This window comes from Nocardia sp. NPDC004718, assembly GCF_053601535.1.
Genome location: NZ_JBSGCA010000023.1, coordinates 1 through 115,059 on the forward strand (window position 1 = coordinate 1; position 115,059 = coordinate 115,059).

At 69.4% G+C, this 115,059-nt stretch carries 103 protein-coding genes, 4 tRNA genes and 1 pseudogene (1 of these 108 only partly in view); 32 read left to right on the top strand and 76 right to left on the bottom strand.

The annotated features are described in order from the left end of the window. Positions 1–142: 142 nt before the first annotated feature. Both alaS and ACWEH3_RS18755 read right to left on the bottom strand, forming a co-directional pair. The gene (gene alaS, locus ACWEH3_RS18750; protein WP_450015618.1) at positions 143–2,812 is read right to left on the bottom strand and encodes an alanine--tRNA ligase; all 2,670 of its coding nucleotides are present in this window, start codon (positions 2,810–2,812) and stop codon (positions 143–145) included. Positions 2,813–2,991: 179 nt separating this feature from the next. Further along, complete coding sequence (locus ACWEH3_RS18755) at positions 2,992–4,335, bottom strand: replication-associated recombination protein A (protein ID WP_450015616.1); 1,344 nt, start codon at positions 4,333–4,335, stop codon at positions 2,992–2,994. Positions 4,336–4,456: 121 nt separating this feature from the next. Here ACWEH3_RS18755 and ACWEH3_RS18760 point away from each other — a divergent pair, with 121 nt between their 5' ends. After that, positions 4,457–6,127: an alkaline phosphatase D family protein gene (locus ACWEH3_RS18760; RefSeq protein WP_450015614.1), complete on the top strand. Its 1,671-nt coding sequence runs from the start codon at positions 4,457–4,459 to the stop codon at positions 6,125–6,127. 51 nt (positions 6,128–6,178) lie between these two features. On the opposite strand, the gene ACWEH3_RS18765 is transcribed toward ACWEH3_RS18760, so the two are convergent. Then, positions 6,179–7,348 carry a phosphotransferase family protein gene (locus ACWEH3_RS18765; RefSeq protein WP_450015612.1) on the bottom strand — a complete coding sequence of 390 codons (1,170 nt, stop codon included), beginning with the start codon at positions 7,346–7,348 and terminating at the stop codon, positions 6,179–6,181. 190 nt (positions 7,349–7,538) lie between these two features. Here ACWEH3_RS18765 and ACWEH3_RS18770 point away from each other — a divergent pair, with 190 nt between their 5' ends. Continuing rightward, on the top strand, positions 7,539–8,510 hold the full coding sequence (locus ACWEH3_RS18770; protein ID WP_450015610.1) for a hypothetical protein: 972 nt from the start codon (positions 7,539–7,541) through the stop codon (positions 8,508–8,510). Positions 8,511–8,517: 7 nt separating this feature from the next. On the opposite strand, the gene ACWEH3_RS18775 is transcribed toward ACWEH3_RS18770, so the two are convergent. Together ACWEH3_RS18775 and aspS are read right to left on the bottom strand one after the other, a co-directional pair. Further along, positions 8,518–9,486, bottom strand: a complete 969-nt coding sequence (locus ACWEH3_RS18775; RefSeq protein WP_450015608.1) for a DUF389 domain-containing protein — start codon at positions 9,484–9,486, stop codon at positions 8,518–8,520. Positions 9,487–9,548: 62 nt separating this feature from the next. Beyond that, positions 9,549–11,342 (bottom strand): aspartate--tRNA ligase, encoded by a 1,794-nt coding sequence (aspS, locus tag ACWEH3_RS18780; RefSeq protein ID WP_450015606.1) that lies wholly within the window; start codon positions 11,340–11,342, stop codon positions 9,549–9,551. Between the two features lie 190 nt (positions 11,343–11,532). Between aspS and ypfJ the strand changes: the two genes are divergently transcribed. Continuing rightward, the gene (gene ypfJ / locus ACWEH3_RS18785; protein WP_450015604.1) at positions 11,533–12,456 is read left to right on the top strand and encodes a KPN_02809 family neutral zinc metallopeptidase; all 924 of its coding nucleotides are present in this window, start codon (positions 11,533–11,535) and stop codon (positions 12,454–12,456) included. Positions 12,457–12,573: 117 nt separating this feature from the next. Continuing rightward, on the top strand, positions 12,574–13,110 hold the full coding sequence (locus ACWEH3_RS18790; RefSeq protein WP_450015602.1) for a hypothetical protein: 537 nt from the start codon (positions 12,574–12,576) through the stop codon (positions 13,108–13,110). A gap of 71 nt (positions 13,111–13,181) precedes the next feature. On the opposite strand, the gene ACWEH3_RS18795 is transcribed toward ACWEH3_RS18790, so the two are convergent. After that, on the bottom strand, positions 13,182–14,801 hold the full coding sequence (locus ACWEH3_RS18795) for a hypothetical protein (protein ID WP_450015600.1): 1,620 nt from the start codon (positions 14,799–14,801) through the stop codon (positions 13,182–13,184). After that, complete coding sequence (locus ACWEH3_RS18800; protein ID WP_040867626.1) at positions 14,798–15,127, bottom strand: type VII secretion target; 330 nt, start codon at positions 15,125–15,127, stop codon at positions 14,798–14,800. The genes ACWEH3_RS18795 and ACWEH3_RS18800 overlap by 4 nt, the downstream gene beginning before the upstream one ends. Positions 15,128–15,338: 211 nt before the next feature. Between ACWEH3_RS18800 and ACWEH3_RS18805 the strand changes: the two genes are divergently transcribed. The 4 genes from ACWEH3_RS18805 (at position 15,339) to ACWEH3_RS18820 (ending at position 20,569) form a co-directional block, all read left to right on the top strand. Further along, positions 15,339–16,346 (top strand): NAD-dependent epimerase/dehydratase family protein, encoded by a 1,008-nt coding sequence (locus ACWEH3_RS18805; RefSeq protein ID WP_450015598.1) that lies wholly within the window; start codon positions 15,339–15,341, stop codon positions 16,344–16,346. A 31-nt stretch (positions 16,347–16,377) separates the two neighbouring features. Continuing rightward, entirely contained in the window at positions 16,378–17,394 is a 1,017-nt protein-coding gene (locus ACWEH3_RS18810; RefSeq protein ID WP_450015596.1) for an Rv2578c family radical SAM protein, read from the top strand. Between the two features lie 110 nt (positions 17,395–17,504). Continuing rightward, positions 17,505–19,493 (top strand): 2-oxoacid:acceptor oxidoreductase subunit alpha, encoded by a 1,989-nt coding sequence (locus tag ACWEH3_RS18815; RefSeq protein WP_450015594.1) that lies wholly within the window; start codon positions 17,505–17,507, stop codon positions 19,491–19,493. Next, on the top strand, positions 19,490–20,569 hold the full coding sequence (locus ACWEH3_RS18820; protein ID WP_450015592.1) for a 2-oxoacid:ferredoxin oxidoreductase subunit beta: 1,080 nt from the start codon (positions 19,490–19,492) through the stop codon (positions 20,567–20,569). The genes ACWEH3_RS18815 and ACWEH3_RS18820 overlap by 4 nt, the downstream gene beginning before the upstream one ends. 49 nt (positions 20,570–20,618) lie before the next feature. On the opposite strand, the gene ACWEH3_RS18825 is transcribed toward ACWEH3_RS18820, so the two are convergent. The 3 genes from ACWEH3_RS18825 to hisS form a co-directional block, all read right to left on the bottom strand. Beyond that, entirely contained in the window at positions 20,619–21,623 is a 1,005-nt protein-coding gene (locus ACWEH3_RS18825; RefSeq protein WP_450015590.1) for a malate dehydrogenase, read from the bottom strand. A gap of 133 nt (positions 21,624–21,756) precedes the next feature. Further along, positions 21,757–22,404 carry a hypothetical protein gene (locus ACWEH3_RS18830; RefSeq protein ID WP_452358359.1) on the bottom strand — a complete coding sequence of 216 codons (648 nt, stop codon included), beginning with the start codon at positions 22,402–22,404 and terminating at the stop codon, positions 21,757–21,759. Between the two features lie 153 nt (positions 22,405–22,557). Then, positions 22,558–23,829, bottom strand: a complete 1,272-nt coding sequence (gene hisS / locus ACWEH3_RS18835) for a histidine--tRNA ligase (RefSeq protein WP_450015586.1) — start codon at positions 23,827–23,829, stop codon at positions 22,558–22,560. Between the two features lie 139 nt (positions 23,830–23,968). Here hisS and ACWEH3_RS18840 point away from each other — a divergent pair, with 139 nt between their 5' ends. Further along, positions 23,969–24,847, top strand: a complete 879-nt coding sequence (locus ACWEH3_RS18840) for a peptidylprolyl isomerase (protein WP_450015584.1) — start codon at positions 23,969–23,971, stop codon at positions 24,845–24,847. A 407-nt stretch (positions 24,848–25,254) separates the two neighbouring features. After that, positions 25,255–25,803: a hypothetical protein gene (locus tag ACWEH3_RS18845; protein ID WP_355070533.1), complete on the top strand. Its 549-nt coding sequence runs from the start codon at positions 25,255–25,257 to the stop codon at positions 25,801–25,803. Positions 25,804–25,891: 88 nt separating this feature from the next. Here the strand turns inward: ACWEH3_RS18845 and ACWEH3_RS18850 are convergent, their stop codons facing one another. From ACWEH3_RS18850 to ACWEH3_RS18940, 19 genes are all read right to left on the bottom strand, one after another. Then, positions 25,892–26,275 (bottom strand): DUF4913 domain-containing protein, encoded by a 384-nt coding sequence (locus ACWEH3_RS18850; RefSeq protein ID WP_355070531.1) that lies wholly within the window; start codon positions 26,273–26,275, stop codon positions 25,892–25,894. Then, positions 26,272–28,107: a type IV secretory system conjugative DNA transfer family protein gene (locus ACWEH3_RS18855; protein WP_450015581.1), complete on the bottom strand. Its 1,836-nt coding sequence runs from the start codon at positions 28,105–28,107 to the stop codon at positions 26,272–26,274. Before ACWEH3_RS18855 ends, ACWEH3_RS18850 begins: the two co-directional genes overlap by 4 nt. Positions 28,108–28,149: 42 nt before the next feature. Then, positions 28,150–28,713, bottom strand: coding sequence for a hypothetical protein (locus tag ACWEH3_RS18860; protein WP_450015579.1), 564 nt, complete (start codon positions 28,711–28,713; stop codon positions 28,150–28,152). A 65-nt stretch (positions 28,714–28,778) separates the two neighbouring features. Then, positions 28,779–30,443, bottom strand: a complete 1,665-nt coding sequence (locus ACWEH3_RS18865; RefSeq protein WP_450015577.1) for a peptidoglycan DD-metalloendopeptidase family protein — start codon at positions 30,441–30,443, stop codon at positions 28,779–28,781. A gap of 37 nt (positions 30,444–30,480) precedes the next feature. Continuing rightward, on the bottom strand, positions 30,481–30,789 hold the full coding sequence (locus ACWEH3_RS18870; RefSeq protein ID WP_039798972.1) for a transposase: 309 nt from the start codon (positions 30,787–30,789) through the stop codon (positions 30,481–30,483). After that, positions 30,786–32,930: a hypothetical protein gene (locus ACWEH3_RS18875; RefSeq protein WP_450015574.1), complete on the bottom strand. Its 2,145-nt coding sequence runs from the start codon at positions 32,928–32,930 to the stop codon at positions 30,786–30,788. The genes ACWEH3_RS18870 and ACWEH3_RS18875 overlap by 4 nt, the downstream gene beginning before the upstream one ends. A gap of 7 nt (positions 32,931–32,937) precedes the next feature. After that, complete coding sequence (locus ACWEH3_RS18880) at positions 32,938–34,428, bottom strand: SCO6880 family protein (RefSeq protein ID WP_450015572.1); 1,491 nt, start codon at positions 34,426–34,428, stop codon at positions 32,938–32,940. After that, positions 34,425–35,900: a hypothetical protein gene (locus tag ACWEH3_RS18885; protein WP_452358360.1), complete on the bottom strand. Its 1,476-nt coding sequence runs from the start codon at positions 35,898–35,900 to the stop codon at positions 34,425–34,427. The genes ACWEH3_RS18880 and ACWEH3_RS18885 overlap by 4 nt, the downstream gene beginning before the upstream one ends. Further along, positions 35,894–36,700 (bottom strand): hypothetical protein, encoded by an 807-nt coding sequence (locus tag ACWEH3_RS18890; RefSeq protein ID WP_450025891.1) that lies wholly within the window; start codon positions 36,698–36,700, stop codon positions 35,894–35,896. Before ACWEH3_RS18890 ends, ACWEH3_RS18885 begins: the two co-directional genes overlap by 7 nt. A gap of 23 nt (positions 36,701–36,723) precedes the next feature. After that, entirely contained in the window at positions 36,724–37,536 is an 813-nt protein-coding gene (locus ACWEH3_RS18895) for a hypothetical protein (protein WP_450025889.1), read from the bottom strand. Beyond that, positions 37,533–38,189, bottom strand: coding sequence for a hypothetical protein (locus ACWEH3_RS18900; protein ID WP_450025887.1), 657 nt, complete (start codon positions 38,187–38,189; stop codon positions 37,533–37,535). Before ACWEH3_RS18900 ends, ACWEH3_RS18895 begins: the two co-directional genes overlap by 4 nt. A gap of 31 nt (positions 38,190–38,220) precedes the next feature. Beyond that, complete coding sequence (locus ACWEH3_RS18905) at positions 38,221–38,496, bottom strand: hypothetical protein (protein WP_412806166.1); 276 nt, start codon at positions 38,494–38,496, stop codon at positions 38,221–38,223. An 8-nt stretch (positions 38,497–38,504) separates the two neighbouring features. After that, positions 38,505–38,801, bottom strand: a complete 297-nt coding sequence (locus ACWEH3_RS18910; RefSeq protein ID WP_039799032.1) for a hypothetical protein — start codon at positions 38,799–38,801, stop codon at positions 38,505–38,507. Between the two features lie 51 nt (positions 38,802–38,852). Further along, positions 38,853–39,515 (bottom strand): DUF6668 family protein, encoded by a 663-nt coding sequence (locus ACWEH3_RS18915; protein WP_356961661.1) that lies wholly within the window; start codon positions 39,513–39,515, stop codon positions 38,853–38,855. Continuing rightward, a complete protein-coding gene (locus ACWEH3_RS18920) occupies positions 39,512–40,390 on the bottom strand; it encodes a MinD/ParA family ATP-binding protein (RefSeq protein ID WP_450025884.1) in 879 nt (292 codons plus the stop codon). The genes ACWEH3_RS18915 and ACWEH3_RS18920 overlap by 4 nt, the downstream gene beginning before the upstream one ends. Positions 40,391–40,405: 15 nt before the next feature. Next, a complete protein-coding gene (locus tag ACWEH3_RS18925) occupies positions 40,406–41,374 on the bottom strand; it encodes a hypothetical protein (protein ID WP_450025882.1) in 969 nt (322 codons plus the stop codon). Positions 41,375–41,431: 57 nt separating this feature from the next. Beyond that, positions 41,432–43,030 carry a cutinase family protein gene (locus ACWEH3_RS18930; RefSeq protein WP_450025880.1) on the bottom strand — a complete coding sequence of 533 codons (1,599 nt, stop codon included), beginning with the start codon at positions 43,028–43,030 and terminating at the stop codon, positions 41,432–41,434. A 297-nt stretch (positions 43,031–43,327) separates the two neighbouring features. Continuing rightward, positions 43,328–45,736 carry a RelA/SpoT family protein gene (locus ACWEH3_RS18935; protein WP_450025878.1) on the bottom strand — a complete coding sequence of 803 codons (2,409 nt, stop codon included), beginning with the start codon at positions 45,734–45,736 and terminating at the stop codon, positions 43,328–43,330. A 340-nt stretch (positions 45,737–46,076) separates the two neighbouring features. Then, positions 46,077–47,054: an alkaline phosphatase family protein gene (locus tag ACWEH3_RS18940; RefSeq protein ID WP_450025876.1), complete on the bottom strand. Its 978-nt coding sequence runs from the start codon at positions 47,052–47,054 to the stop codon at positions 46,077–46,079. A 260-nt stretch (positions 47,055–47,314) separates the two neighbouring features. Between ACWEH3_RS18940 and ACWEH3_RS18945 the strand changes: the two genes are divergently transcribed. Then, on the top strand, positions 47,315–48,100 hold the full coding sequence (locus tag ACWEH3_RS18945) for a metallophosphoesterase family protein (RefSeq protein WP_450025874.1): 786 nt from the start codon (positions 47,315–47,317) through the stop codon (positions 48,098–48,100). Beyond that, positions 48,097–48,429, top strand: a complete 333-nt coding sequence (locus ACWEH3_RS18950; RefSeq protein WP_450025872.1) for a YnfA family protein — start codon at positions 48,097–48,099, stop codon at positions 48,427–48,429. The genes ACWEH3_RS18945 and ACWEH3_RS18950 overlap by 4 nt, the downstream gene beginning before the upstream one ends. Here the strand turns inward: ACWEH3_RS18950 and ACWEH3_RS18955 are convergent. The 9 genes from ACWEH3_RS18955 to ACWEH3_RS18995 all read right to left on the bottom strand — a co-directional run bounded on the left by ACWEH3_RS18955 (position 48,407) and on the right by ACWEH3_RS18995 (position 59,061). Next, positions 48,407–48,931: an NUDIX hydrolase gene (locus tag ACWEH3_RS18955; RefSeq protein ID WP_450025870.1), complete on the bottom strand. Its 525-nt coding sequence runs from the start codon at positions 48,929–48,931 to the stop codon at positions 48,407–48,409. The two genes, ACWEH3_RS18950 and ACWEH3_RS18955, sit on opposite strands and share 23 nt — an antisense overlap. A gap of 282 nt (positions 48,932–49,213) precedes the next feature. Next, on the bottom strand, positions 49,214–49,441 hold the full coding sequence (locus ACWEH3_RS18960) for a hypothetical protein (RefSeq protein ID WP_450025868.1): 228 nt from the start codon (positions 49,439–49,441) through the stop codon (positions 49,214–49,216). A gap of 268 nt (positions 49,442–49,709) precedes the next feature. Continuing rightward, complete coding sequence (locus tag ACWEH3_RS18965; RefSeq protein ID WP_452358361.1) at positions 49,710–51,299, bottom strand: ABC-F family ATP-binding cassette domain-containing protein; 1,590 nt, start codon at positions 51,297–51,299, stop codon at positions 49,710–49,712. Between the two features lie 356 nt (positions 51,300–51,655). Further along, a complete protein-coding gene (locus ACWEH3_RS18970; protein ID WP_355070486.1) occupies positions 51,656–52,228 on the bottom strand; it encodes an adenine phosphoribosyltransferase in 573 nt (190 codons plus the stop codon). 37 nt (positions 52,229–52,265) lie between these two features. After that, positions 52,266–53,987 (bottom strand): ABC transporter substrate-binding protein, encoded by a 1,722-nt coding sequence (locus tag ACWEH3_RS18975; protein ID WP_450021982.1) that lies wholly within the window; start codon positions 53,985–53,987, stop codon positions 52,266–52,268. Between the two features lie 18 nt (positions 53,988–54,005). Beyond that, entirely contained in the window at positions 54,006–55,241 is a 1,236-nt protein-coding gene (gene secF, locus ACWEH3_RS18980; protein WP_450021980.1) for a protein translocase subunit SecF, read from the bottom strand. Between the two features lie 5 nt (positions 55,242–55,246). Then, the gene (gene secD, locus ACWEH3_RS18985; protein WP_450021978.1) at positions 55,247–56,917 is read right to left on the bottom strand and encodes a protein translocase subunit SecD; all 1,671 of its coding nucleotides are present in this window, start codon (positions 56,915–56,917) and stop codon (positions 55,247–55,249) included. Positions 56,918–57,037: 120 nt separating this feature from the next. Further along, positions 57,038–57,397 (bottom strand): preprotein translocase subunit YajC, encoded by a 360-nt coding sequence (gene yajC / locus ACWEH3_RS18990; protein ID WP_450021976.1) that lies wholly within the window; start codon positions 57,395–57,397, stop codon positions 57,038–57,040. 173 nt (positions 57,398–57,570) lie between these two features. Further along, positions 57,571–59,061: a flavin-containing monooxygenase gene (locus ACWEH3_RS18995; RefSeq protein ID WP_450021974.1), complete on the bottom strand. Its 1,491-nt coding sequence runs from the start codon at positions 59,059–59,061 to the stop codon at positions 57,571–57,573. A 36-nt stretch (positions 59,062–59,097) separates the two neighbouring features. Here ACWEH3_RS18995 and ACWEH3_RS19000 point away from each other — a divergent pair, with 36 nt between their 5' ends. Both ACWEH3_RS19000 and ACWEH3_RS19005 read left to right on the top strand, forming a co-directional pair. After that, positions 59,098–59,763 (top strand): TetR/AcrR family transcriptional regulator, encoded by a 666-nt coding sequence (locus ACWEH3_RS19000; RefSeq protein WP_450021972.1) that lies wholly within the window; start codon positions 59,098–59,100, stop codon positions 59,761–59,763. Between the two features lie 151 nt (positions 59,764–59,914). Further along, positions 59,915–60,478, top strand: coding sequence for a DivIVA domain-containing protein (locus tag ACWEH3_RS19005; RefSeq protein ID WP_355070472.1), 564 nt, complete (start codon positions 59,915–59,917; stop codon positions 60,476–60,478). Positions 60,479–60,514: 36 nt separating this feature from the next. Here ACWEH3_RS19005 and ruvB read toward each other — a convergent pair whose 3' ends face one another. From ruvB to ACWEH3_RS19030, 5 genes are all read right to left on the bottom strand, one after another. After that, positions 60,515–61,597: a Holliday junction branch migration DNA helicase RuvB gene (gene ruvB, locus ACWEH3_RS19010; RefSeq protein WP_450021970.1), complete on the bottom strand. Its 1,083-nt coding sequence runs from the start codon at positions 61,595–61,597 to the stop codon at positions 60,515–60,517. 6 nt (positions 61,598–61,603) lie between these two features. After that, positions 61,604–62,209, bottom strand: a complete 606-nt coding sequence (ruvA, locus tag ACWEH3_RS19015; protein ID WP_379251071.1) for a Holliday junction branch migration protein RuvA — start codon at positions 62,207–62,209, stop codon at positions 61,604–61,606. Then, positions 62,206–62,775, bottom strand: coding sequence for a crossover junction endodeoxyribonuclease RuvC (gene ruvC, locus ACWEH3_RS19020; RefSeq protein WP_379251073.1), 570 nt, complete (start codon positions 62,773–62,775; stop codon positions 62,206–62,208). The genes ruvA and ruvC overlap by 4 nt, the downstream gene beginning before the upstream one ends. A gap of 82 nt (positions 62,776–62,857) precedes the next feature. Beyond that, positions 62,858–63,310 (bottom strand): acyl-CoA thioesterase, encoded by a 453-nt coding sequence (locus ACWEH3_RS19025; protein WP_450021967.1) that lies wholly within the window; start codon positions 63,308–63,310, stop codon positions 62,858–62,860. 97 nt (positions 63,311–63,407) lie between these two features. Next, entirely contained in the window at positions 63,408–63,923 is a 516-nt protein-coding gene (locus tag ACWEH3_RS19030; RefSeq protein WP_450021965.1) for an O-acetyl-ADP-ribose deacetylase, read from the bottom strand. Between the two features lie 117 nt (positions 63,924–64,040). Here ACWEH3_RS19030 and ACWEH3_RS19035 point away from each other — a divergent pair, with 117 nt between their 5' ends. Next, positions 64,041–65,477, top strand: coding sequence for an alpha/beta hydrolase (locus ACWEH3_RS19035; RefSeq protein WP_450021963.1), 1,437 nt, complete (start codon positions 64,041–64,043; stop codon positions 65,475–65,477). A 20-nt stretch (positions 65,478–65,497) separates the two neighbouring features. Here ACWEH3_RS19035 and ACWEH3_RS19040 read toward each other — a convergent pair whose 3' ends face one another. Continuing rightward, positions 65,498–66,469: a GlxA family transcriptional regulator gene (locus tag ACWEH3_RS19040; RefSeq protein ID WP_450021961.1), complete on the bottom strand. Its 972-nt coding sequence runs from the start codon at positions 66,467–66,469 to the stop codon at positions 65,498–65,500. A 96-nt stretch (positions 66,470–66,565) separates the two neighbouring features. Between ACWEH3_RS19040 and ACWEH3_RS19045 the strand changes: the two genes are divergently transcribed. Then, on the top strand, positions 66,566–67,501 hold the full coding sequence (locus tag ACWEH3_RS19045) for an NADP-dependent oxidoreductase (RefSeq protein ID WP_450021994.1): 936 nt from the start codon (positions 66,566–66,568) through the stop codon (positions 67,499–67,501). Between the two features lie 42 nt (positions 67,502–67,543). Continuing rightward, complete coding sequence (locus ACWEH3_RS19050; protein WP_355070461.1) at positions 67,544–67,750, top strand: DUF5988 family protein; 207 nt, start codon at positions 67,544–67,546, stop codon at positions 67,748–67,750. Positions 67,751–67,934: 184 nt separating this feature from the next. On the opposite strand, the gene ACWEH3_RS19055 is transcribed toward ACWEH3_RS19050, so the two are convergent. From ACWEH3_RS19055 to ACWEH3_RS19065, 3 genes are all read right to left on the bottom strand, one after another. Next, positions 67,935–68,687, bottom strand: a complete 753-nt coding sequence (locus ACWEH3_RS19055) for a YebC/PmpR family DNA-binding transcriptional regulator (RefSeq protein WP_355070459.1) — start codon at positions 68,685–68,687, stop codon at positions 67,935–67,937. 118 nt (positions 68,688–68,805) lie between these two features. Continuing rightward, positions 68,806–69,462, bottom strand: a complete 657-nt coding sequence (pdxT, locus tag ACWEH3_RS19060; protein ID WP_450021958.1) for a pyridoxal 5'-phosphate synthase glutaminase subunit PdxT — start codon at positions 69,460–69,462, stop codon at positions 68,806–68,808. 75 nt (positions 69,463–69,537) lie between these two features. Next, positions 69,538–70,359: an acyl-CoA thioesterase gene (locus ACWEH3_RS19065; RefSeq protein WP_450021956.1), complete on the bottom strand. Its 822-nt coding sequence runs from the start codon at positions 70,357–70,359 to the stop codon at positions 69,538–69,540. A 106-nt stretch (positions 70,360–70,465) separates the two neighbouring features. On the opposite strand from ACWEH3_RS19065, the gene ACWEH3_RS19070 reads away from it, so the two are divergent. Continuing rightward, on the top strand, positions 70,466–71,092 hold the full coding sequence (locus ACWEH3_RS19070; protein ID WP_450021954.1) for a hypothetical protein: 627 nt from the start codon (positions 70,466–70,468) through the stop codon (positions 71,090–71,092). Positions 71,093–71,203: 111 nt separating this feature from the next. Here ACWEH3_RS19070 and ACWEH3_RS19075 read toward each other — a convergent pair whose 3' ends face one another. The 15 genes from ACWEH3_RS19075 to ACWEH3_RS19145 all read right to left on the bottom strand — a co-directional run bounded on the left by ACWEH3_RS19075 (position 71,204) and on the right by ACWEH3_RS19145 (position 88,139). Next, positions 71,204–71,938: an SDR family oxidoreductase gene (locus tag ACWEH3_RS19075; protein WP_450021952.1), complete on the bottom strand. Its 735-nt coding sequence runs from the start codon at positions 71,936–71,938 to the stop codon at positions 71,204–71,206. 178 nt (positions 71,939–72,116) lie between these two features. Further along, positions 72,117–72,614 carry a hypothetical protein gene (locus ACWEH3_RS19080; RefSeq protein ID WP_450021950.1) on the bottom strand — a complete coding sequence of 166 codons (498 nt, stop codon included), beginning with the start codon at positions 72,612–72,614 and terminating at the stop codon, positions 72,117–72,119. Between the two features lie 163 nt (positions 72,615–72,777). Further along, on the bottom strand, positions 72,778–73,665 hold the full coding sequence (locus tag ACWEH3_RS19085; RefSeq protein ID WP_450021948.1) for a LysR family transcriptional regulator: 888 nt from the start codon (positions 73,663–73,665) through the stop codon (positions 72,778–72,780). A 24-nt stretch (positions 73,666–73,689) separates the two neighbouring features. Further along, positions 73,690–74,592: a pyridoxal 5'-phosphate synthase lyase subunit PdxS gene (gene pdxS / locus ACWEH3_RS19090; RefSeq protein WP_195042546.1), complete on the bottom strand. Its 903-nt coding sequence runs from the start codon at positions 74,590–74,592 to the stop codon at positions 73,690–73,692. Between the two features lie 450 nt (positions 74,593–75,042). Continuing rightward, entirely contained in the window at positions 75,043–76,086 is a 1,044-nt protein-coding gene (locus ACWEH3_RS19095; RefSeq protein WP_450021992.1) for an NUDIX hydrolase, read from the bottom strand. Continuing rightward, positions 76,086–77,210: a glycosyltransferase family 4 protein gene (locus tag ACWEH3_RS19100; protein WP_450021946.1), complete on the bottom strand. Its 1,125-nt coding sequence runs from the start codon at positions 77,208–77,210 to the stop codon at positions 76,086–76,088. Before ACWEH3_RS19100 ends, ACWEH3_RS19095 begins: the two co-directional genes overlap by 1 nt. Beyond that, positions 77,207–78,175 carry a phosphatidylinositol mannoside acyltransferase gene (locus ACWEH3_RS19105; RefSeq protein ID WP_450021944.1) on the bottom strand — a complete coding sequence of 323 codons (969 nt, stop codon included), beginning with the start codon at positions 78,173–78,175 and terminating at the stop codon, positions 77,207–77,209. Before ACWEH3_RS19105 ends, ACWEH3_RS19100 begins: the two co-directional genes overlap by 4 nt. A gap of 88 nt (positions 78,176–78,263) precedes the next feature. Then, positions 78,264–78,959, bottom strand: a complete 696-nt coding sequence (pgsA, locus tag ACWEH3_RS19110) for a phosphatidylinositol phosphate synthase (protein ID WP_450021942.1) — start codon at positions 78,957–78,959, stop codon at positions 78,264–78,266. A 23-nt stretch (positions 78,960–78,982) separates the two neighbouring features. Further along, positions 78,983–79,582, bottom strand: coding sequence for an HIT family protein (locus ACWEH3_RS19115; protein ID WP_450021940.1), 600 nt, complete (start codon positions 79,580–79,582; stop codon positions 78,983–78,985). Further along, entirely contained in the window at positions 79,579–81,642 is a 2,064-nt protein-coding gene (thrS, locus tag ACWEH3_RS19120) for a threonine--tRNA ligase (protein ID WP_355070439.1), read from the bottom strand. The genes ACWEH3_RS19115 and thrS overlap by 4 nt, the downstream gene beginning before the upstream one ends. Positions 81,643–81,865: 223 nt before the next feature. Then, entirely contained in the window at positions 81,866–82,480 is a 615-nt protein-coding gene (locus tag ACWEH3_RS19125) for a (2Fe-2S)-binding protein (protein WP_450021938.1), read from the bottom strand. Between the two features lie 2 nt (positions 82,481–82,482). After that, entirely contained in the window at positions 82,483–82,908 is a 426-nt protein-coding gene (locus tag ACWEH3_RS19130) for a TIGR02611 family protein (RefSeq protein ID WP_450021936.1), read from the bottom strand. Between the two features lie 109 nt (positions 82,909–83,017). Further along, positions 83,018–85,267 (bottom strand): solute carrier family 23 protein, encoded by a 2,250-nt coding sequence (locus tag ACWEH3_RS19135; protein WP_450021934.1) that lies wholly within the window; start codon positions 85,265–85,267, stop codon positions 83,018–83,020. A 244-nt stretch (positions 85,268–85,511) separates the two neighbouring features. Next, positions 85,512–87,740 carry a SulP family inorganic anion transporter gene (locus ACWEH3_RS19140; RefSeq protein ID WP_450021932.1) on the bottom strand — a complete coding sequence of 743 codons (2,229 nt, stop codon included), beginning with the start codon at positions 87,738–87,740 and terminating at the stop codon, positions 85,512–85,514. 327 nt (positions 87,741–88,067) lie between these two features. Further along, a tRNA-Val gene (locus ACWEH3_RS19145) sits at positions 88,068–88,139 on the bottom strand. Between the two features lie 391 nt (positions 88,140–88,530). Between ACWEH3_RS19145 and ACWEH3_RS19150 the strand changes: the two genes are divergently transcribed. The 4 genes from ACWEH3_RS19150 to ACWEH3_RS19165 all read left to right on the top strand — a co-directional run bounded on the left by ACWEH3_RS19150 (position 88,531) and on the right by ACWEH3_RS19165 (position 90,259). Next, positions 88,531–88,603, top strand: a tRNA-Gly gene (locus tag ACWEH3_RS19150). 43 nt (positions 88,604–88,646) lie between these two features. Beyond that, positions 88,647–88,717: transfer RNA gene (locus tag ACWEH3_RS19155), tRNA-Cys, on the top strand. A gap of 1 nt (position 88,718) precedes the next feature. Beyond that, a tRNA-Val gene (locus ACWEH3_RS19160) sits at positions 88,719–88,793 on the top strand. Between the two features lie 236 nt (positions 88,794–89,029). Then, a complete protein-coding gene (locus ACWEH3_RS19165; protein WP_450021930.1) occupies positions 89,030–90,259 on the top strand; it encodes a sigma factor-like helix-turn-helix DNA-binding protein in 1,230 nt (409 codons plus the stop codon). On the opposite strand, the gene ACWEH3_RS19170 is transcribed toward ACWEH3_RS19165, so the two are convergent. Next, positions 90,225–91,169 carry a hypothetical protein gene (locus tag ACWEH3_RS19170; protein WP_450021928.1) on the bottom strand — a complete coding sequence of 315 codons (945 nt, stop codon included), beginning with the start codon at positions 91,167–91,169 and terminating at the stop codon, positions 90,225–90,227. The two genes, ACWEH3_RS19165 and ACWEH3_RS19170, sit on opposite strands and share 35 nt — an antisense overlap. Positions 91,170–91,718: 549 nt before the next feature. Here ACWEH3_RS19170 and ACWEH3_RS19175 point away from each other — a divergent pair. After that, a complete protein-coding gene (locus tag ACWEH3_RS19175; protein ID WP_450021926.1) occupies positions 91,719–92,765 on the top strand; it encodes a hypothetical protein in 1,047 nt (348 codons plus the stop codon). Here the strand turns inward: ACWEH3_RS19175 and ACWEH3_RS19180 are convergent. From ACWEH3_RS19180 to ACWEH3_RS19190, 3 genes are all read right to left on the bottom strand, one after another. Then, entirely contained in the window at positions 92,732–93,694 is a 963-nt protein-coding gene (locus ACWEH3_RS19180) for a LysR family transcriptional regulator (RefSeq protein WP_450021988.1), read from the bottom strand. The genes ACWEH3_RS19175 and ACWEH3_RS19180 overlap by 34 nt on opposite strands. Positions 93,695–94,123: 429 nt before the next feature. Then, positions 94,124–95,683, bottom strand: coding sequence for a flavin-containing monooxygenase (locus ACWEH3_RS19185; RefSeq protein ID WP_450021924.1), 1,560 nt, complete (start codon positions 95,681–95,683; stop codon positions 94,124–94,126). 58 nt (positions 95,684–95,741) lie between these two features. Further along, positions 95,742–96,974 (bottom strand): cytochrome P450 family protein, encoded by a 1,233-nt coding sequence (locus ACWEH3_RS19190; RefSeq protein ID WP_450021922.1) that lies wholly within the window; start codon positions 96,972–96,974, stop codon positions 95,742–95,744. A gap of 166 nt (positions 96,975–97,140) precedes the next feature. Between ACWEH3_RS19190 and ACWEH3_RS19195 the strand changes: the two genes are divergently transcribed. After that, entirely contained in the window at positions 97,141–98,367 is a 1,227-nt protein-coding gene (locus ACWEH3_RS19195; protein ID WP_450021920.1) for an MFS transporter, read from the top strand. Between the two features lie 5 nt (positions 98,368–98,372). On the opposite strand, the gene ACWEH3_RS19200 is transcribed toward ACWEH3_RS19195, so the two are convergent. Continuing rightward, the gene (locus ACWEH3_RS19200; protein WP_450021919.1) at positions 98,373–98,528 is read right to left on the bottom strand and encodes a hypothetical protein; all 156 of its coding nucleotides are present in this window, start codon (positions 98,526–98,528) and stop codon (positions 98,373–98,375) included. Between the two features lie 20 nt (positions 98,529–98,548). Between ACWEH3_RS19200 and ACWEH3_RS19205 the strand changes: the two genes are divergently transcribed. Next, complete coding sequence (locus tag ACWEH3_RS19205) at positions 98,549–99,088, top strand: GNAT family N-acetyltransferase (protein ID WP_450021918.1); 540 nt, start codon at positions 98,549–98,551, stop codon at positions 99,086–99,088. A gap of 7 nt (positions 99,089–99,095) precedes the next feature. Here ACWEH3_RS19205 and ACWEH3_RS19210 read toward each other — a convergent pair whose 3' ends face one another. The 3 genes from ACWEH3_RS19210 to zapE form a co-directional block, all read right to left on the bottom strand. Further along, positions 99,096–99,848 (bottom strand): alpha/beta fold hydrolase, encoded by a 753-nt coding sequence (locus ACWEH3_RS19210; RefSeq protein WP_450021917.1) that lies wholly within the window; start codon positions 99,846–99,848, stop codon positions 99,096–99,098. A 68-nt stretch (positions 99,849–99,916) separates the two neighbouring features. Next, positions 99,917–100,699, bottom strand: a complete 783-nt coding sequence (locus tag ACWEH3_RS19215) for a tyrosine-protein phosphatase (RefSeq protein ID WP_450021915.1) — start codon at positions 100,697–100,699, stop codon at positions 99,917–99,919. A gap of 75 nt (positions 100,700–100,774) precedes the next feature. Further along, complete coding sequence (gene zapE, locus ACWEH3_RS19220; RefSeq protein ID WP_450021913.1) at positions 100,775–101,791, bottom strand: cell division protein ZapE; 1,017 nt, start codon at positions 101,789–101,791, stop codon at positions 100,775–100,777. A 17-nt stretch (positions 101,792–101,808) separates the two neighbouring features. On the opposite strand from zapE, the gene ACWEH3_RS19225 reads away from it, so the two are divergent. The 4 genes from ACWEH3_RS19225 to msrB are packed head-to-tail and all read left to right on the top strand — an operon-like array spanning position 101,809 to position 106,033. Beyond that, positions 101,809–102,588 (top strand): pyrimidine reductase family protein, encoded by a 780-nt coding sequence (locus tag ACWEH3_RS19225; protein WP_450021911.1) that lies wholly within the window; start codon positions 101,809–101,811, stop codon positions 102,586–102,588. A gap of 31 nt (positions 102,589–102,619) precedes the next feature. Beyond that, entirely contained in the window at positions 102,620–104,176 is a 1,557-nt protein-coding gene (locus ACWEH3_RS19230) for an alpha/beta hydrolase (RefSeq protein ID WP_450021909.1), read from the top strand. A gap of 7 nt (positions 104,177–104,183) precedes the next feature. Further along, positions 104,184–105,593 carry a glycosyltransferase family 87 protein gene (locus tag ACWEH3_RS19235; protein ID WP_450021907.1) on the top strand — a complete coding sequence of 470 codons (1,410 nt, stop codon included), beginning with the start codon at positions 104,184–104,186 and terminating at the stop codon, positions 105,591–105,593. Further along, a complete protein-coding gene (gene msrB, locus ACWEH3_RS19240; RefSeq protein WP_450021905.1) occupies positions 105,590–106,033 on the top strand; it encodes a peptide-methionine (R)-S-oxide reductase MsrB in 444 nt (147 codons plus the stop codon). The genes ACWEH3_RS19235 and msrB overlap by 4 nt, the downstream gene beginning before the upstream one ends. A 97-nt stretch (positions 106,034–106,130) precedes the next feature. Here msrB and hemQ read toward each other — a convergent pair whose 3' ends face one another. The 5 genes from hemQ to hemE all read right to left on the bottom strand — a co-directional run bounded on the left by hemQ (position 106,131) and on the right by hemE (position 110,283). After that, positions 106,131–106,826: a hydrogen peroxide-dependent heme synthase gene (gene hemQ / locus ACWEH3_RS19245; RefSeq protein ID WP_355070401.1), complete on the bottom strand. Its 696-nt coding sequence runs from the start codon at positions 106,824–106,826 to the stop codon at positions 106,131–106,133. 4 nt (positions 106,827–106,830) lie between these two features. After that, positions 106,831–107,133 (bottom strand): hypothetical protein, encoded by a 303-nt coding sequence (locus tag ACWEH3_RS19250; RefSeq protein WP_450021902.1) that lies wholly within the window; start codon positions 107,131–107,133, stop codon positions 106,831–106,833. After that, the gene (locus ACWEH3_RS19255) at positions 107,096–107,518 is read right to left on the bottom strand and encodes an FAD-binding oxidoreductase (protein ID WP_450021986.1); all 423 of its coding nucleotides are present in this window, start codon (positions 107,516–107,518) and stop codon (positions 107,096–107,098) included. Before ACWEH3_RS19255 ends, ACWEH3_RS19250 begins: the two co-directional genes overlap by 38 nt. Before the next feature lie 24 nt (positions 107,519–107,542). Beyond that, complete coding sequence (locus ACWEH3_RS19260) at positions 107,543–108,904, bottom strand: protoporphyrinogen oxidase (RefSeq protein ID WP_452358362.1); 1,362 nt, start codon at positions 108,902–108,904, stop codon at positions 107,543–107,545. 323 nt (positions 108,905–109,227) lie between these two features. Next, entirely contained in the window at positions 109,228–110,283 is a 1,056-nt protein-coding gene (hemE, locus tag ACWEH3_RS19265) for a uroporphyrinogen decarboxylase (RefSeq protein WP_450026772.1), read from the bottom strand. 132 nt (positions 110,284–110,415) lie between these two features. On the opposite strand from hemE, the gene ACWEH3_RS19270 reads away from it, so the two are divergent. Then, positions 110,416–111,054 (top strand): DUF3000 domain-containing protein, encoded by a 639-nt coding sequence (locus ACWEH3_RS19270; RefSeq protein ID WP_450026770.1) that lies wholly within the window; start codon positions 110,416–110,418, stop codon positions 111,052–111,054. Between the two features lie 137 nt (positions 111,055–111,191). Next, entirely contained in the window at positions 111,192–112,430 is a 1,239-nt protein-coding gene (locus tag ACWEH3_RS19275) for an HRDC domain-containing protein (RefSeq protein ID WP_452358363.1), read from the top strand. Between the two features lie 34 nt (positions 112,431–112,464). Here the strand turns inward: ACWEH3_RS19275 and dxs are convergent, their stop codons facing one another. Then, positions 112,465–114,360, bottom strand: a complete 1,896-nt coding sequence (gene dxs / locus ACWEH3_RS19280) for a 1-deoxy-D-xylulose-5-phosphate synthase (protein WP_450026593.1) — start codon at positions 114,358–114,360, stop codon at positions 112,465–112,467. A gap of 190 nt (positions 114,361–114,550) precedes the next feature. On the opposite strand from dxs, the pseudogene ACWEH3_RS19285 reads away from it, so the two are divergent. Then, a pseudogene (locus ACWEH3_RS19285) lies at positions 114,551–115,059 on the top strand (glutaminase) (its annotated part continues 58 nt past the right edge of the window); the annotation flags it as partial.

The window sequence follows — 115,059 nt, forward strand, 5'->3', positions numbered from 1 at the left end:
CCGTCGGGTTCGCTCGCGGCGCCCCCGATCCGGACACTGCCGACGGCGACGGCGATCCGCCTGCCCCGACCGGGGTCGGTGGCCGGTTGCGGCCGGTCGGCGCCGCGCGGCGCCGACCGCTCCGGTTCCGCTGGGTCGCCCATCACCCGGCGAGTTCGGCCACCCGCGCGCGGACCGCGGTCAGGCCGGCCGGAATACCGGACGGGTCCGAGCCCGCGCCCTGCGCCATCTCCGGCTTGCCGCCGCCTCGTCCCGCGATACTCGGGCCGAAGCTACCGACCAGATCGCCCGCCTTGATGCCCAGCTCCTGAGCGGGCTTGTTCACCGCGACCACGAACGGTACCTTGCCGTCGGCGTTGCCGAGCAGTACCACCACGGCGGGCTCGCTGCCGAACCGGCCGCGGATGTCGGTGGCCAGCGTGCGCAGATCGCCCGCGGACACACCCTCCGGCGCGGCCACGGCGACCAGCAGCAGCCGGCCGATCCGCTCGGCCTTCTCGACGAATTCGCCCACCGACGACAGCACGGCGGCCATCTTCGTGCGCTCGAGCTCCTTCTCGGCCACCTTGAGCCGCTCCACCAGCTGCTCGACGCGAGCGGGCACCTCCTCGGAGGGCACCTTGAGCGCGGAGGCGACACCGGCCAGCAGCGCGCGCTCCTTGGCCAGGTACGCGTAGGAGTCCAAGCCGACGAACGCCTCCACGCGACGAACGCCGGAGCCGACCGACGACTCGCCGAGCACCGTGATCGGGCCGATCTGCGAGGAATGCTGCACGTGCGTGCCGCCGCACAGCTCCATCGAGAACGGGCCGCCGATCTCCACCACGCGCACTTCGTTGCCGTAGTTCTCGCCGAACAAGGCCAGCGCGCCCATCTGCTTGGCCTTCGGCAGATCGGTGACGAAGGTGTTCACCGGGAAGTCGGCGCCGACCGCGTCGTTGGAGACGGCCTCGATGTCGGCTTTCTGCTGGTCGGACAGCTGGCCCTGCCAGTTGAAGTCGAAACGCAGGTAGCCCGGCTTGTTCAGCGAACCGGCCTGCACGGCGTTGGGGCCGAGCACCTGCCGGAGGGCTGCATGCACCATGTGGGTGCCGGAATGACCCTGCGTGGCACCCCGACGCCAGGACGGGTCGGCCTGGGCCAGCACGACGTCGCCCTCGGTGATCTGGCCGTGCTCCACCGTGGTCTTGTGCACCCACAGCTTCTTGGCGATCTTCTGCACGTCGTTCACGCGCAGCCTCAATCCCGACGAGGCGGTGATGGAGCCGCGGTCGGCGATCTGGCCGCCCGCCTCGGCGTAGAGCGGGCTGCGGTCCAGGATGACCTCGACGTCCTGCCCCACGGTCGCCGTCGGCACCCGCACGCCGTCGGCGATCAGGGCGAGCACGGTGGCCTCGGAGGTGAGCTCGTCGAAGCCGGTGAACTCGGTGGCGCCGCGGTCGACCAGTTCCCTGTAGATCGTGAGGTCGGCGTGGGCGTGCTTGCGCGCCTGCGCGTCCTCCTTGGCCCGCTGACGCTGCTCGGCCATGAGCGAGCGGAAGCCCTCTTCGTCGACCGACAGCCCGGCCTCCGCGGCCATCTCCAGCGTCAGATCGATCGGGAAGCCGTAGGTGTCGTGCAGGGTGAACGCGTCCGACCCGGCGATCGTGCTGCCGCCGTGGGCCTTCACCGCGGCGGCGGTGTTGTCGAACAGGGTGGAGCCCGTGTTCAGCGTCTTCAGGAACGCCGTCTCCTCGCCGACCGCGACGGTCTCGATGCGGCGGAGGTCGGTGGCCAGCTCCGGATAGGACGGGGCCATCAGGTCGCTGACGACCTTCATGAACTCGCTCATCACCGGCTTCTCGGCGCCGAGCAGGCGGGCCGAGCGCACGATGCGGCGCAGCAGGCGGCGCAGCACGTACCCGCGGCCGTCGTTGCCCGGGTTCACTCCGTCGGCGATCAGCATGGCGGCGGTGCGAGCATGGTCGGCGATCACGCGGAAGCGGACGTCGTCCTCGTGCTGGACGCCGTAGGAGCGTCCGGTCAGTTCCTCGGCCTTGTCGATGATCGGGCGCAGCAGGTCGGTCTCGTAGACGTTGTCCACGCCCTGCAGCAGCAGCGCGATGCGCTCGACGCCCATGCCGGTGTCGATGTTCTTCTTCGGCAGCGACCCGACCGGCGGGTGCCCGAGCTTGGGGCTCAGCTCACCACGGATGTCCTGCATGAACACGAGGTTCCAGATCTCGAGGTAGCGATCCTCGTCGGCGACCGGTCCGCCGTCGCGGCCGTACTCGGGGCCGCGGTCGTAGTAGATCTCCGAGCAGGGTCCGCCGGGGCCGGGCACGCCCATGTCCCAGTAGTTGTCCTTGCCGTCGCGGAACTGGATGCGCTCCTCGGGGATGCCCGCGACCCGCTTCCAGATCTCGGCGGCCTCCGGGTCGTCCTGGTACACGGTCACCCAGATCCGCTCGGGATCGAACCCGTAACCGCCGTCGTCCTGCGGCTTGGAGATCAGCTCCCAGGCGAGGGTGATCGCCCCCTCCTTGAAGTAGTCACCGAAGGAGAAGTTGCCCGCCATCTGGAAGAAGGTGTTGTGCCGGGTGGTGACGCCGACCTCTTCGATATCGCCGGTTCGCACGCATTTCTGCACGCTGGTCGCCCGCGGGTAGGGCGGCGCCTCCTGACCCAGGAAGTACGGCTTGAACTGGACCATGCCCGCGTTGACGAACAGCAGGTTCGGGTCGGCCAGGATCAGCGAGGCACTCGGCACCTCGGTATGGCCGGCACGGAGGAAATGGTCCAGGAAACGCCGTCGAATCTCGTGGGTCTGCACGAATACCCAGCTTACCGGTGCCGCGCACGCGATTATTCATCGACCGGGCTCCCGTCGCGCCCCCGCCGTCCGGTCAGTGAACCCAGCCCCGCAGCGGCTCGCCGCCACGGAAACCTCCAGTTCCTTCCGCCCCTTGCCGGATGCACCGATACCGACACAGTGCGCCGGCTACCGGGCGGTCAGCCTCGGACGATGCGGCGCAGCTTGTCGACCCTGGGGCCGATCTCGCGTTCGTGGCCGTGGTCGGTGGGGTGGTAGTAGTCGACGCCGACCAGCTCGTCGGGCGGGTACTGCTGGCCGAGCACGCCGTCCTTGTCGTCGTGCGGGTACTTGTAGCCCTGCGCGTTGCCGAGCGCCGCCGCGCCGGGGTAGTGGCCGTCGCGCAGATGGGGCGGAACCGGGCCCGCCTTGCCCGCCGCGACGTCAGCCATGGCGGCGCCGATCGCGGCCACGACGGCGCCGGACTTCGGGGCCGTGGCCAGGTGGATGGTGGCTTGGGCGAGCGCGAGGCGGCCTTCGGGCAGACCGACCAGCTGCACCACCTGCGCGGCGGCGGTCGCCGTCTGCAACGCCATTGGGTCGGCCATGCCGATGTCCTCGCTCGCGTGGATCATCAGCCGCCGGGCGATGAAGCGCGGGTCCTCCCCCGCGCTCAGCATGCGCGCCAGGTAGTGCAGCGCGGCGTCGACGTCCGAACCGCGGATGGACTTGATGAACGCGCTGATCACGTCGTAGTGCTGGTCGCCGGCGCGGTCGTAGCGGACGGCGGCCTTGTCCACGCTGGCTTCGACCAGGTCCACGTCGACGGTGCCGTCGAGCGAGGACTCCGCCGACGCTTCCAGAGCGGTCAACGCGCGGCGGGCGTCACCGCCCGCGATCCGGACGATGTGGTCGAGCGCCGCCTCGGTCACCGTGTACGCGCCGTCGAGGCCGCGTGGATCGGTGATCGCGCGGGCGAGCACCTCGCGGATGTCGGTTTCCGTGAGCGACCGCAGTTGCAGCACCAGTGAGCGCGACAGCAGCGGCGACACCACCGAGAACGACGGGTTCTCGGTGGTCGCGCCGACCAGCAGGACGATGCGGTTCTCCACCGCGGCGAGCAGGGCGTCCTGCTGGGTCTTGGAGAAGCGGTGGACCTCGTCGATGAACAGCACGGTCTGCTCGCCCGCAGCCAGCCTGCGCCGCGCCACGTCGATGACCGCGCGCACCTCTTTGACCCCGGCCGAGAGCGCCGACAACGCTTCGAACCGGCGGCCGGTGGCCTGGGACAGGAGCGAGGCGAGCGTGGTCTTGCCGGTGCCGGGCGGGCCGTACAGCAATACCGACGCGGCGCCCGAACCCTCGATCAGCCTGCGCAGCGGCGAACCGGGACCGAGCAGATGTTGCTGTCCGACCACTTCCTCCAGCGTGGCCGGGCGCATGCGCACGGCCAGCGGCGCACCCGCGTCCCGGCGCACCACGGTGTCGATCGAATGCTCCGGAGGCACCGCGACTCCGGGCACGTCGAACAAACCATCGCTCACGACAAGAAACGTTACCGAGGCGCACCGACAGCACGACATGCCGTTCCCGGATGAGTCTCGGCGCGGCCGCGCGGTCGACAGGCGCGGCGACAGACGGAGTTGCGTGTCGCCGGTACTTCGGATGGGATCGGTACCCGTGCCTGAAAACGTATCCGTTTCAGATCCCTCGTCCACCGCGCGCTTCGCTCGGCGGACTCTTTTCAAGGGCAGCGCGGCCGCCGCCACCGCCACCGCGGTGCTGGGCGCCGGTGACGCGGAAGCCGCGACACCGGTGTTCCGGCACGGCGTGGCCTCGGGGGACCCGCTTGCCGACGGCGTGATCGTCTGGACCCGCGTGACCGTCTCCGACGACGCGACGCCCGGCTCGGGCCTGGGCGACCCGGCGACCGTGCGGTGGGAGATCGCGGCGGACGAGCGGTTCGCCTCGGTCGCCGCGTCCGGCGTCGTGACGACCTCGGCGGACTCCGACCATACGGTCAAGGTCGATGTATCCGGCCTGGCTCCCGGTGTCGAGTACTTCTATCGGTTCACCGCCCTGGGCCAGACCTCTCCGGTGGGCCGCACCAAGACCGCGCCCGCCACGGCGGACGCACCGGATCGCCTTCGGTTCGGCGTGGTGTCGTGCTCGAACTGGGAGGCGGGCTACTTCGGCGCCTACCGTCACCTGACCGCCCGCACCGACCTGGACGCGATCGTGCACTTGGGCGACTACATCTACGAGTACGGCCGCGGCAAGTACGGGGGCCGCAACGGCGCCGTACGCCCGCACGATCCGGCCAACGAGATCGTCAGCCTGGCGGACTACCGCATCCGCCACGCCCAGTACAAGACCGACCCGGATCTGCTCGGCCTGCACGCCACCTTGCCGTTCATCTGCACCTGGGACGACCACGAATCCGCGGACAACTCCTGGTCCGGCGGCGCGAACAATCACGATCCCGCCACCGAGGGCAGCTGGGCCGACCGGCGCGCCGCTTCCGCGCAGGCCTATCTGGAGTGGATGCCGGTCCGGGCCTCCGGCTCCGGCGCCGACGTGCGGATCTACCGCAGGCTGCGCTTCGGCACCCTGGCCGAGCTCACCATGCTGGATCTGCGCAGCTACCGCGACCAGGAGGCGAAGCCGGGCGCGAAGTGGCGCGAGGCCGACGACCCGGCGCGCACCATCACCGGCAAGGCGCAGATGGAATGGCTGACCGCGGGCTTGGCCACCGCGCCGGTGCGGTGGAAGCTGGTCGGCAACTCGGTCATGATCGCCCCGCTGGTCTTCCCACCGCTCGAGCCCGCCACCACGGCGGCGATCACCAGCACCATGGGCGTCCCGCAGTCCGGTCCGTCGCTGAACGGCGACCAGTGGGACGGCTACACCGCCGACCGCACCAGGCTGTTTCGCGCCATCATCGATCAGCAGATTTCCGACGTACTGTTCCTGACCGGGGACATCCACTCCTCATGGGCCGCCGATCTCCCCGTGGACGCGGCGAGCTACCCGGGCGGCGTGACGGCGGGCGCCGAGTTCGTGGTGCCGTCGGTGACCTCGACCAGCATCGGCGACATGGTCCACGCGAATTCCGCTCCGATCGCCGAAGCGATCAAGACGGTCAACCGCCATCTGCGTTATGTGGAGTTGGACTCGCACGGCTACGGCGTGCTGGAGATCACCCCCGACCACGCGCAGATGGACTGGTACTACCTGCTGGACGTGACGGACCCGAATTCCGATGTGCGCTATGGCGCTTCGTTCGCGGTGCGCAGCGGGGGCCGGATCGAGCCGCGGCAGGTCCCGCTCGGCTAGAGCGCGGCGGCCGCGCGCCGTCTCCGGGGGCGGCAGCCCCGGGTGCGCGGCCTAGTCGCCCCAGCGTTCTTCCAGCATCGCCGATACGTCCTCGGCGAAATCTCCCACGATGTCGTCCCCTGTGCACCGCGCGTCTTCGGCGAGCGCGGCCCAGCGGTTGATCAGCGCCGCCGAGCGCGGCACCGACAGCCCGTGCTCCCTGGCAGCCGCGATACGGGTGTGATCGGCGGGCAGGAACCAGTAAGTGGACAGCCAGACCCAGATCAGCCGAGCTTCCAGGATGCGTTCGGCCAGCTGGTCGTCATCGGCCAGCGCGGGCCACACGCCCACGACCTCGGCGCGCCAGGCCTCGACCATCTGCCGCGCGCGCTCCCGGGAGAGCTCGACATCGCACAGGCAGCCAGGGAAGGACACCAGCGCGTAGGCGATGTCCAAAGTGGCGTCGCGGAACCCGCCCCACTCGTAGTCGAGGAAGCGAGCACCCTCCTCGTTCAAGATCACGTTGTCCGGGCAGAGGTCCGACGGGCTGAACGCGCGGAAACGGCCCGCGGAGTACAGCCGGTTGCCGCGCACGATGCGCTCGGCGATCTCGCCGGGCACCTCGATGCCCAGTTCGCGCTGGAGCAGACCGGGCACCTCGGCGATCGCCGACTCGGCCTGCTGGGCGATGCCGTCCACCCGGTGCACCACGTCCACTCGGCGCAGCAGCGCGACGAAGTCCGCCTCGCGCCCGACGGTGGCGGCATGCATCCGGCCCAGCGCCTGAGCGAACGCCATCAGGGCGTTGCGGCCCGCGGGCTCGGCCCCGGAGCGGAGCACGGCGGTGAGCAGGGAGTTCTCACCCAGGTCACTGAGGATCAGCAGACGGTCGGGAAGGCTGTGCGCGACCAGGTACGCGCCCGGCCGGTGCTCCCGGCTCAACGCGGTGGTGAACTGATAGGACACCGTCTCGCGGAGGAACGCGGAATCGACGCTGGCCACCCCGGGCGCCAAGCCGCCGGTCCGGCGATCCTGTGCCGCGCCGCGGACCTGCTTGATGATCAGGGTTCGCGGCAATGAAAAGGCGTTCTCCGCTACACGCACGCGTAGGACCGTCGTCCTACCACTACCGCTGAGTTCGATCGGATCGCTCAGCTTTACCGGAGCACCCATTCGCTTTGTGAGCAACTGTTGCGCTGCGGACACGACTTCGGCGGCGCGTTCGGCCAATAGTGCGGTCATCGCCTCTCAAAGTACTCGCATGGGGTCACTTCTAGCGAGCGGTTACACAACCTTTCCGCGTCGCTCGGCGTGTCTCCGGCATGGCCGGACGGCGGCCGCAGGTCGCTTGACACCTCCGCACCCGTCGGGTTTTCTCATCGTCAACTGCCCTGCGCCACACCGCAAACCAGTTGAGTGGAAAGGTCTACGCATGACCGAGATCCCGCCCTCCGCACCCAAACAATCAGGTGGCGGCGCTCCCTCGCCGAACGACGACGAACGCTTCGCGGCCCGGCCCGGGCAGCACGAGAGCCCGAATCCGCAGGCTCCCGGCCCCGGGACCGGCCACGCCCGCCACGAGATGGCGGGTCCGGCCGGATATCCGCAGTTCGAAGGCCCTGGCGCGGCGCACTACGGCAACGAACCGCTGGAGCCGCCGCCGCCTGTGGGCGCGGGGCACCCCAGCTACGGACCGCAAGGCACCGGGCCGGGCTGGGCGCCGTCCGGCCCCGCGCCCGCGCAAGAGCCGATCTACGGCTACCAGCAGGTCTCCACCGGTCCCGGCAGACTGGACGTGGGCCGGGCACTCAGTTACGGCTGGGCGCGACTCTGGGCCAATCCGGGGCCGTGGTTCGGGGTGACCGCGGTGGGCCTTGTCATCTACTTGGCGTTCGTGATCGTCGTCCAGCTCACCGACCCGACGTCGATGCTGCCGCTGCTGCTGATCTTCTTGGCGGTCATGGCAGGCGTGTGGCTGCTGCAGGCGGCGATGGTGCGCGGCGCGCTGTACGAAACCGACGGCACTCCACCGCCTTTCGGCGCATACTTCCGATTCGTGAACGCGGGCAACGTATTGCTCACCGCGTTGCTGGCATTCACGCTGACCTTCCTCGGCTCGGCGCTCTGCTTGCTTCCCGGACTGATCGCCGGATGGCTGTGCATGTTCTCGTTGCACTTCGTCGTCGATCAGGACCAGGGTCCGTTCGAGGCGCTGAAGTCCAGTTTCACGCTGGTGGTCGCCAACGCCTGGCAGGTGCTGCTGCTCGCGCTGGCCGTGCTGGTGATCACGTTCCTGGGCACGCTGCTGTGCGGTCTCGGCCTGCTGATCGCGGGCCCGGTCTCCGTGATCGCGGTGACCTATGCCTACCGGGTGCTCACCGGAGGAACCGTCGCCGCCGCGTGAGGCCCGCTCACTTCTCGACCGGTGCGCGCATGCCGATCCAGCGCCGCAACCGTTCCACCGGACCGGCCTCGCTACCCGCGCGCGGCCAGAGCTGGAGCACGATGATCCCGGCCACGATGATGCCCGCCATGTTCACCGCCAGCTGGCCCGCGGACAGGAACGCCACCCGCCACTCCCCCAGGGTCGCCGCGACCACGGCGAATCCGGCCGCGGGCACGGTGGTCACCGAGATGAACACGCCGACCAGCGCGGCCGACTTCGCGGTCACGAGCGAGAGCATGCCGGCCGCGCCCGCCAATAGCGCGACGACCAGGGAGAACGGGCCCACCTGATAGATGAAGTCGACCTGCTCGACGCCGCTCACCCCGTCCATGGTGATCCAGCCGACCTGTTCCCACACCACCGTGGCCACCAGCGTGACCACCATCGCCACCGGAAACCCCACCGCGAGCGCCAGGGCCGAGCGGCGGGCGAGGCCGAAGTCCCTGCGCACCAACGCGACCGCGAAAGCGGCGAGCGGACCGAACTCCGGGCCGACGACCATCGCGCCGACGATCGTCACCGGCGAATCGGTCGCGACGCCCACGGCCGCGAGCAGGCAGGCGATCGTCAGGAACGCGAGAAAAGTCGCGTTGAGGCTCGACTCCTCGTGCGTCTGCGCGAGCAGTTCCTCCCACACCACCGCGTCGCTCGGATCACCGGGCGCCTCGTGTACCGCGCGCTCGCCCGCCTCCGACAGGACCGTCTCGACCGGCGTGAGCGTCATCCCGCCGGACCGGCAGACGCCCAGCGCGGTCAAGTCGTCGAGCACGTCGTTGGCGGCCTCACGAGCCACGTCCGCCTGGACGAGATCGCCCTTCGGCTCCAGCGCGGCACCGCGGGCCAGGGTCACGTGCGTGACCCCGGGATCGGCGGCGAGTACCGCGAGCACCTCGTCGGTGAGATCCGGCGGGCTGATCAGGCGCAAGTGCAGCAACGGGTTTCCTCGCGGTCGGGCAGGTGCAGCTGACCAGAAGGTACCGTTCGCGCGAGCGCCCGCTACGAGGCGGTCTCGGCGTGCTCGCCCTTCTTCTGCTCCGGCTTGACGTCCAGACCCGCCTCTTTGCGCTGCAGCTCGCTGATCGGCGCGGGCGCGTCGGTCAGCGGGTCGACGCCGCCGCCGGTCTTCGGGAACGCGATGACCTCGCGGATCGAGTCCTCCCCCGCCAGCAGTGCGGTGACCCGGTCCCAGCCGAAGGCGATGCCGCCGTGCGGCGGCGCGCCGAAGGCGAAAGCGTCCAGCAGGAAGCCGAACTGCTCCTGCGCCTCCTCCGGGGTGATGCCCATCACCTCGAAGACGCGTTCCTGCACGTCACGACGGTGGATACGAATCGAGCCGCCGCCGATCTCGTTGCCGTTGCAGACGATGTCGTAGGCGTAGGCCAGCGCCGAGCCCGGATCGGTGTCGAAGGTGTCCAGCGACTCCGGCTTCGGCGAGGTGAAGGCGTGGTGCACCGCGGTCCAGGCGGAATGGCCCACTGCCACGTCACCGCTTGCGGTCGCCTCGACGGTCGGCTCGAACAGCGGCGCGTCCACGATCCACACGAACGACCAGGCGTCCTCATCGATCAGACCGACCTTGCGGGCGATCTCGACCCGCGCCGCGCCGAGCAGCGCGCGCTGCGCCTTGGCGGCGCCCGCGGCGAAGAACACGCAGTCACCCGGAACCGCGCCGACGTGCTTGGCCAAGCCGTCGCGCTCGGCCTCGGTGAGGTTCTTCGCGACCGGGCCGCCCAGTGTGCCGTCCTCGTTCACCAGCACGTACGCCAGACCCTTGGCGCCGCGCTGCTTGGCCCATTCCTGCCAGGCGTCGAGCTGGCGTCGCGGCTGGCTCGCACCGCCCGGCATGACCACCGCGCCGACATAAGGCGCCTGGAACACCCGGAACGGGGTGTCCTTGAAGTAGTCGGTGCACTCGGTGATCTCCACGCCGAAACGCAGATCGGGCTTGTCGCTACCGAACCGGCGCATGGCCTCCGCGTAGGTCATGTGCGGGATCGGGGTCTGGATCTCGTAGCCGATCAGCTTCCACAGCGCGACCAGGATCTCCTCGGCCAGCAGGATCACGTCCTCCTGGCGCACGAAGCTCATCTCGATGTCGAGCTGGGTGAACTCCGGCTGGCGGTCGGCGCGGAAGTCCTCGTCCCGGTAGCACCGCGCGATCTGGAAGTAGCGTTCGATGCCGCCGACCATGAGCAACTGCTTGAACAGCTGCGGGCTCTGCGGAAGGGCGTAGAAGTTGCCCGGCTGCAGGCGGGCGGGCACCACGAAGTCGCGCGCGCCCTCGGGCGTCGACCGGGTCAGCGTCGGCGTCTCCACCTCGACGAACTCGTGGCGGCCGAGCACCTCGCGGGCGGCCGCGTTGACCTTGGACCGCAGCCGGATGGCGTGTGCCGGGCCCTCGCGGCGCAGATCCAGGTAGCGGTGCTTCAGGCGCGCTTCCTCACCGGGCTGCTCGTCCAGCTGGAAGGGCAGCGGGGCGCTCTCGTTCAGCACCTCGAGCTCGGTGACGTTCACCTCGATGGCGCCGGTCGGCAGTTCCGGGTTCTCGTTGCCGCTCGGCCGCGGTTCCACGATGCCGGTGACGCGCACGCAGTACTCCGCGCGCAGTCGGTGTGCCTGCTCGGCGGGTTCGCCCTCGCGGAACACGGCCTGGGCCACACCGGACGCGTCGCGCAGATCGATGAAGATCACCCCACCGTGGTCACGCCGCCGCGCCACCCAGCCGGTGAGAGTGACGGTCTGACCGGCATGCTCGCTTCGCAGCGAACCAGCCAAGTGGGTGCGCAGCACGGGGTTCCTTTCGACGACTCTGGCACCGGCGCGGTGTGACCAAGTGCGAGTCCATCGTAGTGAGACACATTCGGTGAGTGGAAACCGATATCGACGCGCCCGTGCCAAGCTGTATTCGAGGGAGTGTGAACCGGGGGTCGCCGACGACCGAGGGTTGGGTGACCCCGGGACGAGCGAGAAAGCGACGACGATGACCTTCAACGAGGGCATGCAAATCGACCCCGACCGGGTTTCGTCCGGCGGTCCCGGCATGGGCGGCAAGCTCGCGCTCGGCGGCGGCGCGGGCGGGCTCATCGTGCTGGTGCTGGCGCTGCTGCTGGGCGGCGACCCCGGATCCATCCTCGGCAACTTCACCGGCTCGCAGGACCAGAGCCAGACGCAGCCGAGCACGGCGGGCACCCCGAGCCACTGCAAGACCGGGGCGGATGCCAACAAATACGTCGACTGCCGGGTGGCGCTCACCGCGCAGAGCCTGGACGCGGTGTGGTCGGCCGAACTGCCCAACCAGGCCGGGAAGCGCTACCAGAAGCCGAAGGTCGTGCTCTTCTCCGGAGCCACCTCGACCGGATGCGGCAACGCCACCAGCGCGGTGGGACCGTTCTACTGCCCGGCCGACCGGACCGCGTACTTCGACACCAGTTTCTTCCAGGAACTGGTGGATCGATTCGGTTCCAGCGGTGGCCCGCTGGCACAGGAATACGTCGTGGCGCACGAGATCGGCCATCACATCCAGAACCTGCTCGGTGACATCGGCCGCGCTCAGCGCGATCCACGCGGGGCGGACTCCGACGCGGTGCGCACCGAATTGCAGGCCGACTGCTACGCGGGCATCTGGGCGCATTTCGCGGACAAGCAGCCCGCGCCCGGCGGCAATCAGCCGTTCCTGAAACCGTTGTCGGACAAGGATGTCAACGACGCGCTGTCGGCGGCAGCCGCGGTAGGCGACGACCGCATCCAGCGCGCCGCCCAGGGCCGGGTGAATCCCGAAGCGTGGACCCACGGTTCGTCCGAGCAGCGGCAGAAATGGTTCCTCACCGGCTACAAGACCGGTCAGGTGAGGGCTTGCGACACATACTCGGCTCCGGATCTGAACAACCCGTCCGGCCTGCGGTAGCACCGGATCCGATCGATACAGCGCGCCGACTCCCGCCAGGGGTCGGCGCGCTGTCATGATCTACGGCAGTTCGTCTGTGCCGCAGACGGACACGGACAGCACCGGAAGATGGGATCGATGCGAGTAACGAAAGCCGTTCTGCTGGTTGTGACGCTGATCGTCGCGGTGGGCTCGGGCGCCGCCACGGCCGACCCTGCACTGGATCGACCCAGTGCGCTACCGCCGATCGCCGCGCCGCTGGCGCTGTTCACGCTGACCACCATTCCGGACGGTTGGCAGGCCCGGACGGATCTGCGCCCGCAGCTGGAGATCTTCGCCGACGGCCGTGCGGTGAGCAGCCCCGATGCGGTGGCCGCCGAGCGCAGTCCCGAGACCCCGCCGAAGCGGATCGACGGCCATATCCCACCCGATGTGCTCAACGCGGCGCTTGCGGAGACCAAAGCGCTCGCCACGGTGGACCTCGGCGTGCCGAAGGCCACCGACCAGAGCAGCCGGATCATCGACTTCATGCCGCAGTCGCCGTCGGACGACGTGCATCTCGTGGTGTACTCGCCGGACACCACCGAGGGGCTCGGCGCCGAGCAACAGGCCGCGCGCAAACGCTTCGCCGACCTCTACCGGAAACTGATCGACTCGTTCACACAGGACAACTGAGACTTGCCCGTCGCCCGGCCCGGCGCTGATCCATTCGGGCCGGGTGCGGCGCGTCGCCTATCCGGCGTCCGTCAGAACTGGTCCTGCGCGTAGTCCGAGCTGATGATCTCGTCCGAGTGCGTCGCACCGATGACGTCCGGCGTCGACTCGCCCAGCGGGCCGGTGAGGTCGTCGTTGCCCGTGGGGCTCGAGTAGGGCTGCACCGTACGCGAGTGTTCCTCGTCGGTGCCGCGCTGCCCCGCCGCGGCGCCGGGGCCGCCCATGAAGCTGCTCGATCCGGCCGGTGTGGTGCTCGCGGGCGCGCCGGTACCGAGCGAAGTGCCCGGGACGCCTGCGACCGGCCGGATCGGTGCGACCGTGGCGCCGGGCAGGCCGGTGGCTTTGGGGACCGAGGACGTGCTCGGGCTGCCGGGACGGCCGGGGCTGCTGCCGAGCAGGCTGCTCGGCGTGCCGTGGCTGGTGGTCGGGCTGTGCGAGGTGCTGTGCACCGACGACGGCGTGGTCGACGGCGTCGACGTCGACGGCGTGGCGGAGTCCAGGCCGGCCGCCTTGGTCGCGGTGTCCGACGCGGTCGACTGAGCCTGCTCCAGGATCGGCTGGCCGACGTTCTCCGCCAGCGCCTGCGCGACCTCCTGCGGCGCGGGTCCGCCGCCCGGCGCGACCAACTGCTGCACCATGCCGCTGAGCTCGGCGGTCTTACCGGCCAAGTCGCCGCGGGTGGCGTTGACCACGCCGACGGCCTGACCGAGGTGTTCGGTGGCCGAGGCCATCAGCGTCGCCTGGGCGGGTGGAGTGAGGATCACCGGCGCGAGCGCGGTCGCCTGAGTGGCGAACGACGAGGCGATGCCGAGCAGTTGCGCGTTGCCCTGCTGCACCACCGTGGCGGCGCGCTGCGTGAGCTCGGAGATGTCGATGCCCCGCTGACTGGTCTCCTGGCCCTGCACGTTCGCCTGCTGGCTGGTGGCCTGGGCGTTGCGCGCGGCCTGGCTCTGCCACAGCTGCTCGACCGTGCTCATGCTGCCCTTGCCGACCTGCATGGCCATCTCGATGACCTTGGAGGACTGGCTGAGGATCGCGGTCGGATCGAACGCGCCGATGACGCCGGTGCCGAAGCTGCTCAGCAGGTCCAGGATCGGCTTCATCAAGACGTCGACGCCGGGCAGCGCGGGCACCGCGACGCCCTGGAGCAGGGCGGCCACCGGATCGGCGGGCAAGGCAGGCAGCGATCCGGTTGCGGCCGCCGCCTGGTTCACCGCGCCGCTGATCGCGCTCGGCGCGGCGGCGAGCGCACCGTTCAGCACGCCGTTCGCCTGATCGAGCGCCGCTTCGACCGCGGGCGCACCGATCTGGCCGACCACGCTGTTCGTGTCCCCGAGCAGCGCGGACGCGTCGTGCGCGATCCCGTGCCCGTCCTCGGCGCTCGGTGTACCGCCCAGTCCGGGCAGACCGGCGGGCACGGTGGCGGCCGACTGCTGATCCTCGGAGATCTTGCGGGACAGCACGAAGGCGGGCGGCTCGATGGGCGGCAGATCTTCGGGCAACTGCGGCAGCGGCAGGTCGAGCACCGCTTGGGCCGGTGTCTGTTGCAACGCGTCCAGCACCGTCTGCTGGCCGATGGCGACGTTTTGTTCGGCCGCGTGCGCGACGGCGTGATCTTCCGGCGCGATGACGCCGCTGTCCAGCGGTCTCATACCGCGCCCCCGATCTGGCCCGCGATCGACCCGAGCGCGCCCGCGTTGGACCAATCGACCGCGTCGTAGGCCGCGGCCGCGCTGAACGCCGAGTCCGAGAGCTTGGCGTACTTGGCGGACAGATCGTTGATGTCCTTGGCCTGCAACACTTGCGCCGCGGCGAACATCGCCAGGTAATCGGCCCCGATCAAGCCGAACACCGGGACGAGCGCCGAAACGTTCTTCACCGCGTCGAAATTGCCCGCCCCCGCGAGATCACCGGCGATACCGGCGTTGGTGGCGGCGAACGCCCGGACCGCTTCGGTCTCTACCGAGAGATCACTCATCGAGTTGCCCCCCAAATCGTCGTACAGATCAGCGTCATGCAGTTGTGGTGATTCGCCTGCTCCCTGCCGAATCGGCAAGGGCCGCTACGGTTGCGCTCAATATAGCGGACCGGACCGGCATGTTTCGAGCCCGAACGCGCCGCACGACCGGGCAAACCCGGCATAACTGGAACGTGTTGCAAATTAGAACAAGTTCTATATTCTCTGTCCCATGAAGGTCGCAGTGACCGGCGCAGCCGGCTACCTTGGCACGAATCTGCTCCGCCTCCTCACCGAGCGCGGTCACCAGGTCACGGCCATCGATCGGGCCGTTCCCGCCGAGCCGGCGGCACCCGGCGTCACCTGGCTGCGTGGCGACGTGCTCGACCCGGCGTCGATGCGCGCCGCGCTGGACGGAGCCGAGGTGGTCTACCACCTGGTCGCGGTGATCACCCTGGCCGAGAAGAACGATCTCGCCTGGCGGGTGAACACCGAGGGCGTGCGCGTGGTCGCCGAGGCGGCGCTGGCGGCCGGCGCGCGCCGGATGGTGCACGCCAGCTCGATCCACGCGTTCGACCAGTACAGCTGCGGCGGCCGGATCGATGAGAACGCGCCACGGTCGACCGACCCGGCGCTGCCGGTCTACGACCGCTCGAAATGGGCGGGCGAGGTGGCGCTGCGCAAGGTGATCGACCAGGGACTCGACGCGGTGCTGTGCAATCCCACCGGCGTCTTCGGCCCACTGGACTACAGCAAGCCGCTCTCGCGCATCAACCGGACGCTCAGGGACGCGGCCCTCGGTCGCGTGCCCGCCATGATCGGCGGCGGATTCGACCTGGTGGACGTGCGCGACGTCGCCGCGGGCCTGGTACTCGCGGGCGAGCACGGCCGCACGGGCGAGAACTACCTGCTCGGCGGATCGATGATCTCGATGCTAGAACTGTTGTGTCGCGTCGCCGCGACCCATGGCGGCAAGCGGGGCCCGAGGTTCGCCATCTCCCCCAAGCTCGTGTCCGGCGTCATCCCGGCGCTCGCGCCGATCGGCAAGCTGTTCAACTCCGACATCGTCTCCAAGGCGGCGCTCGGCGCGCTGATCTCCGCGCCGGTGGTCGACCACGGCAAGGCCGTGCGCGAGCTCGGCTACCGGCCGCGCCCGCTCGACGACACGGTGCGCGACCTGGTCACCTTCTTCGCCGACCCGGCCGCGCTGACACCGCCGGGCACCAAGCAGATCGCTTGACAGCCGCTAGAACACATGTTCGACTGAGGGGGTGCGGTGGCAAAGCCAGACCCTGGAGGCCGAGGACGGCGCCTTGCCCGGGCTGTCCCGGGCCGGTCTGGTGCGCACCGTACGGACGCCGGAGTTCGAGGGCATCACGTTCCACGAGGTGCTGTGCAAGAGCGCCCTGAACCGGGTGCCCGAGGGCGCGAACGTGCCGTTCCGATGGACCGTCAATCCCATGCGGGGTTGTTCGCACGCCTGCCGCTACTGTTTCGCGCGCGGCACGCACGAATATCTGGATCTGGACGCGGGCCGGGACTTCGATTCGCAGATCGTGGTCAAGACGAATGTCGCCGCGGTGCTACGCAAGGAACTCGGCAGGCGGTCCTGGCGCCGCGAGCCGGTCGCGCTCGGCACCAACACCGATCCCTATCAGCGCGCCGAGGGCCGATACCGCTTGATGCCGGGCATCATTCGCGCGCTGACCGAATCCGGCACCCCGTTCTCCATCCTCACCAAAGGCACCCTGCTGCGACGGGACCTGCCGTTGCTCACCTCGGCCGCCCGCGAGGTGCCGGTGAGTCTCGCGATGTCCATCGCGATACTGGACGAGGATCTGCACCACAGCCTGGAGCCGGGCACCCCGTCACCACGAGCCCGCCTGGACCTGGTTCGCGCGCTCGCCGACGCGGGTTTCGCCGTCAACGTGCTGGTCGCACCGGTCATCCCCTGCCTCACCGACGGACGCGCCCACCTGGATGCGGTCTTCGGCGCGATCGCCGAGGCCGGGGCTCGATCGGCGGTCGCGTTCCCCATGCACCTGCGCGGCAGTACCAGGGGCTGGTTCCTGTCCTGGCTGGCCGAGCACCATCCGGCGTTGTTGCGCCGGTACCGCCAGCTGTACCGGCGCGGCGCCTACGTCACGCCGGAGTACTCCGCGTGGCTGCGCGCGCGGGTCGCTCCGCTGCTGGCGGAGCACGGTTTGACGGCGCGCGGACGACCCGAACCGGAGACACGAGCCGAAACCGCGCACGCGAGCGACGCGCAGCTGGCATTGTTCGCCTGACGCCCGCACCGCCGAATCTCGCCGGTCCGCGCGCTTCACGGGCGCGCACCGCGTTCGACGGAGTAGTTTGGCGATGGCACCTCTCAGCGACGAGGAAGTGAAGCAGGCATATGGTTTCACACCAAAACGATGTCGGCACAGCTAAATTGGAAAAGGTCGTCATTCGCTTCGCCGGGGACTCCGGCGACGGAATGCAGCTGACCGGCGATCGCTTCACCCACGAGGCCGCTGCCTTCGGCAACGACCTGGCCACCCAGCCCAACTTCCCCGCCGAGATCCGAGCGCCCCAGGGCACGCTGCCCGGCGTCTCGTCCTTCCAGATCCAGATCGCCGACTACGACATCCTCACCGCGGGTGACCAGCCCGACGTGCTGGTCGCGATGAACCCGGCCGCGCTCAAGGCGAATCTGGAGGATCTCCCAGGCGGCGCCACCGTCATCGTCAACACCGACGAGTTCACCAAGCGGACCCTCGCCAAGGTGGGTTACGCCGCCGATCCGCTGGCCGACGAGACGCTGTCGGACTTCGTCGTCCACCGCGTCCCGATGACCTCGCTCACCCTCGGCGCCACCGAATCGACCGGAGTCGGCAAGAAGGACGCCCAGCGCGCGAAGAACATGTTCGCCCTCGGCCTGCTGTCCTGGATGTACGGGCGCCCGATCGGCGGCACCGAGCAGTTCATGCGGGAGAAGTTCGCGACCAAGCCCGACATCGCCGAGGCCAACATCCTGGCGTTCCGGGCGGGCTGGAACTACGGCGAGACCACCGAGAGCTTCGCCACCACCTACGAGATCGCGCCGGCCAAACTCCCGCCGGGCACCTATCGCCAGATCACCGGCAACACCGCACTCGCCTATGGCCTGATCACCGCCGGTCAGCTCGCCGGGCTGCCCGTCTTCCTCGGCACCTATCCCATCACGCCGGCCTCGGACATCCTGCACGAGCTGAGCAAGCACAAGAATTTCGGCGTCACCACCTTCCAGGCCGAGGACGAGATCGCCGGGATCGGCGCGGCGCTCGGCGCCGCGCTCGGCGGTGCGCTCGGCGTCACCAGCACATCCGGCCCCGGGCTCGCGCTCAAGAGCGAGACCATCGGCCTGGCGGTGATGACGGAGCTGCCGCTGGTGGTGATCGATGTGCAGCGCGGCGGACCGTCGACCGGACTGCCGACCAAAACCGAACAGGCCGATCTGTTGCAGGCGCTCTACGGCCGCAACGGCGAATCACCGGTAGCGGTGCTCGCGCCACGCTCGCCCGCCGACTGCTTCGCCACCGCGGTGGAAGCCGCGCGAATCGCCCTCACCTACCGCACTCCGGTGCTGCTGCTGTCCGACGGCGCGATCGCGAACGGCTCCGAACCGTGGTCCATCCCGCAGGTGGCGGAGCTGGAACCGATCGACCCGGCGTTCGAACCGGAAGGCGACGACACCGACCCGTTCCAGCCGTACGCACGCGATCCCGACACGCTCGCCCGGCCGCTCGCCGTCCCTGGCACGAAGGGCCGCGCCCACCGCATCGGCGGCCTCGAGAAGGCGGACGGCAGCGGCAACATCTCCTACGACCCGGCCAATCACGAACTCATGGTTCGCCTGCGTCAAGCCAAGATCGACGGCATCGAGGTGCCCGATCTCGTGGTGGACGATCCGGACGGTACCGCCGAGCTGTTGCTGATCGGCTGGGGCAGTTCCTACGGCCCGATCGGCGAGGCCTGCCGTCGCGCGCGGCGGCGCGGTGCGCCGGTCGCCCAGGCGCATCTACGGCATCTGAATCCGTTGCCCGCCAACCTCGGTGACGTACTGCGCCGTTATCGCGTCGTGGTCGCGCCCGAGATGAACGGCGGCCAGCTCGCCACGCTGCTACGGGCGAAGTACCTGGTCGACGTGCGACCGTGGACGAAGATCGCGGGCACCGCGTTCTCCGCTCAGGAGCTGGTCGGGGTCATCGACGCGGCGCTGGACGGGTCGATCGAGGAGCTGGAACAGAACAAGGTCTTCGCCGCACGGGCGCGGGCCACCTATAGAACACTGCCGGACGAAGGCCGTCCACAGCCCAGCGCAGGCGAGGCAGCCACATATCGGATGTCTGGGGGTATCGCATGACCATCGTGGAAACCGCACTGGTCGGCACCGACCTGGGACTCACCGGTGTATCCGGGGTGCCGTCCGCGGACGGACCGCAGAAGGTGAAGGACTTCACCTCCGATCAGGAAGTGCGCTGGTGCCCCGGCTGCGGCGACTACGTGATCCTGGCGACGGTGCGCGGCTTCCTGGCGGAACTCGGATTGCGCCGGGAGAACCTGATGTTCGTGTCCGGGATCGGCTGCTCCAGCCGCTTCCCGTATTACTTGGAGGCCTACGGCATCCATTCCATTCACGGTCGCGCGCCCGCTATCGCGACCGGATTGGCGGTCAGCAGGCCCGATCTGTCGGTCTGGGTGGTCACCGGTGACGGCGACGCGCTGTCCATCGGCGGCAACCACCTCATCCACGCGCTGCGCCGCAACGTGAACATGACGATCCTGCTGTTCAACAACCGGATCTACGGCTTGACCAAGGGCCAGTACTCACCCACCTCGGAACAGGGCAAGATCACCAAGTCGACCCCGATGGGCTCGGTGGACCACCCGTTCAACACCCTGTCGGTGGCGCTGGGCGCGGAAGCGACCTTCGCCGCCCGTGCGCTCGACTCCGATCGCGCGGGGCTCACCGAGGTGCTGCGCGCCGCCGCCGAACACCGGGGCACGTCGTTCGTGGAGATCCTGCAGGACTGCCCGATCTTCAACGACGGCTCGTTCGACGTGCTGCGCCGGGACAACGCCGCCGACCATCTCGTCCCGCTGCGGCACGGCGAGCCGATCCGATTCGGGACAGAGGGCGAATTCGCGGTGATACGAAAGGGTTTCGGGCTCGCGGTGGCCCGGGCCGACAGCGTCGCGGAGTCCGATATCGTGGTGCACGACGCCTACGCCGACAACCCCGAGTACGCCTACGCGTTGTCGCGGCTGTCCGATCAAGGGCTCGAACACGTGGTCACAGGTATCTTCCGCAGCGTCTCTCGACCGACCTACGACGACGCGGTGCGCTACCAGACCGAGACGGCGCGGGAACGGAAACCCGTCGGTCCCGAATCGCTGCAGTCGCTGCTCACCGGATCCGAAACCTGGACGGTCGGATAACCGGCCGAGCCTGACCGGCGCTGCGGGGCGGACGCTCGCGGCGCCCCGGTCAGGCGCGCTTGGCGAAACCGAGGTCGACGACGGCGTCGCGCTCTTGCACCAACTCCGCGACCGACGCATCGATCCGGGGACGGGCCAGAGCATCGATCGCCAGGTCGGGCACGATGGTGTACTCGCCGTTCGCGCAGGTGACCGGGAACGAGCTGATCAGCCCTTCCGGCACGCCGTAGGAGCCGTCCGAGGCGACGGCCATGGAAACCCAGTCGCCGTGCCGCGTGCCGCGCACCCAGTCGTGGATGTGGTCGATCGCGGCGCTGGCCGCACTCGCCGCCGAGGACGCGCCGCGGGCCTGGATGATGGCGGTGCCGCGCTGCTGCACGGTGGGCACGAACTGCTCGGTCGGCCACGCCGGATCGCCGATCAGGTCGAGGGCGGGACGTCCCGCGATGGTGGCGTGCGCGATGTCGGGGTACTGCGTCGCCGAGTGGTTGCCCCAGATCGCGACCCGCGCGATGTCGGCGGCGGGCGCACCGGTCTTCTTGGCCAGTTGCGCGATGGCGCGATTGTGGTCCAGCCGCGTCATGGCGGTGAAACGCTCGGCGGGCACGTCCGGTGCGTTGCTCATGGCGATGAAGGCGTTGGTGTTGGCCGGGTTGCCGATCACGAGCACCTTCACGTCGTCCGCGGCGCTGGCGTTGATCGCGGCGCCCTGCTCGGTGAAGATCGCGCCGTTGGCGGCGAGCAGATCCGAACGTTCCATCCCGGCGGTGCGCGGCCGCGCGCCGACCAGCAGGGCGATATCGGCGCCCGCGAAGCCGATCCACGGGTCGTCGCTGATATCGATGGACTCCAGCAACGGGAACGCGCCGTCTTCCAGTTCCATCGCGACGCCCTCCAGCGACGCCACCGCGGCGGGGACTTCCAGCAACCGTAGACGCACGCGCGTGTGCGGGCCGAGCATCGCGCCGGAAGCGATCCGGAACAGCATGCCGTAGGCGATCTGGCCCGCGGCTCCGGTCACGGTGACGGTCACGGTCCCAGCGGCGGTGCTCACGACGAACTCCTTGCGGTAGGCGGACTTCTGTTGCCCACCCTAACCACTCTCACCGCCGCCGAACGCCGGCGGTGAGCTACGCGACAGTGACTCGTGCGCCGCCCGGCACCGGCCCCGGAGGAGAACCGCGGGGTCAGCTGAGCGTGGCGACCTCGCTGTCGGTCAGCACGATCGGCGAAACCACGTCCTTGGCGCGCGCCAGCCGCACGGCGCGATACAGCGGCCGTTCCTCCAGCCCGGCGTCGCGCGCCTCGGCCCGCAACTGCCGCACCAGCATCTCGGAAACCGCTACGGCCGCGGCCAATCGACTTGTGGCAAGCGCGTCCGCGAGCCTGCGCAAACCGACCAAGTGCAATTCGCGGCCGCTGCCCACATCGGTGTACATGGCCAGCGGAACGACCTGGGAGACTTCACCCGCGGTGACCCGCAGAGCGATCCGGCTCAACCGGGCCGGGAACACCAGGACCTCGACCCCGGTGGCCGCCGACATCTCCACCCGCCGTTCACCGAACAGCCTGCGGGCGTGGATCATCGTGCCGGTCAACCACATTCGCCGCCGGCGCAGCGCGACGGCGTACAGTACGGTCGGCGCGCCGACGACGACGCCGACCGCCGCGGCGATCGGCCAGCTCACCACGGTCGCGGCCAGCAGAGCCGCGCCCACTCCGATGCCCGACGCGGCCAGCGCGAGGCGGCGCAACATCGGCGCGTACAACTCGGGCGCGACCAGATCGAGGCCCACCGGCGCGAGCGCCCGCTCGTCATCAGAATTCGTGGACACTACTCCGCCCTCTCGCGACTCCGGCGGCGGTGGTGTGCGCGCCGGTCACGCAACTGCTCCCGTCACCCGGCCGACGACGGGTTCGACGCACAGTACCGTGCGCGCGGCGGGCGCGCCGCGAAACTCGACGGGCAGCGCGCACCCGCCGTCTCGCTACCCGGCCAGCGACTCCCGGATCACGCCGACCGCCTCGGGCAGCGGAATCTGCCGTTGATCACCGGTCGCCATGTCCTTGAGCCCGATGGTGTTCTCCGCGAGGTCACGATCGCCGAGCACGAGGGTGAACTTCGCCCCGGAACGGTCGGCCGCCTTCATCGCGCCCTTCACACCGCGCCCGCCATAGGCCAGATCGACCCGGACGCCCGCCGCGCGCAACTGCGCGGCGACCACCACAAGCCGCTGCTTGGCGGCGTCGCCCAGCGGCACGCCGAACACCTCGCAGCGCGCCGGGTTGCCCGCCGACTTCCCCTCGGCCGCCAGCGCCAGCATGGTCCGGTCGACGCCGAGGCCGAACCCGATACCCGACAGCGGCTGTCCCCCGAGCTCGGCCATGAGACCGTCGTAGCGGCCACCTCCGCCGATGCCGGACTGCGCGCCGAGACCGTCGTGCACGAACTCGAACGTGGTCTTGGTGTAGTAGTCGAGGCCGCGCACCATGCGCGGGTTCACCACGTACGGCACGCCCAGCGCCTCGAGGTGGCCGAGCACCTGCTCGAAGTGCGCCTTGGCCGACTCCGACAGGTGATCGATCATCAGCGGCGCGTTCGCGGTCATCTCCCGTACCTCGGGCCGCTTGTCGTCCAGCACGCGCAGCGGGTTGAGCTGGGCGCGCCGCTTCGTCTCCTCGTCCAGCGGCAGGCCGAACAGGAAATCCTGCAGCAGTTCGCGGTACTGCGGGCGGCACGTCTCGTCACCCAGCGAGGTGACCTCGAGGCAAAATCCGTCCAGGCCCAGGCCGCGGAACCCGGCATCGGCGATCGCGATGACCTCCGCGTCGAGCGCCGGATCGTCGACGCCGATGGCCTCGATGCCCACCTGCTGCAACTGGCGGTACCGGCCCGCTTGCGGCCGCTCGTAGCGGAAGAAGGGACCCGCGTAGCACAGCTTCACCGGGAGCTGACCGCGATCGAGGCCGCGTTCGATGACCGCGCGCATCACGCCCGCCGTGCCCTCGGGACGCAGCGTGACGCTGCGGTCGCCGCGGTCGGGGAAGGTGTACATCTCCTTGGTGACCACGTCGGTGGACTCGCCGACACCGCGGGCGAACAGGCCCGTGTCCTCGAAGACCGGCAGCTCGATATGCCCGTACCCGGCCAGTCGGGCGGCGCGGAGCAGGCCGTCGCGCACCGCGACGAACTCTGCCGAGCCGGGCGGCACGTAGTCCGGTACCCCCTTCGGGGCGGAGAAGCTGCTGGTCTTGGTCACGATGGTCCAGTTTCCACCACTACGGCACCGCAAGTCCAACCGGTTCCCCGAACCGACTCTCAGGAAGGTTGCGGAACAGTCTCAGGTAGAAATGGCACACTCTTATCCCGATGTAACCGGATACGGGAGGAACGTGGTAGTGCCGAGCAACGAACAGCGACGAGCAGCGGCGAAACGCAAGCTGGAACGTCAGCTCGCCAACCGGGCCGAGCGGGCGCGCAAGCGCAAGCAACTCACCATCGCCGGATCGGTACTCGGTGTCGTCGTGGTGGTCGCCGCGGTGACCGGGGTGTACTTCTTGACCCGCGGCGACGACAGCAACAGCTCCGATGTCGCCGACGCCTCGCTGTCCAGCACTCCAGCCGCGGCCGCCCCGCCCTCCGCGAAGGCCAAGCCCGCGACGGTCGACTGCACCTACCGCGACAGCGCCAAGCCCGCGGACAAGCCGGTGAACAAGCCGAAGGCCGGCGGCATCCCCACCACCGGCGTCGACGCCAAGGTCAGCGTCAGCATGGACACCAGTCAGGGGCCGATCGGGCTGACCCTGAACAACGCCGATTCGCCGTGCACGGTGAACAGCTTCGTCAGTCTGGCGGCGCAGAACTACTTCGACGGCACCAGCTGTCACCGCATGACCGCGGGCGAGGGCCTGAAGGTCCTGCAGTGCGGCGACCCCACGGGTACCGGAATGGGCGGGCCCGGTTACGAGTTCGACAACGAATACCCGACCGACCAGTACGCTGCGAACGATCCGGCGGCGACTTCGGAGCCGATCTCGTACAAGCGTGGCGTGCTGGCCATGGCCAACGCGGGACCGGGAACCAACGGCAGCCAGTTCTTCATCGTGTACTCCGATTCTCTGCTCCCGCCGCAGTACACGATCTTCGGCACCGTGGACGACAACAGCCTCGGCACGTTGGACAAGATCGCCGCGCTGGGCCAGGACGACTCCAACGGCCCCGGAGACGGGAAGCCCAAGCAGCCGGTCACGATCCAGTCGGTGCGCATCGACCGCTGAGCGCGGATCCCGGGCCCGCGGCCGTCTCCGGTCGCGGGCCCGAACCGTATCCACGTCCGTGCGGCCGAAGTGAAGATAGTGGACCTTTCTTCGGTTAGGGTGCCCTCAGTCCGAAGATCATCCGGCGCGCCCGAAGACACGCCGGAAATGTGCGATATATGCTGATAAAGCAGCACGCTCGTGCGATTGTGCCGACCATCGTCAGGTAACCTCGAAACAAGGAGTTCTTGCAGCGTAGTGCGGTCTGGACCGGGCTATCCCCGGGCAGAAAGTGCCACGCCACAAGTTCTTCGGGTGTCCACGTTTGCAGGCGGGACCCGCTGCACGGGACTACAGTTCGCGTGGCGGCGTCCGTAACGAAGCACCACCATCATCCATAGTGATCACCGCAGCATCGGGGAGCAGCCATGTCCGAGGAACTGGACGACATCGGCCGGGAAACCGCGGCCATGATGAGGACAATGTTGCAGCTTGCGACGCTCGTCGCCTTGCGTACCCGCGAGCGTGGTCAGAAGGAAGCCGAAGCGCGCGTCAAGCTCACCGAGGCCCGGATCAAAGAGGCCAAGGAACTGCAGTTGCGGGAGGCCAGGGACGCGAAGGCCAAGGACCCGCGCAACACCGAGCTGGCCCGGCTGATCGAGAAGCCGATCCCGGAAAAAGGTGTGTCCCTGGAGAAGGACCGCTTCTCCGCGCAGGCCGAGGCATCACGGATGGCGGCCAATGCCGCCGCCGCCAAGCCGGCCTTGCAGTACGACTCCCAGGAGCGCCGGATGGCGATCGCGGCACATCTCGCGAAAATGGGTGTGGCGCCGGAACTTGCCGCGGTGCGGATGCTGATCGAAGTGGGGCAGGCACAGCCGCCGGGTGAGGCCGTACGCACCCGGCCCGGCGAGGCGCCCGCGGTTACCAGGGCAGGACGGGAACAGGATCCCCGTGGCTTGGAGCGCACGCGATAGCAAGAGACGAACGAGTGCCCGCTGGATCATCCAGCGGGCACTCGTCTGTTCGAACCCTCTCGGCGAGAATCGCCGTGACGCATCGCCACTACGGAGGGAAGTTACCGATCGTCGGGTCACTGAACATGCCGTTCTGCGGCGCTTTCGTCGGCAGCGGGTTGAGCATGTCCTTATGACCGTTGCGCACACTGCAATACTTGAACGGTCCCTTGGGATCGAACAATTTCGCCATATGCGGATCGGCATGATCCAGGAACCAGACGCTCAGTCCGGTCGCCCCGTCCTGGCGGTAGTGCTCCCAGGCGCGCCATAACGCATCCAGCCGGGCAATTGCCTCCGCGTGCTGCCACCACTCCGGGCACCACACGGTGTCACTGAGATCGGTGACCTGCCGACGGTAGATCACGCTGAGATAGTTCTCGACGAACTCCACCACGTTCGCGTAGTGCATGTTCTGCTGCGGTTCGTTCACAGCGGCCGGACCTCCTCGACTTGACCGTACTCCGGCGGTGGCGTCGACTTGCTCAGCGACGGCGAACCGATGACGTCCGCGATCTGCGTCTTGCGCTGCGGATCATGGTGCGAGATGGACTGTTTCACGTCGGAAGCGTACTCACCCTCCCACCACGGCACGGTACGGATGAGCACCGGTGGCGCACCGGACGGGAACAGGATGGCCCGCCCACGCGGCAGCGTCGCCAGACCGTTGACCGAGAACGTCTTGGACGAGCCCAGCGAGCGTGAGTAGCTCTTGCCGCCCTTGGATTCGGACACCGACTGCGAGATCGCGTCGTATTCACCGAGCACGTCCGAACGCTCCTGCAGGAACTTCGTGTCGTCCACGCCGCTGCCGAGCACTTTGATGTTCGCCGCGGACCACAACGCGTTCATGCCGCTCTCGCCCCAGCAGCGGGCGCCCTGCGCCCAGGACTGCAGCACGGTCATCACGACGATGCCCCGGGAGCCGAAGTGGCTGTACTGCTTGGGCAGATCCTTCCAGCGCACCACGTTCGCCGCCTCGTCCAGCACCGCCAGCAGCGGGATCGCCAGGCGACCACCGGCCGACTGCGACGCCTTGCGCATCGCCACGTCCACCACCGCCTCGGTGAGCGCGCTCACCAGCGGCGCGGCCGAACCGCGGCCCTCCAGCGACAAGCTGTAGAGCGTTCCGTTGTTCTCCAGGAACTCCAGCTCGTCGAATTCCCTGCGGTCGCCGCCCCGGGAGATCCACGGATGCACGTTCGACAGTTTCAGGCAGCGGATCATCTTCTTGGCCGTGCCGAAGATGCCGCTGCGCGTGCGCGGATCGGTGTTGTACTGCGAGGACAGGCCCGAGGCCGTGTAGTGATGGCGGGCGGCGCGCAGCAGCTCGATGGGCTCGGTGTCCTGCGGATTGGTCACCCACTCCCAGACCTGCACGATCGGCCTGCTGCCGTTGCGGTCGCCGACGGCGGCGGCGAGGAACAACCCGGCCAGCAGGTCCTCGGCCTCGGGATCGAAGAACGCGTCGGTCTTCGTGTCGCGGCCGTCGTCACCGTCGGCGAAGTGCCCCGCAAGCCGAGCCGCGCGCATCTCACAACCTTCGCGCTTGGCGTCCACCCAGGACAGCGGATCCCAGAACCAGGTCGGCTCTTCACCCGCGACACCCTGCGGGTCGAAGACGAAGGTGGGACTTCCCTTGGACTCCCGCACGTCTCGGGTGGCGTCCACCACGTCGCGCTTGTTCGAGGTGGCCAGCACCGGGCCGATCGCGCTGAGGATCGCCGGGATGACCCGGGAGGTCGACTTGCCCTGACGTGGACCCCAGATGTCCAGATGCAGGTCCTCGTACGAACCGTAGAGCATCACCCCGTCGGCCACACCCACACCGATCGGCACGCCCGGAGCGTCGTCGTAGCCGAGTTTCACCCCCAGCTGCTCGGCCTTCTCCCGGACGCCCGCTTCGGTGAGCATCGAGATCGCGCCGCCGTTGCCCATCACGTCGGCCTTGTCGTCGACCGGCAACCTGCCTTTGGACCGGCGCTTCTGCAACTCCTTGCGGATCACCAGATACGCTACGACGCTCAGGATCACCAGCAGCACGATCGCCGTCGCCGCGCCCGGCCAGCGCAGCCTTCCCCGCGCCAGATCGGCCGCGATGGCGATCGGGTTGAACGGAACCTTCTGCGGGCTGCCCTCGAGCATGTTGCCCAGATGCAGCGCGAGCCAGAGGGTTCCGAAGATCGCGAAGCCGGCGTAGGTCAGTAGCAGGCTGACATCGGGTCCGGGGATGGCCGGATCCGTCACCTTTTTCTTCTTCGCCATGTATCCCTCCTGGGTCGGCCGTCCGGTACGGAAAGCGAGTGGTCAGCGGAATGCGTCGAGCCGCCAGCCGTCGGGTGTGCGCACGACGGTGGCGATCACCGTCGCGGGCGGCAGCGGCTCCTTGCGTCCGTTCGGATAGACGACGGTCTGCTCGATCCCGATCTTGAACTGCTGGACGTTCGGATCACTGAGGGCAGGAGCCTTCTCGCCGGACGCGAAGGTGAACGCCTCCACATGCGCCCCTTCCCTCGCCCAATCCGCCCATTGCAGTGTCGACTTCGGCGTCTCCACCGCGGTCGGCGTCGCATCCAGCATACGAATCAGGCTGGGGCCGAGAAACTTCCGCGCTCGGCCCAGAGACTCGCCCTGGGTCTCGGTGGCGGGCTGCCAACTGTAGATTTCCCGCAACGCCGCGACCGCGACACCGTCCGGCGTCACCGGGTCGGGGGCGGGCACGCCCTCCAGCAACCGGGGTGTGGACGTAGCGGAATGCGCCGCATCGGATCCCGAGTCCGCGCGGTCCGTCCGGCCACAGGCCGCACCCAGCACCGCGACGCTCACCACCAGCATCACCACCAGTTTCGCGCGTGCATTTGCTCTATCCATCCAGGCTAGCCGCACACCGGGGCGTCGCGGCAGTCCCGCCGCCGTGTGTTCGCGCCCGTGAACGCTCACAGCACCCTCCTCGCCCGTCCGTCTCCTGGCACCGCGACTTCCGAAACGCCACCGCCGGATCGGACGTCAGCGCCGGGCACCGACTGGATCATCCGGCCGTTGCCCGCATAGACGCCGACCTGCGCGGGTCCACGCGCGCCGAACGAACTGAAGACCAGATCCCCTGGCTGCGCCTTGCTCATCGGCACCTCCGAGCCTGCCTCCCACTGCTGTTCGGCCGTGCGCGGCAGCGTCACCTCGCCGGAGGACGCCGCGAACACCGCCGCCGCGGTCAGACCCGGTCCGTCCAACCCCCCGCCGCTCGGTCCTTGGGGCCCCCCGCCGCCCCAGACGTAGGGCGTGCCGAGCCACTCGTGCGCGGCTTGGACGATCTGGTCGCCGGCCGAGCCCTGCCCAGGGGTGAACCGGCCGAGCGAACCCGGCGCTCGGTATTGCGCTTCCATGGTGAGAATGTTGCGCACGTAGGGCTGGGTCTCGGCGTAGTGCGCCGCGAGCTGGTTCGGCATGCCGCCCGAGGCCAGCACCGCGCCTTCGCCCGCGTTGTACGCCGCCAGCGTCAGAGCGACGATGTCGCCCTGCACCCTGCCCTCGGCCTGCCACCGCTGGATCTGGTGCGCGATCGCGCACATGTAACGCCCCTGGCCGACGATCGCGTCCCCGTCGTCCCACACGCTGGCCACGCCGTTGCCGTCGGCATCGATCACGTACGGCTGACCGTCGTCGGGATCGATGCTCACCGCGGTGGTCGGCAGGAACTGGGCCAGGCCCTGCGCACCGGCGGGCGAGGTCGCGCCGCGCCGGAAACCGGATTCCTGCCTGCCCTGCGCGGCCAGTAGCGACGGCGTGATCTGCGGACAGATCGAACCCGCACGGCGGTACCAGATCTCCAGTTCTTGTGGCACCTTGCCCGCGGCCAGCGCGCCACCGGCGGTGCCGAAACCGAGGCTGCAGCGTGGATCGCTGGAATACGCGCGTGCACCGCCGACATCCGGGGTCGGCGCACCGTCCAGCCAGGGCAGCGGGTCGATCTGCCGTCCGCCGGTGAACCGGCCGCCCGGGACGATCTCGAAATGCAGGTGGGGACCGCTGGATTCACCCGCCGACCCCACCGCGCCGATGTGCTGCCCCGCGGTCACCGTATCGCCCGGCCGGACCAGGACGCCGGAGTCCCACATGTGGCCGTAGACCGCCGAGTACGAACGGCCGTTGATGTCCACCGAGTCGACGACGATCCAATTGCCGAATCCGGATGCCGGACCGGCGGCGACGACGCGGCCGTCGGAGACCGAGAAGATGGGCGTGCCGTCCGGCGCGGCCAGGTCGACGCCCTTGTGCGCGCCACCCCGCGCGCCGAACGTGTCCGACACCGTGAAGGTTCCGGTGGCCATCGGCAACGTGCGGCGCAGCGGGCCGACTCCCGCCGCGAGTGAGGGTGTTGCGGTCGCGGCCGGATTGGGTTGGCTCGCGCCGGAACCTGTTGTCGCTGCGGCGCGCCGATCGCCCGGCGGGTATCCGCCCAGCGGCGGAAGCACCGACTGCGAGCCGAGCACGGAGCCGCCCTCACAGGCGTCGTCGACGGCGGGCATGACGATGACCAGCACGATGGTCATCAGGCCGAGCACCGCGCCCAGCGCCGTCCACAACACGGATTTGCCGCTCACCGCCGCACTCCGGCATCGTGCCGCGCGCAGCCCGGTTTCACGTGCGGCGCCGAGTCTCGTTGAGGGTGTCGGCCAGCGTGCGGTTCATCTCGGCGGCGGCAGCCAACTGCTGTTGCAACAATGCGACCTTGCGCCGCAGCGCGGTGGCGTCCATCCGCTCCAGACCGGGGCCTTCGGCCGCGCGCACCCAATTGCGCACCGAGTTCGTGTGCACACCGATCTGCTCGGCGACCACGCGGCAGGCCTCCGATTCACTGCGCAGCTTGCCGGTCAGCGCGATGACCTGTTCGACCGCCGCTTGACGCACCTCCGGCGAGACGCGTCGGTAGGACCGGTGCGGCATCATGCGGCGCTCCCCGGCGAATCCGTTCCCCGCGAGATCGATTCGGTGAACTCGCTGAACCGCTGGTTGGTGTCGTGGATCCCGCTTTCCTTCTCCGACAGCGTGAATTCCATGTGGAAGGGGATGCCGGGGCGGCGATCCTCACCGATTTTCAGCAGGAACTTACCGGTGCCGGGCGGGGAGGGCCGCTGCTGTCCCGGTTTGAGCGCCTCGCCGGTCAGCGCTTGCGGCGCGGACCATCCGGTCACCATCTCCTCCTCGGCCGAGGTGAACGGAATCGTGCTGTCGAGCCGTTTGATCTCCTCGGCCGGAAGCGCGCCGAAGATCTTGGCGCGCGCCCGCTCGAGGAAACCGAGCGCCTTCGCGATGGCGGCTTCCGATCCGAGCGCCTGCAGGTCCTTGATGGTGTGGCTGATCATGATCAGCGCGGTGGCGATGCCGCGCTGCAAGCGGGTGAGCTCGTCGACGCGGTCGACCATGAAGTCACCGAGGCCGAGCACCTGCCACAGCTCGTCCATCACCACTTGGAAATAGCGCTGCGGACCGAGTTTCGCGTCGGCGAGCACGTGCGCGGCCTCGACCGAGGCGAACCCGTCGGCCCAGCAGGCCAGCATGACCGCGGCTTTGAGCTTCTTGTCGCCGGTCGGGATGTGCGAGACGTCCATGCACACCGCGACCGCGCTGGTATCGATCGGCACGGTGGTCTGGCCGTTGAAGACCGCGCCGAACGGTCCCTGGGTGAGCGCGCGTAGGGAGCGGCGCAGCCCCTTGATCGCCTCCTGGTACTCCGCGGTGTCGTCGGCGCCCGCGTCCAGCATCAATTCCTCGCCGCCGCCGACGATCACCTCGAGCAGGTTCTCCATGATCGGCGGCTTGTCCGGCGTGTACCCGCTGCCCGGCCGATAGAGAATGCGCAGCGCGGTGGCGATCAGGGTCTCCTCGTAATCGCGGACACGGTCGCCGCGTACCAGCTCCACCAGGCCCGCGATCAACGTCACCTGCCTGGCCCGCAGGTCCTGCAACACCTGCAGCTGCAGCGCCGGGAACTCTTCCAGTCGCGGGACGATCGCGCCGAGCACGCCCGCCGCGAGCGGGTTGAGCTTGCCGTGCCCGTAGCCCAGATCGATCACCTGGCCGCCGACGAGCTCGACCATCTTCCGGTAGTCCGGTTTGACGTCGGCGAGGATCAACGGCGTGATCCCTTGCGCGATGCCGCCGAGCACGATGCGGCGGACCAGCGAGGACTTGCCGAAACCGTTGAGGCCGAGCACGAACAGGCTGGGCGCGGTGATGAAGCTGCCGCGCATGAACCAGTTCATCGGGTCGAAGCAGACCGGCGCGCCGGTGTGCAGATGCGAACCGAGGGGCGTGCCGATCAGCGGCGCGCCCGCGCCGACCGACCAGGGCCACAGACCGGCGACCTGGGCCGTGGTAGCACGGTACTCGACCGGGCGGCCGACCACGTTCATCCGGCCGCCGCCCGCGCCCGCGTAGCCGCGGTCGGTGAGTTGCGCTGTGCTGCGGTCGAATCCGTCCTCGATCGTCTGCTCCGCGCGGGCCGCGTAGTTGCGGCGGCGGATGTCGTCGGTGCGGACCCGGAACTGCGCCCATGCCGCCCGCAGGCCATTGCCCTCCCGGGCGAGCATCTCCAGCTTGGCGCGGGTGGCGTCGTCGAGCAGTGGTGGCCCGGATTTCTTGCGCCGATCGGCTTTCGCCTTCGCGCGACGGGCCGCCTTGTCCGTGTACGGGCTGCCCATCGCGCGGTCGGCGGTGTAGTCGACCTTCGCGGGCCGTGCCACGCGACCGTTCCTGGCGCCGTTGCGCTCCGGCCGCGCGGCGATGCGCTCGGTGACCGCGTCGCGGGACATGCGCGAGTTCCGCTCGGCGCGGGAGCGTTCGGTGTGCTCCCTGTCGGCGCGCACGCCGTCGGACCGGCCCGCGCCCGGTCGAGCGCGACGCTCGCCCGCTCGCCGGTCGGTCGTGTCCACGCCCTGCCGGTCCTCGCCGTTCACCCGCGCCGAGTCCCGCGTGGGGCGCCGCCGTTCCGGCCGCTGTCCCCACTCGTCCCGGCCGGATTGTTCGAGCCGCCTGCGGCGTGCGTCCTCGTCCCGTTCCCGCACGGGTGGCTCGTAGTCGCGTGCCATGAATCGCTCACCCCGCCAGTGCCTTCGGAATTGTCGCGTGTTCCGGCAGGATCACACCGCAACCGAGCGAGGCCGCGAAGGCCGCCGCCTGGTAGCGGTAGCACCGCCGAATCTTCAAGCGCGCCTGGGTCGACAGGTCGCGCGTGATGGCTTCGATGCGCGGCAGGTCACCGCGCAAGGGCTCGGTGATGGTCACCAGCGCCCCGAAGCGGGTCACACCGTGACCCCTGGCCTGCTCCTCGCGGGCCTGCTGAGTCGCGCCCACCCGCAGCGTCGCCGCCGCGGACACGACTCCGCGTTCGCTCTGTTGGGCCACCAACGCGTTCTTGAAATCGTCGTCGACGATCTCGGCGGCGTCGGCGGCCGAGTGCGGACGGTACACGATCGCGATACGTTTGCGCGGCACTTCGGGATTCGGCGCGAGCAGCCGCTGCAGCACCCGCTCGTCGACCGCGCCCTCGGGGGCGGCATCCATTTCCCAGGTGACCGACCGGCCACCGTCGTGCACCAAGTAATCCCACTTCTCGTCGTGGGACACCGGGCCCGCGTCCGCCCAGTCCAGCCCGTGCCCTTCGGGTTCGCCCGCGGCCACCTCCAGGTCGGCCTGCGAGGCGGGATCGTAACTGCGGCGGATGAACGAGATCACCTCGTCCGCCGACATCGGCTGAGCGCGCACACCGGCTTCCGCCAGCGCGGCGCAGATACCGGGCAGGCGCCGTCCGATCTCCACGGCTTCTTCGGCCGGGTTCTTGCGGCGCTCGGCGGTGGTGGCCTTGAACGTGATCGCCACCCGCGGCAGCAACTGCACGCGCTCCTGCGGCAGTTCGGTGGCCAACTCGTACATCACCTGCTGGGCCAGTTCGGGCGCCTCGGGCCTGGTGATCGTGGAAACCTCGGTGAGCAAACGGTTTCCGGTCTCGGGCACGGTGTCGATCACCGGCACCACGGCGACGATGTCGCTGGTCTGTCCGACCGAGGCCAGGAAGGTCCCCCACGCCGACACCCACCGGTCGATCACGGGCTGGTCCACCGCCTCATGACCTTGCGGCCACGCGCGCAGCACCACGGTGTACTGGGCGAACTGCGGCAAGTGGATCATGCCGAAGCTGTAGCCGCCCGCGTCGATGCCCTCGTACAACTTGGAGGGCGCGAGCAGGCCCGGCAAACGGGTGACGCCGCCGGGAATCCGGGAGAAGCGGCCACCGCGGTACACGTGCTCGCCACGACTGCGCGAGCGCATCCAGTTGAACATCATCAATCCCGTCTCGTAGCCCGAACGACCTCCGGTCCGCCACACCAGCGGGACCATCACGACGACGCCGACGCCGCCGACGATCACACCCCACTGGAAGCCGCCGACCATCGCGGTGATCAGCGCCGTGATCACGACCGCGAAGCCGAGCACGGTTTCCTCCCAGCGCAAGCCGAAAAGGCCGGCGCTGCGCGGCTTCTGCCAAAGCCCGTACGAGCGGCGCTCGTAGGTGTCGGTGACTGTCATCGCGGAATGGTGCTCCTCCCGAGGTCGGGTGAACGGTTCGTCCAGCGATCGCCCGCGACGTCACCCATGGCTTGGTCGGCCCGGCTCAGCCCACCGCTCGCGGCGCGCGCCACGCCGATCCGGCCTGCCGTCCTGGCCGCTCCGGACGCTACCCCGGCCGCGCCCGCAGGTCCGGAGGCGCGCGGAGCCGCGCCGCCCTGGGGGCCGCCGCCACCACGCGGCGGCGTCGGCCGAGGTGCGCCGCCGCCACCACGCGGTCCGCCCGCGCCGCCAGGGCGCGGTCCGGTGCCGCTGCCGCTCACATAACCTGCCCGGCCCGGCGCCGCCGTGCCCTTCACGCCGACCGCCTTGGTGCCCATGGCGCCGAGAGCCGCCACACCGACCAAGGTGCCGCCCGCCGCGGTGAAACCCGAACCGCCGCTGCCGACGATCGCGACGGCCGGAGTCACCAGTCGCATCAGCGCGGGCAACACGAATGCCACGCTGCACAACAGCACGATCGCCACCAGCATGCGCTGGGCCTGCTCACCGTCGGGCAAGCCGCTGGTCGGAGTGAGCGAGTCGACGTGGCCCGCCGTGGTGAACGCGATCATGTAGACGATCGCCGCCACCGGTTTCCACAACATGAAGGCGATGATCCAGCCGATGAGCTTCTGATAGGACTGCTTGCCGATGTTCATGCCGGAGGCCGCCGCAGCCAGCGGGAGCACGCCGGCCGCGATCACCAGCAGTCCCTGCCGGACGATGGCGAGCACGATCTGCGCGAGCGCGCCGAGCAGGCCCACGATCGCGATGATCAGCACCAAGCCGGGCGAAAAGGCTTGCAGCTTGCTGGTTTTCACCATCAGCTCGGCGAGGTCCTTGGCATTGCCGTTGGTCGAGTCGTCGATGATCCACTCCGCGAAGCGGTCCGACGCCTGCGTGCCCGCGACGATGACCGCGCCCAGCATCCAGGAACTGAACACGACACGGGTGAACATCCGGAACGATTCGGCCGCCTCGTTCATCGCGGCCCCGCGTCTGGCTTCGGCCAATCGCGCCCCGGAGAGGATCACCGACGCTATCAGCAGCAGGATCTGCGCTTGATAGGTGTAGTCGTTGATCTTCGTGAACAACGAACCGGAATCGCTGACCGCCTCGTTGGGCACCTTCATCCAGAAGGTCAACGCCAGGATGATGGCCTCGCCGAGACCGTTCATCAGCGAATCGACCACCTTGCCGAAGGTGGAGTCCCAGGCCTTGTCCTTCACCGCCGTCGCAGCCTGGTTGGGATGCGAGGCGGCATTGCCCGCCTTACACGCGGCGGACGCGGCGTCACCGAGGGTGAAGCCGGGCAGCCCGAGGCCGTCGAGGCTGTCGTGGATCTCGTTGCACGTATCGTCGAAGCCGTACGTCTGGCCGTAGGCCACGGTCGGAGTCGCGATCATCACCGTGAAGATGACCGCGAGGATTGTGACTAGCCGCCTCACCATTGTGTCCACCCATCGATCGAACCGATCGTTTCGAGCGGCTGCGTGTCGCCCGCGGACGACTTCAATCTCCAGCCACCGTCACGCCATACCACGTTGAGTCTCATGGCCACCCAACTTCGCCCGCCGTGCAGGAACTCACGGGTCTTGCGGGCGACACGAACAACAGCGAAATCGTCACCATAGCTTTCGATTCGAAATGCGTCGGACGCGTACAGCAGCGGTTTGACGCTCTCCGGCAAGGCGTCGGGCACTTTGCCCTCGGCGATCTTGCGCGCTCGGTCGGCGAGTTCCTCGGGCGTGAGGATCACCAGCCGCTGCCACAGCGTGTGGTCGGTGGGCCGGGCCACGGTCCGCCAGTAGATCTGCTCGGCGGCCAGGGCGGCGCCCTGCGGGGTCTTGGCGAACCCCGTCGGCACACCGTTGTCGACGCCCGCGGGTCCATCGGTCGTCGAGAACGGAACCACGGGGCCGCCGTACACCTGTTGCCAACCGCCCGGCTGGTTCGTCCCACCCGGCGCGCCGGTCTGCCACTCCGGATCGGTCGGCGTCCTTGGCGCGCCCGACTGCGAGAGTGCCTGCCCGGCAGGATCTTTCGGGATATCGAAACGATGACCGAACGAGTCCGCACCCGTTCCGGCGAAGGACGACCCCGGACCGGGTGCGCCGGAAAGGTCGGCCGATGCCGTCGTCTGCGACACCTGGCCGGCTGCCGCGTCGTCGGCCCGGACCGCGAACACGGTGACGACCGCGGCCACCGCCACGGCCAGTAGCGCTCCCGCGCCCAGCACGGCAGGCGGCATGCGATCGGAAGACCTCCTACGACTCACCATCGCGTCCACCCCTGCAACGACTCGACGTACTCGGTCTGGGCGTTGTTGGTGGTCGTGGGCTTCAGGCGCCAATCGCCCGCGTCCCACACCATGGCCAGACGCGTCGCCGCCCACAGCTGTTTGCCGTCGATCACCGGGCCCCTGGTGGCCAACCGGACGATGGCGAGATCGTCGGCGTAGTCATCCACTTTGAAGGCGTCCGAGGCGACGAAGTAGCGGGTCACCTTTTCCGGCTGCTGCTTCGGCAGCCGGGAGTCGGCCAGCGCCTTGTCGTAGGCGGCGATCTGCTGGGCGGAGACCCGGACCTGGCGCACGTACAGATCACGGTGGGCGGGCCGGGCGTTGAGCCGGTAGGTGATCTGCGCCGCGGCCAGCACCGAGCCCTGCGGGGTGTGCGAGTACCCGACGGCCAAGTCGTCCTCGATCCGGGTCGGCCCGTCAGAGGTGGAGAACGGGACGGACGCGCCGTACACCCGCTGCCAGCCGTGTGGTTCGGCGGTGCCCTCCGGCGCGGCGGTCAGCCAGTCCGCGTCGCTGGGCTTGCGCTGCCGGGAGGGGTCCTGCGCGAGCGGTTGCCCGGCAGCGTTGTTCGGGATGTCGACCCGTCTGCCGAGGATGTCCAGCTCGGGGCTCGCGAAGCCGGTGCCGCCGGAGCCTTCGGCGACGGCGGGCGCGCCGGCGACCGGCTCGTCGTCACGGCTGACGAAAACGAAGATGCCGACCACCACGATGAGCGCCAGCACGGCGGCGGAGGCGACGATCCCGAAGGAGACACGGTCGCGCGCGTACGACTCCCTGTCGCTCACGTCGGTGCCTCCACTTTCACGATGTCGGTAGGTAATGCGTCGATCGAATCGATGGGTCGCACGGTCGAATCCGGATCCGGCAGCCGCAATCTCCAGTCGTCGCCGAACCACTCCACGGCCGTGTGGTGCACCGCCTTCGACCTGTCGGAGTACTCCGTGTACACGTCCACGGTGGACCGCGACTCCGCGTAGCCGGTGATCTTGTAGCCGAGCAAACGGGGCGCGAACTCCGGGCCCGCGGGGCCGGTGATCGAAAGCTGCACCCGGTTGATCGCCCACTCGTCCTTGGCCGGGCCCGGAACCAGTTCCGCGGCAGCGACTTTCGCCCATTGGGTATCGGCCGCCACGGCCAGGCGCACCGAGTGGGTCAGCGCGGCGATGGCCGCGCCGCGCGGCGAGTGCTCGAAACCGGTCGCCGCGCCGTCGGCCGTCGACCGCGGTCCCTGGCCGGTGTGCGGCAGCGGCACGCCTTGGAACGGCTGCCACCGCACATCGGTGGGAGCGGCCGAGAGGTCCGGCCCCACCGAGTCCGCGCCACCGCCGCAGCCGACCGCCGCGAACAGCAGCGCGGCGCCGACGACTCCGGCCGCGGGGCGGCGGATGTCACGCCGCCACGCCGCGGTGTCCGCCGGCCGCAGTACTGTCGAATTCATTCCCGCGTCGTCCCCGTCCCGCTCCGGCGGCTCACGCGGGCAGGAACGCCAGGGCGATCCCCGACGCCGTGCTCGCCACCACAGCACCCAGCAGGCTCATCAGAACGCCGTGCGAGGCATCGTTCATGGCCAGGTCACTGCGAAAGACCAGCCACAGCTTCCCCGCGGAGACGATCATCCAGGCCAGGCACACCAGAAGGACGAACCACAGCAGCCAGTTGAGCAGCTGCATCAGCGGTGCGAGGACGTCGGCGGGCATCTGCTTGTAGGCCAGCGACCCGGCCGCGAGCATGTGTACGGTACCCATCGCCGACATCAGGTCCCGATGACCGCGTTCATGATGGTGCCCGCGCTGGTGGCGACCACGCCGCCGATCATCGCGCCCGCCACCATCTTCGGCGATTCCAGACCACCACCGGTCCACTTCTCCCAGGCGAACTTGCCGCCCGCGTAGACGATGCCGCAGATCCCGGACAACAGGACGAACCACGTGAGATACCGCACCAGCTGCAGGATCTTCTCCGAACCGGGCGGCGCCTCGGGCGTCGGATTACCGACTTGCGCGAGTACGGTGCCGTACGTGTCCTGCACGGCGAGGAGGAGCGTGCTCATCGGGTGCCTTTCTCGAATAGTGGGTGGTGGTCGCCGATGCGATGCGGACGTTCACTCATCGGACGGCTTGCGAAGATCCGGAGACCCGCGGTCGTAGCCGGCCTCCTCCAGTGCCGTCCGAGCTGCCGCCACGATGTCGGCGCCGAGCTCCCGGACATCGAGCGGGACTTCCTCCAGCAGATCGAGCTTGCGTTTCCTCGGTGGCACCAGGTCACCGGGCGACCACACCGGCAGCTGCTCCGGTTCGACCAGCGTCCACTCCTCGTACCACGGCACCTGCCACACCTGTCCGGCCAGGGAGCCGACCACGTCTCGGTAGCGCCGGATCTCGGGAGCCATCCGTCCCGGCCGGGCGGCGACGGTGATCAGGCCGAGCACGTCGGAAGGACCGGCGAAACCCGAAAGATGTTGGCGCAGAAGGTCGTGCGCGCGGGACAGACCGGCGATGGTCTCCCTGGCGACGAGGACGACGAACGGGCTTTCGCGGTCGAAGACGCCGGGCCAGCGGCGGCCCGAATCCGCCGCGGGCGCAAGCACATGCGCGAGGGTACTGGCTCCCGCTCCGCCGTGCACACCCAGCAGCCAGACCAGCGGCGCACGGCCGACACCCGGTACGGGACGGTCCCAGACGGCGGCACGGCGGGACTCCGGCGGGGCGATCACACCGGCGGGCGCGGGATCGGGCTGACGCGGAAAAATCATGGCGGCGGTCATGATGCCACCCCGGCGAGCAGGCGCCCATACGCCCGGCGCGTCTCGTCCGCCAACGAGGCGTGCCGCACCAGTTCACCACGGGCCAGATGCGGATCGTAGGGAATCTCCCTGATATCACGGACCCAGCCGGACAAGTGCTTGCGCAAATGATCCGCTACCCGGGAGTCGTCGCCGGGATACTGGTGCGAGATGACGATGGTGGTGTCGCCGACGATGCCGCCGCCGTGTCCTTCCTCGGCGGCGCCGAACTGGTCGTCGAGCCATTCCAGGGCGACCCGCAGCCGGTTGGCCGCGTCGTTGCGCGCCGGAATGGCAAGTATCAGAGCGACTTCCGCATCATCGAGCAAGGGAAGCAGTTGCCGGGCGGCAATCGGATGCCCTCCGTCGTAGACGCCGGTGTATCCGGCGTCGCGCACCGCGCGGGCGACCGTGAGATAGGTCGCACGCCTGCGCAGCGGCGCGGCATCGCGCCACAGCAGGCCGACGCCCGAGGTCGCCCGCGACAGGCACTCCTTCAACGGCGCGGGCTCGTCGTCACCGCGTCCGTACAACCAGGACTGCAAACTGATCGGGTGCAGATGCTCGTCCGCGCCACGCAGCGCGAGATCACTGCCCGCCGAAGTGGCGTCCACCGCGACTGTCGGCGTTCCCCCCGTGCCCATCTCACCCGCCAAACCCAATGCCGTCGTCGTGGTACCCGCACCACCGCATCCACCGACCACCAGGATCGGCCGCTGCGCCGGACGATCCGCATCGGAACCGTCACCCTTGCCGCGCCGCAACCGCACCACCGGAGCCTTCGAACGCACCGGCCGGCTCGACGCCGCGCCCTCCCCGGGCGCATCGTCGAGCCAGCGGCTCCAGTCCTCTCCCATCGCCTCTGCTCTCCTTTATCCGGCCGTGATACCCGTGATCAGGGTGCGGCCGTCGATCACCGCGGTGGTGACCGTCTGCCTGTTGTACGTGGCGGGCGCGCCGCCGGGCCGGTACTCGGTGACCTCCACCGAATACCGGTTGTCCGCGACCGTCACGATCCGCACGCAGTGCGTCGTGCCGATCGGGACGGAGTCGATGCCCCGCTGGATGACCCAGGCGGGCTGGACGTCGGCGTCCGCCGCGACGGCCGCGCGGGCGCGGTCCCCCGAACGTTCGACGTAGTACGCGTACTGGAACGACAGCACCGCGTCGGGTCCGGAGCCCGTGCCGCCCGGCTCCGCGCTGCGCACGATCGCGTCACTGCGCTCGGTCGGGCAGGCGCCCGCGCTCACCGCGCGCGGGTCACCGCCCGCGTGCACACCGCCGACGGTGAGCTGCACCGACGCGGACACATGTGAGTCCTTGGGCAGCGCGGCGCGACCGGCGGCGGAGCGCAGCACCAGCAGCACGCACACCGCGGCGACGGCGATGATCAGCACCGCCGCGATCCCGATGAGCAGCAGCCGGGCCCGGCGCACCGCCGGATGGTCGCGGGCGGCTTGGCGCAGCGCACGCGACACCGCAGGGCGCGGCCGCTCGACCGGCTCGGGTATGTCGTCGTCGGCCCACGGCAACTTGACCGGCTCGGCCTGCCGCGGCGCGACGTAGTCGTCATCGGGGCCGGGCGCCCGTCCGGTCACCACCCAATCCGACCACCCGCCGGTGAATTCGCTGCGCTGCGCGGGCAGATCCGACGGGACCTCCTCGGGCTTGCGCTGCCACGGCTCGGTGTCGTCGCGGATGTAGTCCGGGTAGCGCGACGGCGCGTCGTCGTCTGCCGGGGCGATGGTGTCCGCCTCATCCGGCTTGCCCGCCTCTGGCGTACCGACCGCCGGCTCGAGAGCGCCGTACCAGCGGGAAAGCTGTTTGTACGACTTCAACATTCCCCCATTCCCGCAGAGCAGGGCACGCAGTATCGCATCGTCGGACCCTCTCGGCGATCAGTTCGTGGAGAACGGGTAGGTGTTGGGTGTGCCGGTTCGGTCGGTGGGCGGAATCGACGTCACGCCGCTGGATGAGGCGCCGTCGGCTCCTGTCCCGAACGGAAATTGTCCCGTACCGGACGAACTCGGCGTGGGAGACGCGCCGGAGCCGTCCCCGAAGAATCCGGTCGGCTGCTTCTCCAGCACGGCCCTCGGCTCGGCCTTGCTGCCGAAGGCGTCGGCGATGTCGCGAGCGACCGCCGCGAACCAGTCGGCCACGAACTGGGTGGGTGCGTCACCGTTCGCCGAGACGGTCGCGCTGGTGTAAGCGGTGTGACGCTGCACGGTGTCCCAGTAGCGCACCCACGTGGTCGTGTTCAGCAGCTCGCTGTTGTCGGTGATGTTCTGCACCACCGCGTCGAACGCCTGGGTGACCAGACGGACGCCGGTGGTCGGCGGGATCAGCTGGGGAATGGCGCCGAGCAGCTTGACCCCGAGCGACAGCAGGGCGGCGGGCGGATTCGCCAGGCCCGCGGTGGCGAGCTCGGTGATGTTCGCCGGGGCGATCACCGTCCGGACCACCGCGATCACCGAGTTCAAACCGATCATGCCGACTTTCAGCAGCGCCTGCAGCGCGGCGGGCAGATTCAGCGGAGTTCGTGGATCCGAGGCGTCGGCGAGGCGCTGCGAGATCGACTTCTGCGGCGAGATCGACAGGGTGGCCAGCGAGTTGCCCTGGATGTCGCCGTTGACCACTTCGGTCGCGGTCTTGATGGAGGTGAACGCCAGCGCCTGCGCGATCGATACCAGTGAGGCGATCGGGTCGCCGCCGCTGAGCTTGGACTGGCCCGCCACGTTGGCGACCGCCTTCAGGATGGGCGCGCCGTCCGGGGCGTCGCAGGCGAGATCCCCCGCCGCGCAGAAACTCGCCACCCGGCCCGTGAGGGCCCCGAAATTCGCGGCCTTGTCTCGTTCCGGGCCGATGCCGCCGCCGGTGGCGGGCGCCTGCGGCAGTGCGGCGATGGACACCAGCCGGTCCCCCGAGGTTCCCGGCGCCGGGTCCGGCGTCGCCTTGCCGGGCGCGCCGGGAAAAAGCGGCGCACCGGGATTGCGGGTCGGGTCGCCGAACAACGCGACCGCGGCGACCTTTTCGGCGGGCAGCGCACCGTGCCCTTGGCCGACCTCCTGGGCGAACATCGAGGCGACGTGCGCGCCCTGCGAATAACCGACGATCGCGAACCGGCTGTTCGGGCAAGCCTCGGCAACAGTCCCCGCCATGCTCCGCAGACGGGCCAGGCCGCCGGCCACGGATTCCGAATACGGCACCGCGCCACCGGCTGTCGCACCGCCGAAACCGGATTCGTATGGCACGTACGCCCGATCGACGAGTCCGGTGTCCGGAGCTTTCGCCATCATCGGGCGGAACACGGTCGAGAGCATGCCGGTGTCGGTGGTGGGCGCGGCATCCGGCGACGATTCACCGGTGCCTTGAATGCCCAAGGCGTACAACGCGGGACAGGTCGTGAGACGGATCTTCGTGGACGGGCCAACGGAATTCGACGGCTCCGCCGCGGCGACACCGGCGGTCGCCACAGCCACGGCGAGTGCTACCAGCATCCCCGAGAGTCTTGCCGAGTATCCAGTCATAGCGATCCGCAATCAAGTCGTCAGCCGCAGCTACCTCAACGCCATGAAACGCAATAGACCGTAACAGATTACGGCTATTACTGCCGCATCGACGGAAAACTTCCACGACACACCGAGATGAACGCGACACGCAGTGGCGCGTTCCGGGGAAGGGTCCGACAAGTTTCCGGCATCGCGCCCCGAATGGCAACCCCTGGAGCCGAGTTGGCGGCAGGCGGAAACCCTTGGGATGAGAGCTAATTGACAGCTACTCGAAGGGTTCGCGCGTCAGGCCGCAGAGGTGATGCGGTAGACGTCGTAGACGCCCTCCACGTTGCGCACCACATTCAGCAAGTGCCCCAAGTGTTTCGGATCGCCCATCTCGAAGGTGAACTTGCTGATCGCCACCCGGTCGCCGTGCGTGGCCACCGAGGCGGACAGGATGTTGACCTTCTCGTCGGCCAGCACCTTGGTCACGTCGGACAGCAGCCGCGTGCGGTCGAGCGCCTCGATCTGGATGGCGACCAGGAACACCGAGGACGGCGACGGGGCCCAGGACACGTCGATGATCCGTTCGGCCTGCTCACGCAGGGAGCCGGCGTTGGTGCAGTCGGTACGGTGCACGCTCACCGCGCCACCGCGGGTCACGAAACCCATGATCTCGTCGCCGGGTACCGGAGTGCAGCACTTCGCCAGCTTGGCGACCGTGCCGGGAGCGCCGGGGATCAGCACGCCCGCGTCGCCGGTGACCCGCTGCCTGCTCGGCGTCGTCGACGGGGTGGAGCGTTCGGCCAGCTCGTTCTCCACGTCGCCGATGCCGCCGAGCTGCGCCATCAGCCGCTGCACCACGTGGTGCGCGGAGACCTGGTGCTCACCGACGGCGGTATAGAGCGTGGAGATGTCGGTGTAGTGCAGTTCGTGGGCGACGGCGGTCATCGCGTCGACGCTCATCAACCGCTGCAGCGGCAGCCCGACGCGACGGACTTCCTTGGAGATCTGCTCCTTGCCGCTCTCCAGCGCCTCCTCGCGACGCTCCTTGGCGAACCATTGGCGAATCTTGGCCTTGGCGCGCGGCGACACCACGAAGTTCTGCCAGTCGCGGCTGGGTCCCGCGTTCTGCGCCTTCGAGGTGAACACCTCGACGACCTCGCCGTTCTCCAGCTGACGCTCCAGCGCGACCAGGCGCCCGTTCACCCTGGCGCCGATGCAGCGGTGCCCCACCTCGGTATGCACGGCGTAGGCGAAGTCCACCGGCGTCGACTTCTGCGGCAGCGTGATCACGTCACCTTTCGGCGTGAACACGAAGATCTCCGGCGATTTCAGGTCGAAGCGCAGCGACTCCAGGAACTCGGCCGGGTCGGCGGCCTCACGCTGCCAGTCCAACAGCTGGCGCATCCACGCCATATCGTCGACCTCGGCGGTGTCGTTGGAGTGTTTGCCCCTGGTCTCCTTGTAGCGCCAGTGCGCGGCGATGCCGAACTCCGCGGTGCGGTGCATGTCCTGGGTGCGGATCTGCACCTCCAGCGGCTTGCCGTCCGGACCGACCACGGTGGTGTGCAGCGACTGGTAGACGCCGTAGCGCGGCTGGGCGATGTAGTCCTTGAACCGTCCCGCCATGGGTTGCCACAGCGAGTGCACCACGCCGACGGCCGCGTAGCAGTCGCGCACCTCGTCGCACAGGATGCGGATGCCGACCAGGTCGTGGATGTCGTCGAAGTCCTTACCCTTGACGATCATCTTCTGGTAGATCGACCAGTAGTGCTTCGGGCGGCCCTCGACGATCGCGTTGATCCGGGACGCGGCCAGCGTGTTGACGATCTCGGCCCGCACCTTCGCCAGGTAGGTGTCGCGCGAGGGCGCGCGGTCGGCGACCAGCCGGACGATCTCGTCGTATTTCTTCGGGTGCAGGATCGCGAAGGCGAGGTCCTCCAGCTCCCACTTCACCGTCGCCATGCCGAGGCGATGGGCGAGCGGTGCGATGACTTCCAGCGTTTCCTTGGCCTTCTTGGCCTGCTTCTCCGGCGGCAGGAAACGCATGGTGCGCATGTTGTGCAGCCGGTCGGCCACCTTGATCACCAGCACACGCGGGTCACGGGCCATCGCGATGATCATCTTGCGGATGGTCTCGGCCTCGGCGGCCGCGCCCAGGTTGACCTTGTCCAGCTTGGTGACGCCGTCGACGAGGTGCGCGACCTCGGAGCCGAAGTCCTGGGTGAGCTGTTCGAGGCTGTAGCCGGTGTCCTCGACCGTGTCGTGCAGCAGCGCGGCCACCAGCGTGGTGGTGTCCATGCCGAGTTCGGCGAGAATGTTCGCCACGGCGAGCGGATGGGTGATGTACGGGTCACCCGATTTGCGGAACTGATGCTTGTGCCGCTCGTCGGCCACGTCGAACGCGCGTTGCAGCAGCGTCAGGTTCGCCTTCGGGTACAGCTCGCGGTGCACGGTGGCCAGCGGCTCCAGCACCGGCTTGACCGCCGCGATACCGCGCTGCCCGGTCATGCGGCGGGCGAGGCGGGCTCGCACCCGGCGCGAAGCCGAGGTCGGAACGGCGGAAGAGGTGCCGGGCTGACGCGGCGGGGTCGCGTTCGCCGACGCCGGCGGTTTCGGGGACTGCGCGGCGTCGGTGGCGCCCGCACCGTTCGACCGCGGGCCCGACGTCGATTGCTCGACCTTCGCCTCGCCCAGATGCTGAGTCATGCCACCACCTCTCCGCGCCTCGATCGGACCACCCTATCCGACCGGTGCAACCTCCCGGACCACCAACTTTAGTCCGGGCCGAGCACCCACGTCCGCTCCGCTGCGGAAGGATGCGCGCCGGAGTGCCGGGACGACGAACCGGCGCGGGCGCGCAGCGGTGCCGGCCACCCTCTTCGACCGTCGTACTTCGGACACAGACGGAGCACGGCGCTCGATGGCCTCCCCGCGCACGCGCCGCTCTCCGCAGCGAGCTTCATCCACCTGACCAGCGCTTCTACCGACGAGGCGTGATCACGAACCGGTGGGGCGAGAACTACGAGTCGAGGCGAGACAGGCGCGGTCAGCGAATGGCGGCGGGCTGGGATCCAGCGAACGGCGTCCGGTCGGAGCCGGGCTCGGAACGAAGCGAGCGACCGTCGAGATCGGCGCCGGGAGCGACGTCGAACAGATCGAGCACGGTCGGGGTGATGTCGACCAGGGTGGCTCGGGTACTGGTGGCGCCGGGCCGGAAGTCCGGGCCGCGAGCGATGACGAAGTTGGTCGTCTCGTCCGGGGACTGGCCGCCGTGCCCGCCTTCGGGGGTGTGGCCGTGGTCGGCGGTGACCAGGACGGTCCACCGCTCGGCGGGGTGGGCGGCGGCGCGGGCGTCCACCGCGGCGACGATGCGCCCGACCAGGGCATCGATGCGCTGCACCGCGTCGAGGTAGGCGCGCGAGGCGCCACCCGCGCCGTGACCGGCGTGGTCCACCTGGTCCAGGTGGGTGAACAGCAGGTCGGGCGCGAACCTGCCGATCGCGGACGCCACGGCGTCGGCGGTGGCGGCGTCGGTACGCGACTCGTCCGGATCGTCCGGCACGGGCGCGGTGGAGACGACGACGTCGGCGCGCGGGCTGCCGCTGCCGGTCATCGTGGCGATCTGGTCCCAGGTGGCGATGGACTGGGTCTTCGATGCGGGCCGAGCGCGTTCGAGTTGGGTGAACACGGTGGGGTACCGCGCGAACGGCGCGGCGGTGAACTGGTTGTTCGTGATTCCGTGCTTGCGATCCCACACGCCGGTCAGCACGGTGGCCCAGGACGGACCGGAGATGGTGATGTGCGGGGCGATGGACGAACGGCTGAGCAAGCCCTCGCCGCTCAGCCGCAGCAGATCAGGCGCCTGCGCCTGCTCGACCTTGCCGTACATCAAGCCGTCCAACCCGATCACGACCACTTTGGCCGCGGGCGCCTCGCCATGCGCGACTCCGGCCGCGGCGGACAGCGGGAGGAACACAGCCGCCGCGGTGGCAACGACTTTCGACAGCAGTTGCGCTCCGCTCATATCGCGACCATGCGGGAGCGACCGGCGCGCGCGATAGCCCGCCGCGGCAGTGTTCATGGACGTTTCATCGGACGCCACACTGCCCGTAGTCTCACTGAACAGCCCCCGAACAAGGAATAGCCAACAGCTATATAAAAACCTCACGATGGGTCGCTGTCGGGTGAACGCGAAGTTTCCTGCTCTGCCCCCGGTCGGCCGTCGCGGACGTGCTTCGCGCCGTCGCTTGACACGCCCTTCGCCGGTATGGCTGGCTGGCCGTTGTGACCCCAGCGCGCACCGCCGAGCGCATTCGCGTCGCGGCCGTCGGCGACCTGCATATGCACGCGGCCGTGGCCGGGCGTTTTCGTCCGGACTTCCTGCGCCTGTCGGAAGCCGCCGATGTCCTTTTGCTCGCAGGCGATCTCACCGATGGCGGCACCCGCTCGCAAGCCGATCTGCTGTGCGCGGAACTCGAAAGTCTTCCCGTGCCGGTGTTCGCCGTACTCGGCAATCACGACCATGACGACGAATCGGGCGACCTGATCGCGGCACGGCTCACCACGGTGGGCGTCCACGTGCTCGACGGCACTTCGATCTGTCTCGAGATCAACGGCATTCGGCTCGGCGTCGCCGGAGTCATGGGCGGCAGCGGTGGCTTCCCCGGCCATCCCGGCACACCGGACGAGGGGTCCGCCGAACACCGCGCTCGCATGCAGCGCGGCCCGGTCGACGCCCTTCGCCTACGCCGGGCACTCGGCCGGATCGACTGCGAAACTCGCATCGCGCTCACGCATTTCGCGCCCGTCGTCGGCACCTTGGCCGGGGAACCGCCCAAGATCTACCCTGGCCTGGGTTGCCATGATCTGGCCGAGGCGGTCGACGCGGGCGGGGCGGTGCTCGCCGTCCACGGACATGCCCATGGCGGTACCGAATTCGGCCGCACGCAGGGCGGCGTGCCGGTACGCAACGTCTCCTACCCGGTGCTGCGGCGCACCTACGCCGTCTACGAGGCCGGGCCGGGCTCGCGACGTCCGGCGGACCGCGAGCAAGTACCGTCCCCGCCATGATCGTCGCCCGTTCACTGCTGCTGTTCGCCCTCGCCGCGCTCGCCGAGATCGGCGGCGCCTGGCTGGTGTGGCAGGGCTGGCGAGAACAGCGCGGCGTCGCCTGGATCGCCGCGGGCGTGCTCGCGCTCGGCGTCTACGGCTTTGTCGCCACCTTCCAGCCGGACCCGAACTTCGGCCGCATCCTGGCCGCCTACGGCGGTGTCTTCGTCGCGGGCTCGCTGGCCTGGGGCATGCTGGTGGACAAGTTCCGCCCCGATCGCTGGGACTACCTCGGTGCGGCGATCTGCCTGGTCGGCGTCACGGTCATCATGTACGCGCCGCGCCGCTGACCGGAGTGTCGCGGCGCCCTCGATCGTTGTCTCGCGAATCCGGTTCACGCCCTCGAGGAACGGCGCGCGAGCGTCCCGCGGGCGGGTGCTCCGACAACAACCCGGTCAGGACACCGCGGGCCACGCCGACGATGCGGTCGTGGTCGAACGCCAGCTCGGGCACCTCGTCGAACCCGGTCCACCGCGCCGGGCCCTCGTGCGGCCCTACCACCGCCCACATCGCGATCGAGAGTGTCGGGCCGCGCGGGTCGCGGTTGGGCTCGTCGAAGGTCACCAACTGCCCCACCGCGCCGATGGCGGCGTCCGGCACGCCCAATTTGGTGTGCACCGCACGCCGCGCCGCCACGGCCAACCGCTCGCCTCGTCCGAGCAGCACACCCGGCAGGGCCAACCGCCCCGCGAACGGTTCCATCACACGTGGCGCGATGCCGAAGCGGACGCCGCCGTCCTCGTCCCAGAACCGCAACGCCACGACATCCACCGACACAACGGACTGCTCCACGGCCGTCCATCCTGCCCGACCGGCCGCGCGGTACGCGGACCCTCCTCGCCGTACGCCGCGGACGTGTTCGCGTACCCTTCACGCCGCGACCGGATACGCCATCCGTGTGCGGTCAGTCCGCGGCGTCTGCGGCTTCGAGCACTCCCCCGATCAGCATCGTTCCCGGCGCTTGCCTGCCACCGGGTCCGGAAAGCCACCGGACATTGTCCGCGGTCAGCGAACCACCGCACTCCCGGCACACCGCCACGCCGGACGTTCGCCGCCCGCACTCGCGATGGACCACTACGGCGGGCGGGCCTTCCGCGCCCGCGAGCCATTTGTCACGAGATCGGCGACGGCGCGCGGCGCGTCCTGCTGGCCGAAGCCGAGACCGGACCGTTCCGGCTGACCGAAACGCTGGTGCTGCGGCTCGACGAGCAGGGCCGTATCCGCACGCTGCAACCGCACCTGCGTCCATGGTTGACGCTCACCTATCTCGCACTGCGACTGGCGGCAGGCCTGGTCGAACATCCCGGCGTCATCCGACGGGCAGCTCGGGCCGCGTGAACACCGGGAGCCGGGCACGACGATCTGTTACCCGGCTCCCTGGGTGTGCAGTCCGTACCGGTAGCCGCCGAGCCCGCCCGGTTCCGTGTGCCGCCCTGCGTCGGGCACCGCGGCTGGATCGGCGTCCGGCTGGATGTGGAACCCCACTGGGACGAGGTCGCCGAGATCGTCCGCGGCGGTTACCGACTCGTGGCCCCGAAGCGGCTCTCGACGCTGCTGAGCCGACGGCGGGTCAGGTCACCAGCGTCTCCGTCAATCCCGCCGCGGTGAGTTCCAGGCGCCGGGTCACCCCGATGTCGTCGAGGAAGCGCGGATCGTGGCTGACCACGATCAGCGCGCCCTCGAAGCCGGCCAGCGCCTGGGTGAGGTGTTCCAGGCTGGGCAGGTCGAGGTTGTTGGTCGGCTCGTCCAGTAGCAGCAGGCGCGGCGCGGGGTCGGCCAGCAGCAGCATCGCCAGCGCCGCGCGCAACCGTTCACCGCCGGACAGCGCCGCCGCCGCGACGTCGGCGTCCGCGCCGCGGAACAGGAAGCGGGCCAGCTGCGCCCGGATCCGCTCGGCGGAGGCGTGCGGCGCGGTGGAGGCGACATTCTCGAATACCGTCTTCCGCTCGTCGAAGACATCCAAGCGCTGCGGCAGCATCCGCCACGGCACCTTCGGCCCCTCCTCGACGATGCGCCGCAGCAGCGTCGTCTTGCCGACGCCGTTGCGGCCGGTCAACGCGATCCGCTCCGGACCGGACACCCGCAACGCCACCGTCGGCCCGCACGCCAGCTCGACTCCGTCCAGCTCGATGACGTCCTGACCGGGATACAGCCGCGTGTCGGGCAACTCCACCCGGATCTCCCGATCGTCGCGCAACAACTCCTTGGCCTGCTCGAGCTGTTCCTTGGCGGAGTCCAACTTTTCGATGTGGTTGTTGCGCAACTTGCCGGCGGAAACCTGCGCCTGCCGTTTGCGTTCTCCCATCACGATTTTGGGCTCCCGCTTCTGGTCCCACATCTTCTGCCCGTACCGCTGCCTGCGGTCCAGTTTGATGCGCGCCTCGACGAGTTCGCGGGCCTGCTTGCGGACATCGCTGCGCGCGTCCCGGATCGCGGCGCGGGCCGCCTCCTGCTCGGCGGCGACGATCCGCTCGTACTCGCTGAAATTGCCGCCGAACAACCGGAGTTCGCCGTGGCGCAGCTCCGCGATGGTCGCCATCCGATCCAGGAGCGCACGGTCGTGGCTGACCGTGAGCACCGTGCCGGAGAATTGGCCGATCACCTCGTAGAGCCGTGCGCGAGCCACCCGATCCAGGTTGTTCGTCGGTTCGTCCAGCAGCAGCACGTCGGGCTCGGCGAGCAGCTCGGCGACCAGCCCGAGCAGCACCGTCTCGCCGCCGGACAGGGTGTCGAGCGTGCGATCGAGATGCTCCACCGAGTCGGCGACATAGTGCAGGCCGAGCCGGGCCAGCAACGCCAACGCCCACTCCTCGACATCCCACTGGTTGCCGACCGAGTCGAAGTCGGTCTCGCTGCCCGCACCGGCTTCGATGCGGTGCAATGCTTTTCGCACCTCCGCGATGCCCAGCACCGCGTCGACGCGCTGCCCAACGCCCAGACCGAGGTCTTGGCGCAGATACCCGAGATGCCCGGCGACCGTGACGGACCCGCGAACGGGCTTCAGCTCCCCCGCGATCAACCGCAGCAAGGTGGATTTACCCGCACCGTTCCCGCCGACCAGGCCGATGTGACCGGGGCCGAGCACGGCGTCGAGGCCCTCGAAAACGGGGGTGCCGTCCGGCCAGCCGAAAGTGAGATCGGAAAAAGACAGATTGGTCATGCCAGCTCCCAGAGGTTGCGACGAGACACGGCGCGCGAATGCGGGCCGCACGGTGGCTACCTCAAATGAGCAACGGCAGAACTCCGATCAACGGAAATAAGACCTCTACAGGTTAATCACAACTTCGGCAGATGCGCCAGTGCGATTCGGATCACACTGTTCGTCAGGACGACGCGCGGATGGCGGCGGCGACGGCCGCGGGCAGTGGATAGGGGCGCTCCTCGGAAAGGCCCGAGTCGCCCCTCCAGGTTCCCGTCCGCTACCAACTGCCGCAGCTGCCGCGCTCCCCAGTCGCTTCTGTTGGCGAGCAACAGAATTAGGCTGCGAGCGGCTCCCTGCGGGCGGCCGGTGTCGGCTCAGAGCTGAACGATCGAGGTCAGCGGGTAGTCGCCCTGCCGGGCGCGCCCGCCCAGGAAGCCGAGTTCCAGCACCACCGCGGCGGCGGCCACTTCGGCGCCCGCCTGCTTGAAGAGCTCGGCCGCGGCGGCGAGTGTGCCGCCGGTGGCGAGGACGTCATCCAGCAACAGAACGCGACGGCCGGTCAGGTCGAGGCCGTCCGCGGGAATCTCCAGCGCGGCGGTGCCGTATTCGAGGCTGTACTCCCGGCTGATCACCGGCGGCGGCAGTTTGCCCGCTTTGCGGACGGCGAGCACGCCGGTGCCGAGGGACGCGGCGACACCCGCACCGAGCAGGAAGCCACGAGCGTCGACGCCGGCAACCAGATCGGCGTCGGGTGCGCACGCGGCCAGGCAATCGACCACGGCGCGGAAGCCCTCGGCGTCGGCGAACACCGGGGTGAGATCCGCGAAACGTACACCGGGCGTGGGGAAGTCGTCGTGCCAACGGGTCAAACGGTCGACCACCTCGGCGGCTCTGGTGGTCCGTTCGGCGGCTACATTCTCGGACTCGATCGCCGCGTGCTTGCTCATCGACACCTCTCCATGATCACATCACCCACACCGTCTATCACCGCTCGAGCACCCACCGGTCCATGTTCCAGCCGGTTCCGGCCTGGTTGGGGGCGGCGATCCCGTTGCGCAGCCCCTTGCCGAAGGCGATCGTGCGCGGGGTGGCGAACAACGGAATGCTCGGCAGCTCCGCCCACAGCAGGTTCTCGGCCTCGGTGAGCAGATTCAGCTGTGCGGCCGCACTGTCGTCGGCCCCGAGCTGATCGGTGATCGCATCGTAACGGCCGTTGCCGTACCGTCCGAAATTGAGACCGTTACCGGTGCGCAACGCGCTGGTCGCGGCCACTCCCCCGATCGAGCCCGCCGGACCGGGGGCCGACGCGGTGCTGCCGAGCACGGCGTCGACCTTGCCCTCGGTGAGCCGGGCGGGAGTGAAATCGGGCGCTCCGGCGTCCACCACGGTGATGCCCGCCGGTTTGCAGGCCTCGGCGATCATGGTGACCGTCTGCGCGCGCCGGTCGTCCGGGCCCGCGTAGCCGATCCGGACGGTGGGATTCGGTGCGCCGGAGGCGGCGACGGCCCTGGTCGCGTTCGCCACGTCACCGCCGGAGTACTTGTTCGACGCGCCGATGACCGCCGGGTAGAGCAGGGAATCCTGTTGCAGGATATGCGCGTTCAGTGGTCCGGAGCCGAGCCCGGTCTTGGGTGCGTCCGGCACCTTCGCGAGCTTGTCGAACAGCGTCTGGCGCGGCAGGCACAGCGCGAACGCCCGGCGCGCCTCGACCGAGGCGAACACCCCGCCGGTGGACAGCGTCAACTGCTCGGCGCCGCGGCCGGGCAGGGTCTGCACCGAGAAGCCGTTCAGATTCAGGTCCTTCACCGAGTGCGCGCCGACGTCGAGCACGCCGACGGCGTTGTCGCCGACCTTCTTCTTCAAGTCGAAGGTCTTGGGCCACACCACGATCCGCCCGGTCGCCGGTTTGTTTCCCCACCAGCGCTCGTTGGCCACCAGCACCAAACCGTCTTCGCTGCCGAAGGATTCGATGCGGTAGGGCCCCGACGAGGGGAAACGCGACAGGTCGAGCCGTCCGTCGGCCGGAATGGTCCATCCGGTGTTCCAGAACTCCGCGATCCTGCCGAGGGCGTTCGGATCGCCGGTCTGCAACGCCGACACCACGTTGGGCACGTTCGCCACTTGGGCCGCGACGTGCGCGGGCATCAGCTCACCAGCCGTGAACAGGTTGCGCCACGGCAGGTACCGCCTGCCGGGCCGGAACACCACCGTGGCATCCCGAGAGCCGGGCTGGCAGTCGACCCGCTCGATGGCGTCGTAGCCGCTGGTGCTCGCGGCGTCGAACAGCGGAACAGGGCCCCGATCACCGGGTTTGGTGTACCGCCCGCTGCGGGCGGCCCAAGCCAGGACCAAGTCGTCGCAGGAGGTCGGCACACCGTCGGAGTACACGCCGTCGGGGTTGAGGCGGTACTGGATGGTCTGCGACTCGCCCGGCACCTCCTTGGCGGTCCCGAAGTCGGTGTCGGCGACCTGCTGGCCGTCCGGACCGGTGTAGAAGAAGCCGGTCAGTACCCGGGAGAACACCGCGGAGGACCCGGAACTCGCCCCGAGCGAGCTGGCGCCGTTATAGGTGGCGATGGTGGCATCGGTGGCGTAACCGATGGAGGGCACCTGATTCTTGCTGGAGCAGCCGACCATCAGCCCGGCGGCCAGCGTCCCCGCAGCGAGCGCTCCGATCAGTCGTACCGCACTGCGTGGCTGTCGCATGAAACCCCTTGCCTGGTGTCAGTTCCGCCTCTTGTGCCGTTTGCCGCTCGGGCGCGCGCCGGGTCGCGGCGCCTGCCCCGCCGCGCGCTGCTTGCGCGGCGCGTCTTCGTAGTCCCGCCCGGCTGCCATGCTCGCCCGGCGCTCCGCCGCGACGCCCGCACGGGCGCTCGCCGCGCCGGCCCGCTTGGCCAGAACCTTCTTCGTGTGCGCCGCCACGGGCCCCCAGCGTTCCTTGATCGAGACCAGCAGCGGGGTCGCGAAGAAGATCGAGGAGTACGTGCCGACCAGCAGACCCACCAGCTGTACCAGCGCCAAATCCTTCAGGGTGCCGACGCCCAGCATCCACACCGCGATCACCATCAGCCCCACGATCGGCAGGATGCCGATCAAGGCGGTGTTGATCGAGCGCATGAGCGTCTGGTTCACCGCGAGGTTGGCCTGCTCGCCGTAGGTGCGCCGAGTCAGGTGCAGGATACCGTGGGTGTTCTCCTCCACCTTGTCGAACACGACGACGGAGTCGTAGAGCGAGAAGCCGAGAATGGTCAGGATGCCGATCACGGTCGCCGGGGTGACCTCGAACCCGACCAGTGAGTACACGCCCGCGGTGACCGTGACGTCGAAGGCCAGCGCCGCCAGCGCCGCGATCGCCATGTGCGCCTCGTAGCGGATCGCGATATAGCCCGCGACGAGCACGAGGAACACCGCGAGCGCGATGATCGCCTTGCGCGTGATCTGGCTGCCCCAGGTCTCGCTGACGTCGGAGGTGCTGATCGCGGCCCGGCTCGGGTTGCCGGACTTGTCCTTCGGCTGGAACTCGGCGAACAGCGCGCTGTTGAGCGCCTCGACCTGCTTCTGGTTCAGCGCCTCGGACCGGATCAGCATGGTGGCCGATCCGCCGGCGCCGACGGTCTGCACCGAGACCGGGTCGGTGCCGATCGCGCCGCGGTAGACATTCTCCACCGCGCTGGTGGTCGCGTTCCCCGCCGGGAACTGGATGCGCGAACCGCCCTCGAAGTCGATGCCGAAGTTGAAGCCGCGGAAGATGATGCTGCCGAGCGAGACGAGCACGATCGCGGCGGTGATGATGTACCACATCCGGCGTTTGCCGATCACGTCGATCGCGCCGGTGCCGGTGTAGAGGCGGTTGAAGAAGCCGTGCTTGGGCGTCTGCGGGTCGCCGACCGCCGCGAACACGTCGGTGATCTCGGTGGCGCTCGTCTTGTCGAGCGACGGGGTGGTGTGGCTGTTGGTCATCGTCCTCACGCCTTCCCGAGTGCGGCCTCGGCCGCCTTCCGCTCGCGGGCGACCTGCTGGATCGCGCCGAGGCCGTTCACCGACGGCTTGGACCAGAACGCCGTCCGCGAAGCGAGCAGCACCAGCGGCGAGGTGACCAGGAACACCACGACCACGTCGAGGATCGTCGTGAGACCGAGGGTGAACGCGAAGCCCTTCACCTGCCCGACGGCCAGGATGTAGAGCACCGCCGCGGCGATGAAGCTGACCGCGTTGCCGGACAGGATGGTCCGGCGGGCGCGCTGCCAGCCGCGCGGAGCGGCGGAACGGAAGCTGCGGCCCTCCCGCATCTCGTCCTTGATCCGCTCGAAGAACACCACGAACGAGTCGGCGGTCATACCGATACCGATGATCAGACCGGCGATGCCCGCGAGGTCGAGCGTGAATCCGATCCAGCGCCCGAGCAGCACCATGATGCCGTACACCGCGAATCCCGATGCCACCAGCGACAGACCGGTGACGAATCCGAGCATCCGGTAGTACAGGAGGCAGTACAGCAGCACCACCAGCAGGCCGACCGCGCCGGCGAGCAGGCCCGCTTTCAGCGAGGACAGGCCCAGCGTCGCGGACACCGTCTCGGCTTCCGAAGTCTGGAACGACAGCGGCAGCGAACCGTACTTCAGCGTGTTCGCCAGTTCCTTCGCCGACGTCGCGGTGAAGTTGCCGGAGATCTGGGTGCGGCCGCCCTGCTGCGGGCCCTGCTGCACGACGGGTGCGCTGACCACCTTCGAGTCGAGCACGAACGCGACCCGCTTGTAGACGTACTCACCGGTGAGCGACGCCCACGCGTCACTGCCGCCGGACTTGAAGTCCAGGTAGACCTCGTGCCTGGCCTGCTGCTGGTTCAGGCCCGAGGTGGCGTCCTTGATCTCCTGGCCGTCGATGCGGCTCTTGTCCAGCAGGAAGACCTCGGTGCCATCGGTCGAGCAGGTCACCAGCGGAAGGGCCGGGTCGTCGTTGCCCGCGAGCGGATCGGCCTTCCCGCAGTCCATGGTGGCCAGCGCGGCCTGCTGCACCGACTGGTCGGTGCTCTGGCGCAGGGCCTTGGCCGCCTGGATCTCCTTGGTCGACTCTTCGGTGGGCTCCAAGCCGGGATCCGTGGGTGGCTGCGTCGGCTGCTGAGCGGGGAACACGCGCTGCTGCGGGGCGGGCGCGGGCTCGGTGGTCTCCGGCGCGGCGGGCTGCGTGGTCTCCGGCTGCGCGGCGGGCGCGGGCTGGGTGCCCGGCGCGGTCTGCGGGGTCGCGCCGCGTCCGGCCGCGGGCACGGCCTGCAGCACGGGACGGATGTAGAGCTTGGCCGTGGTCGCCAGCGCGCGCGCCTGCTGCCCGTCGTCGCCGGGCACGGTGATCACGATGTTGTCGCCGTCGATGACGACCTCGGATCCGCCGACACCGAGGCCGTTTACCCGGTTCTCGATGATGTCCTGCGCCTTCTTCAGGCTGTCCTGGCTCGGCTTGCTGCCGTCCGGCGTGCGCGCGGACAGCGTCACGCGGGTGCCGCCCTGCAGGTCGATACCGAGCTTGGGTGTCGGGGACTTGTCACCGGTGAAGAACACCAGCGCATAGATCACGGCCAGCAGCGCGGCGTAGACACCGAGCAGCCGCAGCGGGTGCGCCGATCCCTGGGAAGGTGGCACAGTACGTCATCTCCTAGGCGGGAAGTCGAGGATGGAACATGCGGACGTGCACCAGCGCCGCCGGGTGCGCGGACGGACGGCCGCGGCGACATCCGGCGAGCCGGGGCACAACCGGAACGATCAGTCCTTGGTCAGGCGGGTCTCGGTCTGCTCGGCGGATTCCTCGACGGCCTCGGCGGTGTCCGAGCCGGTGGTCTCCGAGCCGGTCTCCTCGGTGCTCACCTGGTCCTCGGTGCGCACCTCACGAACGGCCTGGCGCAGCCACGTGGTGACCACGTCCTCGGCGATCTCGAGGTCGACCGTGGTGTCGTCGAGTTCGACCACGGTGCCGTACAGACCCGACGTGGTGACGACCTGATCGCCGATCTTCAGGCTGTCCTGCATCTGGGTGACCTTCTCGGCTTCCCGCTTCTGACGGCGGACACCGAGGAACATCGGCACGAGCAGGGCTACCAGTAGCAGCGGAAACAGCAGTTCCATCGTCGAAGTCAGTCCCTAGTGTCGTGGGTGGGATGGGCAAGTACCCACACAGTCTGCCAGTTCGCTGCGCGGGTGCCACACCCGCACGCCCGCTGGGCAGCTACAACGGCCCAGATCGCACAACCGGCTCGCCCGCCGGGGAACGCTCCGGCGGGCCAGCGGAGACAGCGGTGTCAGGCGGTCTTGCCGTAGACGTAGTCCTCCAGCGGGAAGGCGACCGCTTCGCGATGGGCGTTCAGTGTGCTGGTGGGCCGCAGCAGGGCGGCCTCGCCGTGCTGGTTGAAGTAGTAGCTGCGCGCGGTGGCGCAGTCGCCGCCGTAGAAGACCGAGGAGCCCAGCTTGTCGGTCACCCGGTCCAGGAACGCGGCGTTGGCCTGCTCGCTGACCTCGAAGGTGGTCTCGCCCCGGCGGCGCAACTCGCCGAACAATCTGCCCATGTGCTTCATCTGGGCTTCGATGGTGGTGAAGTAGGACAGGCCGCTGTAGGAGTACGGACTGTTGAGGCTGAGGAAGTTGGGGAACTTCGGCACCGTGATGCCCTCGTAGGCTTGGAAACGATTGTCCCGCCAGAACTTCCCGAGGTTCACCCCGTCCCGGCCGATGATCTCGATGGCCGGGAAGTTCACGTCCCACAGATTGAAGCCGGTGGCCAGGATCAGGGTGTCGATCTCGGTCTTGTGCCCGTCGGCGGTGACGATGCCGTCCGGCTCGATGTGGTCGATCGAATTCGTCTCCAGGCGCACGTGCGGCTGGTTGAACGTGGTGAAGTAGTGGTTGGAGAAGGTGGGCCGCTTGCACCCGAAATCGTAGTGCGGTGTCAGCTGCCTGCGCGTCTCCTTGTCGCGCACGGACGCCCGCAGGTGCGCCTTGGCCAGCGCTCCCGCCCCCTTGTTCAGCAGCTTGGCCTGCTTGAAGTGCAGCACCCCGACCACCATCAGCGCCTCCAGCAGGCTGGTGTTGACCAGTCGCGCGGCCTTCTGCGTGGCGGGGACCCGTTCGAACAGCTTGCGCACCGGGGCGGGAATCGCGCTGTCGACCTTCGGCACCACCCAGATCGGGGTGCGCTGGAACACCGTGAGCGCCCGCGCCTTCTTGGCCACCTCGGGCACCAGCTGCACGGCGGTTGCACCGGTGCCGATGATCGCGGCCGTGCGGCCGGTGAGGTCGAAGTCGTCCTCCCACGCGGTGGTGTGGATGATCTTGCCCGCGAACGAGTCGATGCCGGGGAACGGCGGGGTGTAGGGCTGGGACAGGAATCCCGTCGCCGTCAGCAGGTACCGGCCGGTGACAGTTTCCCCGCCCGCGATCGAAACCACCCAGTGTTGCCGCTCTTCGTCCCAGCGCGCGCCGTCGACGACGGTGCCGAAGCGCATGCGGCGGCGCAGGCCGTACTTGTCGGCGACGTGCGCGGCGTACTTCTTCAGCTCCTCGCCCGGCGCGAACAGCCGCGACCAGTGCGGATTCGGTTCGAACGAGTAGGAGTAGGTGACCGAGGCGATGTCGACCGCGAGACCCGGATAGTGGTTGACGTGCCAGGTGCCGCCCAGATCGTCCTCGCGTTCGAGGATGACGTATTTGCCCAGGCCGAGCCGATCGAGCTGAATACCGGCCCCCATACCGCCGAACCCCGCACCGACCACGACCGCGTCGTATTGAGGCGCCACACCGAACCTCCTGCTAGCTGAACCACATATCACGGAATGACACATCATTCCGTTTGTGATGACTGTATCATCGGGAAGGTGACGAAGCCATCCACGCGTGCCGAACGACGGAAAGCCGAACTGCGGCAAGAGATCATCGACACCGCCTTCGTCTGTTTCGCCGAGAAGGGCTATCACGCCACCGGCATCGCCGACATCGCGGGACAGCTCGGCATCGGTCACGGCACCTTCTACCGCTACTTCAGCAACAAACGCGACATCATCGACCACGTCATCGATGACCTCGCCGCGCGCATCATCGCCGCCCTCGGCACCGAGAACGCCCCGGACGCCGCCGCCACCCTCGACGAATACCGCGCCCAGATCGACCGCATCGGCGTGGCCCTCACCGAGATCCTGCTGACCGATCGCCGGGTGGCCCAGTTGCTGCTGTTCCACGCCACCGGCATCGACGACGAGCTCACCCAGCGGCTGTACGGACTGCTCGATACCGCCGACGCGCTGACCGCGGGCTATCTCGACCACGGTGTCGAGCAGGGCTACCTGCGCGCCGACCTGGACACGCTGAACACCGCGCGCGCGGTGACCGGCATGCTGATCGGGGGCATCGTCTACTCGCTACGCGAACCCGACGAGGCCGCGATCGCGGGACTGAACCAGGCGATCCGCCGCCTGCTCGTGGACGGCGTGCGCAAGGACTGAGCACCTCGGCAATCCCCCTGACACCCCCACCGGCGCTAGGGTGAGGCGCACTGATCCGACGCTTTCGCCAGGGGGACGGCCCTTGTTCGCAAAAGGCCGGGGAATCGCGAAGTTTCCCTTCCGATCGGCCGGACGCGCCGAGCCTGACAGAATGTCGCCCGTGACTCCGGAGGACGTGCGCCGCACCCGTTTCGCGACCCCGACGCTCGGGCATCGCGGCTATCACGCGGACGAGGTGGATGCCTTCCTCGAACTCGTCGCCGCGACGCTGGCCGGGCACGGCGTGCTCGCCGCCGACGATCTGCGGCATGTCGGTTTCGGCGCGCCCCGGCTCGGCCAGCGCGGCTACCGCGCCGACCAGGTGGACGAGTACCTCGACCAGCTGCGCGCGGAACTGGAGTTCCGGCAGCGCGGCGTCCGTCCGGTGCCCGCCGCGAACGGCAACGGCCACGCCATGCTCACCTTCGACGATGTGCAGCGCATGCGATTCAGCCAGGCCCCGGTGGGCAGGCGCGGATACAACGAGGAAGAGGTCGGCGCGTTCCTCGATCTGGTCGCCGCGACCCTCGCGCACGGCGGACCGGGCAGCCTCACCCTCACCGACGTCGAGGCCGTCCGCTTCACCGAGGCCCGCCTCGGCACTCGCGGCTATCAGCGCGACGAGGTCGACGCTTTCCGCGACTTGGTCGCCGCCGCCCTGCGCCATCGCCGCTGACCCGCCACCGCGGCCGCGATCACCCGAGCGCGCGGCTCATTCGAACAGGTCTAGCGTGGGGTGCGGCTCGCGACCGCGCACTTCGATGGAACCGAACACCAGGTCGGGCGGCGGAACGAGACCGAGATGCTCCCACGCGGCGGCGGTGGCGACCCGGCCGCGGGGTGTGCGCGCGACCATGCCCGCGCGAACCAGGAACGGTTCGCAGACCTCTTCCACGGTCGCGGCCTCCTCCCCGACCGCCACAGCCAAGGTGGACACCCCCACCGGGCCACCGCCGAAACTGCGGACGAGCGCGCCGAGCACCGCGCGGTCGAGCCGGTCGAGGCCGAGCACGTCCACGTCGTAGACCTCCAGCGCGGCCTGGGCGATGGGGCGGGTGATCCGGCCGTCGGCACGCACCTCCGCGTAGTCGCGCACGCGGCGCAGCAAGCGATTGGCGATACGGGGCGTGCCGCGTGAGCGACCCGCGATCTCGGCCGCGGCCTCCTCCTCGATGACGACACCGAGGATGTGTGCCGACCGTTGCAAGATGCGCAGCAATTCGCCGGGCTCGTAGAAGTCCATGTGCCCGGTGAAGCCGAAACGGTCGCGCAGCGGACCGGTCAGCGCTCCGGATCTGGTGGTGGCCCCGACCAGCGTGAACGGTGCGATATCCAGGGGAATGGAGGTCGCCCCCGGCCCCTTGCCGACGACGACGTCCACCCGGAAGTCCTCCATCGCCAGGTAGAGCATCTCCTCGGCGGGGCGCGCCATCCGGTGGATCTCGTCGATGAACAGCACGTCGCCCTCGACCAGGTTGCTGAGCATGGCGGCGAGGTCTCCGGCCCGCTCCAGCGCGGGACCCGACGTGATCCGCAGCGCGGTACCGAGTTCGGCCGCGATGATCATCGCCATGCTGGTCTTGCCCAGACCCGGCGGCCCGGACAGCAGAACGTGATCCGGTGTGCCGCCGCGCTGTTTGGCCCCGCGCAACACCAGCGCGAGCTGTTCGCGGACACGGGGTTGACCGATGAAGTCGTCCAGCGACTTCGGGCGCAGACTCGCCTCGATCTCGCCGTCGGACTTCAGATAGTTGGCGCTGACCTGCGATTCGTCGGGTTCCTCAGGATGGTCCATGACGCCTCACCGGTTCTTGCCGAGCAGGCCGAGCGCCGCCCGGAGGGCGGCGGAGGTGTCGGCGGCGGGCTGTTCCGCCAGCACCGCGTCGATCGCCTGTTCGGCTTGTCTGGCGGCGAAACCGAGGCCGACGAGCGCTTCGGTGACCTGGTCACGCACCGGGGTGACCACCGCGGCGGGCGCGGATCCGGGCGGGCCCGCGGGCACGGGAACGAGATTCACCTTGTCCCGCAGTTCCACCACCATGCGCTCGGCGCCGCGCTTGCCGATGCCGGGAACCCGGGTCAATGCCGCCACGTTGCTCTCGGCCAGCGCTTTGCGCAGCGCTTCGGGTTCGAGTACGGCCAGCACCGCCATGGCCAAGCGAGGCCCGACGCCCGAAACGGTCTGCAACAGGCCGAACAGGTCGCGGGCCTCGGTGTCGGCGAAACCGTAGAGGGTCATCGAGTCCTCGCGGACGATCATCGCGGTGTAGAGCCGGGTTTCCTCGCCGCGGGTGAGCCCGGCCAGGGTGGACGGAGTGGCATTGAGCCGGTAGCCCACGCCTGCCGCCTCGATCACCGCGTGGTCGAGGGCGATCTCCAGCACTTCACCGCGTACCGACGCGATCACCCGTGCACCGCCTTCCGTTGTTCGGCCAGCCGCTCCCGGTATCGGCGCTGCGCCGCGGCCGCCTTGGCCTCCGCCGCCGCCATCCGCTCCAGCAGCGGCGCTCGCCAACAATGGCAGATCGCCAGCGCCAGCGCATCCGCCGCGTCCGCCGGTTTCGGCGCGGACGGCAGCCCGAGGATACGGGTGACCATGGCGGTCACCTGCTTCTTGTCCGCGGTGCCGTTGCCGGTCACCGCGGCCTTCACCTCGCTGGGTGTGTGGAACGCGACCGGGATTCCCCGGCGCGCGGCGGCCAGCGCGATCACGCCGCCCGCCTGCGCGGTGCCCATGGCGGTACGGACATTGTGCTGAGCGAAGACGCGTTCGATGGCGACGGCCCCCGGCTCGTGGATGTCCATCCAGCGCTCGGCGGCGTCCGCGACCGCGAGCAGGCGCTGCGCCAGATCCATATCGCCGGGAGTGCGGACCACGTCGACGTCCACGGCGGTGACCTTCCGCCCCGATCCGCCCTCCACGATGCTGAGGCCGCAGCGAGTGAGTCCGGGGTCGACGCCCATCACCCGCACGACAACCCCTCTCGCAGACACGAACAACTGTTCGAAGTCTAGCGGAGGCTTCGCCTTTCGCCGTCCAGCGACACAGCCCCGGCTATTCGCCGACAGCCGCCGCTTCCCGCGCGGCGCCCGACAACCCCAGCAACTCCGGACGGCTCGCGCGGGCCGCCCACTGCCGCGCGGGATCGGCCACGAGGCGCCGCGCCGCCAGATCGAGCAAGCCGCTGACATTGGTCACCGTCGCGGCGACCACGCCGTCGGCGCGGGTCAGGACGTGCTCGACACGATAGGTCTTGCCGTCTCCCCACTGCCAGTCGCACGAGACGTCCACGGTGTCGCCACCGCGGAGTTCGCGCTGGAAGCGGAGCACGGTTTCCAAGTTGACCGGCCCGAGCCCGGACGCGATCAGCTCGTCCACCGACACGCCCGCCGCCCGAACACAGGCGAAACGGGCGTGATCGGCGAATTGGTGGTAGGCCGCGCCGGTGACGTGCAACTGGGGATCCAGGTCGGAGACCCGGATTTCGATGCGAGTACTGAACGACACGCGCCGACTATGCCAGCGGGGACCGACAAGTTCGGCCCACCGGTTCTGTAAACCTGCCGTACCCGTGACGAGACGGCGGCTGCCGGAGCAGGAGATCTCAAGTCCCGGAGACATGCCGCGCGAACGCACCGTGAGCCCGTTCGTCGAAGAGAACGAATCGCGCCTCCGATACCGCCGTCTCGGTCGTACGAACCGTGGCGACAGCGATTCGCGCCCCGTCGTCCATCGGCCAGCCGAAGATCCCCGTCGAGATCGCCGGGAAGGCGACCGTGCGCGCCCCCAATTCGTCCGCCACACGCAAGGATTCGCGATAACAGGAGGCCAGCAGAGCGGAGCGGTCCTCGACGTCCGACCACACCGGCCCGACGGTGTGGATGACCCACCGCGCGGGAAGACGACCCGCCGTGGTGGCCACCGCCGCTCCGGTGGCAAGTCCCGCGCCGTAGTGCGACGCCCGCAATCGGCGGCATTCCGCCAGGATTTCCGGGCCGCCGCGCCGGTGGATCGCTCCGTCCACTCCCCCGCCGCCGAGCAGCGACGAATTCGCCGCGTTGACCACCGCGTCGACCTCCTGTTCGGTGATGTCGCCGCGCACCAGGACGAGTTCGACCATGCTCGCATTCTGCCTCGCGCACCACGGACGGCACGACAATATTCGAAGGCCGGTCACACAGAAGGGCCTGAGCCGATTCACAGCGTCTCTCGAGGAACCGCCTGCACAATGCCGGACGTGCCGATACTCGCCGCGCCCACGTCTCCGGCGCCACCGCAGGTTCCCCCGGCGAGTCCGGCCTCGAACCAGCAGCACACCTTCCACCACGGGATCTCACTGCTGCACGGCTGGCTGCCGGTGACCGTCGCGCTCCTCGCCGCGGTGATCGTGCTGCTCGCCGTCGCACGGCGCGGCAGACGGTGGTGGCTGATCCAGCTGCCGGTCTGCGTGGCGCTCGGCGTCGCGGGAGCACTGGGCGCCGCGTGGTATGTAGCCGACGAGGGATTGGCCTCCGATCCGGCGCCCACCCGATTGTGGGCGTGGGTCGGCGCGACCGCCGCGGCCGTCGCCGTCGCGGTCGTCGGCTGGCCGGGCGCACGCTGGTGGCGGCGCGGGTTCGCGGTCCTCGCCATTCCGCTGACCCTGGTGAGCACCGGAATCGTGCTGAACCAGTGGGTCGGCTACTACCCCACCGTGCAGGCCGCCTGGGGCGCGGTCACCGCGGGTCCGCTCCCGCACGAAACCGACCTCTCGGCGTTGCCCGGCCTCCGGAACACCGCCGTCACCGACGGCAAACTGGTGCCGGTGCGCATTCCCGACGCGGGCAGCGGATTCCCGCACCGCACCGAATACGTCTACCTGCCACCCGCTTGGTTCGCCGGGCCGACCCCGCCCGCTCTGCCGGTGGTGATGATGATCGGCGGCGAGTTCAACACGCCGGCGGACTGGATCCGCAGCGGCCAGATCATGCCCGCCCTGGACAGCTTCACCAAGGCCAACGGCGGCCGCGCGCCGATCCTCGTCTTCGTCGACTCCAGCGGCAGCTTCAACAACGACACCGAATGCGTCGACGGCCCCCGCGGCGACGCCGCCGACCATTTGACCGAGGACGTGCCCGCCTATGTCGAATCGCGGTTCGGCGCCTCGGCCGATCCCGCGAATTGGGCGGTGGTCGGCTGGTCCATGGGCGGCACCTGCGCGGTGGACCTCGCGGTCATGCACCCCGATCTGGTCCACACCTTCGTCGACATCGCCGGTGACCTCGGGCCGTCGTCCGGCACCAAGGAGCAGACCATCGCCCGGCTCTTCGGCGGTGACGCCGCCGCATGGGCCGCGTTCGACCCGCTGACCGTCATGGCCGCGCACGGTCCCTACAGCGACGTCGCCGGCCTGTTCGACGACCTCGTCCCCGCACAACGCTCCGGCGACGGGAAGAGGCGCGCGCCCGTGCCGGACGACGACCGCGCGGGCCTCGGCGGCCATGACGGGATACCCGATTCCGGTGAGGTCGGAGCCGCCGACAAACTCTGCGCCGCGGGACGCTCGGTCGGCATCGATTGCACCGTCTACACCACCCAGGGCGGCCACACCTGGCAGTTCGCTTCGGCAGCGTTCACCTCGTCGCTGCCGTGGATCGCAAGCCGCGTGGGTCTGCCCGGCACGGCCGCCGACTGAACCGGTCGGCGCACCGGCGTTCAGCTCGCCGCGCCGCCTGCTCGTGCACGGAACGTACGCCGATAAGCCTGCGGTGACACGCCGATCGTGTCGGCCAGATGCTGACGCAACGAAGTCCCGGTGGCGAAGCCGACCTCGCCCGCGATGCGATCGACGGTCAGGTCGGTGGTTTCCAGCAGATGCCTGGCGCGGAAGACCCGCTGCTGGATGAGCCACCGTCCCGGGCTCATGCCGACCTCGTCGCGGAAGCGCCGGGCGAAGGTGCGTTTACTCATCCGGGCGCGGGCTGCCAGTTCATCGACGGTCAGCGGATGGCGCAGGTTCTCCAGGGCCCATTGCCGGGCCGCGGCGGTCCCGGCCGACGTCTCGGGCGGAACGGGTTGCTCGATGTATTGCGCTTGGCCGCCGTCGCGCCACGGGGGGACGACGCAGCGGCGCGCGACCGCGTTCGCGACGGCGCTGCCGTGATCGCGCCGCACCAGATGCAGGCAGACGTCCAGTCCTGCCGCGGCGCCCGCCGACGTGAGGACATCCCCGTCATCGACATAGAGCACGTCCGGGTCGAGGCGGACCCCCGGGAAGGTGCGCCGGAACAGACCGGCCTGATTCCAGTGCGTCGTGGCCGGTCGATCATCGAGCAGCCCCGCGGCCGCGGCGATGAAAGCGCCGGTACAGATCGCGACGATCCTGGCCCCCGCCGGAATCAGCGCGAACGCGTCGAGCACCGGCTGCGGCAGTGTGCCGGTAAGAGCCGTCGTGATGTCGCAGGCGGGCAGCACCACGGTGTCGGCGTTCCGCAAGGCGCGGCTGTCGTGGGCCACCGCGATGTCGAAATCGGCGGCGCTGCGCACCGGACGACCGTCGACCGAGCAGGTGATCACCTCGTATCTACCCGCGGCACTGCCGAACACCCGATTCGGGATACCGAGTTCGAAGGGGTAGACCCCTGCCAGCGCCAACACCACCACACGATGAGGCGCCGCCGAATCCATGGCATGATCATATCGAAGAATGGCAATCGTGCCATTTTCTTTGCCGTCGGATACCGGCAGGCTGAAGCCGTGACCGAAATCGACAGCACCGCGACCATGCGCGCGATCAGCCAGCAGACCCTCGGCGGACCCGAGGTGCTCACCGAAGTGAAACTGCCGCAGCCGGTTGCCGGCCCCGGCCAGATCCTGGTCCGGGTCCGCGCGGCCGGGCTCAACCCGACCGACTGGCGCCATCGCGCCACCGCGGGACTGTTCCTTCCCGAGCCGCCGTTCGTCCTCGGCTGGGACGTCTCGGGCGAGGTCGCGGCCACCGGCACCGGCGTCACCCTGTTCCGCCCCGGCGACGAGTTGTTCGGCATGCTCCCGTACCCGTACGGTCACGGTTCCTGCGCCGAATACGTCGTCGGCCCCGCCCGCGCCTTCGCCCCCAAACCGGCGGCGCTCGACCACACACAGGCGGCGGCGATCCCGCTCGCCGCGCTCACCGCCTGGCAGGCGCTGGTCGACACCGCCGGGCTCAGCCCCGGGCAACGCGTACTCATCCATGCGGCAGCGGGCGGCGTCGGCCACTTCGCGGTTCAGATCGCCAAAGCGCGCGGGGCGTACGTCATCGGCACCGCCAGCGCGCGGAACCACGCGTTCCTGCGCGATATCGGCGCCGACGAGGTGATCGACTATCGCGACACCGACGTCGCCGAGGCGGTCCGCGACGTCGACGTGGTGCTGGACTCGATCGACGACGACAACAGCATCCGGTCCCTGCGCACCCTGCGCCCCGGCGGACTGCTGGTGACGTTGCGGGCCTTCGGCGCGGTCGACTTGGCAGGCGAGGCGGAGGCGCTGGGCGTGCGCGCGATCCGGATGCTGGTGGAGCACGATCACGCGGGCATGCTCGCTCTCGCCGGACTCGTCGAATCCGGCGCGTTGCGCCCGGCGGTCGCCCGGTCGTTCCCGCTGTCCGCGGCGGCCGAGGCGCACGCGCTCGGCGATACCGGGCGAACCGTCGGCAAATTGGTACTCACCGTGCCATGAAATGTGCCACGATCAGGACCTTCGCGCTTCTACCATCCCAGGATGAGCAAAGGCGCAAAAGCAGTCCTCGAAGGCGGGCCGCACGATCTGCCCTCGCGCATCGTCCCGATCACCCCGCCCGGCGTGGAATTGAAGGTGCCGTTCCGCGGCGGATACGAGCACTTCAAGGTCAGTCAGCGGGAGCAGGACACGCCTGAAGGGCGGCTGCGCGTGTACGAGTGGTGCGACCGCACCGAGATCGCGGAGTGAGTCCGGCCCCACCTCCCCGGCAGCCGCAGCGCCGACCGGAAGGTGCGGGCGCGGGCGCCGAGCGGTGCGCTGGGAACCAGGAATGAACCCACTCGGGGCGGCCCGTACACAGACCGGCCGCCCCGATTTCGCGATTTCGCGCTCGGCATCCCGCCGTGCGGGAGTACGGCGCGCGGCCGATCGACTAGTCCTCGAGTTCAGCGAGCACGTCGTCCGGGATGTCGACGTTGGTGTAGACGTTCTGCACGTCGTCGCTGTCCTCGAGGGCATCAACGAGCTTGATCACCTTGCGGGCGCCGTCCACGTCCACCGCGACCGACACCGACGGCTGGAAGCCGGATTCGGCGGAGTCGTAGTCGATACCGGCGCCCTGCAGCGCGGAGCGGACCGCGATCAGATCGCCGGGCTCGCTGACGATTTCGAACGACTCGCCGAGATCGTTGACCTCCTCGGCGCCCGCGTCGAGCACGGCCAGCAACACGTCGTCCTCGGACAGCCCGTTCTTCTCCAGGGTGACGATGCCCTTGCGATGGAACAGGTAGGCCACCGAGCCCGGGTCGGCCATGTTGCCGCCGTTGCGCGTCATCGCGACCCGCACCTCGCCCGCGGCCCGGTTGCGATTGTCGGTGAGGCACTCGATCAGCACGGCGACGCCGTTGGGACCGTAGCCCTCGTACATGATCGTCTGCCAGTCGGCGCCGCCGGCTTCCTCGCCGCCGCCGCGCTTACGGGCGCGCTCGATATTGTCGTTGGGGACCGACGACTTCTTCGCCTTCTGGATGGCGTCGTACAGCGTCGGGTTGCCTTCCGGGTCACCGCCACCGGTCCGGGCCGCCACCTCGATGTTCTTGATCAACTTCGCGAACAGCTTGCCGCGCTTCGCGTCGATCGCAGCCTTCTTGTGCTTGGTGGTGGCCCATTTGGAGTGGCCGCTCATTCCCTACTTCCTTCAGGTCGGTGGCACGTCTGGTGGTGTGTACGGTACCGGCACCGCCGGGCGGACAACTTCTCCAGCCTACTCGGGCCTCCACCACGGCCGTACAGAGCGGCCCCGACTACGCGGCGGCCGAACGGACGATCTCCACGAACATGCGGTGCACCCGCAGATCGCCGGTGACCTCGGGATGGAACGACGTCGCCAGGACGTTGCCCTGCCGCACCGCGACGATCCGCCCCGCGGCGGGGCCATCCGGCACCGTGGCCAGCACCTCGACGCCCTCACCGGCCCGCTCGACCCACGGTGCGCGGATGAACACCGCTCGCACCGGGCCGTCGGTCAGGCCGGAGAACGGCAGGTCGGTTTCGAACGAATCGACCTGACGGCCGAACGCGTTGCGCCGCACCGTCATATCGATGCCGGACAGATGCTGGGCGTCCGGGCGGGTGTCGAGCACCTCCGAGGCGAGCAGGATCATGCCCGCGCAGGAACCGAACGCGGGCATACCGTCGCGCAGCCGCGCGCGCAGCGGCTCCAGCAGGTCGAAGGCCTGCAGCAGCTTGCTGATCGCGGTCGACTCGCCACCGGGCAGCACAAGCGCGTCCACGGCCGCGAGCTCCGCCTCGCGCCGGACCAGCACCGGCTCGGCGCCGCAGTGCGCGAGCGCGGCGACGTGCTCCCGGACGTCGCCTTGCAGCGCGAGCACGCCGATCGTGGGACGGGACCGCGCCTGTCCGGTGTCGGCGGCGGGTGCGGTGACCGAGGAAGCGTTCACGCCGGAAAGCTTACGAGCCGTACCGATGTGGGCCCGCTCACGGTCGGCCGCATCCGCGTCGCGATGGCCGCCGGGTCAGTCCTCCCGCAGCCTGCGGATGAGGCCTTCCTGCACCACGGCTGCGACCAGCGTGCCTTCTCGGGTGAAGATCTTGCCGCCGGTCAGCGCCCGGCCGAAAGCCGCTGACGGCGAGGACTGGTCGTAGAGCAGCCATTCGTCGGCGCGGAACGGGCGCAAGAACCACATCGCGTGGTCGAGCGAGGCGTTCTGGGTCGACTCGTCGGGATGGATCACCTTCGAGGAACCCAGCAGCGTCATATCGCTCATGTAGGCGAGGGTGCACACGTGCACGAGCGGATCGTCGGGCAGCGGGTGCCGGTAGCGGAACCACACCTGCTGCTGGGAAACCACACCATCGCGGCGGGACACTTTCTCGTGCGGGACCATGCGTATGTCCCAGTGTTCCCACTCCCGCATCGCCCATAGCCGTTCGGGCGTCATCGTGGTGCTGGCGTCGGGCAGATCCTCCGGCATCGGGACATCGGGCATGGCATCTTGATGCTCGGGCCCCTCGTCGCCGACGTGGAACGAGGCCGACATGGTGAATATCGCGGCCCCGTCCTGGATGCCGGTCACCCGGCGGGTGCAGAACGACCGCCCGTCCCGGATGCGCTCGACCTGGTAGACCGTCGGCTCCTGCGGATTGCCCGGACGGAGGAAATAGCCGTGCAGGGAGTGCACCTGAAATCGCGGTTCCACCGTCCGGACCGCGGACACGAGCGCCTGGCCGGCAACCTGGCCGCCGAACGTGCGTGCGAGCTGGGTCTTGGTGGACGCGCCACGGAAGATGTCCCGCTCCAGCCGCTCTATTTCCAGCGCCTCTTCGATTGTCGCCATGCGCTGAGATTATCCCGGCCGCTCACGGCGTCGCCGTTCGGCCGCCGGTGAACGCCTGGCAACGGCCCACGCCGCAGCGGCCGCCGCGCTTTGCTGAGATGGACGGGTGCCGCGCTTCCTGCCCATCACGCCCGACGCCCTCGTCACGCAGGTGATCCAGCCCGTGCTGACCGCGAACGCACACACGGTGATCGCCGTCGACGGCCCGGACGCCGCACAGCCGGTGGCGCTCGCCGACCGGATCGTGGAGGCGCTGCGCGATGCGGGCCGGTCGGCCCACGTGGTCTCCCTGCACGACTACGTGCGTCCCGCCTCGCTGCGCATGGAGTACGGCCGCACCGACGAGATGTCCTATCGCACCGCGTGGTTCGACTACGCCGCGCTGCGCCGCGAAGTCGTAGAGGCGCTGCGCGAGCACGGCCGGTGGCTGCCCGCGTTGTGGGACGAAGCCGCCGACCGCTCCGCGCGCGCCGCGATCCGCACGGCGCCGCCCGCGACCACCGTTGTCGTCGCGGGCCCGATGCTCGCGGGCCGCCACCTCGACGCCGACCTGATCCTCCGGCTGGACCTGTCCGAGGGCGCGCTCCGCCGCCGCACCCCGCCCGACGCGCAGTGGACCATCCCGGCCTTGCTGCGGCACGATGCCGAGAACCCCTACACGCCGACCTTCTTCGTGCGCTGGGACCACCCTGATCGTCCGGCGCTTCGAGTCGACCAGGACCGGACGAACTAGGGTCCCAGGTCCTTGCCGATTACCGCTCGAGCTCGGCTTCTGCGGTGAGGCACGATCTCATGATCGGATGCGCATAACCGCGTAGCCATATGCTTTTCCGTCGCCCGGCGGTCAGACCAGCCGATGCCCGCCGTCCACGTGCAGGACCGTGCCGGTGATGAAGGGATTGCGCATCACGCCCAGCATCGCCTGCGCGATATCGGAAGGGCGGCCGATGCGCCCGACGGGCAGGCGTGCGGCGAGCTGCTGGTGACGTTCGGTTTTCGCGGGCCCGGCGATGGTGTCCCAGATCGGTGTGTCGACCCACCCCGGCGAGACCACGTTGACGCGGATCGGTCCGAGCTCCAGGGCCAGCGCGTAGGCCAGCGAGGCGAGCGCGCCGTTGACCGCCGCCACCATGGCGCCGCCCGGCGCGGGCCGATACGCCGCGACGCCGGAAGTGAACGTCACCGAGCCGCCCGGGACGACCCGGGCGTGCTTGGCGAGCAGCATGGGGCCGATCAACTTGGCTGCAACGAGGTTCCGAGCCAGGTCGGCGTCGAACCGATCCAGCTGCTGATAGGCGCCGGTGACATCGGCGGCGGTGGTGACGACATGATCGACCGGCGCCGATTCGGCGAACAAACGCTCGAGGTCGGCTTCGCGGGTGATGTCCGCGACGACCGAGCGCACCGTGCCCGGCCCCGCGGACAAGGTGCGCTCCGCCGCGGCGAGCCGTTCGGCGGAACGGCCCGCGATGGTGACCTGCGCGCCCGCATTTATCAGCGATGCCGCCAGCGCGAGTCCCATGCCGGAGCTGCCGCCCACGATGACGACGCGTTCGGGTGTTGTGCTGCTTGCTGTCATGACTCCACCCGACCATCGCCGCGGTCGAGTGTCCATGTCGCACTGCCGAATACGCCTTAGGCGCGGGCTAACACCGCAGGCCGTGGACCGATTCGGCGCACGGACCGCGGTGGGTGGAGCCGACGCCGGTCACGACGAAACGAACGTCACCGCCCGCGCGCCGGGCCGGCTCCGGTCATCAGGCGGTGCAGGCCGGGGATTGCTGGTTCAGGTTGGCCAGCGCCTGGCAGGCCCAGGCCTTCTGCACCTTCCACTTGCCGTCCTCGAGGACGAACGGAACGTCGACCTGGTTCGCCTGCCCGTTGACGGTGAACGTGGCCTGGGCAGTGACCGTGTCACCGAAGGCAGTCACGCCCGTGACCACTGCCGTGGCGTTGGCCTGCTGAAACGCCTGGGCCAAGCGGTTGGGCAGGCCCGGATCGGCCTCGACGCCCTGCACGAGGTCGAGCTTCTCCTCGTTCGGCACCGCGGGGTCGAGCGCACGCTGCAGGTTGGCGTTGAGTTCTTCTTTGGTGGGCGGGGCAGGCACCTTCGCGGTCGCCGAGGCGGCGGCGGTGGTGGCGTGGGTGGAGTTGTGCGAATCGCTCTTGTCGTCGCTGCCGCAGGCGGCCAGGCCGAGGGCGGCCACGAGAGCCAGGCCCGCTGCTGCGATGCGTCCGGTCTTGAGAAGCTTCAACTGTTCGTCCTTTGCACTCGGATCGATCCGACGGTGATAGGGCGCGATATGGCCGGGACGGCCATCGAATGGCGAAGCTACTGAGCGTGATTGTGAGAACCATGAGACGACCTTCTGGCCGCCGTAAGAAGTGAACCTAGCATCGGAAGCGGTCCCGGCGGGCTCATTCCGGCGACAGTTCGGACGCCAGTGCCGCGAGCAGCGCCACGACGGCCGGATCGCGCACCGCCGCGCGCCAGGCGATCGCATACGTCACCCGCAGGGGCGCGTCACGTAACGGCCGCCAAACCAGACCGTTCAGTCCGTTTATGCGCGACGAGCTGAGCCCGATCGCGTCGGGACGTGACGGCAGCACGGCCAGCATCTGCGCATGGCCCATCGCGCTGTCGCTCAGCCGCACCGCCGCGCCGTGGTCGGCGAGCGTACGCAACAGGGCAGCATGCAGGCCCGCAGCGGATTCGCGGGAGAACAAGATCAACTCGTGCCCATCGAGCTCGGCCGGGTCCAGCGGCGCCGCCACCCCGGCGAGCGGATGCCGCTCGGACATCACGACGCCCAGCTCCTCGCGGGCCACCGGACGTTGCGCGAAGCGTTCGGGCAGCTCCACCGGGGCGCGGACCAACGCGATATCGACTTCATCGTCATCGAGAAAGCGCACCTGATCGGCGGTGGTCCCACCGGTGAGCACCATCCGGGCATCGGGCAGCGCGGCGGTGAGCAGGCCGCCGATGCGGGCGGGCAGCCAGGGCGGGACGCCGTTCAACAGCCCGAGACGCAGCACCGGGGCACCGGCGGCGGCAGCGCGCCTGGTCTCGCGCATCGCCTCGTCCATCGCGCGCAGCACGTTCCTACCGGAGCGCAGCAGCACCGCGCCCGCCGCCGTGAGCTCCACCCGCGGCTCCCGGACCAGCAAGGGGCCGCCGAGCTCCCGCTCCAGCACCTTGATCTGCTGGCTGAGCGTAGGCGTCGAGATGAACAATCGCTCCGCGGCCCGACGGAAGTGCAATTCCTCCGCCAGAACCACGAAGTACCGCAGCTGCCGCAACTCCACGCGGCCGACGCTACCGGCCGGAGATCACCAGCCGCGCTCGGCCAGTCGGTGCGGCTGGGCGATCTCTTCGACGTTGATGCCGACCATGGCCTCCCCGAGCCCGCGCGACACCTTGGCCAGCACGTCCGGGTCGTCGTAGAACGTGGTCGCCTTGACGATGGCGGCGGCGCGCTGCGCCGGGTTGCCGGACTTGAAGATGCCCGACCCCACGAACACGCCCTCGGCCCCGAGCTGCATCATCATCGCGGCGTCGGCGGGAGTGGCGATGCCGCCCGCGGTGAACAGCACGACAGGCAGCTTGCCCGTCTCGGCGATCTCACGGACCAGTTCGTAGGGCGCCTGCAACTCCTTGGCCGCGACGAACAACTCGTCCTCGGGCAGCGACGACAGGCGACGGATCTCCTGGCGGATCTTGCGCATGTGCGTGGTCGCGTTGGAGACGTCACCGGTACCGGCTTCGCCTTTGGAGCGGATCATGGCCGCGCCCTCGGTGATTCGGCGCAAGGCCTCGCCGAGGTTGGTGGCGCCGCAGACGAACGGCACGGTGAAGTTCCACTTGTCGATGTGGTTGGCGTAGTCCGCGGGGGTGAGCACCTCGGACTCATCGATGTAGTCGACACCGAGGCTCTGCAGGATCTGCGCCTCGACGAAGTGACCGATGCGCGCCTTCGCCATGACGGGGATGGAGACCGCGTTGATGATGCCGTCGATCATGTCCGGGTCGCTCATCCGGGAGACCCCGCCCTGGGCGCGGATGTCGGCGGGGACGCGTTCCAGCGCCATCACCGCGACCGCACCGGCGTCCTCGGCGATCTTGGCCTGCTCCGGCGTGACGACATCCATGATCACCCCACCCTTGAGCATCTCGGCCATGCCGCGCTTCACGCGGGCGGTACCGACGGTCTGGGTGGTCTCGGGGGTGGTCACGGCAAACTCCTCCAGGCAATGTGCGCCAATCGATCACTCGCATACGAACGTCACGATTCTAGGTGGCCGCAAAAGGCCACTTGATAGCCAGTTGAAGTGCACTGGCCTGGTGTGATCTCGGTTATGGCGCCTTACGCCGGGAAGGCTCGGCCGCCGTGCCGTCCCGGGGCCGCACTGGCCTGCCCGGTCCGCGCCGGGCGCCCGATCACAGCGGGCCGACCACCAGCAACTGCGCCCAGTACTCCGCGGCCGCGGGACCGATCAGCGGCAACAGGAAATCGAACAGCAGGTACGACATGGACCAACTACCTCCACAACCGAACAGGAACAGCCCGCCGTCGGCGGGACCACGACACCGAAAGCACACCCTGACAGCAGTACCCTCCGGCGCCCTGGATCATCGCGACGCTATCACGATCGTGAAACACATCACACGCGTTCCGTGGCCGGTCAGCGGATGGAGCGGACCTCCGGATCGCCGGTGCCCGAGGCGGCCTGAGCTGCTTCGGCCAGCAGTTCGTCCAGGTGATACGGGTAGACGGTTTCGCCGGAGCGGTCCAGCGTGACGATGTCGGCGGCGGTGCACCATCGGTGCCCGGTGATGGAGCGGCGTTCGATCGCGGTCAGGTTCGCCGGTTGCGGGTCGAAACCACGCACCCGCAGGGCGAAGAACAACTCCTCGCTCCGGATCAGCTCCCCGTTGAAGGGGAATACCGCTACCCGCCGCCAGATCGGACCGCGCAGGGCGGCCGGATCCCCGCGATATCCGGTCTCCTCGTACAGTTCCCGTACCGCCGCCGCGCGCAGGCTCTCCCCCGGCTCCACGCCGCCGCCGACGGTGAACCAGAACGACACCTGCGGCGTCTTCGGATCGTTGCCGCGCATCAGCAGAGTCCGGTCGTTCTCGTCGAACAGCACCACCCGCGCGGTGGTGCGGATGGTGTCCACTGCGAGGCCGGTGGACGCGGCCGGGGTCGCGCGCTCGGTGATCTCGAAGTAGGACGGCAGCGGCGCGGTACCCCCCAGGTGCAGGACGCGGACCGGGCGGCGCGTGCGCAGCGCCAGCGTGTCGCGTACGGCGTCGTTGTGGAAGCGGCGTGCGATCAGCACCCTGGCCTCGGCGTCGGCCAGTTCGGCGACCAGTTGCGGGCGCAGCGTGCCGATGTCGACCGCCGACAGCGCGGTGGACAAGCGGTTCTCTACGGTCTCGCGCTCGGCGCGGCCGGCGCGCTCGGCCCGGTCCGCCAGCGCTGCCAGTTGTCCGGCCTGCTCCGACAGGGCCGGATCGGACACCGGACCCGCGATCGCCATGGCGACCGCTCTGGCCACCACCGCCCGGCGGGCCAGCGCCGCGTCGAGCGCCTGCCAGGACTGATCCGAGCGCACGTGCAGCCGGTCGAGCCGATTGGCGGTGGAGTACGCCCACAGGCCGATCGCGACGACGACCGCCGCGATCAGCGCGAGGACGAGAACGGTCGTCGCGGAGAAGGTGATCATCCGGCGGCCCGCACTCTCGTGTCACCCACGGTCACCGTCTCGTAGACGCGCAGGATCTGTTCGGCCACCACCGGCCAGTCGTACTCGCCGACGACCTGGGTCGCGGCGTGCACGAGCCCCTCCCTGCGCACCTCATCGGTGAGTACGGCATGCAGTGCGGTGGCCAGCGCCGCCGAGTCGCCGACCGGGACCAGCATGCCCGCCGAACCGTCCCGCAGTACCCGGCGGAAGGCGTCCAATTCACTGGCCACGACCGCGGTGCCCGCCGCCATCGCCTCGATCAGGATGATGCCGAAGCTCTCGCCACCCAGGTTGGGCGCCACATACACGTCCGCGCTCCGCATCGCGGAAGCCTTCTCCTCGTCGGACACCTGGCCGAGGAAACGCAAGTGGCCGGACAGGTCGCCCGCTTCCCGGCGCAACCGGTCCTCGTCGCCGCGGCCGACGATCAGGATCTCGACGTCGGGATGTTTGCGCACCAGCTCGGGCAGCGCGCCGAGCAGCACCTCCATGCCCTTGCGCGGCTCGTCGTAGCGCCCCAGGAACAGCACCGTCCCGCCGGGCCGCGGATAACCGGGCAACATCGGCGCGCGCGCGAACGCCGGGACGTCGACGCCGTTGGGGATCTCCACCGCGTCCGAGCCGAGCGCCTCGACCTGCCAGCGGCGCGCGAGCTCGGACACCGCGATACGGCCGGAGATCTTCTCGTGATACGGCCGCAGCACACCCTGAAAAGTGCTCAGCACCAGCGATTTCGTCGTAGAGGTGTGGAAGGTCGCCACGATCGGGCCCTCGGCGATCTTCAGCGCGAGCATGGACAGGCTCGGCGCGTTCGGCTCATGGATGTGCAGCACGTCGAAGTCGTTGCCCTCGATCCACCGGCGGATCCTGGTGTAGGCCATGGGCCCGAACGACAGCCGCGCCACCGACCCGTTGTACGGGATGGCCACGGCGCGCCCCGCCGACACCACGAACTCCGGCAGCGGGGTGCCCTCGGACGCGGGCGCCAGGACGCTCACCTTGTGCCCGCGTTCGATGAACACTCGCGCCAGTTCGACCACATGCGCCTGCACCCCACCGGGGACGTCGAACGAATAGGGGCAGACCATGCCGATCTTCATGGCGATACGTCCCCCTGTTCGGCTTTGATGCTCGCCTGCGCGGTGGCGATCCTGGCACGCCGTTGCGGCGAGAGATCGCTCTCCCACAATGGTTGCAGCATGTGCCAATCCGCGGGGTGCTCGGCGATATTCGCCGCGAAAGTTTCCGCCAGCGCCTGGGTGGCCGCCGCAACGCCACCGGAAACATTCAGCGGCGCTTCGACTTTCAGGCCCCAGTCCTCTCGGCCATCGGCGTCGACCTCGAACCAGGCGTGCACCGGCAGCAATGCCGCGCCGGTCTCGATCGCCAGTTTCGCCGCACCCGCGGGCATCCAGGTGCGCTCGCCGAAGAACTGCACGGGCACGCCCTTGCCGGTGAGGTCGCGTTCGCCCATCAGGCACACGATCTTGTTCTGTCGCAGCCGGGCCGCCAGCAGACCGAACGGCGGCTGCTCACCGCCGGTCAGCGGGATCACCTCGAAGCCGAGGCTCTCCCGATAAGCGACGAACCGCTCGAACAGCGACTCCGGCTTCAGCCGCTCCGCCACGGTGGTGGGGCCGCCGTAGTGCTGGACCAGCCAGACGCCCGCGATGTCCCAGTTGCCGGAATGCGGCAGCACCAAGAGCACGCCTCGGCCCTTCGCGATTGCGGCATCCAGATGCTCCAGCCCGCCGACCTCATAGTCGATCGCGGAATGGTCCATCGTGGGCAGCCGGAACGCCTCCCGCCAGTACCGCGCGTAGGACCGCATGCTGGCGACGATCAGTTCGTCCGGCACGTCGGCGGGAAGCACACCGAGCACGCGCGCCAGATTGCGCCGCAACTGGTTCGGCGCGCCGCCCGCGTGGAATTCCCGATTGGCGCGACGGGCAACCCGGTCGGCGCCCCACTCGAACAGTCGTCGTGCCGTCGTCTCCGGCAGCGCACGCACCAGTCGCCAGCCCGCCGCGTATCCGGCGGCGCCGAGCTGTTCCCCGATCGTCATCCGAGCCCCCGAGCCGCAGGTCCGCAATTCATCGTGACGGATACCCGGACGCCACCGTCGATCGGTTCGCGCCCGGCATCGGGTGAGGTCACGTCGGAAGCCCCGAGGTGCCGGCGGTGCCCGCGCCGGGGCGCTGCGACTGCCCGGTCGGGATCACGGTGCGCGCTCCCGGCGAGTTGCGTACGGCCAGCACCCGCTGAACGACGGTGACGATGCTGAGCACGGCGAGGATCCACATGGCCACGTGCACCGCGTAGGTCAGCCATTCGATCCCCCAGTAGCCCCCGATGCCGGTGAATCCGGCGCCCACCAGCACGATGATCAGCCGGTCCGGCCGCTCGATGAGGCCGCCGTCCGCGGACAGCCCACTGGCCTCGGCACGTGCCTTCGCATAAGAGATCACCTGAGAGGTCACCAAGACGACCAGCGTCGCGGCGAACAACGGCTTGTGCTGCTCGTGGAAGACCGCCCACCAGGCCAGCCCGCCGAAGATGGCCCCGTCGGCCAGCCGGTCACAGGTGGCGTCCAGCACCGCGCCGTACTTCGTGCCGCCGCCGCGTGCCCGCGCCATCGCCCCGTCGAGCATGTCGAACATGACGAACAACCAGATCACCATGGTTCCCCAGAACAGGTGTCCGGTCGGGAAGAGTGTGACCGCGGCGACGATGGAGGCGGTGGTGCCGATCAGCGTCATCGTGTCCGGCGTCAGTCCGGTGCCGACCAGCGCGCGGCCCAGTGGAGCCGTCGCCTTGGCGAACGTCTCGCGGCCGAAGAAACTCAGCACGGCCGATCCGCCCGGTCGCTCATCTACGCCTCCTTCCAGGCCGCCGACAGCAGCGCCCTGGTCTCCCGCAGCAGTTGCGGCATCACCTTCGCCCCGCCGATGACCGTGATGAAGTTCGCGTCGCCACCCCAGCGCGGGACGATGTGCTGGTGCAGGTGGTCGGCCAGCGACCCACCGGCCACCCCGCCGAGATTCAGCCCCACGTTGAAGCCGTGCGGCCGGGACACCTTCTTCATCACCCGGATCGCCTGCTGGGTGAAGGCCATCAACTCGGCGCTCTCCGCCTCGGTGAGATCCTCCAGGTTCGCCACCTTGCGGTACGGCACCACCATCATGTGTCCCGGGTTGTACGGGTACAGGTTCAGTACGGCGTACACCAACTCGCCCCTGGCGACGACCAATCCGTCCTCGTCGGACATCTTCGGGATGTCGGTGAAGGGGTGGCCGGTCGAATCCTTGGGAGGGGTGGCCGCCTCCGCGATGTAGGACATTCGATACGGCGTCCACAGGCGCTGCAGCCGATCCGGTTCGCCGGCGCCGGTGTCCACGATGCTGCCCGGGTCGGCCGAGGTCGCGGTCCCGTCCAGATCCGCGAGCCCCTCCGGCACCGTCCGCTCGGTCATGCCCCACCCTTGTTCGCTGATCGGATTTCGAAACCCTCGGCCGTCGGCGACGCGTTCTCCCGGTGGGCGATCCACGCGACGATGGTGGCCACCGCATCGTCGACCGGCACGCCGTTGACCTGCGTACCGTCGCGGAAGCGGAAGCTCACGGCGTTCGCGTTCACGTCGCGCTCACCGGCCAGCAGCATGAACGGCACCTTCTGGGCGGTGTTGTTGAAGATCTTCTTCTGCATCCGGTCGTCGCTGCGGTCCACCTGTGCGCGGATGCCCTCGTCCTGCAACCGTTCGATCACCCGGTCCAGGTGCGGGGCAAAAGTGTCCGCGACCGGGATGCCGACGACCTGCACCGGAGACAACCAGGCCGGGAACGCGCCCGCGTAGTGCTCGGTGAGCACACCGAAGAAGCGCTCGATCGAGCCGAACAGCGCACGGTGGATCATGACCGGCCGCTGCTTGGTGCCGTCCGACGCGGTGTACTCCAGGTCGAAGCGCTCGGGCAGATTGAAGTCGAGCTGGATGGTCGACATCTGCCAGGTGCGCCCCAGCGCGTCCTTGGCCTGCACGGAGATCTTCGGGCCGTAGAAGGCGGCGCCGCCTGGATCGGGTACCAGCTCGAGACCGGAGGCCGAGGCGACCTTGGACAAGGTCTCGGTGGCCTCCTCCCAGATCTCGTCGGAACCGACGAACTTCTTCGGGTCCTTGGTGGACAGCTCGAGGTAGAAGTCGTCGAGGCCGTAGTCCTTCAGCAGATCCAGCACGAACCGCAGCGTGTCGGTCAGTTCGCTGTGCATCTGCTCTTTGGTGCAGTAGATGTGCGCGTCGTCCTGAGTCATGCCGCGCACCCGGGTCAGGCCGTGCACCACGCCGGACTTCTCGTAGCGGTAGACCGAGCCGAACTCGAACAGCCGCAGCGGCAGCTCCCGGTACGACCGGCCGCGGGCACGGAAGATCAGGTTGTGCATCGGGCAGTTCATCGGCTTGACGTAGTAGTCCTGGCCGGGCTTGCGGACCGTGCCGTCCTCGTTGAGTTCGGCGTCCAGGTGCATCGCAGGGAACATGCCGTCGCGGTACCAGTCCAGGTGGCCGGAGACCTCGAACAGATGGCCCTTGGTGATGTGCGGAGTATTGACGAACTCGTAGCCCGCCGCGACGTGCCTGCGGCGCGAGTACTCCTCCAGCTCCTTGCGGATGATGCCGCCCTTGGGGTGGAACACCGGCAGACCGGAACCGAGCTCGTCGGGGAAGCTGAACAGGTCCAGCTCCAGGCCGAGCTTGCGGTGATCGCGGCGCTCCGCCTCGGCGAGCAGGTGCAGGTGCTCGTCGAGCGCCTCCTGGGACTCCCACGCGGTGCCGTAGACGCGCTGCAGGTCCTCCCGGCTCTGGTCACCGCGCCAGTAGGCGGCCGAGCTGCGAGTCAGTTTGAAGGCCGGGATGAACTTGGTGGTCGGGATGTGCGGGCCGCGGCACAGATCGCCCCAGATCTTCTCGCCGGTGCGCGGATCCAGGTTGTCGTAGATGGTCAGCTCTTTGCCGCCGACCTCCATGACCTCCGGATCATCGATTCCGGACTTGTCGCTGATCAGCTCCAGTTTGAACGGCTCACCGGCCAGCTCGACCCTGGCCTCGTCGACCTCGACCACCCGGCGGGAGAACCGCTGCGCGCCCTTGACGATCTTCTTCATCCGGGATTCCAGCTTGGCCAGATCCTCCGGGGTGAACGGCCGCTCGACCCGGAAGTCGTAGTAGAACCCGTCCTTGATGTAGGGACCGATGCCCAGCTTGGCCTCGGGGAATTCCTGCTGCACCGCTTGGGCGAGCACATGCGCGGCGGAGTGCCGGATGACGTTGCGGCCGTCGGGAGTGTTCGCCGCGACCGGCTCCACGTCGACGTCCTCGTCCGGGGTCCAGGACAGATCCTTGAGTTCGCCGTCCAGCCGGACGACGACGACGGTCTCCGGCCCCTTGGTGGACAGTCCGGCCTCGCGCACCGCGGCGCCCGCCGTCGTCCCGGCCGGCACCCGGACGAGGGCGACTGGGCTGATGGCGGCTGAGGTGGTCACGGCTGCGCTCTCCTTGGCGTTTCTCGTGCGCGGGCGGGGTCCCGCTGGATGGTGGCCGATCGCAAGTTCGTCCGGCGCGACCATGCTACTGTCCCGCCGCTTCGGCCCGCCCCTCCGGGTTTTCGGCCGTAGCGGTCGGGTGGCGCGAGATTTGCGTTCGGATCTCTCTCCGGGTGACGCCCGAGTTCCCGGCGTACCCGTCGAGTTGTCGCGCGCCGGATGGTCAGCCCTCGGCGGCCAAGTCCGCGAGCAGTGCGATGCGTTCGGCGGCAGAACGTTTCGGGCAGCTGGTGCACATCTCGCAGCCGGGGACTTCGAACACCAGGCAGCAGGAGATACGCCGCACGAAGGTGCGTCCGCCGATCTCGACGAAACGCGGAACCGGAAGTTTGCCGCCGACCTCGGCGGCCAGCCGTGCGCCCGCGTCCGGCGACCCGGCATCCAGTGCGCGGTTGCCGATCGCGTCGGCCACGATCGCCCACAACGCGGGGACGCCCGCGCTCGACACCCGGGCGACCGGCGGGATGACGGTCGCCAGCGTCTCGCGCAGCGCCGACGCGCTATCGGAAGCCCGGGCGCCGTCCACCGGGATGCGCACCCGTTCGATGCCGCCGTCGGGGCGCACTTCGCACTCCAGCCGGTCCAGCGCGGCCTCGGGGGCGTCCGCGTCGTGCGCGTACGCCCGCGCGATCTGCTCCACCAGCGCGGACGCGACCATGCACCACCACAGCGTGCCCGCGATACGCAGCGACGTGGTCCCCCAGGAATGGCCCATCTCCGCGATACGCGCGGCCAGCCATTCCGGTCGGGTGAGCATGCGCCCCGGAACGGTGGTCACCGCTACAGGGGGCTGCGCAGCCATTCCCATTCGACTCCGATCCAACTACCCACAAGCCCGAAGGTTCCCAACACCCACAGCGTCGCCACGACCAGCGCGGCGGTGCCGACCGCTCCGGCCACCTGCACGACCGGCCCCTGCCGGGAATACCAGTCCATCAACTGCCGGTACCGGTCCCGCAGCCAGGTCAAGACCTTGCGCGCCCAGGCGAATTCGGTGGCGAGGATGCCGAGCCCGGCGAACACGATCGCCCAGCCGGGACCGGGATAGGGGATCGCGAGGACACCGGCCGCGAGCACGGCTACACCGACCACCGCGACCACGATCCGGTAGCCGAGATACAGCGTAGGTCGTCGTTCGAGCCCGGCACGGAAGGCGCGCCAGCGGGTCGGCCGATCTGCCGAGCTCGTTTCCAGGTCTGCCGTCACGTTTCCCAGGGTACGAGGGTTCGGCACAGCGAATCGCGATCCCACTCGCCCGGACACGGTGATCCCGCCCGAGCAGGCCGCCCGGGCGGGATCACCCATCCCCGTCCGATCAGACGAGTTCGGGAGCGGGCTGATGGTCCGCGTCATCGATGTGCGCGATCCCGTTCTCGGTCACCTCGACCACCCGGGCACTGGCGATGTCGAAGAACAGGCCCGACACCTTGACGCCGCGCTCGGCGACCGCCTTGCGCACCGCGGGATGCCGGTGCAGCAACTCGAGCTGCACCGCCACGTTCACCATGGCCAGCTGATCGACCTCGCCGAAACCGGCCTCCCGCGCGGCGCCCGCCACCGGGTGGCCAGCGTGGAACCGCTCCAGGCTCGGTCGCGCATGGGCGAGCCAGGCGTCCACGCCGGGGACCTCGGCCCCGGCGTGCAACGCCTTCATCGCACCGCACGAGGAATGCCCGCAGACCACGATCGAGCGGACGTTCAGCTGCTCGAGCGCGAACACCAGCGCGGCCTCCACCGACGCGTCACCCTCGGCGGGCGCCAGGTTGCCCACGTTGCGCACCGTGAACAGATCGCCCGGCCCGCTGTTGGTGATGATGTTCGGCACGATCCTCGAGTCCGAGCAGGTCAGGAAGAACGAATCCGGGTCCTGCGTGTCGCGCAACTCGTCCAGATGCGGCCGGACGACGTGCGCGTGGCTGCGGTGGAAGGCCGCCACACCCGCCGCGACCGGATTCTCGTGCCGCTCGTCGCGCCGCCAGGGGCCGAGGATGTCGTCCCAGACCGAGCGTGCGAAGCTGCGCGCGGGCGGCTGCGCCGCGGCGTGGGCCATCCTGGCGCCGCCGATCTCCACGAAATCGACGTTGCCGCCGTTGTTCACCTGCTGGCGGGCGAATTCCTCGATGGCCTCGAACGCCGCGTGATCGAGGAAGTCGACGGTCATCTCCACCGTGACGTCGGCTCCCGGAGGAATCTTCGCGAATTGCGCCGACAGCTTCGGCAGCGCGAGGAAGGTGGCCGATCCGTCGATGGTGACCAGCCAGCGCTGCGTGCCGGGTACCTGTCGGGCTTCGATCGCCACGCGCACCACCCGCCACAGCAGCAGTCCGAAGGCCAGGCCCAGACCGATCAGCACGCCCTCGAGCAGGTTCGCGAACACCACGCCGAGCACCGTCACGGCGTAGACCAGCAGGTCGCCGGTGCGCCGCGCCAGTTTGATGTGGGCCAGCTTCACCAGTTGGATGCCGATCACGATGAGCAGACCGGCCAGCGCTGCCTTCGGGATCTGCTCCACCACGGAGACCAGGGCCACCGAGAACACCAGCACCCAGACCCCGTGCAGGATCGCGGAGGCGCGGCTGTGCGCGCCCGCCTGCACGTTGGTGGCGCTACGCACGATCACGCCGGTGACCGGCAGGCCGCCGAGCAGACCGGACAGCACGTTCGCCGAGCCCTGGCCGATCAGTTCCCGGTCGAAGTCGGTGCGCTTACGCGAGTGCATCTTGTCCACGGCCACCGCGGACAGCAGGCTCTCCACGCTGGCGATCAACGCGATGGTGACGACTGCCAGCGCCAGGCCCGACCAGTCGCCGCGGGGCAGCGCGGGCAGGCCGATGGCGTCGAACAGCGAGCCGTTCAGCACGATGCGCACGGCGTCGAGCGGAAGCAGCAGCGACAGCGCCGTACCCACGAGCACCGCGACCAGCGGACCCGGCACGACGCGGACCCTGGCGGGCAGGTACTTCCAGCCGAGCATGATCGCGATCACGACCACGCCGATCAGCGCGCCACCGCCGTGCAGGGACGACAACTGCCCGGGCAGCCCGACGATGTTCCGCCAGGCCGAGCTGTGCGAGGAACCGCCGAGCAGCACATGGATCTGCTGCAGCGCGATGGTGATGCCGATTCCGGCGAGCATCGCGTGCACCACCACGGGCGCCACGGCGAGCGCCGCCCTGGCCACGCGGCTCAGACCGAGCAGGATTTGCAGCACACCGGCGGCGAAGACGATGAAACACGTCGTGCGCCAACCGAATTGATTGATCGTCTCGGCGACCACGACCGTGAGGCCCGCGGCGGGGCCGCTCACCTGCAGGACCGAACCACCGAGGCTTCCGGCGACGATACCGCCGATCACGGCGGCGATGAGCCCGGCGGCGACGGGGGCTCCGGAGGCGATCGCGATGCCGAGCGAAAGCGGCAGCGCGACAAGGAAAACCACGATCGAAGCGGGCACATCGTGGCGGAGGATGTCGGTGAAGCGGTCGGACAGTGGTCCGGAACCGCGGCCCGAGCCCGCCGGTGCGGGCATCGATGGTGGCGGGGCCAAATCGTGATCGATAGCCATGACTCTCCTTCGCCGACTCGGCTGTTTCGCCGAGGTCGGTTGACGATCAACATGTCCAGCAGGGCACAAGACCGCGAACCGGCATCTCGCGGTGAAGCAGTCCCGACACAGCGATGAGTCGAGATGTAAACGAGTGCAAGTCTATTGGTAAAGACTTAGCAAAGCCTGAGAAGTTCGCCGGTTGTGTGCGATTCCCCACTGTCCGGTCGTCGTCCATCAGCATGATCCACCGCACAATGCCTGGTCAGACCGGTTCCGCCGCGATACCGCGCCGCTCGTCGCCGAACTCCGCGATGCCGTCGGCCATGACCTCGATCACCCGGGCCGTGGCGAGGTCGAAGAACAATCCCGACACCGCCACGCCCCGCTCCTCGATCCCCCGGCGCACGACCGGGTGCGCGTGCAGCGTCTCCAGCTGCACGGCGACGTTCACCATGCCCAGCTGATCCACCGGGCCGAATCCCGCGACGGCCGCCGCGGCGGCGACCGGATGCCCCAGTCGGTAGCGCTCCAGGCTCGGCCTGGCGTGCGCCAGCCAGTCGCCGAGCCCCGCCCCGGGCCGCACCTCGCGATGCAGCGCCTCCATGGCACCGCAGCCGGAGTGACCGCAGACCACGACCGCGCGCACGTCCAGCCGCTCCAATGCGTAGATCAGCGCCGCCTCCACCGAGACGTCCCCACCGCGCGCAGGCACCAGATTGCCCACGTTGCGCACGGTGAACAGGTCGCCAGGGCCGCTGTTGGTGATGACGTTCGGCACGATCCTGGCGTCCGCACAGGTGAGGAAGAACGAGTCGGCGTCGTGCCGATGGCGCAACTTGTCCAGGTGCGGGCGCAGCAGGTGGGCGTGGCCGCGGTGGTAGGCGGCGATGCCCGCCGCGATGCGGTCCTCCCGGTCGCCCGTGCGCCGCCACGGTCCGATGACCTGGTCGACGACCTGCCTGAAGTGCCCGCGCTCGGGCGGCCCGGCCAAGGCGGTTGCCATCCTTTCGCCGCCGAGTTCGACGAATTCCACTGCGCTACCGTGCGCTTCGCGCTCGCGAGCCCATTCGGTGAGGAACTCATGCGTAGCGTGGTCCAGGAAGTCGACGGCCATCTCGACGGTCACCTCGGCGTCGGCCGGGACCTTCGCCAGTTCCGCGGTGAGCTTCGGCAAGGCCAGGAAGGTGCACGTGCCGTCGATAGCGACCACCCATCGGCGCGAGCCGGGTACGGGAGCCGCGACGATCAGCACGCGCACCACCCGCCACAGCAACAGCGCGAACGCGAGCACGAGACCGATCAGCATGCCCTGCAACAGATTCAGGAACACCACACCCAGCACCGTGGCCAGGTAGACGTACATTTCACCGGCCCGCCTGGCCAGGCGGATGTGCGCCAGCTTGATCAGCTGCGCGCCGACGAAGATGAGCAGTCCGGCCAGCGCGGCGGTCGGGATCTGCCGCACGAGGCCGGCCAGGGCCACCGCGAACAGCAGGATCCAGACTCCGTGCAGCACGGTCGCCGCCCTGCTGCGAGCGCCTGCGTTCGCGTTGGTGATGCTGCGCACGATGACGGCCGCGATCGGCAGGCCGCCGAGCAGGCCGGAGACGACGTTGGCGGATCCCTGCCCGATCAGCTCCCGGTCGAAATCGGTGCGGTGACCAGCCCGCATCTTGTCCACCGCGACGGCCGACAGCAGGCTTTCGACGCTGGCGATGAGCGCGATCGTGATCACCGTCGAGGCGACGGCCGCCGGGCCGCCGGAGGGGACGGCGGGCAGACCCAGGGACTCCGGCAACGACTCGTTCAGCACGAGGTGCTCGACCCGCGCGGGCAGGGCGAGCGCCAGCAGCGTGGCGGTGACCACGGCGACGAGCGGTGCGGGGAGCACGCGCACCCGCCGTGGCGCGAAGCGCCAAGCGACCAGGATGCCGATGACGACCAGGCCGACGCACAGGTCGCCGGTGCGCACCGACAACAGCTGCCGCGGTAACCCCACCAGCGCGGCGAACGACGAACTCAGCGAGCTGCCCCCGAGCAGCACGTGCACCTGTTGCAGCGCGATCACCACGCCGATGCCCGCCAGCATGCCGTGCACGACCACCGGGGCTATGGCCAGCGCGGCGCGCGCGACCCGGCTCAGCCCGAACAGGATCTGCAGCACACCCGCTCCGACGGTGATGAAGCACGTTGCCGCCCAGCCGAATTGGTGCACACTCTCGGCGACGACCACGGTGAGGCTCGCGGTGGGCCCGCTCACCTGGATCGCGGAACCACCCAGCAATCCGGCCACCACACCGCCGACGACGGCTGCGATGAGTCCTGCCGCCACCGGAGCGCCGGAGGCCACCGCCACACCGAGCGAAAGGGGAAGCGCGACCAGGAAAACCACGATCGAGGCGGGTAGATCGGCACGGCCGACGCTGGTCAGACGACCGGCGAGATGTGCGTGCGGCGAGGTCCGTGGTGCGGAATCGGTGTCGGTGGACATATTTTCTCCTTCGCCGGGGTGGCCCCGGTTCATCGGTCAAACATGTTCTTGGCATCGAAAGCGAGCGGCGGGCGAAGCTCGGGCCGTTCCTCCGGTCGAGGGAAGCGCGACCCGTGACGCAGCGGTCGAGATGATAGTAAAGAGTTCGCAAAGCGCGTGAAAAGGTTTCCGCTCCCGCTGACGGCAACCGCTACCATAATGTGACTCAGGTCACAATGCAACATAATGAGCACGAGCAGCGGCGGCCCGAAGCACCCCGCACCGGGCATGCAAGCCCGACCACATAAAAAAATCCCCCCGACCAGCATGGAGATCGGGGGGAATAAGTGGTCCCAGCTGGGATCGAACCAGCGACCTTCCGCGTGTGAGGCGGACGCTCTCCCGCTGAGCTATGAGACCTGACGGGTTTCCGGCGGCTCAAGATGCCCTCCGGACGAGACGAAACATTAGCACGCGCCACCGGCGGTTCACCAAATCGCCATCCGGACAGGGACGGTTCGGCGGGGAGTCGCCGCCGCGGACCGGCATCCGCCCCGCGCGCGGCCCGCGCCGACGGGCATGCCCGGTCGCGACCGAACCAGGTTCAAGGGCCGATTCGATGCGCCTCGGCCATCGAGATGACGACCGCGCGTCTCGCCTCCCCCATCCATCACATGCGCCACCGGAGTCACAGCTCGCAACTTTCTCGATTTCCGCCGTTCTACCAGCGGATTTGTACCTTTCACCGAGCGTCCGCTAATGTTCTGTCTCGCACCACGGAGGCCGGAAACGAGCCCCGGGGAGGCAGAATGCGGATGTAGCGCAGCTGGTAGCGCATCACCTTGCCAAGGTGAGGGTCGCGGGTTCGAATCCCGTCATCCGCTCGAGAGGTAGGGCCAGGCAACATTACGCCGTCCCCCTTTGCGCGGTGGAGTGGCCGAGTGGTGAGGCAACGGCCTGCAAAGCCGTGCACACGGGTTCGATTCCCGTCTCCACCTCGCGCGATTAGCTCAGCGGGAGAGCGCTTCCCTGACACGGAAGAGGTCACTGGTTCAATCCCAGTATCGCGCACCACCGTCTCACGAGGTCAGACCCGGTTTTTACCGGGTCTGATTTTGTTTGTGCCCGCGCGTGGATCGACCCTCCACTGGCCATTCGTCGCGGTCCGGCTCGAGAACAGATAGTCGGCTACCCGTGAGCAATCCAGTACCTACCGGCAGCGTTCTCCCTTGGCCGGGACCAGGCCGGGTGTCGGTGGGTGGGGATACGCTGTGGCGCACAGTGCCGGAGCCGAGTCAGGGGGTTGTCGCGTGACGATCAGTGCGGAGGTCGCGCAAGGCGCGGCGCCGGATGACGACGATCCCGAGTCACTCGACCTGCGCGACGACATCTCGTTCGAACTCGAAGAGGTCAACGAGGTGCTCGGGGAGCTGATCGCGCTGCGCGCCGACCGGAAGGCCAAGGACGGCGACCTGCTGACGGCTCGGCTGGGAGTCGGTGGCGAGAAGCCCGAGACACTGGCCCGGATCGGCGCTCGTTACGACCTTTCCCGCGACCGGGTGCGGCAACTGCACACCAAAGCGGTCGGGCAGATGATCCGGATGGCACAGCTTTCCGGACATCGCGCCGCCGCGGTCCTGTCCGCGCGCTACCCCCTCGACGCCATGGACCGGCAACTCACACGCGCGCTGCTGGTGGAGACGTACGCGACCGACACCGATATCGCCGCGACCGAGCTGTCGTATCTCAAACTCCGGCTGGCCGGGCACGCCGCCGAGGACGCCAAGCGAATCGCCGGATTCGTCACCCAGCGCATCGCGGCATGGCAGAAGAAGACCAACCGGCGCCTGGCGAAACTACACGACGCCGAGCCGCGCGCCACGAGTCAGCTGAATACCTGGTTGGGGCAGGTCGACTGGCCCCGCGCAGGCGCCGCGGCCGGGATCCCGACCTCGTCCGCGCGCACCGTGGACAGCGACGACGACGGCCGGGGGCGCTTCTATCTGGACAAGGTCGGTCGCGACGTGCCGTTCGACTCCGGCTTGGAGGCCAGGCTGCTGCGGATCCTCAACGCCGGCGATCTCGTCGAGACCTTCCTCGAACAGCCCGCGGCGGTCGTCTACGAACTCGACGGCGCGGAGCGGGTGCACTATCCGAGCATCGTCGCGCGGCTCACCGACGGCCGCACGGTACTGATCGACGTCACGCCGCTGGGCCATGTGGGCTTCCACGTGAACGTCGTGAAATCCGCCGCCGCTCGGGCGTACGCGCACGCCAACGGCTGGGGCTGGCTGGTATGGACCGGCAGCCGCATCGGCGTCCCGGATCTGCGCGCCCGGCCCTTCGACGCCGCGGGTGAGCGGATGCTGCGCGACCTCGTCGAGCGCGGCCCCGTGCACTGGGCCGCGCTCCGCGAGGTGCGCGCGAAGACCGGCTTGGAACTGCTGGACTTCCTCGCGCTGGTGCTGCGCCACGAATGGCGGTGGGACCGCGCGCCGTTCCGGCTCAGCGCACCACCATCGCCCCCGCCAGGAAAGTGACGATCAGCAGCATCGCGCAGATGGTGATCAGCTGCCAGCGGCCGATGGTCACCTCGAGCTTGGCGATCGTGTTGCGCAGGGCCTTGTCGAGCCGATCGTGATCGGCGATCGTGCGCTGGGCGGCGGCGAGCGCGTCGGCCCGTTCCTGCGCGGCCTGCTCCGCGCGCTCCAGTCGCGTGGTCATCTTCAGCAAATGTTTCTGCTTGTCGCGCAAGGCTTTCCGGGCCACCGCCAGCGACGTGCGCTGGTTGACCAGCTCCTGGCGCTGCCGGGCGATGACCGTGGCCTGCGTCTTCGTGTGGTACTCCCAGTCGGTCACGGTCGCCCAGCCTCCTGTCCTCTCGTCCCGATGGCCCCAGACATACTCGCCGCTTACCCAGCCCTCGATGAACTCGCGCAGCTCGACCGGCTCACGCCGCGGCGCCGCCATCGCGTGCTCGGTGTCCAGCACGCCGGTGACCGCGCGATAATCACAGGCGGCGGGCGCGAAGTCCGCGATGCCCAGCGCGTGCAGGTACGGCACCCAGTAGCCGGGTGGGCACAGCCACAACACGTCCGTACAACCCTCGGCGCGCAGCCGCTCGGTGTGCTCCTGAGCGAGTCCACGCTCCAGCGGACCGCTGCGCACCTCGATCGCGTATATCCGGTCGCCCTTGCGCCAGTACACGTCCACCGGCAATGTCCCGATGCGCTGATCCACTTCGGCCTCGTCGGCTCCGTAGGCGAGCAGCCTGCCGCACAACCAGTATTTGAGCCGCCGCATATCCCACTGGGCGGCGGCACATTCCGGGCACCCGCAGGCGTAACCGGTCTTCGATCCACGGGTACGGCCGGAAGCCTCTCCGATACCCAACTCGGCGAGCATCGCTCGGCGCCCGCAGGCGATCTCCGCCCGCTGCTTCGTTCTCACGCGACCACTCCCCTGCACAAACCACCGCAGGCCCGGCGACCTACGCCATAGATCAAGAGTGCGTCAGACTCGGCTACCTCGCCAGCCCCGTTCACCCCGCGCTCGGGTGTGCCACACACATGGCCTGCCGACGAGATCAGCGTTGTACTCTGCGGCACAAGGACTTTCATCATGCCACGGGACGGCATCGGCCACTGCGGGAACACTGAATTGACGGTTGCCGCCATACCACGACGCGCCCGGCCGCTCGCAACCCTGGGCCCCTCGGCAACCGGCACGCCCTTCGCGCAGCCACCCTGGGCGTGAACTCGCGCAGGACGCGATTCGGGCGGATAATGACCGATCAGATGCGTCGGTCCGTTTCCGGACAAACCGGCTCGCCGCATAATCCGCCTGCAGGGGGCTGATTCCGGGGGCCTAGGCTGCTTCGATCAGGTCTTGAATCGGCGGTGCACCGCCGAATCTTTCGCGAGCCGCGGATGTCCAACTGGGCGGATAGAATCGTCCGGCCGAGTGCGAGCTGGGCCGATACGGGGAAGTGGGTACTGGATGGAGCACGGTCAGCAGACCGGCGAGTCGGTCGGCGCGATGTTGGCGAGTATCGCGTCGGCTCTCCGAGAGGTCAGCGAGAAGCTCGACGCGGTGGCGGCCCGGATCGACGGTGCGCAGACCGTGGTGAGCGAACCGACCGTCGAGGGGCGGTTGGCCGAACTCGAGGCGTGGGCTTTCCGTGCCGGACAGGACATCTCGAGTCTCGATGCCAGGGTGGAGCGCCTGGAATCCGGTGACGACCCAGCGCAGGAGGACCGGCGAACTGCGCAACGCCCGCTACCCCGGGCAGCCGCGGGGCGATCGAACGCGCGCGCGCCGCAGCACGGCGGCGCCGAACCCACTGCGCAGAAGAGCGATTCCCGGGAGCCGGCCGGTGCCACGAACGGCGCGCGGCCGCAGCGCACGCCGCGAGAGCCGGTGCACGCGGCGGTCGAACCGAGTTCCGCTGCGCAGCCCAGCTTCACACCGCCGCGCGAGCCCACGCCGACCGCGCTCGATTCGAACGCCACGTCCGGGCAGAACTTCACCGCGCCCCGCGACCCGGCGGCGAGCTTCACCGCCCCGCCGTCCCGTGAGCCGGCTTTCACCACTCCGGTCCAACGGGAGCCCGCATCGCCTTTCACCGCGCCGACACCGCGCGACCCGAGCACGGGACAGCAGGACGCGTTCACCGCCTCGCGCGAACCCGCCGCGTCGTACTCCCCCGGTGAGAACGCCGCGTACGAGAGCATCGTCGCGTCCGCCCCGAGCACGACGCACAACGGCTCGGAGAACGGCACAGCCCCCGGCACCCCGGGCGTGGGACTCACCGGAGCGCACCGCGCCGGCGACGACGACCGCACCCCGGTCGAGAACACGCACGTGGACAAGCTGCAAGCCATGCTGGACGAACTCAAGCGCACGGCGGCGGCTCCGCTGGGCCGCTCCGACCTCTTCGGGCCGGCGCCGGGCGAGTCGACGACGAATGGCTATCAGTCCGACCGCACCGACGCGCAGCGCCGACCGGCCGACTACCGGCTATCCAGCCCGCCCCCGATGTCCTGAAGGGCCTTGACGCTGCGCCGCTTCGGCGGACGCGCCACCGCGAACGAACGCAACAAGATCTGCTGGACGAGATCGCGCAGCCAGCGATGCCCCCCGTCGGCGGTGTTGCGCGGATGCCACGCCATCCCGATGGCGACTTCGGGCAACGGCAGAGGTATCTCGAACGCGCTCAATCCGATCGCGGGTAGGGTGGCGGCGCTCAGCAAGGCAGGCGCGGGGCAGACCAGGTCGCTGCCGCGCACCGCGAACAGCGCGCTGGTCAGCGTGGGCACGGTGGCCACCACCCGCCGGGTGCGGCCGTGCAGGGCGAGGCGGTCGTCGATCGGGCCGTGCGAACGGCCGGTGCGCGAAATGCTCAGGTGCGGCGCGGCGGCGTACGCGGCGACGGTGACGCGATCGGTGACCAGCGGATGGTCGGTGGCGGCGACTCCGATCACCCGGTCGGTGAGCACTCTGCGCACAGTGGTCTCCGGGTCGGTGTGGTCGATCACGCCGACCTCCAGGTCGACGCGTCCATCCCGCAACGCCCCGGTGCCCTCGGCGATGTCGGGCAGGAAGCGCACCGTCACGCCCGGCGCTCGGGCGCGCACCGCGGACAGCAGGGGCCCGGCCAGTTCGGTGAGCACCATGTCGCCCGCCTGTATCGAGAATGTCCGGCGCAGCGCGGCCGGGTCGAGGTCGTCGCGCGGCGTCAGCAGTGCGCGGCCCTGCTCGACCAGCGTGCTGACCTCGTAACGCAATTCCAGTGCGCGCGGCGTCGGCACCAGGTTGCGACCGGCACGCACGAGCAGCGGGTCGCCCAGTACGTCGCGCAATCTGGCCAGCGTCCGGCTCATCGCGGGCGGCGAGGTGTGTAGGCGCTCCGCGGCCAAGGTGACGCTGTTGGTGTCCAGCAGTGCGTCGAGGGCCACGAGGAGATTCATGTCCAGCGCTTCCACCCTTGGATTATCGCCAACGCAAACAACGGCCCCCGGTATTGCGCGCGCGATAACTCGCGGCGAGTCCGAACCGAGCGGTTCCACCGGACAGTCGCAGGCGAAACCGTCCGTGATCGAGCGGGCCGCCGCCGCGGGCACGGCACCGTCGCGAGCATCCGACTGGCCGGTGAGCTGGGGATACGTCCTGCGCGAGCCGGCTGGGCGGCAGCGCGACAGTGCTCGTCGAGCACGCCCGACCGATGAAGCAGCGCCGCAGACCGATCGGCCATCGGACGGCCCGGGCACGATTTGCCGCATGACGGCCGCCGGTTCGGCAGTCGATGCAAGTGTGCGCACGCAGTCGCCCACCCCGCGGCCCGGACCGAATCGGAGAACTCGCTGACCGAGTGGACCGGCGCTACCCGGGTCCGCCCCGATGTTCTAGTGGCTGACCCGGCCGCTGTCGCCCTCGTACGGAAGCAGCTCCGCCTCGATCGGCGCCGCCTGGCGTGCTACCGGCCCTGGCCCCGGCTTGCGACGGCCGGCCAGTCCCCGGTAGGACTCCGGCTTGATCCGGCGGAACACCTGCGCCACGCGCGTGTGCAGCGGCAGGCGGAACTTCAGGTCGGCGAGCATCTCGTCGATGTTCTGGATGGAGAACGGGACGACCGCGGTGCCGTGCGCGTGGTGACCGTGCGTGCGTTCCTCCATCCAGCGCAGCCGGGCGTTGATCTCCTCGTCGAGTTTCTCGGCGGGCGGCAGGACGAGGCTGCCGTTGAGCAGCGCGGCGGTCCAGTGCGCGGCGACCTCGGCGTTCAGCGTGCTGATCACCGAGGAGTTGTAGCCGGCGAAGGTCAGATTCGGGACCTCCAACGGGAGGATCTGACGGTGCAGGCGGAAATTGCCGTGCTCATCGGTCAGCCTGCGCTGGATGTACGGCGTGAGGAACGGCACGCGCTGCTGGAAGCCGGTCGCGCAGATCACGACGTCCGCCTGCAGCACCTGCCCGGTGGACAGCCGGATCCCGGGCGCCGCCTTCGGACCACCGCCCATCTCGGTGATCGTGGTGTCCCGGTGCACCGTGATACGTCCGTTGGCGACCTGCTCGTAGAAGCCTTCGCTCACCAGGCTGACGGTGCTCTCGGCGATCTGCTCGAACCGCCCGCCGGGCACCAGACCGAGTTCACGCAGCTGCGAGTGCTTGGTGACCAGTTCCTGGATCAGATCGAAGTTGCTGATCCGTACCGATTCGCCGGGGCCGTCCAGGAACCGGTCCATCCAGCGGGGCCGCAGGTAGTGGAAGTGCGCCTCGCCGAAGCGGGTCAGCATGAGCCGCTCGTAGTCGATCACTCGCGCCAGCTTGCGCGGCATCTTCCAGAACAGCCGCCGGGCCACCACCGAGGTGGACGCCGCCACCTCGCTCACCGCGGTGGCGATGTCACAGGCGGACTTGCCGTAGCCGACCACGACGACCGACTTGCCGCGCACCGACTCCAGATCGGTGAACTCCGAGGAGTGGCACAAGCGCCCGCCCGCGGCGCGGAACCAGTCGGCGCCACGGTACTCCGGCATCGCGGGTTCGCTGAAGACGCCGTTGGCGATGACGAGGTGATCGCACGAGGCGCGATGGATTCCGCTCTCATCGCGAATCTCCAGCAACCAGCCGCTGTCCACCGGGTCGGCGGCGACCACCTCGGTGCCCAACCGCAGATGCTCGGTCAGCCCGAAGTGCTCGGCGTAGGCGGCCAGATAGGCCTGCATGTGCTGCCCGTCGAGGACGCGCGGGTAGTCGGCAGGCATGGGGAAGTCGGAGAAGTGATATGTGTCCTTGGAGTTCTGCGTCTGCAGTCCCGGGTATCGCCGGGTCGCGCTCCACACACCACCGACATCGGGTGCACGGTCGAAAACCTCGACCGGAAAACCCGCCTGTTTCAGCACTTTCGCGCAGGCGAGACCTGCGATACCCGCACCGACGATCCCGATGCGGCTTCCGCTTGTCATGCGCGAGAGATTACGTCGCCAGCGGCGCACAGCAAAGTCGGTCGACCGAATCCGCTCTTCAGCGCACTACGGGCGTACCCACCGGAACCACAGGAAGCTCGAGCAGCCCACGGATCAGAATGCTCTCCCGCCACCGCAGGTCCGCGTCGTCGGCGGCGGGCCGCAACTGCGGATAGCGCCGCACCAGCCGGGTCAGCGCGATGCGGGCCTCCAGCCTGGCCAGCGCCGCTCCGAGGCAGTAGTGGATGCCGTGGCCGAAGGCCAGGTGCCCGTTCGTGCCGCGGTCCGGGTCGAACGCCGCGGGCGAGGCGAAGTGCCGTTCGTCACGGTTGGCCGACGCCACCGAGACCAGCACCAGCTCCCCTTCCGGGATGACGCCGCCGGCCAGGTGAACCGGCGCGGTGGTGTAACGCAGGGTCGCCACGTTGACCGGGCCGTTGTGGCGCAGCGTTTCCTCCACCAGCGGTGTGACGCCCGCCGGGTCGTCGCGCAGGGCCAGATAGCGGCCGGGGTCGGCGAGCAGTTCCAGCACGGAGTTGCCGATCAGGTTCACCGTGGTCTCGTGGCCCGCGACCAGGATCAGGAAGGCCATGGAGATCAGCTCGTCGTGACTGAGCCGGTCCCCTTCCTCGGTGGCGAGCAGCAGCTGTGAGATCAGATCCTCACCCAAGCCCTCCGCGCGCCGCCGGGCGACCAGGTCGTCGAAGTAGTCGACGATGGCGTCGGTCGCGGCACGAATGCCCTCCGGCGTGGACATGGGTGTGTCGACCACGGCCGCCGACCACTCCCGGAAACGCGCGCGGTCCTCGACCGGCACGCCGAGCAGTTCGCAGATCACCGTGATCGGCAGCGGGAACGCGTACTCCGCGAGAAGGTCGACCGGACCGGCGCCCGTCGAACGATCGATCGCGTCGAGCAGATCGTCCGCGATCGCCACGATCCGCGGTGCGAGGGCCTCCATCCGCGCGGGTGCGAACGCCGGTGTGACGAGTTTGCGCAGCCGCGAGTGCCGCGGCGGGTCGGAATTGAGCAGATGCAGGCTCAGGCGCGGGTTGACCGCCGTGACGCCGCTGCCACCCGCGGCCGATTGCCGCGCCTGGGCGCCCCTCGGAGCGTGCGGGTCCTTGTGGACGTCGGGATGGCGCAGCACCTCCTTGGCGGCGTCGTAGTCGACCACCAGCCAGGCGCGCACACCGGTGCGCAACCGGACCTGATGCACCGGCCCTTCGGCGCGCAACTGCTGGTAGAAGGCATGCGGCGTGCGGAAGAAATCCGCGGGCAGCTCTCTCATCCGATCGGTTCCCCTGATTCGCGAGTATCGTTGCGGCCCTTCGATGGTGACACCGATCACGGATCTCGGCCAGGCCGCGCGACCGGACCATCCTGTGATCAGCGTTGCCCGTCGTCGCGGCCCGGCCCGGCGCGCGTCGCCGTCAGGGTCCGGCTACCCTGCGCCAATGAGTTCGATCGCGCCCGTCCTGCGGCGTGCCCGGATCGCGAACTCGTTCGCGTTCGGCGCACAGGGCTTCTTCCTCGCCGTCGTGCTGACCGAGTTGCCGCAGCAGAAGGAGCGTTTCGGGCTGTCGGACGGCGTGATCGCCGTCTCGGTGGTGCTGATCTCGTTGCTGGCGGGCGGCGGCAGCGTCCTCGCGGAGCGGCTGGCGCTGCGCTGGTCCAGCCGCGCGGCGGTGCGGATCGGGCTGCTGCTCGTGGCCGTCACCGGGTCGGCGGCGGCGTTCGCGCCGAACACGCCGCTGCTGGTGGCCGCACTCGGCTGCTACGGGATCGCGGTCGGCATCGTCGACGCGAGCACGAACATGCAGGCCGTGTTCATCCAGCACGGCTACGGGACGTTCATCCTGTCGTCGTTCTACGCCGCGTGGAGCGCCGGAACGATAGCCGGGGCATTGTTCGTATCCGGTTGCGAGGCGCTGGAGGTGACGCTGCGCGAATCGCTGCTCGCGGCCGCCGCGATCGTGCTGCTGCTCGGCTGGGCGCTCGGACGAGGACTGCTCGGCGTGCGGGACGCGGAGACGAGTCCCATCGAGACCGCCGCGTCCGGCCCCACCGTCGCGCTGCGCGCGTATGCCGGGTTCGGGATCGCGATGGCGTTCGTCTTCGCGGTCGACCTCGCGGTGGGCAACTGGTCGGCTTTGTACCTGACCGACGACCTGCTCGCCGGTTCGGCGACGGCGGCGCTCGCCTTCGCCGCGTATCAAGGCACGTCGTTGGTCTCCCGGATCGCCGGGGATTCGCTGGTGCGCCGTTTCGGTCCGCGCCCTGTGGTGCGGGCCGCCGCGGGCACGGGAGTCCTCGGTCTGGCTCTCGTGGTGGCCGCGCCGAGTCCGGCGGTCGCGATCGCCGGCTTCCTCGTCGCGGGCGCCGGCCTGCCCGTGATCGCGCCGCTGTGCTTCAGCGCGGCCGGGCAACTCGCGACCGGACGGGAGCTCGACGCACTGATCGCGCGTCTCAACCTGTTCAACTACGCGGGGACACTGCTCGGCGGCGGTGTGGTCGGCGCGGTCGCGGCGAGCGTCGGGCACCGCGTGGGATTCGTGATCCCACTGCTGTTCGCCGTGGCCCTGATCGGGCTCTCCCGCGTCTTCCGCTCCGATCGGGTCGCGAGCGCGCCTGGTTCGCGGACGCTGGACCAGCCCACCGAACTCGGACCTGCCACCGGGTAGTGCGATCAGCGGTGCAGCGGACCTTCCGGCGAATGCGCCAGGAAGAAGTCCCACATGATCCGGTCGGCGCCGATCGACGTGGTGGTGGCGCCGACAAGAGGCGCGGGCGACACCGCGGAAGGGTTGCCTGGCCAGGTGTGCCCGCCGCCGTCGACGAGCATCCGTATGCTCTGATGTAGCCATGCGCAACCTCCCCGTCATCGTCGACCGGGCCGGGCTGTGGGACGCGGAAGCGCTCAGTGATGTTGCCGCCGCGACTTTTCCACTGGCGTGCCCGCCCGAGGCGACGCCCGACGACATCGCGGTGTTCGTCGGCGAGGTCCTGTCGGGCGAACGGTTCGGCGAATATCTGAGCGATCCGGCCCGGATCGTGCTCAAGGCTGTCGCGGAGGACGACATCGTCGGTTACGCGATGGTGGTCACGGGCGGCCCGGCGGACCCTGCGGTGGCCGAGCCGGTCGGGCCGCACCCGATGGTGGAGATCAGCAAGATGTACGTGCTGCCCGGCCGGCACGGCACCGGGGTGTCCACCGCGCTGATGAACGCCGCGCTGGACTGGGCGCGCGCCGAGGGATATCCGGGCGTCTGGCTGGGCGTCAACCAGGAGAACGTCCGCGCTCGGCGCTTCTACGCCAAACACGGTTTCACCGAGGCCGGCACCAGGACGTTCACCGTCGGCACCCAGGTGCATCACGACTACGTGCTGCGGCTGGTCTTCTGATCCCGCCTCAGCGCAGGAAATCGACGAGTGCGGTGTGGAACGCGGGGTTCAGCACCGCCATCAGGTGATCGCCGGGCACCACGGCCAGTTCACCGTTCGGCAGGGCGTCGGCGAGTCGCTCCGGTTCGGCGGCGAAGGGGTCGTCCTCGCCCGCCAGCACCAGCGCGGGCACGGTGATGTCCGCCAGCGTCTCGATGGGACGATCGTCCAGACCCGTCGCCACCGCGTGGATGGCTTGCACGTCGGCCTGTACCGCGTCGGCGAGCACCCGGAACATCTTCGCGGTCGGCGACGCGTCCGCGCCGTCTCCGGTCATCGCGGCCTGCAGATCCGGCAGGTCGATCACGCGGCGATCGACACCACCGCAGTCCAGCACACCCGACCCGATGCCGCCGACGGCCAGCCGCCGCACCCGCCGGTCGGTCGCGGCCACCATCAGCGAGATCACCCCGCCCATCGAGTACCCGACCTGCGCGACCTCCTCGAATTCGAGTTCGTCGTAGAGGGCGCGTACGTCACGCGCCATCGCCTGCCACGAGTACCGCGCCACGTCGTGCGGCTTGCCGGAACGGCCGTGACCGCGCGCGTCCAGGGACACCACGGTGTGCCCGGCGGACTGCAGTGCGGCGACCACACCGGTGCTCATCCAGTTCGCGTTGGTATCCGCGACCACTCCGTGCTGCAGCACGACCGGGATGCCCTCGCCCTCCCACACCCGGTAATTGAGTTCCAGGCCGTCCCATGTCTCAAACTTCGCCATGCCGGGATCGTAGTGCACCGCACGCCACCGAAACTGCCGAAGCGGACGTATCGGGCCGAGTGCCGCGCTCAGCCCAGCAGTCGGTCCCGCAAGGCCGCGATATCGGCGCCGGTGAGTCCCAGGCCGTCCCGGACATAGTCGTCGAAACTTCCGTAGGTTCGATCCACCTGGTCGAAGGCGGCGTCGAGCCAGGCGCCCTGAACGCCGTTGAGCGGGTCTTTTTCGCTCGCGTTGCGGAATCGGTTGGACAGCAGATAGTCCTCGGTGACCGTGGCACGATCGACGCCGAGCAGCGTGAGCAGCACGGCCGCCGTCCAGCCGGTGCGGTCCTTGCCCGCGGTGCAGTGGAACAACACCGCGCCGTCGGCGCCGATGAGATCGCGCAGCACCGAAGCGAACGCCTCGTTCGCGCCGGGCGCGGTGATGAACGCGCGATACAGGCCGTCGCCTCCGGTGAGCGTGGTGGCGATGACCTCCGGTGGAGCCTGACCGATCACGTCGGCCCAGTGCGCCGTCGCGCCCGCGGGCAGCCGGTCCGGACCGAGCGCGCGCTCGTAGACCGTGCGCAGGTCGTGCACGGAGCGCACGCGGCGGCCGGTCAGCGCGGCCAGATCCTCCGGCGTCGCGTTGTTCAGCTGCCCGGTCCGATACACCAGACCGGTGCGCACGATCCGGCCGTCGGTGGTGCGATACCCGCCGATGTCCCGCGCGTTCTGCACCCCTTGCAGGTGCAGGGAGGGATCGGCGACGACGGCCGCAGGCGGGTCGGCCTGCGCGATGACGGCTACCGGCCCGAAGGCGACCGCCAGGCCGGCCGCCATCGCGACCGGGGCGCGGAAACGAGTGGCCATTCGGCTGCTCCAATCATCGGGTCTGTGGGATCTGCCCACGTTCTCTCGCCGACCGCCGAGGCCGGGCGCGCAGCGCTAGGCCGCCACCTCGAACCGCGACAGCGCGAGCAAGCGGGAGATGGCGCGCAGGTACTTCTTGCGGTAGCCGCCCTCCAGCATCTCGGCGGAAAAGATTTCGTCCAGTTTCGCGCCGGACACCGTCACCGGCACGCTCGCGTCGTAGAGCCGGTCGGCCAGCACCACGATGCGCAGCGCCACGGCCTGATCGGTGACCGGATGCACACCGGAGACGAACACCGACGACACCCCGGAGATCAGCGCGCCGTACTTCGACGGATGCAGGGTGCTGAGGTGCTTCAGCAGCGCATCGAACTCGTCGAGCGTGGAACCCGGTGTCCTCGCCGCCCGTTCGGCCAGGACCGCGGCGGCGGTGGGCTCCGGCGCGGGCGGCAGATCGCGGTGGCGGTAGTCCGGCCCGTCCACGCGTACCGCCTCGAAGATGGCGCCCAGCTTCTTGATCTCGCGCATGAAATCCTGTGCGGCGAAACGGCCTTCACCGAGCTGCCCCGGCAAGGTGTTCGACGTGGCCGCGATCGAGACACCGGCCGCGGACAGTTCGGTCAGCAGGCGCGAGACCAGCATCGTGTCGCCGGGATCGTCGAGCTCGAATTCGTCGATGCACAGCACGCTGTTGCCCGAGAGCCGCTCGAGGGCATTGGCGAAGCCGAGCGCGCCGACCAGATTGGTCAGCTCGCCGAACGTACCGAACGACTTGGGCGCGGGCGAGCTGTGGAAGATCGAGGCCAGCAGGTGGGTCTTGCCGACGCCGAATCCGCCGTCCAGGTACAAGCCGGCACCGCTGACCTGCTTCTTCTTACCGAAGAGGCTCTTTTTGCCCGCGGCCTTGCTGATCTTGGCGACCTGCCCGGCGAACTCCTCGGCCTTGCCGACCGCGGCCGCCTGGCTCGGTTCCTTCGGATCGGGAATGTAGGAGGCGAAGCTCACCTCGTCGAACATGGGCGGCGGCACCATTTGGGCGACGAGCTGATCGGCCGGGACCTCCGGGTGACGATCGACGAGGCGTTCTTGCATGGACGAAGCCTAAAGACGTGGTGAGATCTGATTTCATGCAGCGTAGCCAGAATGCGATCCAGCTCACAGGACTCGGCCCGGACGACCTCGCGCAGATGTACGCCTTCCCCGCCGCGCTCGACGCGCCTTGGGTCCGCGCCAATTTCGTCTCCAGCATCGACGGCGCCGCCACCAGCGGCAACCTGACCGAAGGGCTGGGCACCCCGGCCGACCGAACGGTGTTCATGTTGCTGCGCGAACTGGCGGAGGTGATCGTGGTCGGCGCGGGCACGGCGCGCGCGGAGAACTACGGCGGGGCGCGCACCGACCCGGCGCGCCGCCGCGCGTTCCACGAGCGCGGCATCGGCGGGCATCCCGACGGCGCGCCGCCGCCGATCGCGGTCGTCACGGCGAGCGCGGCGATCGACCCCGGCGCGCGCCTGCTCACCGATACCCAGGTGCCGCCGCTGATCATCACGACGTCCACCGCGCCCGCCGACCGCAAGCAGCGGCTGGCGGACGCGGGCGCCGAGGTGATCGAAGCGGGTGGCATCGCGGTGACGCCCAGCGGCTTGCTGCGGGTGCTCGCCGAGCGCGGACTGCTGCGGGTGCTCACCGAAGGCGGCCCGCATCTGTTCGGCGAACTGCTGGAGGCGGATGTGGTCGACGAGCTGTGCCTGACCACCGCGCCGCTGCTGGTCGGCGGCGCGGCGCGGCGAATCTCGCTGTCGGCGCACGAATTCCGCGTGCGCATGACGCGCGCGCACGTGTTGCTGGACGACGACGGCACCATGCTCACCCGGTGGGCCCGTCGATGAAAGAACCGGCCGAACCTGGCAGGCTGTAGCAATGCGCTGGACTCGGGCCGCCGTGCTTGCCGCCACCCTGTCGATCGTGACCGCCGGTTGCGGCGCGGGACCGTCGGATCGTCCCGGTGTCGCGGTGCAGCGCCCGCCGGTCGCGGGCACCGCGACCACCTCCGCCGCGCCCGCTCCTCCGCCCAAGGCCGAGCTGCCCAGAACCGACCTCAGCTGGCGCGAGTGCACCCAGCCGACCTTGGATCAGTTCGGACTCGGCCCCGCGCCCGCCGGGTTGGTGCTCGACTGCGCCGAGTACGCCACCCCGATCGACTCGACGGGCACGGTGCTGGGCAGTTTCCGCGCGGCCGCGTTGCGGGCCAGGCTGGCGCAGACCCCGGCCGACGCGCCGCCGCTGGTGCTCACCTCGGGCTCGGATCGCTCCTCCTCCGCCACCCTGGCCGGGTTGGCCGCGGGCCCCGCCTCCGCGCTGCTGGCCGCCCGCCCGATCGTCGCGGTGGACCGGCGCGGCATCGGCGGCTCGCAGCCGATCGATTGCCTGCCCACGGAGATCCGCCGTGGCCTGGCCGACAACGCTCAGTCCGGTCCCGGCGCAGGCGACCCGGTGGCGCGCATGACGAAGTTGAGCCAGGACGGCACCATCGCCTGCCGCGACTTCCTGCAGCCCTACGAAGGCACCTTCGACGCGCCGCACGCCGCCGACGACATCGAGCAGTTGCGCAGGCAATGGCAGGTGGACCACATCGCGCTAATGGGCACGGGCAACGGCGCGAAGGTCGCGCTCAGCTACGCCCGCAAGTACGGCGATCACGTCGCCCGGCTGGTGCTCGACTCCCCGGAACCGGTCGGCACCGACGCCGTGACCCGCGCCGAACAGGCGGTGCAGGGCGCCGAGGCGGCGCTGACGGCCTTCGCGCAGCGCTGCGTCGGCGTCGGCTGCTCGCTCGGGGCCGATCCGCGCGCCGTGGTCACCGATCTGGTGAACCGTGCCGCGGGCAGCGAACTCGGCGACATCTCGGCGAACGCGTTGCTGACCGCGGTGTCGGGCTTCCTCGGCAGCCCGCGCGCCGACCAGGCCACTCGGGTCACCGAACTGTCCGACACGCTGGCCGCGGCCGGACGCGGCGACCGCGGGCCGCTGAGCAACCTGATCAGGCAGGAGGCAGCTGCCACCGCGAGCGACGGCCAGTTCGTCAACCGCTGCACCGACACACAGCTGCCGCCGACGCCAGCCAAGGCGAACGAACTCGCGGGCTCATGGGCGGGCAAGTATCCGGTTTTCGGCAAAGCGGCGGCCATCGGCCTGATGGAGTGCGCTGCCTGGCCGGTGTCGACCGCGCCTCCGCTGCCCGAAAAGCTGGGTATTCCGGTGTTCGTGCTGGGCGGGGTGGCCGATCCGGTGGTCGGTAACGGCGGTCAGTCCTCGGTGACCGGCGCGATAGGCGCGGCGGGCGCTCGGCACGCGGCGCTGTCCTGGCAGGGCTTCGGGCATCCGGTGTCCACGCATTCCGGCTGCGCGCAGCGGGCGGTGCTCGACTATCTGAAGGACGGCAAACTTCCCGCGGATGGCACCGCCTGCCCGGCGTAGCCCGGGCATGCGGAGCCGTTCGAGCGGCGCGTCCGACAGGTCCGGCCAACCGCCGGTAACCCATCCGGTGTACCGTGCCCCAGTGTTCCTTCGACAGCTCGAGCCCAGGACCGCTCGCACCACCGCCGAGGTGATCAAGTTCGCGCTCTGGCCCCTGGCGGTCATGACCGTGCTGAACCGGGTTTTCATCAAGGCTGTCAACGGCTTCATCACCGACGACTACAGGCCTGTCTACCAGGCGTCGTTCGACTTCCTGAACGGGCGGCCGGTCTACACCGCGAATTTCGACTCGGTGGACCCGCACTACCTGTACCCGCCCAGCGGCACCCTGCTGATCGCGCCGATCGCCGCCATCGACTACGAGAAGTCGCGCTGGCTGTTCATCGCCCTCAACGCGATCGCGATTCTCATCGCCTGGTACCTGTTGCTGCGGCTGTTCCGGTACACCCTGAATTCGGTCGCCGCGCCCGCGCTGCTGCTGGCGATGTTCTCCTCCGAGACCGTGATCAACACGCTGGTGTTCACCAACGTCAACGGCTGCGTGCTGCTGGCGGAACTGATCTTCATCCACCTGCTGCTGAAGCGGCGCGACCTCTGGGCGGGCGCCGCGCTCGGATTGAGTATCGCGGTCAAACCGACCCTGGCTCCGTTGCTGTTGATCGCGCTCGCGCGCGGGCAGTGGAAAGTGTTCGTGACGGCGCTCGGCGTGCCGCTGGCACTGACCGCGATCGCCTGGCCGCTGGTGAAGGATCCGGAGAAGTTCATCACCCGCACCGCGCCCTACCTCTTCGAATCCCGCGACTACTTCAACAGCGCCATCGTCGGCAACGGCGAGTACTACGGACTGCCGCCGTGGCTGACCTGGGGCATGCGCGTGGCGCTCGGCGTGCTCGTGCTGATCTCGCTGTGGCTGCTGTACCGCTACTACCGCGAGGACGAACTGTTCTTCGTCTGCACCTCCTCCGGCGTGCTGCTGACGGCCTCGTTCCTGCTCAGCTCGCTGGGGCAGATGTACTACTCGATGATGCTGTTCCCCTTCCTGATGACCGTCGTGCTGCGCAACTCGGTGCTGCGCAACTGGCCAGCCTGGCTGGCGATCTTCGGGTTCATGAGCTACGACAAGTGGCTATCGGACCGCTGGCAGCACATCGGCCGCAACCTGGAGTACCTGCGCATCACCTTCGGCTGGGGCCTGCTGCTCATCGTCGTGTTCTGCGTGCTCGGCGACCGCTATCTGGCCGCGCGGCGGGCAGGCAGGCTGCCGTTCGGCATCGATCCCGCGTGGATGAGTTCCGCCCCGGACCCGCGCGGCGAACAGCCGCAGCCGCCGGTCGCCGCGGCTCTCCCGGCGGAAACCCACAGGCCACAAAACGGTTCGGCCCCCGCGGAGCAGAATCGTATTAGCGTGGAGCCATGAGTTCCGAAGCCGACACGTCCCTGCCCGCGCCGCGGATCCAGCTCTCGCCGCAGGAATGGCGGTCGAAGCTGAACCCCGAGGAGTACTCGGTGCTGCGCGAGGCGGCTACCGAGCGGCCGTTCACCGGCGAGTACACCGACACCAAAACCGAAGGCATCTACGTGTGCCGGGCCTGCGGCACCGAGCTGTTCCGCAGCACCGAGAAGTTCGACTCGCACTGCGGCTGGCCGTCCTTCTTCGATCCGGCCGCGTCCGACGCGGTGATTCTCCGGTCGGACGACTCGCTCGGCATGCATCGGGTCGAAGTGCTGTGCGCGAACTGCCACAGCCACCTCGGCCACGTGTTCGAGGGCGAGGGGTACAACACGCCCACCGACAAGCGCTACTGCATCAACTCCATCGCCCTGCGACTGCACCCCTCGGACAGCGCAGCGGAGTAACCAGCCCGACGCTCACGGGCAGCGTACGAAGCCCCGGCGCTCGGCGCATGCCCCGAAAACTTCGGGCAAGCGTTTGCCTGCACCGGGGCAGGGAGCGTCAGGGCAGAGCGGCGATCAGCTGCTCGATCTCCACGCGGGGGCCGGTGAAGAACGGGATCTCTTCGCGCACGTGCCGCCGGGCGTCGGTGGCCCGCAGGTCACGCATCAGATCGACGATCCGGTGCAATTCGGGCGCCTCGAAGGCCAGGATCCACTCGTAGTCGCCGAGCGCGAACGAACTGACGGTGTTCGCCCGCACGTCCGGGTAGCCGCGCGCGGCCTTGCCGTGTTCGGCCAGCATCCGGCGGCGCTCCTCGTCGGGCAGCAGGTACCACTCGTAGGACCGGACGAACGGGTACACGCAGATGTAGGCGCCCGCCTCCTCGCCGGCCAGGAAGGCCGGGATGTGGCTCTTGTTGAACTCGGCGGGGCGGTGCAGCGCCGCGTTGCTCCAGACCGGCGCACTGGCCCGTCCCAGCTCGGTGGTGCGGCGGAAGTCGGCGTACGCGGCTTGCAGGTCCTCGACGCGTTCGGCGTGGGTCCAGATCATGAAATCGGCGTCGGCGCGCATCCCGGCCACGTCGTAGATGCCGCGGACCACGACGTCGCGGTCGGCCAGGCCGTCGAAGAACGCCTTGGCCTCCTTGGTCGCCGCGTCCCGGTCCTCGCCCAGCACTCCGGGCTGCACCTGGAAGACCGAGAACATCAGGTAGCGGATGGTGGAGTTGAGAGCCTGATAGTCGAGTCGCGCCATAGCACTATCGTGCCACTCGCTCTGGAGCGCCCGCGTCGCCGGGCGTGAACTGCTCGATGTGCACGCGGGCGTCCGGGATACCGAGGGCGCGCAACTGGCGTTGCATGTCGCCCAGGGACCCGGATGGACCGCAGGCGTATACGTCGGCGTCCTCGGGCACGTTCAGCACCGAGAGATCGGCCCGGCCGCGCCGGGCGCCGGGAGTCGGTTCCTCGTACCAGATCTCGACCTCGGCCTGTTCGAGCCGGGCAGTGAGTCCCAGGAGCCGATCACGCAGCGGATGGGTACGGCGGCGCACGGTCGGCATGCACGACCAGCGTGCGACGGCCCGGGACGTGGGCGGCGAGATAATCCAGAACGCCGATCGTCGGGGTCACACCGATGCCGGCGGAAATCAGCACCAGCGGTGTCTCCGCCGCGGTATCGAGGACGACGTCACCCAACGGAAGGGTGATCTGCAGTGGGTCACCCGGTCGTAGCTGCTCGTGCAGCCAGGAGGACACCTCGCCCGCGGGACAGCCGCCGGCCGCCTCGAGTCGCTCGACAGCGAACGACAGCGCGCCGTCGTGCGGCTTGCCCACCGGGCTGTACCGACGCAACTGGCGCGCACCGTCGAGAAACCGCACGCCGACCGAAACGTACTGTCCCGGAGCGAATCCCGGTAGCTGCGCAGCCGGGTCGGCGGACTCGATGGTGAAGACCGCGACGCCCGACGGTCAGCGTACGGTGCCCGCACCAATCTCCGCCGCGATGCGCTGTGCGGCGGCCGCGCCGGAGGCGACGCACGCGGGTACGCCGACGCCGTGCAGATACGCGCCCGCCACCGCCAGCCCGTCCAGCGCCGCGACCTCGGCTTCGACGGCCGCGATGCGGGCCGGATGGCCGGGCGCGTACTGGGCGAGGCCACCCGGCCAGCGCTGTACGACGGCCTCGACCGGCTCGATCGCGACCCCGGTGACGGTAGCCAGGTCCGCGGTGGCGGCGGCGACGAGTTCGGCGTCGGGCCAGGACAGCGGGGAGTCGTCGCCGAACTTGCCGAAAGAGACACGGACGAGCGCCGTTTCACGTTGTGCGAGATGTGTCCATTTGCGGCTGGACAGGGTGAAGGCTTTGGCCCGCAGCGGCTCTCCGGTGGCCACCAGGATGCCGGAGTTCTGTGGCAGGGCGGTCTCGCGGGGCAGCGCCAGCGCGACCACCGCCGACGAGGAGAGTTCGACACCGGCCAGTTCCGCGGCGGCGGCCGGGGCGACGGCGGTCAGCAGTCGCGCGGTCACCGGCGCCGGGGTGGCGAGCACCACCGCGTCGACGGCGCCGATCGGGTCGACCACCCAACCGCGCAGCCCTCTGGCCAGACGCGTGCCCGGCGTCGCGGTGACGAACCGCGCCCCGGAACGTTCGGCGAGCGCCTCGAGCAGGACCCGGTAGCCGTCCCGGATGCCACCGAAGACCGGCGCGTTCGAGGGCGGCGGCAGGGCGGCGCCGACGGCGGCGGTGAGACTGGGCGCGCCGTCGTCCAGCGCGGCGGCGAGCGTGGGCAGCGCGGCGCGGACACCGATGGAGCGGGAGCTGCCCGCGTACACACCGCCGAGCAGCGGGTCCACGCTGCGCTCGGCGACCTGCGCGCCGAAGCGGTCGGCGATCAGTCGGTAGACGTCGGTGTCGGAGCCGGGCTCCCAGTCCAGCGGCCGGTCGGGTTCTGCGGCGATGCGTGCCAGCGTCTCGGCGTCGACCAGCCCGCGCATCGACTCCGCGTTCGCAGGGACACCCATCAAGGTGCCCTCCGGCAGCGGGTGCGCGGTGCCTGCGGACCACACCAACGGCCGCAGACCCGCCGGGGTCACCAGCTGCGACTCGAGCCCGAGTTCCCGCAGCAGGGCGGGTACCTCCGGCCGTCGCCCGACGAACGCCTCCGCGCCGAGATCCAGTGGCTCCCCGCCCAGTTCGCCCGTGTAGAGGATGCCGCCGACCCGTTCGGCGCGATCGAGCACGAGTACGTCGGCATCCGGCCCGAGCGACATCCGCAATCGATACGCGGCCACCAGCCCGCTGATCCCACCGCCGACCACCGCGATACGCATGCCTCGACCGTATCGCGTACCGCGACGGCGGCCGTCCAACGGTAGGCGCCCGGATGACTCGGAACACACTGTGTCCACGATGCCCGCGGCGATGACGGATACGGTTGCCGGTCGGACTCGACTCGGCAGATGGGAGCCTGAACCGCCTCGGCCGCTCGCGGATGGATGCCGGGCGGCGGCGCGTGGTACGCGGGTCGGCCTGGCGGCCGGGTACGCCGACACGGGCGCCGCGACGACAGCGGGCGGATCCTGACTCAGCCTCTCGACGCAGCCGCCGCACCGCGGCGCTCGCTGCCGTGGCGGCCTACCCGCGTTCGCCCGCGCTACAGCTCGTGGACGAGTTCCACCAAAGCGGTCAGCACGCCCGGATCGGTGTCCGGCAGCACCCCGTGGCCCAGGTTGAAGATGTGCCCGGCGGCGCCGAGCGTGATCGCCTCGTCCGCTTCGCGCGCGATCCGCCGGGCCTGCTCCTCGATCGCTTGCGGTCCGGCGAACAGCACGGCGGGATCGAGGTTGCCCTGCAACGCTTTTCCGGGCCCGACGCGGCGGACGGCCTCGGTGAGCGGTACCCGCCAATCGACGCCGACCACGTCGGCGCCCGCCTCGCTCATGGCGCCGAGCAGCTCGCCGGTCCCCACACCGAAGTGGATGCGCGGCACGCCCGCCTCGGCGATCTCGGCGAACACCCGCTCCGAATGCGGGAGCACGAAATTGCGGTAGTCGGCCAGTGAGAGGGCGCCCGCCCAGGAGTCGAACAATTGCACCGCGTCGACGCCCGCCGCCAACTGCGCCTGCAGGAACGCGATGGTGATGTCGGTGAGCACGCCCAGCAGCTCGTGCCAGGTCCGCGGATCGGCGTACATCATCGCCTTGGTGCGCTCGTGGTTCTTGCTCGGACCGCCCTCGACCAGGTAGGAGGCGAGGGTGAACGGCGCGCCCGCGAACCCGATCAGCGGCGTCTCCCCCAGTGCGTCGACCAGCAGGCGCACGCCGTCGGTCACCGCCCCGACCTCCTCGGGGCGCAGCCGGGGCAGCCCGCGCACGTCGCCGACCGTCCGCACCGGCGCGGCGACCACCGGCCCCACGCCCGGCACGATGTCCAGGTCGATCCCCGCCGCCTTCAGCGGAACGACGATGTCGGAGAACAGGATCGCGGCGTCGACGCCGTGCCTGCGAATCGGCTGCAAGGTGATCTCGCACACCAGCTCGGGATCGAAGCAGGATTCGAGCATCCCGATGCCCGCCCGCACCTCGCGGTACTCGGGCAGCGAGCGTCCGGCCTGGCGCATGAACCACACCGGACGCCTGCTGGGCGTCGCGCCGGTAGCGGCGGCCAGGAACGGGGCATCGGTCAACCGGCGGCGGGTATGAGTGCTCATCACGGCTATCGTATGCGGGCCCGGCGGGAGGGGCGGACGCGGAGGCGGCAGCGATGACCGCACGGACGCCGCATGGCCCGTAGCGGCGCGCCTCCGACTGCGCCGGGTGCACAAGGTCTACCGTCAGCATTCGTGACACCGCTCGACTTCCGCGACGGCGCCGCACCGACCGAAGGACCTCATGGCGAGCCAGCTCAGTTTCGCGCCGCGGTCGAGGCGATGGGCACCGCTACCGTGCACCCTCGGATCGAGCTCGCGCCCATCCGGCCCCCGCAACGACTCGCACCGTTCTCCTACGCCATCGGCGCGGAGGTCGCTCATCCGGAAACCCCTGTCGTACCGGCCGATTCCGAAGGCGACGCGTTCGGCAGGCTGATCCTGCTGCACGATCCGGACGGCGACGACACCTGGCACGGCACCTTGCGTCTGGTCGCCTACATCCAGGCCGACATCGACGCCGCGCTCGCCACCGATCCTTTGCTGCCCGAGGTGGCGTGGAGCTGGCTGGTGGACGCGCTGGAGACGCGCACCGAGCCGTTCACCGCGCTCGGCGGCACGGTGACCTCGACCAGCTCGGTGCGCTACGGGGACATCGCCGGCCCGCCGCGCGCCCATCAGCTGGAGATACGCGCGTCGTGGACGCCGGTCACCACCGATATGCGCCCGCATCTGGAGGCTTTCTGCGAGGTGCTGGCCTACGCGGCGGGGTTGCCGCCGGCCGGGGTGACCCAGCTGCAGATCCGGCCCGGCCTGTCCGGCGATCACCCCTGAGCACGCCTGTCGGCGTGCCGTGACCTGCACCGGAGTCTCCTCGCCCGGGGTGCGGGGCACATCGCGCCGATTCGCCGACACACTTATGCGCCGATAGGACGGCGGCGCCGTGGCGTCGGCACGTAAAGTTCAACACCATGTCCGTACCAGACGAATCCGAACCCTCGGCCGCGACGCCGCTGCTCGCGCCGGTGGCGGGCGTGCCACCGGTACTGGACACCGCCGCCGAGATCAGCGCAGCCGCCGCCCGGCTGGTCGCGGGCACCGGCCCGCTGGCCGTGGACGCCGAGCGCGCCTCCGGGTTCCGCTATTCGGCGCGCGCGTATCTGATCCAGCTGCGCCGTGCGGGCGCGGGCACGTTCCTCATCGACCCGATCCCGGTCACCGAAGCCCTCGGCCCGCTGGCCGACGCGATCAACGGGCTGGAGTGGGTCCTGCACTCCGCGGACCAGGATCTTCCCGGCCTGGCCGAACTGGGTCTGCGCCCGGCCCGGCTGTTCGACACCGAACTCGGCGGACGTCTGGCTGGGTTCGAGCGCGTCGGGCTCGCCGCGATGGTGGAGCGGCTGTTGGGCCACGCGCTGCGCAAGGGGCACGGGGCGGCGGACTGGTCCACCCGGCCGCTGCCCGCCGACTGGCTGAACTACGCCGCACTGGACGTGGAACTGCTGCTCGAACTGCGCGACGCCGTGGCCGACGCACTCGATGCGCAGGGCAAAACGGATTGGGCGATACAGGAATTCGAGCACATTCGCACCCTGGAGCCGCCCGCGCCGAAGGCCGAGCGGTGGCGGCGTACCTCGGGCATCCACACCCTGCGCCGCACCAGGCAACTGGCGGTGGTGCGCGAGCTGTGGACCGCGAGGGACGCGCTGGCCCGTGCCCGCGACGTGGCGCCCGCCCGCATCCTCCCGGACGCCGCGATCATCGCCGCGGCGGCCGCGGAACCCAGGTCCATCGCGCAGTTGCGCACCTTGCCGGTGTTCGGCGGTCCGCGCCAGCGCCGGTACTCCCGCGAATGGCTCGCCGCGATCGAGCGCGGCCGTACGTTGCCCGACAGCGACCTCCCGCCGCTCACCCAGCCGTTCGACGGCCCGCCGCCGGTCAACCGCTGGGAGCGCCGCGACCCGGCCGCGGCGGCGCGCCTGACCCGGGCACGAGCCGCCATGGCCGACCTGTCGGCGCAGCACGCGATCCCGGTGGAGAACCTGCTCGCGCCGGATCTGGTTCGCCGCCTGTGCTGGGACGGACTGCCCGACTACGAGGTGGTGGAGCCCTCCGCCGTCGACGGATTCCTGAAGTCCGGCGGCGCCCGGCCGTGGCAGCGGGAACTCGACGTCCCGCGACTGGCCGCGGCGTTGCCGCCGTCGGACTAGCGCCCGCTCCGTCGGCTCGCCCGTGGCTCCTGCGTCAGCGAGCGGCCAGCCACCCGCTGATCCGGCGGGCGATGTCCGGGCCGGTGAGGCCGAGTTCGGCGTGGACCTCACCGCGCGAGGCATGGTCCAGGAACTGTTGCGGCACACCGAGATCGCGGGTCGGGATGTCCAGCCCGGAGTTGCGCAGCCGGGCCGACACCGTGGAACCGATGCCGCCGTGCAGGCCACCGTCTTCCAGCGTGACCACGAGCCGGTAGTTCTCCGCGAGTTTCAGCAGCGCGTCGGAGACCGGCAGCACCCAGCGCGGGTCGATGACGGTGACCGAGACGCCTTCGGAATCCAGCAGATTCGCCGCCTCCAGCGCCGTGCCCGCGAACGAGCCCACCGCGACGAGCAGCACGTCGCCGTGCACCGCCTGCACCGATCCGCCGTCCGGCTCGGCCATCCGCAGCACGTCGATGCCGTCCAGCCGTTCGACCGCGGAGACGTCCTCGGCGACACTGCCTTTCGGGAAACGCAGCGCGGTGGGTCCGTCGCTGACGGCCAGCGCCTCGGCCAGTTCCTCCCGCAGCGTCGCGGCGTCGCGCGGGGCGGCGACCCGGATGCCGGGGATGATCCCGAGGACCGACAGATCCCACATGCCGTTGTGGCTGGCGCCGTCGGAGCCGGTGATGCCCGCGCGGTCCAGTACCACGGTGACCGGCTGCTTCAGCAGCGCCACGTCCATCAGCAGCTGGTCGAAGGCGCGATTGAGGAAGGTCGAGTAGATCGCCACCACCGGGTGCATGCCGCCGAGCGCGAGGCCCGCGGCGGAGGCCATGGCGTGCTGTTCGGCGATGCCGACGTCGAACATGCGGTCCGGGAAGCGCTCCCCGAACGCCGCCAGTCCGGTCGGGCCCGGCATCGCCGCGGTGATGGCGACGATGTCGGCGCGGCGCTCGGCGTGCGCGATCAACTCCTCGGAGAACACCGAGGTCCATCCGCGCGCCTTCGGACCCCCGACCGGGACGCCGGTGAGCGGGTCGATGGGATCGCAGGCGTGCATCTGGTCGGCGACATGGTTCTCGGCGGGCGCGTAGCCGCGGCCCTTCTGCGTCACCGCGTGCACCACGACGGGGCCGCCGAAGTCCTTGGCCCGGCGCAGCGCGGCCTCGAGCGCGCCGACGTCGTGGCCGTCCACCGGCCCGACGTACTTCAGGCCGAGGTCGCTGAACAGTTCCTGGGGGCTGACCGCGTCCTTGATGCCCGCCTTCACCGCGTGCACCATCGAGTACGCCGATTCGCCCACCCTGGGGATGCTCTTGAGGATGCGCTTGCCCGCGTCCAGGGCGTGCTCGTAGGCGGGCTGGGTGCGCAGCGCGGTCAGCCGCTCGGCCAGACCGCCGATGGTGGGCGCGTAGGAGCGGCCGTTGTCGTTCACCACGACGACCACCGGACGGTCGGATGCGGCGATGTTGTTCAGCGCCTCCCAGCACATGCCGCCGGTGAGCGCGCCGTCGCCGACGATCGCGACCACGTGCCGGTCCTGCCCGCTCAGCGCGAACGCCTTCGCCAGGCCGTCCGCGTAGGACAGCGCCGCCGAGGCGTGCGAGGACTCCACCCAGTCGTGCGCGCTCTCGGCCCGGCTCGGGTAGCCGGACAGGCCGCCCTGTTTGCGCAGCGAGTCGAACTGGTCTTTGCGCCCGGTCAGGATCTTGTGCACATAGGCCTGGTGGCCGGTGTCGAAGATCAACGGGTCGGCCGGCGAGTCGAAGATCCGGTGCAGGGCGATGGTGAGTTCGACCACACCGAGGTTCGGGCCGAGGTGCCCGCCGGTCGCGGCGACTTTGCGCACCAGGAACTCGCGGACCTCCTCCGCCAGCTCGCGCACCTGCGGCACGGTCAGCCGGCGCAGATCATCGGGCGTGTCGACCCGGGAAAGCACTCCCACCTGAACTAGCTCCCTCCGGATAGCGCATCTGATCCGATCAGTCTACGGAGCGGCGGCCGGTGCTCCCGCACGAGAACGGTCACACCAACCGACATGGCGTCGAAATGTGAGCCTCGACATACGGTACCCGGCCTAGAGTGGCAGGGTGGCCCGGCCCGAGCAAGTGGTCTCGCGGAGAATCGAACCCGGCGTGGTGGCACGGATCGTCGACGACGTCCACCGGCGTTGCCGGGACGACCGCTCCGGAACACTGGCGGACTACATCCCGGAACTCGCCGCGGTGCAACCGGATTCGTTCGCCATCTGCCTGGCCACCGCCGACGGCCGGATCTACGGCGCGGGCGATGTCCGGACCGGGTTCACCATCCAGTCCATCTCCAAGCCGTTCACCTACGCCCTCGCGCTGGCCGACCGGGGGCCGGACGCGGTCGCCGAGCGCATCGACGTCGAGCCATCCGGTGAGCCGTTCAACGAGATCAGCCTGGACCCGGTGACCGCGCGGCCGCGCAACCCGATGATCAACGCGGGCGCGATCACCGCCGCCTCGCTGATCGACGGCCGCGACCCCGCCGACCGCTTCGAGCGGATCCGGCGCTGCTACTCGAGCTTCGCCGGGCGCGAGCTCACCGTGAACGAGGCGGTCTACGCCTCCGAGGCGCGCACCGGGTACCGCAATCGCGCCATCGGCTACATGCTGCG

Bases quoted from the DNA above. Each gene is read 5' to 3' on its own strand.
- ACWEH3_RS18915 (WP_356961661.1), bottom strand. From the start codon at position 39,515: ATGACCGCCGCCATGATTTTTCCGCGTCAGCCCGATCCCGCGCCCGCC.
- ACWEH3_RS19045 (WP_450021994.1), top strand. From the start codon at position 66,566: ATGCGCGCGATCAGCCAGCAGACCCTCGGCGGACCCGAGGTGCTCACC.
- ACWEH3_RS19230 (WP_450021909.1), top strand. From the start codon at position 102,620: ATGCGCTGGACTCGGGCCGCCGTGCTTGCCGCCACCCTGTCGATCGTG.
- ACWEH3_RS18885 (WP_452358360.1), bottom strand. From the start codon at position 35,900: ATGGTGAGGCGGCTAGTCACAATCCTCGCGGTCATCTTCACGGTGATG.
- ACWEH3_RS19140 (WP_450021932.1), bottom strand. From the start codon at position 87,740: ATGTCCACCGACACCGATTCCGCACCACGGACCTCGCCGCACGCACAT.
- ACWEH3_RS18890 (WP_450025891.1), bottom strand. From the start codon at position 36,700: ATGCCGCCTGCCGTGCTGGGCGCGGGAGCGCTACTGGCCGTGGCGGTG.
- msrB (WP_450021905.1), top strand. From the start codon at position 105,590: ATGAGTTCCGAAGCCGACACGTCCCTGCCCGCGCCGCGGATCCAGCTC.
- ACWEH3_RS18910 (WP_039799032.1), bottom strand. From the start codon at position 38,801: ATGAGCACGCTCCTCCTCGCCGTGCAGGACACGTACGGCACCGTACTC.
- ACWEH3_RS18765 (WP_450015612.1), bottom strand. From the start codon at position 7,348: ATGACCGCACTATTGGCCGAACGCGCCGCCGAAGTCGTGTCCGCAGCG.
- ACWEH3_RS18905 (WP_412806166.1), bottom strand. From the start codon at position 38,496: ATGGGTACCGTACACATGCTCGCGGCCGGGTCGCTGGCCTACAAGCAG.
- hemE (WP_450026772.1), bottom strand. From the start codon at position 110,283: ATGAGCACTCATACCCGCCGCCGGTTGACCGATGCCCCGTTCCTGGCC.
- ACWEH3_RS19040 (WP_450021961.1), bottom strand. From the start codon at position 66,469: ATGGATTCGGCGGCGCCTCATCGTGTGGTGGTGTTGGCGCTGGCAGGG.
- ACWEH3_RS18795 (WP_450015600.1), bottom strand. From the start codon at position 14,801: ATGAGACCGCTGGACAGCGGCGTCATCGCGCCGGAAGATCACGCCGTC.
- ACWEH3_RS18760 (WP_450015614.1), top strand. From the start codon at position 4,457: ATGGGATCGGTACCCGTGCCTGAAAACGTATCCGTTTCAGATCCCTCG.
- ruvB (WP_450021970.1), bottom strand. From the start codon at position 61,597: ATGGACCATCCTGAGGAACCCGACGAATCGCAGGTCAGCGCCAACTAT.
- zapE (WP_450021913.1), bottom strand. From the start codon at position 101,791: ATGCAAGAACGCCTCGTCGATCGTCACCCGGAGGTCCCGGCCGATCAG.
- ACWEH3_RS18805 (WP_450015598.1), top strand. From the start codon at position 15,339: ATGAAGGTCGCAGTGACCGGCGCAGCCGGCTACCTTGGCACGAATCTG.
- ACWEH3_RS19030 (WP_450021965.1), bottom strand. From the start codon at position 63,923: ATGGTCGAACTCGTCCTGGTGCGCGGCGACATCACCGAACAGGAGGTC.
- ACWEH3_RS19115 (WP_450021940.1), bottom strand. From the start codon at position 79,582: ATGACCGAGCGGACGGTGCCGGAGGGGCTCGCGGATCTGGACGGGACC.
- ACWEH3_RS18950 (WP_450025872.1), top strand. From the start codon at position 48,097: ATGATCGTCGCCCGTTCACTGCTGCTGTTCGCCCTCGCCGCGCTCGCC.
- ACWEH3_RS18960 (WP_450025868.1), bottom strand. From the start codon at position 49,441: ATGTTCGACCAGGCCTGCCGCCAGTCGCAGTGCGAGATAGGTGAGCGT.
- ACWEH3_RS19185 (WP_450021924.1), bottom strand. From the start codon at position 95,683: ATGACAAGCGGAAGCCGCATCGGGATCGTCGGTGCGGGTATCGCAGGT.
- ACWEH3_RS18870 (WP_039798972.1), bottom strand. From the start codon at position 30,789: ATGATGCCGCACCGGTCCTACCGACGCGTCTCGCCGGAGGTGCGTCAA.
- ACWEH3_RS19195 (WP_450021920.1), top strand. From the start codon at position 97,141: ATGAGTTCGATCGCGCCCGTCCTGCGGCGTGCCCGGATCGCGAACTCG.
- ACWEH3_RS19260 (WP_452358362.1), bottom strand. From the start codon at position 108,904: ATGCGTATCGCGGTGGTCGGCGGTGGGATCAGCGGGCTGGTGGCCGCG.
- ACWEH3_RS18930 (WP_450025880.1), bottom strand. From the start codon at position 43,030: ATGCTGGTAGCACTCGCCGTGGCTGTGGCGACCGCCGGTGTCGCCGCG.
- ACWEH3_RS19190 (WP_450021922.1), bottom strand. From the start codon at position 96,974: ATGAGAGAGCTGCCCGCGGATTTCTTCCGCACGCCGCATGCCTTCTAC.
- ACWEH3_RS18815 (WP_450015594.1), top strand. From the start codon at position 17,505: ATGGTTTCACACCAAAACGATGTCGGCACAGCTAAATTGGAAAAGGTC.
- ACWEH3_RS19005 (WP_355070472.1), top strand. From the start codon at position 59,915: ATGTCGCCCGTGACTCCGGAGGACGTGCGCCGCACCCGTTTCGCGACC.
- ACWEH3_RS19175 (WP_450021926.1), top strand. From the start codon at position 91,719: ATGGAGCACGGTCAGCAGACCGGCGAGTCGGTCGGCGCGATGTTGGCG.
- ACWEH3_RS18975 (WP_450021982.1), bottom strand. From the start codon at position 53,987: ATGCGACAGCCACGCAGTGCGGTACGACTGATCGGAGCGCTCGCTGCG.
- ACWEH3_RS19075 (WP_450021952.1), bottom strand. From the start codon at position 71,938: ATGACAGCAAGCAGCACAACACCCGAACGCGTCGTCATCGTGGGCGGC.
- ACWEH3_RS18935 (WP_450025878.1), bottom strand. From the start codon at position 45,736: ATGACTCAGCATCTGGGCGAGGCGAAGGTCGAGCAATCGACGTCGGGC.
- ACWEH3_RS19050 (WP_355070461.1), top strand. From the start codon at position 67,544: ATGAGCAAAGGCGCAAAAGCAGTCCTCGAAGGCGGGCCGCACGATCTG.
- ACWEH3_RS19200 (WP_450021919.1), bottom strand. From the start codon at position 98,528: ATGCTCGTCGACGGCGGCGGGCACACCTGGCCAGGCAACCCTTCCGCG.
- ACWEH3_RS18855 (WP_450015581.1), bottom strand. From the start codon at position 28,107: ATGGCGAAGAAGAAAAAGGTGACGGATCCGGCCATCCCCGGACCCGAT.
- ACWEH3_RS18770 (WP_450015610.1), top strand. From the start codon at position 7,539: ATGACCGAGATCCCGCCCTCCGCACCCAAACAATCAGGTGGCGGCGCT.
- ACWEH3_RS19100 (WP_450021946.1), bottom strand. From the start codon at position 77,210: ATGAAGATCGGCATGGTCTGCCCCTATTCGTTCGACGTCCCCGGTGGG.
- ACWEH3_RS18880 (WP_450015572.1), bottom strand. From the start codon at position 34,428: ATGACAGTCACCGACACCTACGAGCGCCGCTCGTACGGGCTTTGGCAG.
- ACWEH3_RS18790 (WP_450015602.1), top strand. From the start codon at position 12,574: ATGCGAGTAACGAAAGCCGTTCTGCTGGTTGTGACGCTGATCGTCGCG.
- ACWEH3_RS19205 (WP_450021918.1), top strand. From the start codon at position 98,549: ATGCGCAACCTCCCCGTCATCGTCGACCGGGCCGGGCTGTGGGACGCG.
- ACWEH3_RS19065 (WP_450021956.1), bottom strand. From the start codon at position 70,359: ATGGCGACAATCGAAGAGGCGCTGGAAATAGAGCGGCTGGAGCGGGAC.
- ACWEH3_RS18970 (WP_355070486.1), bottom strand. From the start codon at position 52,228: ATGAGCAAGCACGCGGCGATCGAGTCCGAGAATGTAGCCGCCGAACGG.
- ACWEH3_RS18965 (WP_452358361.1), bottom strand. From the start codon at position 51,299: ATGACCAATCTGTCTTTTTCCGATCTCACTTTCGGCTGGCCGGACGGC.
- ACWEH3_RS19210 (WP_450021917.1), bottom strand. From the start codon at position 99,848: ATGGCGAAGTTTGAGACATGGGACGGCCTGGAACTCAATTACCGGGTG.
- ACWEH3_RS19250 (WP_450021902.1), bottom strand. From the start codon at position 107,133: ATGCCGACCGTGCGCCGCCGTACCCATCCGCTGCGTGATCGGCTCCTG.
- ACWEH3_RS19135 (WP_450021934.1), bottom strand. From the start codon at position 85,267: ATGGCTATCGATCACGATTTGGCCCCGCCACCATCGATGCCCGCACCG.
- ACWEH3_RS19215 (WP_450021915.1), bottom strand. From the start codon at position 100,699: ATGGCCACTCGTTTCCGCGCCCCGGTCGCGATGGCGGCCGGCCTGGCG.
- ACWEH3_RS19235 (WP_450021907.1), top strand. From the start codon at position 104,184: ATGCGGAGCCGTTCGAGCGGCGCGTCCGACAGGTCCGGCCAACCGCCG.
- ACWEH3_RS19275 (WP_452358363.1), top strand. From the start codon at position 111,192: ATGTCCGTACCAGACGAATCCGAACCCTCGGCCGCGACGCCGCTGCTC.
- ACWEH3_RS18925 (WP_450025882.1), bottom strand. From the start codon at position 41,374: ATGTTGAAGTCGTACAAACAGCTTTCCCGCTGGTACGGCGCTCTCGAG.
- ACWEH3_RS18900 (WP_450025887.1), bottom strand. From the start codon at position 38,189: ATGAATTCGACAGTACTGCGGCCGGCGGACACCGCGGCGTGGCGGCGT.
- ACWEH3_RS19000 (WP_450021972.1), top strand. From the start codon at position 59,098: ATGACACATCATTCCGTTTGTGATGACTGTATCATCGGGAAGGTGACG.
- ACWEH3_RS18800 (WP_040867626.1), bottom strand. From the start codon at position 15,127: ATGAGTGATCTCTCGGTAGAGACCGAAGCGGTCCGGGCGTTCGCCGCC.
- secF (WP_450021980.1), bottom strand. From the start codon at position 55,241: ATGACCAACAGCCACACCACCCCGTCGCTCGACAAGACGAGCGCCACC.
- ACWEH3_RS18875 (WP_450015574.1), bottom strand. From the start codon at position 32,930: ATGGCACGCGACTACGAGCCACCCGTGCGGGAACGGGACGAGGACGCA.
- ACWEH3_RS18940 (WP_450025876.1), bottom strand. From the start codon at position 47,054: ATGAGCGGAGCGCAACTGCTGTCGAAAGTCGTTGCCACCGCGGCGGCT.
- yajC (WP_450021976.1), bottom strand. From the start codon at position 57,397: ATGGAACTGCTGTTTCCGCTGCTACTGGTAGCCCTGCTCGTGCCGATG.
- ACWEH3_RS18860 (WP_450015579.1), bottom strand. From the start codon at position 28,713: ATGGATAGAGCAAATGCACGCGCGAAACTGGTGGTGATGCTGGTGGTG.
- ACWEH3_RS19105 (WP_450021944.1), bottom strand. From the start codon at position 78,175: ATGACGATCGGGGAACAGCTCGGCGCCGCCGGATACGCGGCGGGCTGG.
- hemQ (WP_355070401.1), bottom strand. From the start codon at position 106,826: ATGGCGCGACTCGACTATCAGGCTCTCAACTCCACCATCCGCTACCTG.
- ypfJ (WP_450015604.1), top strand. From the start codon at position 11,533: ATGACCTTCAACGAGGGCATGCAAATCGACCCCGACCGGGTTTCGTCC.
- ACWEH3_RS18820 (WP_450015592.1), top strand. From the start codon at position 19,490: ATGACCATCGTGGAAACCGCACTGGTCGGCACCGACCTGGGACTCACC.
- ACWEH3_RS18845 (WP_355070533.1), top strand. From the start codon at position 25,255: ATGTCCGAGGAACTGGACGACATCGGCCGGGAAACCGCGGCCATGATG.
- ACWEH3_RS18920 (WP_450025884.1), bottom strand. From the start codon at position 40,390: ATGGGAGAGGACTGGAGCCGCTGGCTCGACGATGCGCCCGGGGAGGGC.
- ACWEH3_RS19055 (WP_355070459.1), bottom strand. From the start codon at position 68,687: ATGAGCGGCCACTCCAAATGGGCCACCACCAAGCACAAGAAGGCTGCG.